Here is a 115343-nt window from a genome sequence, read left to right on the forward strand (position 1 = left end):
TCTGGCTCTGGCTCTGGCTCTGGCTCTGGCTCTGGCTCTGCAGAGATTGAAGCGGTGTCTTGCTGCTCCGTCAACTCTAAAGTACTGTCTATCCCGTCACTTTGTTCAGCAACCTGAGGTGGCGTTTGTAACGCCTCTTGTTGTTCAAAGTTAGCCATGATGTCATCAAGTTCATCAGCGTCTTCATCACCATCAAAAATAACCTCTGATTCGGTTTCAAATTCCGTATCGGCTAGGGCATCTTGCTCGGTATATTCAGCAAGCTCGCTCTCATCAAAACTTAATGGGCCGTCTTCTTGCTCTGAATATGGCTCAACGGCTGAGTCATCAGGTTCGTCAATAGCGTCATCGACATCACTGGATGGATCTTTACTGTCCGGCTGAGCAAGTTCAGGCGATTCGACGGATTCAGTTAACACTTCATCAACGTGGTCACGACTTTCTACCACCACATCCGCATCTAACGATGACACTTGCTCTTGTTGCGTGTCTGGTTGCTGTTCAAGCGTTTCTTGTTCAGCGACCTGATTGACAAGACTGCTTTCGAGCTCTGGTTCAGAGTCTAAATCATCACTCTCAGGCTCATCTTCATCGAGGGATAATAACTCTTCTTCGCTTGGCGTGGGCGGCTCTACTTGAACAGCATCGTTACCCTCATCGGCCCCTTGAAGATCAGTATCAACCGTCGAGGGCTCTGTTACCGAGTCCGCATCGACTACCTCAACATCATCGTCTAAATCCGCCAAAGCGTCTTGCTCGGTATACTCGGCAAGCTCACTCTCATCGATACTTAATGGACCATCTTCTGACGGTTCAGCATGCTGAACATTCTCATCTATCGATTCAGGGTCTTCATCCTCAATGGTCTCTAGAGCGGCATCAAAGGCGATATCCTCACTATCAGAATCAGACTGCTGGGGTTCAAGCTGCTCAATATCACTCAGCCGATCATCGTCATCAACACTTTCTAACATCGAATCCAAATCAAATGACGGCGCTTGATCTTCTTGCGTGTCTGGTTGCTCTACCACTTGATTGACAAGACTGCTTTCAGGTTCTGGATCTGAGTCTAAATCATCATTCTCTAACTCATCGCTATCAACGGATAATGACTCTTCTTCACTTGGCACATGCTGTTCCGCTTGAACAGCATCATTCTCATCGGCGTCTTCAGAATCAGTAGTAACGCTCGATGACTCTGTTACCGAATCAGTATCGAGTTGCTCAACATCATCGTCTAAATCCGCCAAGGCGTCTTGCTCGGTATATTCGGCAAGCTCACTCTCATCAATGCTTAGCGGCCCTTCTGTTTCTGGTAAAACTGGCGCATCAGGCTCTTCATCGATTAAATGCTCAACATCGCTAACCTCGGTTTGCTGGGTTAACGGGTCATTCTCTGACTCAATAGGGTCACTTTGCGCAGCTTGTGGCTCACCATCGGTCGTAATAGAGGTTTGATCTTCACTTTCAAAGCTCGATTCAATATCTGTTTTCTCGCCTTCTTCAACCTCTAGTATTTCTTCAGGTGAATCGACTGTTGCTGAGGATTCGCTGACGTCGACGTCAACGTCTTCAGAATCCTCATCATCGATTAACCAATCCTCATCTTGTGGAACACCAAATTCATTCGCTATTGGTTCTGGTGTGCTGCTGGCACTTGCCGCCTCGCTCCCTTCAATTTGAGGGTCAAAATCAAAGTCATCTTCATCTATTGGCTGATCAGGCGTTGATTCATCCTTATCTTCAAGAAGAACGTCATCAAGAAGCGGATCTTGCGCTGGAGCATTACTAATCAGGTCATCGATAAAGTTATTACTATCGAACTCACTATCTTCAGCTTCGGCCTGCTGTTCAATTTCGAGTAGCTCATCGAGAAACTCCGTACCATCATCCAACGATACATCGTTCGGCTCTTCTGGAGCAGATTCGATCGACTCATTGACCTCTACTTTTGGTTCTTGCTCATCAATCCATTCATCCAACAATGTGGGGCTATCATGATCGAATGATAGCGCTTCATCAACGTCAGGTTCATCAAGCAGCTCATCAAGTAATTTATCAACGGCGGTATCTAAATCTTGTTCCGATAACTCATCACTCACCAATAATTCATCGAGTAATTCGGTACTATCATCGTCCAAGGAAAGATCCAGATCGTCCCCAACCAAACCATCTAATAAATCATCGAGCACTTCATCGCTGTGCTCAGGTTCCGCCTCTTGTGATTGAATACTGTCTAAAAGCGAGTCCAATTCTTCATCTGAGGTAATATTCGGCTCATTACCAATATCAATACTGTCTGCTTTAAGTTCATCAAGTTGACTGTCTAAATCAAGTTCTGCCTCATCGACCTCAGCTTCCATGAGTAACTCATCAAGTAACGCTTGATCAACTTCATTGCCTGATAAAAGCTCATCCTCGTCACCGGCTAATAAAGCATCCATCGCGTCTTGAGAAAGTGGATCTTCTTCAGCAAGATCAAAATCTTCTTCATCAAGTTCATCACTTGATGGCTGATTTTCCGCTAAATCGGCAAAATTAGTATCCAAATCACCATCATCATCAATACCAGCGAAAGGATCGTCATCTTCATCAAGATTTAAATCTATATCGCCTTCATCAAGAGAAGCAAAAACATCCTCTTCGGCCATATCATCGCCATAAAGTATCTCGCTACTATCTGATTCACCGAAGAGATCGTCATCGAGCAAAAGGTCATCATCACCTAATTCCCCCTCTGGCATAACTGGAGCTACTGGTGGTGGGGCGACTTTCTCTTCTGTTGATGGTTGTACTGGCTCTGGTTGGTCGGCTTTCGAGCGGCGACTCAATAAAAGCATGACTATACCCGCGATCAATAAACCAGGTATCAGTGCTAATAGCCCGACAAACCAAGTACTGGATAATAATTGTTCCCACGTAGAAGGGCCTTGCTGAATCTGTTGATTATTACGTCGGTCTTCATTTAATAAGCGTTCAACTTCAGCGCGGATTCTATTGTCATCACCCAATTCATGTTTTAATTCGCTTACCTCAGATTGCATTTGTGCTAATAGAAGTCGTAACTGATGATTTTTTTCTTCTAAAGCAAGAAGTTCGGCTTGCGCAACGTCAGTGAGTGGCGCAGGTGCAGGGATTGGATCAGGAGCAACGCTTGGCGTCAGTTGTTCAACGACGGGTGGTTCTGGTGATACGACAGGAGCGCGTACTGGCGTAGGCGTAGAAACGACCATCGGCTCTGGTGACCCGGTTAAACGCGCTTGATGAGCCGTCATAATCGTGATTGCTTCTTGCGTTGATGCACGACTAATCTGCTCAATTGATGGTATTCGTAGAGTGCTTCCGGGCAATAAACTATGAATATTTTGATTTTCAAACGCTTGAGGGTTTAAACGATAAATAGCTAATAAGGTTTGTTGAACCGACACGTTGGCTGATGGCCTTAATTGCGTAGCAATAGACCACAATGTATCTTGAGACGATGTGGGACCAAAGAAGCGTGAAGGCTCAGAATTATTGGGGTTATTTTGTCCAACATCACGACTAAAACGCGGAGCAGATTGCACTTCACCGTTCGGACCAATGAGACGAATGACTTCCGCACTAACGATAGAAGTCTGAGTCACGGCGGCTATTGTTAATGGCAATAGCCATCGCTTAAAAAATTGACGCATAAAAGGCTCAGCTCTGTGCTTTAAAAATGAATATAACCTAAATAACTTAACAATGTAGGTAGACGGCAAGTGCGTGAATCTCCGTGAATATAAACCCAACTAAAACTGGCACAGCCTAACACCGCTGCAACGTTAAGTAAGATGGGCATACAACGATCTATTAAATATATCGGATTACCCCAGTAAAACTATAGGGACTAATACAAAAAATGTGCCTTACCTACAATAATCGCAGGAATCTCACATAAATATCACGCTGACCTGCGCTGTTCTCTACAGCAAACCTTATTCTAAGCTACTTGAAGATACGAGTAGGGGCAAGCAGACATCACGACTCACATTGTCATATGGCAAAGAAAACCAATAAAAAAGCCAACCTTACGTCGGTTGGCTTTAAGTGAATGCCAATGGGCAATCATAATCTGTTTATTCTTGGTCTATTTTTGCCCAAGTATCACGCAAACCAACCGTACGGTTAAAAACTAGCGAATCAGGTCGCGAGTCTTTGATATCTGCGCAGAAATATCCCATACGTTCAAACTGATAACCAAATTCAGGCAGAGCATCCTTCAAGCTTGGTTCGACAAAACCATGCATGGTGATCAATGAGTCAGGGTTAATTGTTGCCGCAAAGTTATCCGCAGCGGCAGGATTTGCCACCGTAAATAGACGATCGTATAAACGGAATTGAGCAGGCAATGCTTTATCTGCTGAAACCCAGTGAATCACCCCTTTGACTTTACGTCCATCGGCTGGATTTTTGCCTAGCGTGTCTGGATCATAAGTGCAGTAAATCGTCGTGATGTTACCTTGTTGATCTTTCTCAACACGCTCAGCTTTAATGATATAAGCACCACGTAGGCGCACTTCTTTGCCTAAGACCAAACGCTTATACTTTTTGTTGCCTTCTTCACGGAAATCTTCACGTTCAATCCAAATTTCACGCGTGAAAGACACTTCTCGCTCACCCATCTCTGGTTTATTCGGATGATTGGCGACCGTAAGCGGCTCAACACTATTTTCAGCAAAATTTTCAATGACAATTTTCACTGGATCAAGTACAGCCATAGCACGAGGTGCATTCTCATTGAGATCGTCACGGATACAAGACTCAAGAGAGCTAAACTCAATCATATTATCTTGTTTAGTGACCCCAATGCGCTTACAGAACTCGCGAATAGAAGCAGGAGTAAAACCACGGCGTCGTAAGCCAGAAATGGTCGGCATGCGTGGGTCATCCCACCCTTCGACCAGCTTTTCAACCACCAACTGATTGAGCTTACGTTTTGACATTACGGTGTATTCTAGATTTAGACGGCTGAATTCATACTGCCTTGGGTGACAATCAATGGTGATGTTGTCTAATACCCAATCGTATAAACGGCGGTTGTCTTGAAATTCCAGAGTACACAATGAGTGAGTAATGCCTTCGAGCGCATCAGAGATACAGTGCGTGAAATCATACATCGGATAAATGCACCATTTATCGCCGGTTTGGTGATGTTCTGCAAAACGCACGCGATATAACACTGGATCACGCATCACCATAAATGAAGACGCCATATCAATTTTTGCACGAAGACAAGCTTGGCCCTCAGCAAACTCACCAGCACGCATTTTTTCAAATAAAGCCAGGTTTTCTTCAATCGGACGATCACGATATGGGCTATTTTTACCTGCTTGGGTCAATGTGCCACGGTATTCACGAATTTGCTCAGGTGTTAGCTCTTCAACATAAGCCAACCCTTTATTGATCAGTTCTACTGCGTACAAATACAGTTGGTCGAAGTAATCGGATGAATAACGAACATGACCAGACCACTCAAAGCCTAGCCAATTAACGTCTTTTTTAATGGATTCAACGTATTCAAGATCTTCTTTTTCTGGGTTGGTGTCATCAAAACGCAGATTACACTGGCCTTGATAGTCTTGGGCAATACCAAAATTCAGACAAATCGACTTCGCATGACCAATATGTAGATAACCGTTCGGTTCTGGCGGAAAACGAGTCTGTACGCTAGTGTGTTTACCATCCGCTAAATCTTTATCAATAATTTGGCGAATGAAATTCGATGGACGAGCCTCAGCTTCACTCATCTATAGCACCTCAAAAATTTATTAGTATTGTCAGAAATGATTTTCTACGTTATGAGTTGGCGATCTCCAACTCAACATAGGCATTACCACCAATCATCCACAATTCCGCCCTATTTCACAATAAAAACTGCGGTTTTCAGACGAATATTTACCACAACTGGTGGTATAAGTGACCTAATCTATCGTTTTATACCCTAACGATGTCAATCAGGATCTTTTCGCAAGTAAAACAAAAGCCTTCACTAATGTGAAGGCTTGAGAATAATCACCAGCTATCGAGGCCGCTCACCGTAGTGTTCAGCTCGCTTCGCGATTGAGAGATTATTGTTGTGATTTGGAATCTATTGATTTCATTTCACCAGCAATGATTTCCGCTAAAGGACCAAGAATGACTTGTAAATTATTGGTACCTAATTTAACCACACCCATTGCACCTAATGCTTTTAACTGTTTCTCATCGATGATTGACATGTCTTTTACGGTTAAACGTAAACGAGTAATACAAGCATCAATATTCGATAAGTTTTCATGGCCACCAAGTACTTCTAAGTACTGTTTTGCTAATTCAGAAGACTCTTGTGAACCTTTAACCGAGCTCACGGCTTCGTCATCATCTTCACGACCTGGCGTTTTTAAACCAAACTTCAAAATTACAGTACGGAAAACCACATAGTAGATAACAAAGAATACTAAACCTTGAACAATCAGCATGTACCACTGTACCGCCAATGGGTTACGTGAAGACAGCACCATATCGACCAAACCAGCGGAGAAGCCAAAACCCGCTATCCACTGCATTGAAGCGGCGATAAAGACCGAAATACCCGTAAGCACAGCATGTAAAAGGTATAATAGCGGTGCAAGGAACATGAACGAGAATTCTAGCGGCTCTGTCACCCCGGTAAAGAAGGAAGCAAAACCTGCGGCAATCATGATGCCCGCCACTTTTTCTTTATTTTTCGCAGTAGAGGTATGATAAATAGCCAACGCTGCACCGGGTAAACCGAACATCATGATCGGGAAGAAACCCGCTTGGTACATACCTGTTACGCCAGGAATAGCGACACCTTCAGCGATCGATTTTGCACCACCAAGGAAATTCGGAATATCATTAATACCTGCAACATCAAACCAAAACACAGAGTTAAGTGCATGGTGTAAACCCACAGGGATCAATAGACGGTTGAAAAATGCGTAGATACCAGCACCCGTTGCCCCCAAACCTTGGATAGATTCGCCAAAAGAAACCAAACCACCGTAAACGGCAGGCCAAACGTACATTAGTACGAAGGCGATAAGGATACCAGCGAATGAGGTCAGTATCGGAACTAAACGCTTACCAGAGAAAAAGGCGAGCGCTTTATGTAACTCAACCGTTGAATAACGATTATAGATTTCCGCTGAAATAATACCGACCAGAATGCCGACAAATTGGTTATTAATTTTGCCAAAAGCCGCAGGAACATCAGCAAGATCAATACCCTGAATCTGTGCTACTGACCCTGGTGAGAGTAGAGTTGTTACCACTAAGAAGCCCACAAAACCAGCCAATGCCGCTGAGCCATCTTTATCTTTTGACATCCCAAATGCGACACCAATTGCAAACAGTACCGACATGTTATCAATAATGGCTGCGCCCGCTTTAATTAGGAATGCCGCGACGGCGGAGTTTGCACCCCAGCCCGTTGGGTCAATCCAGTAGCCAACACCCATCAAAATGGCTGCCGCAGGTAACGTTGCGACAGGCACCATCAGGGCCTTACCTACTTTTTGAAAATATCCAAGAATATTCACCTTAAGTTCCCCCTATAGGATTTTTGTATATGTTGAGCTACTTATTTTGATCGCCCAATTTAGTCACTGTCAGTGTATGCCATTAATTTTGCTCCGCAAATTAAAACCTTATCAATTGTGATCATAATCACCAGAAATAAGCGAAATAAAGTAATTTTGCTAGCAGGATCATAAAACTTATTTTACAATATAAAAAAACAAAGCTTTGTCGCTATCCTTAACCTGAAAGATAGCTTATAAAGGATAGGTAATGAGCGAACTCAGCAACCAATCCAGTAATGATTCCTTTGTATAACAAAGTTTTTAAAAACTTATTTTTGTTTACGATATTTATAAGTACACGATGGATAGATATTTCGCGAACTAATTGAAGTTGAGATACTCGACCGACTATAGGAAGAGACTAGCCAGAAAAACGCTTCATCTATTGGCTGGCCTAACATTAGTTGTCATCGCTCTGAGTAACAGTACACTGGCTTCAAATCGTAAGAGTATCAACACCATGAATACTCCCCCGATAGATTAAGGATTAACTGATTATGTATGCGCTCACAAACTGCAAAATCTACACTGGTAGTGATAAGTTAACTGATCATGCCGTTATCGTGGATAACGATCTTATTCAAGCTATTTGCCCAACAAGTCAACTTCCTTCATCGATACGTCATATAGATCTTAATGGTGCCAATCTCTGCCCTGGGTTTATTGATTTACAACTGAATGGTTGTGGTGGTGTGATGTTTAATGACCAAATCACGGCGGATACTATCCAAATAATGCATCAAGCGAACCTAAAGTCGGGTTGTACTAGTTTTCTCCCAACACTCATCACCTCGTCAGATAACGATATTCAACAAGCCATCCGCGCACAACGTGAGTACCAAAATAAATACCCACACCAATCCCTTGGTCTGCATTTAGAAGGGCCTTATTTGAATGTGATGAAAAAAGGCATTCATAGCGTTGACTTCATTCGTCAGTCAGATCAAGCGATGATCGACGTCATTTGTCAAAATAGCGATGTCGTAACTAAGGTCACTTTAGCACCAGAAAATAATGACTTGAAGCATGTTGAGCAACTTGTTGACGCAGGCATTATCGTATCTATCGGTCACAGTAATGCCACTTATGCAGAAGCGCGTAAAAGCTTCGCTGCTGGTATCTCCTTCGCAACTCATCTTTTTAATGCCATGACACCGATGGCTGGTCGAGAACCGGGTGTAGTGGGCGCTATTTATGATACTCCTGAGGTTTACACAGGAGTTATCGCTGATGGTTTTCATGTTGACTACGCTAACATCCGAATTGCTCACAAAATAAAAGGCGATAAGCTCGTATTAGTGACCGATGCCACAGCTCCTGCAGGTGCTGAAATGGATTACTTTATTTTTGTCGGTAAGAAAGTATATTACCGAGACGGCAAGTGTGTCGATGAACACGGTACACTTGGCGGCTCAGCCCTAACGATGATTGAAGCAGTCCAGAATACGGTTGAGCATGTCGGTATCGCTTTAGATGAAGCATTGCGGATGGCCAGCTTATACCCAGCTAAAGCCATCGGTGTTGATAATAAGTTAGGTCGTATTAAACCCGGCTATATTGCCAACCTGACCATTTTCGACCGCGACTTCAATGTAAAAGCGACAGTAGTGAATGGACAATACGAGCAAAAATAATCATGAATGGCGGACAAATAGGTAATGTAGATCTCGTTAAACAGCTCAATAGCGCAGCTGTTTATCGCTTAATCGACCAACAGGGGCCAATTTCGCGCATCCAAGTTGCCGATGTCAGTCAACTTGCACCAGCAAGCGTGACAAAAATAACCCGCCAACTCCTTGAAAGAGGATTAATTAAAGAAGTCGCACAACAGGCCTCTACTGGTGGACGTCGTGCGATCTCTTTGACCACAGAAGTCGAACCATTCCATTCTATCGCCGTCAGATTAGGTCGCGATTATATTCAGTTGGGTCTATACAATTTGGGTGGGCAGGAACTGGCTTGCTCTTCCTATGAGTTCCATTATGCTCATCAACCTCAGCTAATCGAAGGCTTAATTCATCATTTAAAAGCCTTTCTTGCTCAACAACAAAGTAATATTAAACAATTAATTGCGATTGGTATTGCTTTACCCGGTCTCGTCAATCCTGAGCTCGGGGTTGTTGAATATATGCCCAATATTGATATTGATGCGCTTGGGCTTGGGGATATTATTCGAGATCACTTTCATGTTGAGTGCTTTGTCGGTAATGATGTGCGTGGCATGGCGCTGGCTGAACACTACTTTGGCGCGAGCCAAGATTGTCAGGATTCGATTCTAGTCAGCGTGCATCGCGGAACAGGAGCTGGCATCATTGTTAATGGGCAGGTTTTTCTAGGGACCAACCGTAACGTTGGCGAAATCGGTCATATCCAAATTGATCCCCTTGGTGAACAGTGTCAATGCGGTAATTTCGGTTGTTTAGAAACCGTCGCCAGTAATCCAGCCATCGTCGCTCGTGTCAAGAAACGGCTTGCTCAAGGTTATAAATCAAGTTTATCTGATCTGCCTAAAGTAACCATTGACGATATCTGTCAACACGCTTTGCAAGATGATGAGCTAGCGAAGCAAGCCCTAGTGCAAGTCGGTAATCAACTTGGCAAAGCCATCGCCATGACGATTAACTTATTTAACCCTCAAAAAGTCATCATTGCAGGTGATATTACTGCGGCACAAGAGGTTATTTTTCCGGCTATTCTACGTAATGTTGAAAATCAGTCGTTACAGGCTTTTCATCGTCAATTACCTATTGTGGCGTCAACGATTGACAAGCGACCTACGATTGGGGCTTTTGCTATGATAAAACGAGCCATGCTCAATGGTGTTTTACTCCAGAAATTACTTGAAGACTAAACATCGTTTTAGCCTCCAACTCATCAAGTAACACCTATAAAATCAATGATTCACCTTATTTTCCCCATGAACGTTATCATTAGCGCTATTGGGGAGTTCCCCTTTCCAGTTAGCCTCTCCATCATCTAAACTGCTGTTTTATTCGACACAAATTAGACCTCATTCACCTAAAAGCCATTTAAATTAGATAAAATTCATCTTAAGAACCAATAATTAAACTTTTAAAGAAAGAAGTATTGCCTTTTTTAACCAAAATGGCAGATTGAAGTCATCTGATTAAACATCATCTAATTAAGGAAGCGGTATGTGTTCTATCTTTGGTATCTTAGACATTAAAAGTGACGCCAGTGCATTACGGACAATTGCCTTAGAAATGTCTAAAAAGCTACGTCACCGTGGCCCCGATTGGTCTGGTATTTACACTTCTGAACGCGCTATTCTTGCTCATGAGCGCTTGGCGATTGTTGGTCTCAATAGTGGTGCTCAGCCACTGTATAGCCCTGATAAAAAACTTATTCTTGCTGTTAATGGGGAAATTTATAACCACAAAGAGATTCGTGCCCGTTATCAAGACAAATACGACTTTCAAACCGATTCCGATTGTGAAGTCATTTTGGCTCTCTACCAAGACAAAGGTGCTGAATTGCTCGAAGAGCTCAATGGTATTTTTGCTTTTGCTCTTTATGACCAAGAAAAGGATCAATTCCTAATTGGCCGCGACCATATTGGGATCATCCCGCTCTATCAAGGTCACGATGAGCATGGCAACTACTATGTCGCCTCAGAAATGAAAGCATTGGTGCCAGTTTGTAAATCGATCAGTGAATTCCCTCCAGGCAGCTACTTTAGCTCAACCGATCCGGAGCCTCATCGTTATTACTTACGTGACTGGACTGAGTACCATGCTGTAAAAGATAACTTATCGAGTAAAGAAGAACTCACCGAAGCATTAGAAGCGGCGGTCAAACGCCAGTTAATGACCGATGTACCTTATGGCGTGTTATTATCTGGGGGATTAGATTCTTCTATTACTTCGGCAATCGCCAAACGTTACGCCGCAATGCGTATTGAAGATGATGAACAATCAGCCGCGTGGTGGCCTCAACTACACTCGTTTGCCATTGGTCTAGAAGGCGCACCTGATTTAAAAGCCGCTCGTGAAGTAGCTGAAAAAATCGGCACAATACATCATGAAATGACCTATACCATTCAAGAAGGACTGGATGCCATTCGTGATGTGATTTATCACATTGAAACTTACGACGTGACAACCATTCGCGCTTCAACACCGATGTTTTTACTCGGACGAAAAATTAAAGCGATGGGTATAAAAATGGTGCTATCGGGTGAAGGCGCTGACGAAATATTTGGTGGGTATCTTTACTTTCATAAAGCGCCGAATGCGCAAGAGTTTCATGAAGAAACCGTCCGTAAGCTACTCGCATTAAACCTGTTTGATTGTGCTCGAGCGAATAAATCACTCGCGGCGTGGGGGGTTGAAGGGCGTGTACCGTTCTTGGATAAAGAGTTTATTGATGTCGCCATGCGTCTCAACCCAGCCGACAAAATGTGTGGTAATGGTAAGATGGAAAAACACATCTTACGCGAATGCTTTCAAGACTATTTACCAGATTCGATTGCTTGGCGTCAAAAAGAGCAATTTTCCGATGGCGTCGGCTATAACTGGATAGACACCTTGAAATCAACCGCAGAAGCGAAAGTTAGCGATCAACAGATGGCAACGGCTAAATTCCGTTTCCCGTACAATACACCAACAACCAAAGAAGGTTATGTGTATCGAGAAATCTTTGAAGAGCTGTTCCCATTAGAGTCTGCAGCACGCTGTGTACCTGGTGGTCCATCCGTCGCCTGCTCCTCTGCCAAGGCCGTAGAATGGGATGAGTCTTTCAAAAACTGTATTGACCCTTCAGGTCGAGCAGTAAAAGCCGTACACAATGAAGCTTATTAATTAAATAGCCCATTAGCTATCAAGGCGCATTAATCGCGCCTTGATGGTTTATTTCATCCTATAAAATCATCGTAGAGAAATAAACTTAGATGCTTATTTCTCTCTGTAGCATTTACAAATCCAAATCTTTATTATCAATACTAATGACTACTGGTTGATTAATCATCTGCACTAACATCATTGAGCGTGCCTCACCGTCCGGCTCTTGATATAAAGCACGAATACCACAAAACTGACCACCTTTGACTTCAATTTCCTGCCCGACTTCTGGTAATCCAAGTTGCTCACGATGTGGCAAATAATCCAATTTTTTTAGCTCTGCTACTAACGCTTCTGATAACTCTTTGGGCTCTGGACCAAAACGTACAAAATCAACGACACCACGTGTTGAACGAACCGTCGTAAAAGTCGGCCCTTGCTTATAATCAAAACATACAAAAATATAAGAAGGGAAAACAGGCTCTTGTACTTTTTTTCTTTTACCGCGGAGAATCTTCTCAACTTCCATTTGCGGGTAAAAACACTCAACCCCTTGATTCTCAAGATGGCATTTCGCCCTTGCTTGTTCGCCTCGCTTACAATAAAGCAGATACCAACCTTTCATAACCTTAGCCAGCCTTCTAATTATTCTTTATTTGCGCCACTTATGTATTGGGCATGAGAGAAAGTATACCTAAACAGCTGGAAGTGGGAAGCAAAGAAATACGCCGCTCGACAAGTGGTGCCCGATATTAACATTAATCATACATTATCCAGTTGTTTGATAAGGAGAATCATTGATCAAGCGATCCTGAACAACAAGTGACAACAATAGTTAAAGCAATCACTCATCGACCTTGAAAATAAAACCAAATATGAAAACTTAGTTTTCACTTAACATCAGCATCAAGAAAAGTTAAAAATATTTTATTTTTCAAAATATTACATTTTTAGTGGTTTCTTAGTTTTCATTTACTGTATTGCAGCACTATACACTTATCGGTATACGTATCTCACAATGAAACAAATTATTACTAAGTTTATAACCCACACGACTTGATGTTTTTCGTCAATCAGTAGCTACCTCTGTTGATACCAACGTCAAGCGTGATTCGGGAATAATAACAACTAGATTAATAATCTCTGCACTACCGACATTTCGAATACGATTAACGAATCGTCATGGCGGTAAGATAAACAGAGATACACTTACAGGAAGAGCAGTATGTCTGACTTGAATATATTCAAGCAACCGAAGTCATTTTATTTGATTTTTTCCATTGAGTTTTGGGAGCGTTTTGGCTTCTACGGTATGCAAGCGATTTTGACAGTATATATGGTCAAAATCTTAGGCATGAGTGAGTCAGCTTCCTTTGTTTTATTTGGTGCATTCTCCGCTTTGGTTTACGGATTTGTGGCCGCTGGCGGTTGGATTGGCGATAAGGTCATTGGTACAAAACGCGCTATCACTCTTGGTGCAATTATTTTAATGGTCGGTTATCTATTATTAGGCTTATCGACAACAGATGGTCACTGGGGAGGGCCTACACTGATTTATATCGCGATGGGATTCATCACTGTCGGTAATGGCTTATTTAAAGCTAACCCATCCAGCTTACTCTCTAAGGTTTATGCCGATAACGATCCTCGACTCGATGGTGCCTTTACGATGTACTATATGGCCATCAACCTTGGATCATTCTTTTCGATGATCATCACTCCAATAGTCGCTGAACGTGCAGGATATGGCATGGCTTTTGGTGTGAGTGCGATTGGTCTAGCGATCACAGTCGTTAACTTTATGATGTGCTTAAAAATGCTCAAAAAAGTTGGCTCGCCTGCGGATCTCAACCCCGTCAATCGTCGTTCATTGCTGGTGGTTATTCTAGGCTCTGTAGTCGCAAGCCTTATCTCTAGTTATCTATTACAAAATCTGTTCTTAGCCCATATGATTTTAGTTATAGCTGGCTTAACCATCTTAGGTTGTTATTTTAAAGAAACCTTTTCCATGACCGGATTAGAGCGTAAAAAAATGCTTGTCGCCTTTGCTCTCATGCTACAAGGAGTGGTCTTTTTTGTGCTCTACTTCCAAATGCCGACATCATTAAACTTTTTCGCCATTCATAACGTTAACCCAACGCTACTTGGCTTTAACGTTGAACCAGAACAGTTCCAAGCGCTTAATCCATTTTGGATCATGTTAGCAAGTCCGTTATTAGCCATGTTATACGGTAAATTGGGTGAGCGTTTAGCCATGCCATTTAAATTCGCCATTGGTATGGGGCTATGCGCACTTTCTTTCTTGGTCCTTTCCTGGTCGACATATTTTGCGAATACTCAAGGGATCATCAGTTCAAACTGGTTAGTGATCAGCTATCTATTCCAATCGATCGGTGAGTTATTAGTATCAGGGCTTGGCTTGGCAATGGTGGCTCAATTGGTCCCACAACGTATGATGGGATTTGCAATGGGGATGTGGTTTTTAACCTCAGCTACCGCTGCGGTTGCTGCTGGATGGGTAGCAAGCTTAACATCCGTCCCTCAACACATTACCACTGCGCAAGAATCACTGGCTATTTATGGTGATGTATTTGGAAAAATTGGTTATGTGACGGCAGGTATTACCGTCTTAACTTTCTTGATCGCACCAATGCTGAGCAAAATTTGTCAAAGTAGTAGCGAAGAAGTTGAAGCACTGACTCCCGTTGAAGCATAAACAGGTTGATCTCTACAGCTTCTCTTTACTGTAGCGGTCACCTTGATCAAAAAAGCCAAACATCGCCGTTTGGCTTTTTTGATCATTTCCCCAGTGTGAGCATTTTTTGAATCAAACAGCCACACTGCTCTAGTTATATTGCTGACCAACAACGGAAACACTCTCCCGCTAGACAACAGCATTAATAACGGGTCTGGATTAAGTCAACCATCATCTCAATATGTCGATCAGAGTCATTAAGACAAGCAATATAATTAAATGCTTCCCCTCCAGCCTCAAGAAAAAGATGTTTATTCTCTTCGCTAATTTCTTCCAAGGTTTCCAAACAATCAACCGCAAAAGCTGGGCAAAGAATATCGATTTTTTTTACCCCTTGTGAAGGTAAAGCCTGCATAGTTTTGTCGGTATAGGGCTGCAACCACTCCTCTTTACCAAACTGCGATTGGTAAGTCATCATGACTTGTTGATCACTCAGACCTAATTCTTGGGCGAGTAAATGGGTCGTTTGCTGGCAGTGTTGAGGATAAATATCACCATTATCAGCATAACGTTTCGGTATGCCATGATAAGAGCAAATCAATACATCACCTTGCCCTCTTTCACTCCACGAAGTGCGAACTTTGTCAGCTAACGCACGAATGTATAAGGGGTGGTCATGGTAATCAGTAATAAAATCAATCTCGGGTATAACCCTTAGCGTTTTCATTGCTTTGGCTAAACCATCCCACACCGCTGCTGTTGTGGTTGCTGAATATTGTGGATAGAGCGGTAATACTATTATTTTTTCAACGCCTTGATCACGTAGTGCTTGTACGCCGCTCAGTAAACTTGGGGTTCCATACGTCATACCTAGCTCAACCGGAACACCAAGACGCTGTTGAAGTTTCTTTTGTTGTCGCTTTGAATAAACCAACAACGGCGATCCTTCCTCCATCCAAACCGATTGATACAGCTTGGCAACTCGAGGAGAGCGTAACGGTAAAATAATGCCATGGAGTAATGGACACCATATCCAACGCGTCAAATCAACTACACGCTGATCATGTAAAAACTGACTTAAAAATCGTTTGACGGCTTTCGGAGTAGGTTCATCTGGCGTACCTAAATTAGCCAGTAGTACACCAAGCTTTTTTTTCGTTTGCATAACTTCCATTGATTTATTCCACACAGAACAGTAAATACGTGCCAACAACAAAAAAGTTTAAAAAAAGCGACCGCAAAGGTCGCTTTTATGATCAATACGTTAGTTTACCTAAACACATTGCCAACAGGGAGACAATTATGCCAACGCTTTTTCAATATCAGCACTAACTTCAGCAACTTGCTTGGTACCATCAAATTTTAAATATTGCGTGTGGCCAGCCGCTGCTTCTTTGCCATAGTATTCGATCAAAGGTGCAGTTTGGTCATGATAGACACTAAGACGAGCACGTACTGTCTCTTCTTTATCATCATCGCGCACTACTAAATCTTCACCGGTAATATCGTCTTTGCCCGCCACTTTAGGTGGGTTATAGATGGCGTGATAGGTGCGACCAGAAGGCAGATGCGCTCGACGACCCGCCATACGCTCAACAATCACGTCATCAGCAACATCAAATTCAATCACATAATCCACGTTAATTCCCATCGCTTTAAGACCATCGGCTTGCGGAATTGTGCGAGGAAAACCATCCAGTAAAAAACCTTTTTCACAATCAGCTTGAGCGATACGCTCTTTAATCAGACCTAAAATAATGTCATCAGAAACAAGCTGACCAGCGTCAATCACTGATTTCGCTTTTTTACCAAGCTCAGTGCCCGCTTTGATAGCAGCACGTAGCATATCACCAGTAGAAATTTGTGGGATACCATATTTCTCCATGATGAATTGAGCCTGTGTGCCTTTACCTGCACCCGGAGCGCCGAGAAGAATGATGCGCATGTTTAATCCTCTTTTGAAAATTGTGTTATACCGAAGCTCACAGCCTAACGGTATTGAGAGACGGTAAGTTTCGGTATAATAAGATAAAAACTGGTCATTAAAATAGAGACCACACAAGGTGGTCAAATCATTTAAGCGAGTGATTCTAACATAAAATCCACCAAAAAGAGCAGAGTAAGACTAAAGAATCACGCCGCTTCACAAAGACCAAACTCGCACAATGGCGAGTTTGGTCTTATCGCTTAAAACAATAGAGTTATGCGTGAGTTAATAACTCATTGACCGCTTTAACATATGGCGTCGGATCTTCCATTGCTCCGCGCTCAGCCAGCATCGCTTGTCCCAATAAAACTTCAACCCATTGACCAAATGCTTGCTCATCGGCTTCATCAGCCATGCGTTTGACCATGCTATGCTCCGGGTTGATCTCAAAAATATACTTCACTTCCGGCACGGCTTGTCCTGCAGCGGCTAATAGTTTGGCCATTTGCGTGCCCATTTCACCATCATCGGTAACTACAACAGCAGGCGTTGAAGCAAGCTTAAACGTGGTACGAACGTCTTTCACTCTTGAACCTAAGTAAGTTTTGATACGCTCAACCACTGTTTGAAACTCTTGCTCCGTTTCTTTGTGCTTCTCTTTCTCAGCTTCATCGTCAAACTTACTCAAATCCAAACCCGCTTTGGTAATAGATTGGAAAGATTTACCATCAAATTCGGTTAAGTAGTTCATCAGCCACTCATCAATTCGATCGTACATCAGAATGACTTCAATGCCTTTGGCCTTGAATTGCTCCAAGTGAGGGCTGTTTTTTGCCGCTAGATAGCTATCTGCCGTCAAGTAGTAAATCACCTCTTGACCTTCTTTCATTCGCTCAACATACGCAGCTAAGCTCACGTTCTGTTGTGCAGAGTCTTCATGAGTTGAGGCAAAACGCAGTAATCCAGCGATTTTTTCACGATTAGCAAAATCCTCAGCAGGCCCCTCTTTCATCACGAGACCAAACTCTTTCCAAAACGTTTGGTACTTCTCACTGTCGTTCGAGGCAAGACGCTCAAGCATGGTCAATACACGTTTGGTACAAGCATTGCGTAGCGATTGAGTCACTTTATTATCTTGTAAGATTTCTCGCGAGACGTTGAGCGGTAAATCGTTAGAGTCAATTAATCCACGAACAAAACGTAGGTACGACGGCATGAACTGCTCAGCATCATCCATGATAAAGACACGTTGTACGTACAATTTCAAACCATGTTTATGGTCACGGTTGTACATATCCCAAGGTGCTTTAGCCGGAATATACAGTAAGCTGGTGTAGTCGTTTTTCCCTTCAACTTTGTTATGGCTCCAAGTCAACGGATCTGCAAAATCGTGGGATACATGCTTATAAAACTCTTGATACTCTTCATCACTGACGTCAGATTTAGAGCGAGTCCATAGGGCTTGAGCCTTGTTAATTTGCTCCCACTTAACTTCTCCCGTTTCTTTCCCTTCATCATCACGGACCGATGTTTGAATGTAAACTGGAATACCAATATGATCAGAGTATTTAGAGATAATTTCTCGTAAACGCCACTCAGATAAGAACTCTTTACCCTCGTCACGCATGTGCAAAACAATATCGGTACCGCGCGAAGCTTTTTCTATCGTTTCAACGGTGTACTCACCTTCTCCTTGTGAGTGCCATTGTACTGCTTGATCAGCCGCCAATCCTGCTGCACGAGTACGTACCGTCACGGCATCGGCAACAATAAACGCAGAATAGAAACCAACACCAAACTGGCCGATTAATTGTGAATCTTTAGACTGCTCTTGCGACAACTTAGAAAAGAATTCAGCCGTGCCTGATTTCGCAATCGTACCCAAGTGCTCAATCACATCCTCACGACTCATCCCGATACCATTGTCTGAAATGGTCAACGTATTAGCTTTAGCATCAAACGACAGTTTGACGCCTAATTCTGCATCACCTTGATACCAATCAGGATTGGATAACGCTTGGAAGCGCAGTTTATCTGCCGCATCAGAAGCATTAGAAATCAACTCACGTAAAAAGATCTCTTTGTTGGAGTATAAAGAATGAATCATCAAATGAAGTAATTGCTTTACTTCAGATTGAAAACCACGTGTTTCTTTGTTGTTGGTTGTCGTCTCGCTCATTTTAGCTCCGTGTATCATATCAAACCCTATCCATCACACTAAAATGGGTAGGAAGAACATAGATTTGCTATTAACATGTGGCTTGGCAATGTAAATTCAAGGTCAAAAAACATAAAAACACTGTTTTTTGGATTTTTTTTGATTATTCTCTACTGGTTTTAGGTTTCACCACTGCAAAGTTTTGATCAGGTTAATGAAAACGCGGTCATCGATAGCACTAAAAACGACTTAATACAGTGGCGTTGCTTCAAAAAGTAACGATAAAAAGCGGTTGTTTCATCGAAGGTGCTCATTTTTATAACCATCAATGTGAACGAATAACCTAGAGCTAGGACAGTAAAACACCAAGCGCGAAGAACTTGGCCATTTTGAGTAACAACCATTAAAAAAGAAGAACTCAATGAGCAATTTAGCTAGCAAATTCATTCTTGCCAATCGGTTTATTTTTGACTCGACATCAAACTTATTGGTCGATCAAACCGGAGAAGAAGAAACTCGGCTCGGCAGTAATGAGAGTCGTATTCTCTCTATGTTTGTTCAACATCCTAACCAAATCATTTCTCGTGATGACCTACATAATTATGTGTGGCGAGAACAAGGCTTTGAAGTCGACGACTCTAGTTTAACTCAAGCCATTTCTACACTGCGAAAAATGCTTAAGGACTCAACAAAACTCCCGTTGTTCATTAAAACGGTACCCAAACGTGGTTATCAGTTTATTGCTAGCGTGGAACCCATTCTGCCACTAGAGCCAGTCACCACAGCTCCCGATGCAATCTCAGACAATAACGCGATCCAACAAGATGAGAGCACAGTTTCAGGGGCGATGAATACTAATATCACCAGCAAATCTAACGATACCTTTATCAGCCCTAAAGAGGCCGCTTCGGCTAAACGCTTATCCGATCTTCGCTCACTGGCGATGTTAGTGTGTGCTGTCTTATTACCCATTATGGTACTGTTTTTTAGCTCGCCGTCTTCTTCACAATTTCGCCAGCTAGCGGTCGTCAATAATGTCGTGATCAGCGCGCCGATCAATCCAATCATCCCGATCTAAGTACGTGGCTGCCACTGATTAAATCGTGCATCCAAAAGCATCACTCGATGCGCTCTGATGATACGATCCTGAAAGAAGTGATCGCGACAGGTGGTGATAATGGTCAACTGATCTTGAACTATATTCATTTACCTCAATTTTCTGGGGAAAATATTACTTTGCGGATTTTTGCTAACCCAGATGACACCGATAAAGTGTGCCAGTAAGGAACAACGATGACGAAACAAATCTCTGCATTTTTATTGCTTATCTCAACGGTTGTCAGTAGTTGGATCTATTGGACGAATGAGACGAAATTAGACAATGTATTGATGTCACGTGAGTGGCAATCAAGAATGATTACTTTAATCGAAACCACTCAACCCAATAACGCAGTGGGGCCTCTGCATCGCGTTGACGTTTCTTCAAACGTAAAATATCTGCCAAATGGCACTTACTTACGGGTTTCGAGAGTCAAGTTATACTCTATTGAGCCTTCATCAGCCGACCGCCCTGATAACATTATTAATATCTCTGAGTCTGGAGAATGGAGCATCAGTGATAACTACCTTCTCGTTTCACCGACAGAATTTAAAGATATCTCATCCTCTTACAGTAAAGATTTTACGCCCAAGCAGCTGCAGTTAATCACTCAACTGTTTAAGATGGACGCTCAACAGAGCCGCAGGATTGATATTATTAATAAGAAAACCTTACTACTCACCAGTTTGAATCATGGTTCAACGGTATTGTTTGGTAATGGGTAGCGATCATTTTTACATCATGAGTTATTAATGAACAAAGCAAAAATTGATATTTATTATTGTCGACAATGCCAATGGATGCTGAGAGCTTCTTGGTTGAGCCAAGAGCTGTTACAGACGTTTAGTGAAGAAATTGAAATGGTCTCTTTACACCCAGATACTGGTGGACGTTTTGAGATATTTTGTAACCAACACTCAATTTGGGAGCGAAAAAGAGATGATGGCTTCCCTGAAGCAAAAATATTAAAGCAACGAGTCAGAGATATTATCGATCCACAACGCGATTTAGGTCATGTTGATCGCTAACGAATAGCGCTCAACATGACTTAGAAAAAATATTACTGTGAAAGATCAAGCGATGCTAAGATTTCTCCATCAAAGGCATGGATGGTGAAACGAAAGCCATCTAAAACAGCAAAACTGGCGACTCCATGGTCGCGAGGAAAAGTCACCGAACCGGGATTCAATAGGTAATATTCATCACACCGCTCGGCTCGTATGATATGAGTATGCCCGTGTATAAGGGCATCTCCCCGCGATAAAGGTGGCAGATGGCTATCGTTATAAAGATGGCCATGTGTTAAAAATAATCGCTGCCCTGAAGGTAAGAGTACCCACGCAAAGTCACTCATGATTGGAAAATCCAATAACATTTGATCCACTTCGCTATCGCAATTCCCCCGCACTGCAATAATTTGTTTGGCGTAGTCATTTAATTTTTCGGCGACAGCGGTTGGGTTATACCCTTCAGGAATCGGGTTTCTTGGGCCGTGATTCAATAAATCACCCAATAATACCAATGTATTAGCTCCAGACTGGATAAACTGCTGCAACATTTTTTCGGTCGCAGGTAAAGCGCCATGCAAGTCAGAAGCAAAGAACAGTTTCATCATCTCCTCCCCCATCTAAAATTAGATCGTGGACGACGATAAACAGACCACGATAAATCAATATTGTCTCGTAAAATGTCAACGACCTATTGGGTTTATAAAAAATGTGATTGTACGTTTTTTCATGGTCTACGTCATCGGGAGCAATCGTTATCATCATGAATAGTGACAATATTTCCTCGAAGGCTCTGCTGGATAAGAGAAAAACTTGAACACTAAGAGAGATACACATAAGCTGGTTAAGCGTTTGTTTGCTTAATACATTACCGATGCAAGGAGGCAAAATGAACATATTTATCACTGGTGGAACGGGCTTAATTGGTCGCGAGTTGATCAAACAATTAATCACTCATGATATCGTCATCCTCACACGAGATATCACTAAAGCACAACGGCAACTTGCCCATGCTAACACTAAAATCTCGTTCATTAGTGATATTAATCAATGGCATGATCTTAATCACTTCGATGCGGTGATTAATTTAGCAGGGGAACCGATTGCCGATAAACGATGGACCGCCAAACAAAAACAACGCATTTGCCAAAGCCGCTGGCAATTAACTGAGCAGTTGGTTGAATTGATCCACGCGAGTACCACTCCGCCAAAAATTTTTCTGAGTGGCTCTGCGGTAGGGTATTATGGCGATCAGCAAGATCATCCCTTCGATGAGAGTTTACAAGTACAAAACCAGCAATTTTCCCATCATGTTTGTGCCGTTTGGGAACAAACAGCGATGCGAGCCCAATCATCAAGAACACGTGTTTGTTTAATGCGGACAGGTATTGTCTTATCGCCAGAAGGAGGAGCATTAAAAAAAATGCTTCCTCCCTATCGGTTAGGATTAGGAGGGCCGATTGGCTGCGGTACCCAGTATATGCCATGGATCCACATTAGTGATATGGTAAGAGCGATCGTCTTTCTGTTGGAAACCGAACATGCTCAAGGCGCTTTCAATATGTGTGCTCCGCATCCAGTCACTAACGCTTTGTTTAGCCAAACTCTCGCTGCAAGCATCCGAAAGCCTCATTTTTTAACCACACCACGCTGGGCGATACAACTGTTGCTTGGTGAAGCAAGCGAGTTACTCTTTGATAGCTTACGCGCCAAACCGAAAAAACTGACAGAGTTAGGCTTCCAGTTTAACTTTTCACGAATTGAACCAGCATTAAAACACCTTCTACCCTATCACCATTAATTGGAACCGTTATGACTCGCTCAATACTTATTACAGGTTGTTCAACTGGCATTGGCTATATGGCGGCTCTAGCGCTGAAACAACGTGGCTATGATGTTATTGCCTCTTGTCGACATATCGATGATGTCGAACGCCTACAGCAAGAGGGCTTCACGTGTATTCAGTTGGATCTCAGTGATGAACAGAGTATTCATCAGGGAGTAAAAGCAGCACTCGAACTTTCAAACCATCAACTGTACGCCCTCTTTAATAATGGCGCTTATGGTCAACCTGGCGCGCTAGAAGACCTATCAACTGCGGCATTACGAGCTCAATTTGAAACTAATTTTTTTGGCTGGCATACGTTAACGACTTTATTACTTCCCCACTTTCGTCAACAAGGCTATGGGCGAATTATTCAAAATAGCTCTATTTTAGGCTTTACTGCAATGAAATATCGTGGCGCTTACAATGCCTCTAAATTTGCCATTGAAGGATGGACAGATACCTTGCGTTTAGAACTCCAAGCGAGCAATATTCATATTAGTCTACTTGAACCAGGCCCCATTAATACTGAGTTTCGCGCTAATGCATTAACCGCTTTTAAACGTTGGATCAATATTGAGCATTCTCTTCACCACCAAGCTTATCAAGCCCAATTGTCTCGCTTAGAGAATAGTCAATCAAATCATCCTTTTGCTCTGCCTGCAGAAGCCTGTTTAGCGCCAATATTGCATGCTTTAGAAGCCAAACAACCTAAAATTCGCTACCGAGTGACCTTACCAACCAAGGTATTTGCGCTATTAAAAAGACTCTTACCCAGCCGAATATTAGATAAACTGCTACTCAAAGCCGCTTAGCTGTCATTTATTCGTCATATTGATTTGTCATACTGAACATGTTCAGGAGATATCCAAAATAAGATATCAATAACGGTATCACACCGCCTACTGAGCACCTCCTTCTAAACATATTCTGAATGATGGATTGATATTCTCTGCAATCATCATTTAGGAAAGGCATTGAGTATGACCCAAATGACATTAAATCAATGGAATTGGCTCGGTGTCATGATTGTTTTGGCACTGCTAATTCTTTTTTAACACCTTTGCTTGCTGTTTTGACAAAAAACCACTTCGGTGGTTTTTTTTTGCACGACCTAAAGAAATGCTTCATCTTTCATGTTATTCACCAGCCTTGAGTTTTGCTTCTTTACCCCCCATTTGTTTAACAATGCCTCCATGCAATAAGGAATGATCATGCTCCCTAATCATCATAGTGATGTCTCTGCACACAATTTTCAGGAAATACTGGCCAATTCAGCTCATCAACCTGTATTATTTTATTTTTGGGCTCCCATCAGTGATGAAAGTGCTCAACTACTCCCAGAGCTACAACAACTTGCCCAGCAATACGCTGGCGCCTTCCAATTAGCTACCTTAAATTGCCAGCAAGAGCAGCATATCGCGGCTCAATTTGGTATTCAGGCACTACCAACCATTGCATTATTTATTAATGGCCAACCGGTGGATGGATTAGGTGGACCACAGCCGCTTAGTGCCATCATCGACATGCTCGATAAACACTTACCTAGCCAAGAAGAGCGTACGGTTCAACAAGCATTACAACTCGTTAAGCAGCAAGACTATACACAAGCGTTACCGTTACTCCTCGAGCTCAGTGAAACTTGGCAAAACCAAGGTGAAGTTAAGCTAGCATTAGCGGACTGCTTTATTGCCACTCGTCGTTTTGCCGAAGCCAAAACGTTGCTAGATAGCGTCCCTATGCAATATCAGCAAAGCGATTACAAACGTTTGTTGGCACAAATTGAATTGTATGAACAAGCCGCTGAAAGCCCAGCGATTAAAGAGCTAGAAGAAGTGTTAGCGCAAGATAGTACCAATGCGATTATTGCTAATGAATTGGCCTCTCAATACCATCAAGTCCAACGTGATGAAGATGCACTAGAACTACTCTGGCGCTTTTTAGAACGTGATTTAACACTATTAGATGGTGAAATGAAAAAGACATTTATGGATATTCTAAGTGCTTTAGGTCAAGGTAATCCAACTGCGACTAGTTATCGTCGACTGCTTTATTCTCAACTTTATTGATATCTTAACCCAGCCGATAACGCTATCTTTAGTAAAAGATAGCGTTAAATTTATCATTTATTTTTACTCTTTTATCTTGCGTCTCTCCTCTCGTCATTAATCAGTCAGCTCTCATTAGCCTTTAGTTTTTCATGCTAATGATTGCCTATTCCAGTGTTCTGATAGACAATGATTTGGGAATTTTTATATTGGCACTTAAGCAACGTAAAAACGTTGTCGCAAAGTCTATAACTCAAAGGGAACGTCATGGCTATTGATTCATTGATTACAATCGGCATATTTGTCTTCGTCGCCATTGTATTTATTATGTCGGCAGTAAAAACCGTCACTCAAGGTAACAACTGGACCGTAGAACGTTTCGGTCGTTACACCCATACACTCCGTCCCGGCTTAAACATTATTGTTCCATTTGTTGATAAAGTCGGTAGACGCATCAATATGATGGAGCGTGTTCTCGACATTCCAGCTCAAGAAGTGATCAGCAAAGACAACGCTAGTGTCGTCATCGATGCCGTCTGTTTTGTTCAGGTTATTGATGCAGCCAAAGCCGCTTATGAAGTAACAGATTTAGAGCACGCCATTCGTAACCTCACATTAACCAATATGCGGACAGTACTTGGTTCTATGGAACTGGATGAAATGCTCAGTCAGCGTGACATGATTAATACCAAGTTATTAACTATCATTGATCAAGCAACCAGTCCTTGGGGCGTAAAAATTACTCGTATTGAAATCAAAGATGTTCAACCACCAGCTGATCTTACTGCTGCAATGAACGCGCAAATGAAAGCCGAACGGAATAAACGTGCAGAAGTTCTCGAAGCAGAAGGGATTCGCCAAGCACAAATTTTACGCGCCGAAGGTCAAAAACAGTCTGAAATTCTTAAAGCCGAAGGTGATAAGCAGGCTGCAATATTACAAGCAGAGGCTCGTGAACGCGCCGCAGAAGCAGAAGCGAAAGCCACTAGCATGGTTTCTGAAGCCATTGCGAAAGGGGATATGCAAGCCGTCAATTACTTTATTGCTCAAGGCTATACCGATGCTCTAAAATCTATTGGCCAAGCAGAAAATAGCAAAATCATTATGCTGCCACTGGAAGCAACCGGCTTGATGGGCTCTATTGCTGGGGTTGCAGAAATGTTCAAACATTCAACAGAGAAAAAGGGATAACGCTTGATTGAATGGCTCGCTCAATTTAATTACTGGCATTGGTTAGCCTTAGGGCTAGCCTTATTGGCTGTCGAACTGTTAGGAACAGCAGGCTATTTCTTATGGCTTGGTCTGTCTGCTCTTTTGGTTGGCCTGGTTATGCTGCTAATCCCAATAGGTTGGCAGTTACAGTGGATGACGTTTGCCAGCTTTGTCCTATTAACTACTTGGCTTTGGTGGCGTCGCCAGTTTAAAGCTGATCGAAATAGTGATGCTCAACGTTCGCTGAATCAAAAAGAAAAGCAATTGATTGGGCGACGCCTATTGCTCACTGAACCCGTAAAAGCACAGGTGGTCACTCGATTACAATTAGGTGATAGCACGTGGTCAGCAATCAGTGACCAAGATATTGCAGCTCAGTGTATGGTAGAGGTTGTTGCTCTTGATGGTATTACGCTTAAAATTAAACCTTATCAGCCTTTAGAAAAATAAGTAGTTACTTTGAGTGAGAGCTAAGAATAACTCTCACTCTCTCTATATGAAGATAGACTCACTGTATTAATTAAGATAAATCAACGTAGCCTATGCTGCTGCAGCTTCAAGTCAGAAGTAGACCGTAGAAAACGATAAAAATCTACGTGCTCTTATCGTCAACATCTTTACAACAACCCTTCAATTCTTTAATGATCGGACAATCATGTCCTTCATCACCGGGACAAGATGCAATCCACTCTTCAAGCTGCCGCTTAATCAAGGTGAGTTCGGTCAGTTTACTCGATACTTCCTGCAACTTTTCTTGTGCTCGCGCACGCACCGCTGCGCGCGTGCGCTGTGGATCATTGGCCAGTGTGAGCATAGCTTTACACTCATCCAGACTAAAACCTACTCGCCGACAGCGAGCAATTAATAATAAATCATCGACATGCTGTGGTGTGTAAGTTCGGTAACCACTTGCAGATCGTAATGGCACAGTGATCAGACCTTTCTCTTCATATAAACGAATCGATTTAGCACTTAATCCTGTTAATTTAGCAACTTGGCTAATATTCATCATATTTTTAATTATTGGCTTACTGCCCAAGATAAGAAAGATTTCTGTTGCTTTTCATCTAGCTCAAGATAAATTTTTTGAATCTCTTTTAATTTATCTATATCAATTGGAGTATCTTTTACTAATGATTTAGGGCGTACCGTAGAACTAATCATCGATAAATCGTTTATCGCAGCTTTACTCCCCGAGCGATTAAATTGACGAAGTTGTTTCGTGTAATCTCCCATAAAAGAAAATGAACGACCAGGTATAAAATCTTGAGTAATAATAAGATCTCCTTGGGTGATTTCTACATTTAAACTCGGATAACGATCAAATTCCCTAGCATTGCTTTCATCCCGAATAGTCATTGCTGATGCTAAGTTAACGACTCCAGAATCGCCAACCACTTTTAATACCATGAGTGGAGATTTATATTTATTTTGCTTGCCTGACATCTGAATTATTCGCTCAGTTCGTACAAGTAACTGATGTTCACCTGGATCTAAAGTCAATTCAGCTCGATGCCCAAAACTAACACCTTCTGATTCACCATTTACGGCCAACAATTGAATATCACGATCAAAATTAACATTAATTACCGCATATCCGTTAAACGAGATACTCAATAATGAAATAAGTAAACTAATAGGTAAAATTTTCATAGAACATCCTTAAAATGAAATGGCGAGCCAAAGCTCGCCTTATACTCTACCGCTCAATAATCTAGCTTCGCTTAGAAGTAGTATTCTACACCTACAGAGTATTCATCATAATCCGCTGATTTCCAGCGACCATTATATGAGTTACCAAAATCAAGAGTACGAGCTCGTGCATACAGTACAGCTGATGGGTCTACGAAATATAGCGCTTGCACAGAGAGCACATCATCATCGGAGCCTTTTAGCTTACTACCGCCGACTTTTAGCTCATCATTTTTGGCATAACCTAGCTTAAACTGCCAATCACCTGTCGTATAAGCTAAACCGGCTGAATACGCATTTTGTTTCTCTTTATCACCAGCGACAGGTTTCGCTTCCATCATCTTATATTGCGCATAGAAGGAAAGTCCATTATCAAACCATCCTTGAACACCAAATAGATAGGCATCATTATCCCATTCAGTGCTTTCTTTTGCTACGTCGCGGTTACCTTCATAAGCTAAATCAAATTGGAAAACAGAAACTTTATAATGCGCCGCGGCACCTATCCAATAATCTTTACCATCGCCTTTCTGTGCGCCATCTTTACCGGCCATACCATAGGCTAGATTAAAAGATAGGCTATCTGCAAATGTTGGTGTATCCCAACGAATAGTATTTGAAGCACGGTCTTGGTGCTTAGTGCCACCGATAGCACCACCCCAGTCGTATACATCACCTAAACCAGGGTTAGATGCAGGCCAGTCCACCAATTCGTAAAGAGGTGACAAAACTCGACCTAAACGAACAGTACCATAACTATCATGTTTAAAACCAACAAAGGTATCACGAGCACCTAGTTCAGAACCCGGATCAGAGAACGACGGATCAACATATCCAGCCTCAATTTGCCAAATAAAAGTTGATTCAATATTTTTGAAGTCTTTCTCACCACGGAAACCAATTCGAGACTCATTATTAAGCTGAGAGCCTCCTAACTTATCATCCGTTTCTTTATTACCAGCATCGTAATCTCGGTAAGCGGCTTGTAATGCGATAACGCCATAGACCTCATAGTTATCTGCTGCAGAAACATTAAATGCGATACCAGATGCAAGCATTGTTGCAACTGCTGCACCGACTAAGGAAGGTTTAAAATATTTGTCCATGGAAAACTCCTAAAAATGGATATAGCTGTTTTTATGTTTTCCCCCAAAAGTTGGCCGCCGAAGGGAGAAAGCTTTTCCTTGTATGAGAGTAAGTGCAATCTCTCATCACTATCTGCATACACATTGTGTATCCATGCATTAAGACTATCTGGATAGAGTAAAACATCAATCAGATCTTAATTTTTAACTAAAAAAATATGAGCCATAACAAATTTTAAGCGAGTAAGTGATCCAGATCTAATAATTAATATATTAAACAATAAATAAAAAAATTATTTAATTAACAATAACTTAAAAATTAAAATAATTGAATAATTGAAGTAGGTCGCATTGATCAAAAATAGAAAGTGACAAAATAGTTACATTCAATCTCACTAATTTCTCCTTATAAATTAAGTTATTTTGGGCAATAAAAAACCCTTAGCCATTAATCAAGTGGCTAAGGGTTGTCGTTAGTATTTAAAATCGTTAGGAGAGGAGATCCAACAAATCTTGCTCAGAAAATATCTCGATTCCCAGCTCTTGAGCCTTAACTAATTTAGATCCTGCCGCCTCGCCCGCAAACAGCATATCGGTGTTTTTTGATACACTACCAGTCACTTTGGCCCCTAAGCTTTGTAAAGCCGCTTTAGCTTCATTGCGTGATAATTGAACCAGAGATCCCGTCAATACCACCGTTTTCCCAGCCAGAGGTTGTGGTTTTGCAGCATCTTGAGGCTCAATATCAGGCCAAGTTACGCCTAAATCTCTTAGTTCTTGCACAACACGTTGATTCTTTTCCTGACTAAAGAAAGCATGCACATGGCTCGCCACAATCACTCCTACATCTTGAACTTCAATTAATTGTTCTATAGACGCTTGGCTGATCGCTTCCAAAGTACAAAAATGTTGAGCCAGATTCATCGCTGTAGCTTCCCCAACTTCACGGATACCTAGGGCATATAAAAATCGGGCTAAGGTCGTATGCTTAGCGTTCATTAGTGCCTGAGTGATGTTTTGAGCAGATTTAGGGCCCATTCTATCTAATACCGTTAACTCACCTGCTCGGAGTTTAAATAAATCGGCTGGCGTTTCGACCATTTCTCGCTCAACGAGCTGCTCAATCACTTTATCGCCTAAACCATCTACATCCATTGCTTTGCGTGATACAAAGTGCTTTAACGCTTCTTTACGTTGCGCTTGACATACTAAGCCACCACTACAGCGAGCAACCGCTTCGCCCTCAACTCGCTCCACATCAGATTGACAAACTGGACAGTGACTAGGGAAAATTATCGGTTGAGCTTCTTGAGGACGACGTTCCAACACGACGGAAACAATTTGTGGGATCACGTCACCAGCACGGCGAATAATTACCGTGTCACCAACCATGACACCTAATCGCTCGATCTCATCCGCGTTATGTAACGTCGCATTGCTGACTGTCACACCGCCGACAAATATCGGTTCTAACTTAGCAACAGGCGTGATGGCTCCGGTTCTTCCTACTTGAAATTCAACTTCATTTAAGCGAGTCATTTCCTCTTGAGCTGGGAACTTATAAGCAATCGCCCAGCGAGGAGCCCGAGCAACAAATCCCAATTTCTCTTGCAGTGCAATATCATCAACTTTAATTACCACACCATCAATTTCGTAAGGCAAATCCGCTCGTTTTGCCATGATAGTTTGATAGTAATCTTTAACTTGCGCCGCGTTTTCTACCCGCTGCGTCTCAGGGCTAACCGGAAGCCCCCAGCTTTTTAACTGTAAAAAACGTTCATAATGACTGGTCGATAACTCAGCACCTTCAACCACACCAACACTGTAAGCATAAAAAGCTAAAGGACGCTTAGCGGTAATACGAGAATCCAGTTGGCGCAAACTCCCAGCCGCCGCATTACGTGGGTTAACAAACACCTTTTGACCTTTTTTCAGTGCTTGAGCGTTCATCCGCTCAAAACCCTCTTTAGGCATAAACACTTCACCTCGAACTTCAATCCGTGAAGGCCATCCAGTGCCAGAGAGTTTGAGAGGGATCGATTTGATGGTACGTACATTTTCAGTGATGTTCTCACCTGTCGTACCATCGCCACGAGTCGCAGCTTGAGTCAATCGACCGTCCACATACAATAAGCTAACGGCTAACCCATCCAATTTAGGCTCACAACAAAAACGAGCATGCTGAGTGGCAGCAACTCGCTCACCGATACGACGAAAGAAGCTATCCAACTCACTATCAGCAAAAGCATTATCTAACGATAACATCGGTCTTTCATGAGTAACGGCTTCGAAACTCGATAACGGCGCTCCGCCAACACGCTGACTAGGAGAGTCTTCGCTTATCCACTGTGGATATTGCGCTTCAATTTCTAATAACTCCTGCATCAACCGGTCATATTCAGCATCTGGAATGGTTGGGGCATCTTCCACGTAATAACGTATCGCATGTTCATTCAGGATCTGCCGTAACTCTTGTAATCTTTGCTCTACGCGTTGCATTGTTATTCTCTCGGATCATGAAAAAAGGCTCCGGTCGGAGCCTTAAGATAGGTTAATTATTTCTGTTTAAGCTTGAACTGTTGAATTTGTTTACGATATTCAGCTAGCCGATTGGGGGTCATCAAGTTGCGCGCATCATCTAAAACGTTAGCACCCATATCATCAGCAATTTGTTGAGCCGTTTTGAGCATTAACTTAAAGTTTTGCTCAGCATCACCGTAACAAGGTAAGGTCATAAAGAAAGAGATACCTTTGGTGGTAAATTCCGCTGGATCATCATGTTTTAATGTTCCCGGCTGTAACATATTAGCCACACTAAACAAAACTTTTCCCGTTCCCGATAAATCAGCATGACGGTGATAGATGTCCAGCTCACCATACAGCAATCCATTTTGTTGGAAGCTATCAAACAATTTACTACCAACAAAAGGCTCAGCACCTGCGCAATGTACATTAAGCACAATCACCTGCATTTCAGGCTCTTCTTCTGGGATTTCATTTTGAGTAGAGGTAATGGCTTCAGATGAGTCTTCAACTACCGACGTATCAAGACGACGTTCCTCGTCAAAATCAACGTTTAGTTCAACTATTGGTTGTTCCGAGATAGTGTTGAGATCATGACTCAAAACGCTTTGTGCTGCCTCACTATTCTCTTGTAAATCATAATCAGCAATTAAAGGATCAATTTCATGACTGGTTAAACCAAAATCGGGCTCTCGGCGATCAGGGCGAGTGACTTCGTCATTCGACGTCACTTTCGCCTCTTTTACCGCCTTCTTATCTTGACGTTCAACATTGATACGCCCGAGCGGCTTATCGCCGAACTTCGACTTCCCTTCCTTTTTACTGGTCCAAAGACCATGAAACAATAAAGCGGCTATCGCTAGCCCGCCAACAATAATGAGTACGAATCGCAATTCCTGCATCTTAAACTCTCAGTGTTTCGGTGTTGATGTTCTGAGCTTTAACGCCTATGTTGAACGTCTGCCAAAGTGGGGTGTATCGAACTATAAGGTTACTTTACCAAAAGTTACCCCTGATTTAGAACAACTTAATGTTAGAAGTTACGTCTACAAGCGCATTTTTATTATTGTAAGCTTCAGTTACAATCTAAATTCTGCTTTTTACGTTCATATCGGAAGACATCATGTCCCCACGTTCTGGATTAGATTATTTTTTTGATGGTGTTCATCTGGCTTTTTCACCGGGTATCCGTCGCTTTACTTTACTCCCACTGATCATCAACTTACTGTTGGTTGGAACGGCTTTATATTACCTTTTTACTCATCTTAACGATTGGATAAACCAGTGGCTTAACGCTCTACCCAGTTTTTTATCTTGGCTATATTACCTACTTTGGCCATTGCTCACTATCACTATCCTCGGTACTTTTTCCTATTTTTTCAGCACGCTAGCTAATTTTATTGCTTCGCCTTTTCATGGCCTATTGGCCGAAAAGGTCGAGCAAAAAATAACCGGAGAAATCGAAAGCGATCTTAGCTTATTCTCTGTACTCAAGGACACGCCACGCATTCTTCTTCGTGAGGGACAAAAACTCCTTTACGTTATTCCTCGCGCACTAGGACTTTTCCTGTTGTTACTCATTCCAGGTTTAGGACAAACGCTAGGGCCTGTTATCTGGTTTTTATTCACCGCTTGGATACTCGCCATCCAATACTGTGATTATTCCTTTGATAACCATAAAGTGGACTTTAACGTGATGCGTAAGCAATTAAAACAGAAATCAGGTAAAACCTATGGCTTTGGCATGGTAGTCGCGCTATTAACCACGATCCCTGTTGTAAATCTTTTTATTATGCCAATTGCAGTATGCGGAGCTACCGCTATGTGGGTTGGTGAATTTAAATATTCTCATACCAGCCACTCGGCCTCTGCCAGCAAGACAATATCCACAAAATAGATTAACGACCTAAATAATGAAATGAATAACGTAAGGCTATAAGCGAAGAGAATAAAGCCATCTGATAAATCGCTAATAAGTTATAACTTTTTAATCCTTTTACTTTTCTATCGAATCTCTATTCTTGACCAGTATCAACCAATTTGTAGCAACGCATCAACGATTGACCAATGCGTAATAAAGGGACAGCACAATGAATAAAATTTACGAAGATAACTCTCTGACTATCGGTAACACGCCACTGGTTCGCCTAAACAAAGTCAGTAACGGCCGTGTATTAGCCAAAATTGAAGCGCGTAACCCAAGCTTCAGTGTTAAATGCCGTATTGGCGCTAACATGATTTGGGAAGCGGAAAAACAAGGCAAACTGAAAGAAGGGATTGAGCTAGTCGAACCAACCAGTGGCAATACTGGCGTTGCTTTGGCCTTTGTTGCTGCGGCCCGTGGTTACAAATTGACTTTAACCATGCCAGAGTCGATGAGTCTTGAGCGTCGTAAACTACTCAAAGCGCTTGGTGCTAACCTTGAATTGACTGAAGCGGCAAAAGGCATGAAAGGCGCTATTGCCAAAGCAGAAGAAATCGTCGCCAGCAACCCAAGTAAATACTTACTGCTTCAGCAATTCGATAACCCGGCCAACCCTGCTATTCACGAAAAAACTACAGGCCCTGAGATCTGGCAAGCCACCGATGGTCAAATTGATGTCTTCGTGGCTGGTGTTGGTACTGGCGGTACTCTCACCGGAACAAGCCGTTATATTAAGGGTGAAAAAGGTAAAGCGATCATTTCTGTCGCCGTAGAACCAGCTGAATCCCCAGTGATTAGCCAAGCCTTGGCAGGAGAAGACATTAAACCTGCACCGCACAAAATCCAAGGCATTGGAGCTGGCTTTATTCCAGGCAACTTAGATTTAGAACTGATTGACCGTGTAGAAACGGTAACGTCTGATGAAGCTATCGATATGGCTCGCCGCTTAATGGAAGAAGAAGGCATTTTAGCCGGAATCTCTTCAGGAGCAGCTGTTGTCGCGGCTAACCGCCTAGCCGAACTCCCTGAATTTTCTGGAAAAACCATTGTTACAGTGCTACCAAGCTCAGGAGAACGTTACCTTAGCACAGCACTCTTTGCTGGTATTTTTACTGAGAAAGAAAACCAACAGTAATAGGTGGTTAAATCAAATTTTCGTTTAAAAAAGCCCCATGCAGGGGCTTTTTTGTTGATCCTAGCCCCACCTTTGGTAATATCGGGATGTTTTATTTCTAGCTTCAAAATAAAGAAGCAGGCAAGATTAAAGTCAGGGCTGATTTCTGGTAAAACTCTACCTCAGCCGCTGATTGTTTTAAACTGAAATAAGCGCTACCACGAAAATCCCGTTACTCTGCTAGCAGAAATGGGCAGTAAAGGTTAAGCTTATCTAAGTGAACAACTTACAAAAACTACATTAATTGGGGTATAACACATGTACGAGAAGCAAGTAGAAATCACTGCAGAAAATGGTCTTCATACTCGTCCAGCTGCACAGTTTGTTAAAGAAGCAAAAGCATTCGATGCTGATATTACTGTGACTTCAAACGGTAAAAGCGCCAGCGCTAAAAGCTTATTTAAACTACAAACCCTTGGCCTAGTTAAAGGCACAGTGGTCTCTATCTCGGCTGAAGGCCCTCAAGCAAAAGAAGCCGTTGATCACCTAGTTGCCCTAATGGACCAACTTCACTAATCGACGCTCTCTATTTTAAATAAAGGTCATTTTGTTTGAACGACAAAATGGCCTTATTTGAAATATGATCAACAATAAACTACATATTATTGTTGATGCATCGTCTATATTCTCCCGTTTACAGTTGACCAATTTAAGGTAAGGCTATGATTTCAGGCATCCTAGCATCTCCAGGTATTGCTATCGGTAAAGCACTACTACTTCAAGAAGATGAAATAGTCCTAAACACAAACACCATCTCTGACGCAGAGGTAGCAGCAGAAATTGAGCGTTTTTACGACGCGCGCGCAAAATCATCAGCGCAGCTCACCGTCATTAAACAAAAAGCGCTTGAAACCTTTGGTGAAGAGAAAGAAGCCATCTTCGAAGGCCATATCATGCTACTTGAAGATGAAGAGCTAGAAGACGAAATTTTAGCCCTCATCAAAAATGATAAATTATCAGCAGATAACGCAATTTATACCGTGATTGAAGAGCAGGCTGCTGCTCTTGAATCGCTTGATGATGAATATTTGAAAGAGCGAGCGACCGATATTCGTGACATCGGCACCCGTTTTGTAAAAAATGCGCTCGGCATTAACATCGTGTCACTCAGCGATATTAATCAAGAAGTTATCTTGGTTGCTTACGATCTAACGCCTTCAGAAACCGCACAAATCAATCTTGACTACGTGCTTGGTTTTGCTTGTGACATTGGTGGCCGCACCTCACATACCTCAATCATGGCTCGCTCGCTAGAACTGCCTGCCATTGTGGGAACCAATGACATTACCAAACAAGTAAAAAATGGTGACATGCTGGTCATCGACGCGATTAACAACAAAATTTTTGTTAATCCAACCGAAGCCGAACTTGAGCAAGCCAAACAAGTTCAACACGCCTTCTTTGCAGAAAAAGAAGAGCTTGCCAAATTAAAAGACCTTCCAGCACAAACCCTTGATGGACATAGTGTTGAAGTGTGCGGCAACATTGGTACCGTAAAAGATTGTGATGGCATCATCCGTAATGGCGGAGAAGGTGTTGGTCTGTATCGTACCGAGTTCTTATTTATGGACCGTGACGCTCTGCCTACCGAAGAAGAACAGTATCAAGCTTATAAGCAAGTAGCCGAAGCCATGAAAGGCCAATCGGTCATTATCCGCACCATGGATATTGGCGGTGACAAAGATTTACCTTACATGGATTTACCAAAAGAAATGAACCCATTTTTGGGTTGGCGTGCAATCCGTATTAGCCTAGACCGCCGTGATATTCTACGCGATCAATTACGTGGCATTTTACGCGCGTCAGCACACGGCACATTGCGCATCATGTTCCCAATGATCATTTCAGTTGAAGAAATCCGTGAACTAAAACAAGCCATCGAAGAATATAAAGCTGAGCTACGCAGCGAAGGGCTAGCATTCGACGAAAACATCGAAATTGGTGTAATGGTAGAGACACCAGCAGCGGCCGCTATCGCTCATCATTTAGCCAAAGAAGTGGCCTTCTTCTCGATTGGTACCAACGATTTGACCCAATATACTCTAGCGGTCGACCGTGGTAACGAAATGATTTCTCACCTCTACAACCCATTATCACCAGCGGTTTTAACGGTAATTAAACAGGTGATTGATGCCTCTCATGCCGAAGGCAAATGGACCGGAATGTGTGGTGAGCTTGCAGGGGATGAGCGCGCGACACTACTATTACTTGGTATGGGTTTAGATGAATTCTCGATGAGTGGTATTTCTATCCCTAAAGTAAAAAAAGTGATTCGCAACACCAATTTCGCAGAAGTTAAAGCCATGGCTGAATATGCGCTGTCATTACCGACTGCCGCTGAAATTGAAGCGTGTGTAGAAAAGTTCATCACCGAGAAGTGCCAATAAGTTATCAACCCCCTACAATAGGTGACGATTAGCAAACTCCTTGAAGGATATAAAAATAGTCGTCTATTGTTTGGGATTGGTATACTATACTGGTATAGAATAAATTTGAAACGTTAGGAGCATGACACAATGGGTCTGTTTGACAAACTTAAAAAGCTAGTCTCTGATGACAGCGCTGACGCAAGTGCAATTGAAATTATTGCACCGCTTTCTGGTGAAATTGTAAACATTGAAGATGTGCCAGATGTCGTGTTTGCCGAGAAAATCGTTGGTGATGGTATTGCGATTAAACCTGCGGGTAACAAGATGGTTGCTCCAGTAAACGGGACTATCGGTAAAATCTTCGAAACGAATCACGCATTCTCGATTGAATCTGATGATGGCGTTGAGCTGTTTGTTCACTTCGGTATTGATACCGTTGAATTGAAAGGCGAAGGCTTTAAGCGTATCGCTCAAGAAGGCCAATCAGTAAAAGTGGGCGACACAATTATTGAGTTCGATCTTGCTTTGCTAGAAGAAAAAGCCAAATCAACACTGACTCCGGTTGTTATCTCTAATATGGATGAGATTAAAGAACTGAGCAAGTTGTCAGGTTCTGTGACAGTTGGTGAAACTCCAGTACTTCGAGTAACTAAATAAGCGATTTATCGCTAAATTACACTCAAGACTGAAAAACGCTGCTACTATGGCAGCGTTTTTTTGTGGCTAGCCATTCTATCCACTTACAAACCAAGCGCGTAACGTAATACCTGCTGCTTAATCGGCCCCGTATGATCCGCCCCTTTCAATAAAGCATTGCGCATTACTTTTAGAGGTAACTTATTGTTACTGAAGGTTTTATAAAAAATATCCATCCCAGTTTGCATCAACAAGTTATCAGGACGACGCTGACGCTGATACTGTAAAAAATGAGTATCAGTAAACACTGAAACGTCTTTTGTTACTGCTAATAATACAGAAACATCTTTAAAACCGAGATTCACCCCCTGTCCGGCAAGAGGATTAATCGTGTGTGCAGCATCGCCAACTAAAATACACCCCTGCTTCACGTAACACTGAGCATGACGACGAGTGAGTGGAAAATGACCATGCTGCAACACTTCAATATCACCCAGCTCTTGTGGAAAATGGCTAAGGATCGCTTTTCTAAGTTGACTTAATGACAAATTCGCCAGTTGCTTAATCCGTTGCGGTGAGTCATACCACACCAGTGAAGCCTGATGACCCGTTAACGGTAAAAAAGATCGCGGCCCAGAAGGAAAAAACTGTTGCCAAGTAATATCTTGTTGTGGTTTTTCAGTCGCCACGTTGATCAACATACAGTGCTGACGATAATCCCAAGCCGTGATACCAATGTGTGCCATCTTTCTCACTAGTGATTGAGCGCCATCGGCCCCAATAATCCATTGGCTATGCAAAACCTGACCCGATTGTAAAGTGATCGCTTTGAGCTCAGAACTAAAATCAATATGACTGAGTTGATCGGGGCAAAATAGTGTCAAATGAGGATAAAGCGCAAACTGCTCCCATAATCCCAATTGAAGAATTCGGTTTTCAACCATAAAACCCAGTTGTGCTAACCCTAGCGAATCGCTCGAAAAACGTGTGCGACACTCTGGATGCTCCCAGGTTTCTAAACGACGATAGGGACAGAGACGCTTTTGTGCAATCGCTGGCCAAGCGCCTAACGACTGCAATAAGTCCACAGAGGTTTGCGAGATGGCTGAAATCCGGACATCCATCGGTTGCTCTGACGAAAATGGCTGCGGAGCGTAACCTTCGACTAACGCCACTCGTCGTCCTTGCTTTGCAAAACCCAAGGCAGCAGCAGCACCGACCATTCCACCACCGACCACAACAACATCAAATTTATTCATTCTCGACCCTTTGGGGTTACTCTTTTTTCTTAGCTCATTGTACGGAGTGAGTTTTTTTTTGCGAACATATTTATCGTAAAACCTTGCACAAAACAGGGTAAAAACCTAGTAACAGCAACGGTTATAATTTATTTCTAACCCTAGTCAGTCACAAACGAAAGCAGTACAATACGCCGCTACCGTCGTGATGGCGGATCCTTATTTGAACAAACTATTGAACGAGCGAAAGTGAGATGAGTAAGAAACTGCTAATTAAAACCTGGGGCTGTCAGATGAACGAATACGATTCATCGAAAATGGCCGATTTGCTCAACGCGGCAAATGGTTATGAGCTAACTGAAGAGCCAGAGGAAGCAGACGTACTTCTACTTAATACCTGTTCAATCCGGGAAAAAGCCCAAGAGAAGGTCTTCCATCAACTCGGGCGTTGGAAAAATCTTAAAGACAAAAAACCAGGTGTCGTGATTGGTGTCGGCGGCTGTGTGGCCACCCAAGAAGGCGATCATATTCGTGAACGCGCCCCGTTTGTTGATGTGATTTTTGGCCCACAAACTTTGCATCGCTTGCCTGAAATGATCAAGCAATCACAATCGACTGATGCACCAGTGATGGATATCTCTTTCCCTGAAATCGAGAAATTCGATCGCTTACCTGAACCTAAAGCAGAAGGCCCTACCGCTTTTGTCTCCATTATGGAAGGTTGCTCGAAATATTGTACTTACTGTGTCGTACCTTATACGCGTGGTGAGGAAGTCAGCCGTCCGATGGATGATGTGTTATATGAAATAGCCCAATTGGCCGAACAAGGCGTGCGTGAAGTCAACCTCCTAGGGCAAAACGTCAATGCTTATCGTGGTCCAATGCACGATGGGACCATCTGCTCATTTGCTGAACTATTACGTTTAGTGGCTTCAATCGATGGTATTGACCGTATTCGCTTCACGACCAGTCACCCGCTAGAATTTACTGATGACATCATCGCCGTATATGAAGATACGCCGGAGCTAGTGAGCTTCCTGCATCTTCCAGTACAAAGTGGCAGTGATCGTATCTTAACCATGATGAAGCGCCCACACACAGCGATTGAATATAAGTCGATCATCCGTAAGCTACGTAAAGCTCGTCCTGATATCCAAATCAGCTCTGACTTTATCGTCGGCTTCCCAGGCGAATCAGACAGTGATTTCCAAGCTACGATGAAACTGATCAGAGACGTTGATTTTGATATGAGCTTTAGCTTTATTTTCTCACCTCGCCCTGGTACGCCAGCCGCCGATTACCCTTGTGATGTATCGGAAGAGACGAAAAAAGAGCGCTTATATGAACTTCAGCAACAAATTAATAGTCAAGCGATGCGTTATTCTCGTTTGATGCTTGGTACTGAACAGCGTATTTTAGTCGAAGGCCCATCAAAGAAAAACTTGATGGAACTGCGCGGACGCACTGAGAATAACCGTGTCGTTAATTTTGAGGGCTCACCTGATCTGATTGGTCAATTCGTTGATGTGAAGATCGTCGATGTTTTCTCCAATTCCCTACGTGGTGAACTGATCCGTACTGAGTCAGAAATGAACTTACGCGTCGTTATTTCACCTTCACAGATGATGGCGAAAACGCGCCGAGAAGATGCCTTAGGCGTTGCTTCTTTCACACCATAGATATGGGGCATATCCCCTCATAATGACGTGTGAGGAAGATTGACGTTTTTGGTCACAACATTCCATGAGTAGCCGGTCAACATCGGCTACTTATTCATGATTTATTGAGAGGCCAATTTGAGCAATAAAATCGTTACTTTAGAGATCACTCTCGAACCTTCCGACAACCGCCGCTTAGCCAGCTTATGCGGTCCTTTTGATGATAATATTAAACATCTTGAGCGTCGCCTCGGTGTCGAAATTAACCACCGTAGCAATTTCTTTACTATTGTCGGCAAGCCTCATACTGCCGCAGCCGCCCTAGACATCATTAAAACGCTATATGTAGACACGGCACCTTTGCAAGGCAATATTACTGATATTGAGCCAGAGCGTATTCATCTTGCGATTAAAGAAGCTGGTGTGCTCGAGCAAAATCAAGAATCTGCCATCACTTATGGCAAAGAAGTCTTCATCAAGACCAAAAAAGGCGTGATTAAACCACGCACACCAAACCAAGCTCAGTATTTGGTCAATATGGTCACCCACGACATTACCTTTGGGATTGGTCCTGCCGGTACGGGTAAAACCTATTTGGCGGTAGCTGCCGCGGTTGATGCCCTAGAGCGACAAGAAGTACGGCGTATTCTTCTCACTCGTCCTGCGGTAGAGGCGGGGGAAAAACTGGGCTTTTTACCCGGTGATTTGAGTCAAAAGGTTGATCCCTACTTACGCCCACTCTATGACGCCCTATTTGAAATGCTCGGTTTTGAACGCGTTGAAAAACTCATTGAGCGTAACGTTATCGAAGTCGCTCCACTGGCGTACATGCGTGGACGAACGCTAAATGATGCATTTATCATCCTTGATGAAAGCCAAAACACCACTGTGGAACAGATGAAAATGTTCCTGACCCGCATCGGTTTTAACTCACGCGCAGTGATCACTGGTGACGTAACGCAAATCGATTTACCTCGTGGTGCTCGTTCAGGGCTACGCCATGCCATCGAAGTGCTCAAGGAAGTCGATGAGATTAGCTTTAACTTTTTCTTAGCTGATGATGTGGTTCGTCATCCGGTTGTCGCCCGTATCGTTAATGCTTATGAAAAGTGGGAAGCTGAAGATCAAAAACAACGTAAAATCAATGAGCAACGTCGTCGTGAAGAACGGGAATCAATGAACATGACGCCGACAACCGCATCGAATACTGAGGAATCTCATTAGTCATGTCTATCGAACTAGACTTACAAATCGCCGTTGCAGACGAGCAAGGCCTGCCTAGCTTTGATGATTTTTTAACGTGGTTTAGCGCCGCAGTAACGCCTTTTCAATCTCAAGCCGAAGTCACCATTCGTGTGGTTGATCAAGCGGAGAGTCATCAGCTAAATTTAAACTACCGTGGCAAAGATAAACCGACGAATGTGCTATCTTTTCCATTTGAAGCCCCAGCTGAAATTGAACTGGATCTACTGGGAGATTTAGTCATTTGCCGGCAAGTGGTTGAGCAAGAGGCTCTTGAACAGCAGAAGCCTTTGATGGCTCATTGGGCGCATATGGTTGTACATGGCACTCTTCATCTGCTAGGTTATGACCATATTGATGATCAAGACGCGGACGAAATGGAAGCCCTTGAGACCGAAATCATGCAAAACATGGGTTTTGATGACCCATATTTAGCAGAGAAAAACTAAGCCAATACGCCCCATTAACCAAGCGCTGTAGGTAACCATAAAACCACTGCCGCTTGGTCGCTGGGAACCGATGCGGATAAAGCTTACATGTGAGCTATCACACATCTGATAGCGTTACCAATAAGAGAAATAATGAACGACGATAACTCGCCCTATTCGACCGAAGGAAAAAAAGAAAAATCTGAAGGTCCGAGTAGAAAGTCCTTCTTTGAACGCCTAGGTCAACTGTTTCAAACGGATCCTAAAGACCGTCAAGATTTAGTTGATGTGATCAGAGACTCAGAAATCAATGACCTTATCGACCACGATACACGCGACATGCTTGAAGGCGTGATGGAAATTGCAGAGATGAGAGTACGGGATATTATGATCCCCCGCTCACAAATGGTGACCGTTGAACGCACCCACGATATGGATACGCTCATAGCGATCATTACCGATGCTCAACACTCCCGCTATCCTGTTATCAGTGAAGACAAAGACCATGTCGAAGGCATACTTCTTGCGAAGGACTTACTCAAATATTTAGGCTCAAGCAGCGCTCCCTTCAATATCGAAGAAGTCATTCGGCCTGCCGTGGTAGTTCCTGAAAGTAAACGCGTTGATCGCCTATTAAAAGAGTTCCGTGAGGAACGTTATCATATGGCGATTGTCGTAGATGAGTTTGGCGGTGTATCTGGCTTAGTCACTATCGAAGATATTCTCGAAGAGATTGTTGGTGATATCGAGGACGAATTCGATGATGAAGAGCAACTGGATATTCGTAAATTAAGTAAACATACCTACGCCGTGAAAGCGTTAACGACCATCGAGTCGTTTAACGAAACGTTTGGCACTTCGTTTAGCGATGAAGAAGTGGATACCGTTGGCGGTTTGGTAATGACCGCGTTTGGTCATTTACCTTCTCGTGGAGAGATCATTGATATCAGTGGCTATAACTTTAAAGTCACTGCCGCCGACAGCCGAAGAGTAGTCCAACTGCAAGTGACTATTCCTGACTTACAAGCCCTTCCAGAAACCATGGAAGAATAGCTCGCTAGCGAGAACGGCCAGTCACGGTACGTAACCATAAAATCACTGCCATTGAACCTTGACGCGAACCATCAACATAACGCTGACGATTCGCGTCAAACTTAAAGGTAACGATGCTGATTCAGGCTCTCTGCCTGAATCACTTAATGAGAGCATGACTGGATGAAAGATCTTATCCCACAGCGCCTACAGCCTATCTTGGCTGTTTTTTTTGGTTCGCTGACCACATTAGCCTTTGCCCCTTATCAAATCTGGCCTATCGCTATTCTCAGCCCTTTGGTTTTATTACTGCTTATAGAGAAGAAAACGCCCAAACAAGCCGCACTACTCGGATATGGCTGGGGACTCGGGCAATTTGGTTTTGGGATCAGTTGGGTCTATGTCAGTATTGATACCTTCGGAGGAATGCCAACAATAGCCGGCTTGTTGCTGATGCTATTACTGGTTGCCTATCTCGCTCTGTATAATGGCTTATTTGCTTGGACTCTCAATCGTTTTTTCTCGACCACTCATTGGTCACGTTTTCTCTTCGCTGCGCCCGCACTGTGGCTACTCAGTGATTGGTTACGCGGCTGGGTTATGACCGGATTCCCCTGGCTATGGCTTGGCTATAGCCAAATCGACGGGCCGTTGGCTTCTTTCGCTCCTTTGGCGGGTGTTGAACTATTAACATTATTACTGATCATCAGTGCTGGTTCATTCGCCTATGCTTGGCAAAATAAAGCTTGGCGCTACTTACTGCTGCCCATCGGTATTTTTATCATCGGTGTCGTACTTCGCCCTGTCCAATGGGTAACACCGCAACCAGAACGAGCCACTAGCGTAGCGATTATCCAAGGTAATGTTGAGCAATCTTTAAAATGGCATCCCAGCCAACGCTGGCCCACCATCATGAAATATACTGATCTGAGCCGTGAAAACTGGGATGCTGATATTATTATTTGGCCAGAAGCCGCCATCCCTGCTTTTGAAGTAGAAATTGGTTCATTTCTTAGCAATTTAGATTCAGCCGCACAAATGAACCAGAGCGCAGTCATCACTGGCATTTTAAACCATGACCAGCAGGGGCACTATTTTAATAGTATTTTAGCGTTAGGTGAGACGGAACATGCAGAGTATCGCTACGATGTGACTCAACGCTATCACAAACATCACTTGTTACCGTTTGGTGAGTTTGTCCCCTTCGAAGAGTGGTTAAGACCATTGGCACCCTTATTTAATCTACCGATGTCTTCATTTAGTCGGGGAGATTATATTCAACCGAATATCATCGCTAAAGGATTCGCCTTCGCCCCCGCACTGTGTTACGAAATCATCTTTAATGAACAACTTCGTGTCAACGTCACCGAACAAACCGATTTTTTGCTGACTTTATCGAATGACGCTTGGTTCGGTGATTCGATTGGCCCATTGCAGCATATGGAAATTGCCCGTATGCGGGCCTTAGAACTTGGTAAGCCTCTGATTCGTTCAACAAATAACGGAGTCACCGCGATCACCGATCATTATGGCCGAATCACGCATCAAATCCCGCAATTCGAAACGGCAGTGTTGAGAGCCGAGATCATTCCGACTCGCGGACAGACGCCCTATCATCGACTCGGGAGCTGGCCACTCTATTTATGGGTTATTGTCAGCCTTGCCATAGGGATGATCACGATTCGCCGCTCTTAAATCAGCAATAACACTCGATCTATCCTCAAGCGCTATCCATATCGCGCTTGGGGGTCGTCCCTTTGATTTTTGCTAAGGTTGCAAAGGCTGACGGCTAAATAATTTATGGCCGCAGCGCAGACAAGGAACTATTTCTGTTGGGTGATTATACTCAACTTTATGATTGCAACTTTCGCACACTAAGATCCCCAAACCAATCATTTCCCCAGCTTGATAGACACCTTGATGCTCAAGATCTTGAAATAGCTCCACCCACTCTACTTTAGTTTTATCCGTAATATCCAACAGTCCTTGCCAGATAGAATTAGCAATCATTAAATAAAATGGCCCCGTTTTACTCTGCTCATACTGTTCAGAAAAAGCTTTTAAATCCGCTTTAACATAAGCCGAAATCAGCGCTAATTCATCTTGAGTCAGGTCATTGGCCGCCGCCACGATCTTACCCGACGTGTCTAAAATATGCTCTAACTCTTCTGGACTTTGTTTCAACGTTTCGAGCACTTCTTCTACTAACGCCTCATAACCTGCTTTTTGTTTTCGCATAAGTCACCTCGTTCAGTCGTATTGGCTATTGTTGTGCTGTGCCGCTTTAGGTATTCTATGTTGATCTATTACTACCTGTTCGAACCGAACTCACAAATTCCAAGATAACCGGATGTCATCGATGCAAGATCAATATAACCCGCAAGATATTGAACAGAAAGTTCAACAGCACTGGGACAACAACAAAACCTTTGTTGTAAGTGAAGACCCAAATAAAGAAAAATTCTACTGTCTTTCGATGTTTCCTTATCCAAGCGGTCGACTGCACATGGGCCACGTACGTAACTACACGATTGGTGACGTCGTTTCTCGCTTCCAACGTTTACAAGGTAAAAACGTCATGCAACCGATTGGTTGGGATGCGTTTGGCTTGCCGGCCGAAAATGCTGCAGTTAAAAATAAAACAGCACCAGCGCCATGGACTTACGAAAATATCCAATACATGAAAAACCAGCTCAAATTACTGGGCTTTGGTTATGACTGGAGTCGTGAATTCGCTACCTGCCGTCCTGAATACTACCGTTGGGAACAAGAGTTTTTCACCAAACTGTACGAAAAAGGGTTGGTTTATAAGAAAACCTCCTCAGTAAACTGGTGTCCTAATGACCAAACCGTACTTGCTAACGAACAAGTGGAAGACGGCTGCTGCTGGCGCTGTGATACGCCTGTTGAGCAAAAAGAGATCCCACAGTGGTTTATTAAGATCACCGCTTACGCGCAAGAATTGCTTGATGATTTAGATAACCTTGACGGCTGGCCAGAAATGGTTAAAACCATGCAACGCAATTGGATCGGCCGCTCTGAAGGGGTAGAACTGAGCTTCCAAGTTAAAGATCAGGCGCAAGATCTGGAAGTCTATACAACTCGCCCAGACACGCTGATGGGGGTTACCTATGTGGGTATTGCCGCCGCGCACCCTCTCGCGGTTCAAGCTGCTGCCAATAATCCGCAACTTGCGGCCTTTATCGAAGAGTGTAAAAACACCAAAGTTGCCGAAGCCGAACTCGCGACGATGGAGAAAAAAGGCATGGCGACGGGCCTGACAGCTATCCATCCTTTAAATGGCCGAGAAGTGCCTATCTATGTCGCGAACTTCGTACTAATGCACTATGGTACTGGTGCGGTAATGGCCGTTCCGGCACACGACCAACGCGATTACGAATTTGCCACCAAATACGGCTTAGATATCATCCCGGTGATTAAGCCTGAAGATGGCAGCGAGTTAGATATCAGCCAGCAAGCTTATACAGAAAAAGGCGTACTGTTTGACTCTGGTGAATTCGACGGCCTAACTTTCCAAGCGGCTTTTGATGCCATTTCAGCAAAACTCGAAGCGCTAGGTAAAGGTAAAAAGACCGTTAACTTCCGTCTACGTGACTGGGGCGTTTCTCGTCAGCGCTACTGGGGTGCCCCCATCCCAATGGTCACCACTGAAGATGGTCAAGTTCATCCCGTCCCTGCCGACCAATTACCAGTAATCCTGCCTGAAGATGTCACAATGGATGGTGTAACCAGTCCGATTAAAGCCGATAAAACGTGGGCTGAAACTACATTTAATGGTCAACCAGCACTGCGTGAAACCGATACTTTTGATACCTTTATGGAATCTTCTTGGTATTACGCACGTTACTGCTCACCACAAGCAGACGATATTTTAGACCCAGCTAAAGCCAACTACTGGCTACCGGTTGATCAATACATCGGTGGTATTGAACACGCTTGTATGCATCTACTCTACTCACGCTTTTTCCATAAGCTATTGCGTGATGCTGGTTATGTCACCTCCGATGAACCATTCAAACAATTACTTTGCCAAGGCATGGTATTAGCTGATGCTTTCTATTATAGCAATGAAAAAGGCACCAAAGAGTGGATTTCACCTACTGATGTTAAAGTAGAACGCGATGGTAAAGGTCGCATTATTTCAGCGATTGATCATCAAGGCCGACAAGTTGAGCACTCAGGCATGATCAAAATGTCTAAGTCAAAAAATAACGGCATTGACCCGCAAGAGATGGTCGATAAATACGGTGCAGATACAGTACGCTTATTTATGATGTTCGCTTCGCCTGCCGATATGACATTGGAGTGGCAAGAGTCTGGTGTTGAAGGAGCAAACCGCTTCCTAAGACGGGTATGGAAGCTTGTCGCTGAACATACCGCTAAAGGCGCGGCGGTTGCGGTACAAAGCGATGCCTTAAATGCCGACCAAAAAGCGCTGCGTCGTGATGTGCATAAAACCATTGCTAAAGTGACTGATGATATTGCTCGTCGTCAAACCTTTAACACGGCGATTGCTGCGATCATGGAGCTGATGAATAAACTCACTAAAGCGCCACAAGAATCTGAACAAGACCGAGCTATTTTGGATGAAGCGGCCAAAGCCATCACCTTAATGCTTTACCCTATTGCACCACATATCTGTTTTGAAATGTGGCAAGCACTAGGTGAAGCGGATATTGACCAAGCAACGTGGCCGACATACGACGAAGCAGCATTAGTTGAAGATCAGAAACTGGTTGTCCTGCAAGTTAATGGTAAGTTACGTGGTAAATTAACCGTTGCTGCGGATGCCAGCAAAGAACAGGTTGAAGCGCTTGGTCTACAAGATGAAAACGTACAGAAATTTACTGATGGTTTAACCATTCGTAAAGTTATTTACGTACCGGGCAAACTGCTCAATATTGTGGCGAACTAATCGCTAAGCTGATTGTCTGTATAGCCAAGCAACGTTAGGTTATCCGCTTACTATTCATGGTGGTCATCAATATCGAGCTGACCACCGAAATAGACTAAGCTGCCTTCGTTATCAGCAAGTAAACAGGGCTTGTGCCCTGTTTACTTATCTCAGTTTATCGAACGAGGTAAGCTAAGATAAGTAAACTCACTGACGAGAACTAATACCCCATGCGTTTTATATTGCCTGTAACAACTCGACCTTGGTTGATTCTTTTGTTGATCACTTCAACATTTCTTGCTGGCTGCGGCTTCCATCTACGTGGAGACTACGACATTCCAGAAGAGTTGAGTATGATGTCTCTGACCAGTAACGATCAATACAGCACCTTAACACGGCTGGTCAAAGGTCAACTGCGCATGAACGAGATCCAACTCGTTGAACCTGCAAGCAATGTAGCTAATTTGCATCTCAATGGGGAAAGCCTGAGTGAACGAACCTTGTCGCTGTATCAAAACACTCGCGCTGCCGAAAAAGAACTGACGTTTAACACTTCTTATCGCGTCACCATACCAGACGTTGGGACTAAGACATTTTCTACCAGCGTAACCCGAAGTTACTTGGATAACCCACTGACTGCATTAGCAAAATCAGCTGAACGAGAAATGATTGTCGACGAAATGCGTAAACTGGCCGCCAGTCAAATTATTCGCCAAATGGCTCGCCTAAAGGCCAGCATTCCTAATGGCAGTTTTGAAGAGACTGACTCTAACGTCCAAACTCAATCTGAGCTTGATAACTCAAATACCATTAATATGTTATAGGGTTAACCATGCGATTGTACGCCGATAAACTCAGCGAAACCCTCAACCGCTCGCTCTCTTCTATCTATTTAATCTTGGGTAATGAACCTTTATTGATTCAAGAATCACGTTTAGCGATTGAACGCAAAGCGCGAGAGCAAGGATTTACTGAGAAATACCGTTTTAATGCCGATGCTTCTCTTAATTGGGACGAGGTGTATGATTGTTGCCAATCAATGAGTCTCTTTTCTCAACGCCAGATCGTTGAAATAGAAGTCGCTGATAGTGGCTTTAACGCAGCATTAGGTAAAGAACTCGCCAGCTTAACCAGTACTCTAAGTCCTGATGTGTTATTGGTGATCATCGGTGGCAAACTGGCTAAAGCACAAGAAAATACGGCTTGGTTTAAAGCATTAAGCGCACAAGCTTGTTGGGTTAACTGTTTGACTCCCGAACTTTCTCGTTTACCTCAGTTCGTTGCAGCGCGCTGCCGAGCTCTAGGTTTAAAACCGGATAATGAAGCGATTCAAATGCTCGCTCAATGGCACGAAGGCAATTTACTGGCTTTGGTACAAAGTCTCGAAAAATTAGTACTTCTTTATCCTGATGGGCAATTAACATTATTACGTTTAGAAGAGTCACTCAGTCGCCACAACCAGTTTACCGCTTTCCACTGGATCGATGCCTTACTCGAAGGTAAGGCCAATCGAGCGCAACGCATTTTACGCCAACTGGCTGCCGAAGAGACTGAAGTGATTATCTTAATCCGTACAGTACAAAAAGAACTGTTTCAATTGTTACAGATGCGGCAGGCATTAGAAACACAAGCGATAGGTACTGTCTTTAACCAACATCGGATTTGGCAAACCAAACGACCACTTTATTCTGCCGCTCTACAGCGATTATCCGTGCCGCAACTGCGACATCTGTTGCAACTGCTTGCTCAGTGTGAATTATTGGCTAAAACTCAATATGTTCAACCCATTTGGCCATTGATGCAGCAACTGAGCTTGCAATGTTGTTTACCGCAAGCAAACGTCGCTTTACCGACTTAAAAGCGTGTTATACTACGGCGCTTTTTTAGAAGCAGAATAACCCTTGATGACCATCATCAACGAACCATACTATGAGGATTCACCATTGCAACAGCAACAACAACTTACCCATTTCCTTGCTGATAAAGCCGATGACATGAAAGCCGTTAATATCGTTACCCTTGATGTCCAAGGCAAATCGAGTGTGACTGACTACATGGTGATTTGTACTGGCACATCAAAACGCCATGTGGCTTCGATTACTGATCACATTGCCAGTGAAGTCAAAAAAATCGGCCTAGAACCTCTCGGTATGGATGGCGAGAAAGAAGGCGAATGGGTCGTGTTAGATATGGGTTCGACCATGCTCCATGTCATGCAAGAAGAGCATCGCGCTTTATATCAATTAGAAAAGCTCTGGGGCTAAGTGTGAAAATTCAACTGATCGCCGTCGGCACTAAAATGCCGAAATGGGTTGAAGAAGGCTTTCAAGAGTACCGTCGACGCTTTCCTCATGATTTACCATTGGAATTAGTCGAAATAACGGCGGGTAAACGTGGAAAGAATGCTGACATTGCACGTATTTTACAAAAAGAAGGCGAAGCCATGCTCGCCGCCGTGCCCAAGGGAAATCGAATTATTACGCTCGATATCCCCGGAAAACCTTGGAATACTGAGCAGTTGGCAGAGCAATTAGAAAGTTGGAAACTCGATGCACGAGATGTGTCTATTTTAATTGGTGGACCAGAAGGGCTAGCACCAAGCTGCAAAGCGGCCGCCGAACAAAGCTGGTCATTATCACCGTTAACTCTGCCTCATCCACTGGTGCGTGTGGTTATGGCCGAAAGTCTCTATCGAGCATGGAGTATCACGGCCAATCATCCTTACCATCGAGAGTAATGAACGATGCTGCGTAAGCGAAGTCCAATCAGAGATTACCAAGCGGAAGCCCGACTGTTTCGTCGTCGAGCTATCGTGGCCTTCATGGGAATTATCGTGGCGATGGGTGTGCTGATCACCAACCTCTATCATATTCAGGTGAAACAGTACCAAGATTATAAAACTCGCTCCAACGACAATCGCATTAAAATTGTCCCGATTGCCCCCAACCGTGGATTAATTTACGATCGCAATGGTCATTTACTGGCGGAAAATCGCCCTGTGTTTAACTTGGAAATTATTCCTGAACAAGTAAACAATATGGACGAGACTATCGCTCGTCTGCAGCAAATTTTAACCATTCCAGAAGAACGAATTGCGGCGTTCGAAAGAGATCGCCGCCAAACTCGACGCTTCAATGCCATTCCTTTACTCACACAACTCAGTCATGAAGACGTGGCAAAGTTTTCCGTGCATCAGCATAACTTCCCTGGAGTCTCCGTTAGCGCAAATTTAAAGCGTTTTTATCCTTATGGAGAAGTCTTAACTCATGTAATTGGGTACGTATCACGAATTAACGATCGAGACGTAGAACGACTACAACGTGAAGGTAAAGCCGCTAATTATCAAGCAACACGGGATATTGGTAAGTTAGGTATTGAGCGTTACTACGAAGATCTGTTACACGGCACTGCCGGCTATCAAGAAGTTGAAGTCAATAGCCGTGGACGTATTATCCGGACGTTGAAATACGTGCCGCCTTCTCCCGGTAAAGATATTGTTCTCAATTTGGATATTGATTTACAGCTTTATATCCATCAATTACTTGACGGTCGCCGCGGCTCGGCGATTGTCTTAGATCCAGAAGATAACGGCATACTAGCGATGGTTTCAAGCCCAAGTTATGATCCGAATCCTTTTGTGCATGGCATTTCGTCAACCGAATACAATAAGTTACTGAATGACATCAACCGTCCTTTAGTTAACCGAGCGACCTTGGGGATTTATCCACCAGCCTCAACCGTAAAACCATTTATTGCTCCAGCTGCATTGCATGACGGCATCATTACACCAAGAACGACACGTAACGATCATGGTTCCTGGCAAATCCCTAATTCCGATACGCGTCCCTTTCGAGATTGGCTACGCTGGGGACATGGCCGGGTTGATATTTTAAAAGCGATTGAAGAATCGGTGGATACCTTTTTCTACCAAATTGCGTACGACATGGGAATTGATAACCTATCGACCTGGATGATGCGCTTTGGATTTGGTGATTTAACGGGTATTGATATCTTCGAAGAAAGTCGAGCCAATATGCCCACTCGCGAATGGAAAATGGCTCGTCATCGAACCCCTTGGTATAAAGGTGACACCATCCCAGTCGGGATCGGTCAAGGTTATTGGACCGCAACACCAATGCAATTGGCGAAAGCCACTTCGGTGGTTGCAAATAAAGGTAAAGTGATTGCTCCGCATTTACTGCGCTCTACGATTAAAAATGGTCAGCCCTTTTCGACTCAAAAAGAGACCGAGTATGTCACCTATCCTCCTATTGATGAGATCGATGACAAATATTGGGACATTGCAATACAAGGAATGTATCTGGTTAACCATGGCAGTCGAGGCACCGCACGACGCGCCTTTCAAGGCTTAAAGTACAAAAGTGCCGGTAAATCAGGAACCGCGCAAGTCTTTGGTCTGGCTGAAGGTCAAGAGTATAACGCTGACGAACTGGCCGAGCATTTACGAAATCATGCTCTCTATGTCGGTTTTGCACCGATAGATCATCCGAAACTGATCGTCAGCTTGGTGCTCGAGAACGCAGGCGGTGGTTCAGGTACTGCCGCCCCCGTTGTTAGACGAATTTTTGATCATGTAATCTTGGGACCACAAGAGGATAAACCATAATGAAGATGGATCCCGCAACCGGACAAAACCGGGCTTTCTTTGAACGTTTACATATTGATCTCCCTCTATTACTTGCCTTATTAGTGGTTATGGGATTTGGTTTGGTGGTGATGTACAGTGCTGGTGGACAAAGTTTAGCGATGATGGAGCGCCAAGCCATGCGCATGGCCATGGCGCTGTTAGTCATGGTTGGCTTGGCACAGCTGTCGCCACGCAGTTATGAACGATTGGCGCCGCTGCTGTTTTTTTGTGGCGTGATATTACTACTAGGCGTACTCTTTTTTGGAGAATCGTCCAAAGGGGCACAACGTTGGCTTAACCTTGGTTTTATCCGCTTCCAGCCCTCTGAACTACTGAAACTGGCTGTACCACTAATGGTGGCACGATATATTGGTCAACGACCTATTCCAGCAGATTTAATGACCCTAGCCGTCGCATTAATGATGGTCTTTTTCCCAGCAATATTGATCGCCAAACAGCCTGACTTAGGGACCGCCATTTTGATTGCAGCTTCCGGTATTTTTGTTATTTTCTTAGCCGGTATTAGCTGGAAAATCATCTCGGCAGCCGTGATCGCCGTTGGCGCATTTGTCCCTGTCATGTGGTTTTTCTTTATGCGCGAATATCAAAAAACTCGCGTACGTACCCTTTTTGATCCAGAATCCGATCCACTGGGAGCGGGGTATCACATTATTCAAAGTAAAATCGCAATTGGTTCGGGAGGCTTATCTGGTAAAGGGTGGTTACATGGCACCCAGTCTAACTTAGAGTTTTTACCCGAAAGGCACACTGACTTTATCTTTGCCGTCATTGCTGAAGAGTGGGGGTTAATTGGCGTGCTTGCTCTGCTCGCGGTGTATTTATTTATCATTGGCCGAGGGCTATACCTTGCCGGTAGTGCTCAAACCGCTTTTGGCCGAATGATGGCAGGGAGTATTGTTTTAAGTTTCTTTGTCTATGTCTTTGTTAATATCGGCATGGTAAGTGGCATTTTACCCGTTGTCGGTGTCCCCTTACCCCTCATCAGTTATGGCGGCACATCGATGGTGACACTGATGGCCGGATTTGGCATTTTGATGTCGATTCACACTCATCGTAAAGCGTTTTCTAAGGCGAATTGAACCGTATGAAATCCTCTCACTATTCATTACTCTTAAGCTTACTTTGTAGCGCTTTACTCATCGGTTGCAGCAGTAAACCGACAGGGCGCTATACTTTGTTTGATGATGTAGCGCCTAACACGCCAATTTCTGTCGAACATATTGAAGATGCCTACCCGCAATACGAACCCTATAGCCTAGGGGGAAATAGAGACTACACACTGCGTGGCCAGAGTTACCAGATCATTCGTAACCCCAAAGGGTTCACTGAGCGTGGTCAAGCATCTTGGTATGGGAAAAAATTTCATGGTCATCTAACGTCTAATGGCGAAATTTATGACATGTATTCGATGACAGCTGCACATAAAACGCTGCCCCTGCCAAGTTATGTCAAAGTCACCAATTTGGATAATGGCCGAGAAGCCATTGTTAGAGTCAATGATCGAGGGCCGTTTCATGAAGGACGGATTATTGATTTAAGCTACGCCGCCGCGTATAAGTTAGGTGTCATACAGACGGGAACAGCCAATGTTGATATCGCGGTCATCACCGTAGAAAGAAACAACAGTCGCCCGCTAAAGACACCCTTTGCTCAGTATGTTATTCAAGTTGCTGCCTCCCAGCATCAACAGCGAGTAGAACAGTTATCCGCCGAGATGAGTGACCAACTAACGGTCCCAAGTTTTGTCGAGAGTAACCATCAACAGCATCGGTTATTTCTAGGGCCATTTACTGACTATGCCCTGACGCAAGAAATACTTGAACGTGTAAAATCGCTCGGTTACGACACCGCTTTTGTGAGAAAAAACCACGCAAAACCGTAACGTCGATGCAAAGCAGATCGGCCTTCTCCTTTATCCGCTCAACGATGCCGGGAGGAATGGGCGGTCTGATTTGCAAGGTCGTTTCTGTTAAGCTATTCGATAACTAACCAATAGTTTTAATATTATTATGAAAAAAATCTCTCTATCTTCTGTTTTAGCGACATCTTTTGCGCTATCTGCTACGTTTTCAGCATCCTCTTTTGCTGCACCGACCGTCATTCCAGATGCTCCACAAATTGCCGCCAAAGGCTATGTGTTGATGGACTACCATTCGGGGAAAATCCTCGCTGAGAAAGAGATGAACACAAAGCTTTCTCCAGCCAGTCTCACCAAGATGATGACCAGCTATGTTATCGGCCAAGAGCTTAACCGTGGCAATATTTCTCTCGATGACGATGTGGTGATCAGCGAAAATGCGTGGGCGAAAAACTACCCCGATTCATCCAAAATGTTTATCGAGGTAGGAACCTCGGTTAAAGTCCGAGATCTGAATAAAGGGATTATTATTCAATCAGGTAACGATGCTTGTGTTGCGATGGCAGAACATGTCGCTGGTTCAGAAGATGCTTTTGTCGATCTCATGAATGCTTGGGCCAGTTCACTGAACATGACCAACACACATTTTGCCAACGTGCATGGACTCGATCATCCTGAACTCTACTCTACGCCTTATGACATGGCCTTATTAGGTCAAGCATTAATCCGAGATGTGCCAGATGAATACGCTCTCTACGCCGAGCAAAAGTACACCTACAACGGCATAACCCAATACAATCGTAACGGATTACTTTGGGATAAAAGTATGAACGTCGATGGTATTAAAACTGGCCATACGACTAATGCAGGATACAGTTTGGTCAGCTCAGCGACCGAAGGCAATATGCGCTTAATTGCCGTCGTGATGGGCACTAAAGATATTAATTCTCGTAAAACGGAAAGTAAAAAGCTGCTTAGTTATGGGTTCCGCTTTTTTGAAACAGTTGCTCCACACAAAGCAGGCGAAACCTTTGTTAACGAAACGATTTGGATGGGCGACAAACCAACCGTTGCGCTCGGCGTAAAACAAGATACTTACGTTACGCTGCCCCGTGGCCAAACCAAAGATCTGACGGCTAGCTTTGTCTTAGAAAAAGAGCTCAAAGCACCGATTAATAAAGGGGATGTCGTGGGTACTCTCTATTACCAAGTACAAGGTAATGAAGTTGCTCAATATCCTCTGATGGCATTAGAAGACGTCAAAGAAGGCGGGCTATTAAGTCGTCTATGGGATTACTTAGTGCTCCTGTTTAAAAGCCTATTCTAATTGATAATCGATAAAGAGGGGGAGCTTTCCCCCTTTAATGGCTAGTAACAATATTGGCTACGTTTGCTCGCTGAGAGAAACTCATGCTCACCTCAGTCTATCGTCAACTTGAGATATCTTTAAATTGACGGTACTATCCGCCACCGCTTAAGCAAATCTTGGAGCTTTCATTATGATGACCATTAACTCTGATGCAAAATTAAAAGATCTTTTAGAGTTTCCTTGTTCTTTTACTTACAAAGTTATGGGCCATGCGAAACCTGAGTTACCAGAACTTGTGTTAGAAGTGATTCAGCGCCATGCTCCTGGTGACTATAGTCCACGAGTTAAACCAAGTGGCAAAGGCAACTACCATTCAGTTTCTGTGACCATCACGGCGACGTCGATTGAGCAAGTAGAAACACTGTATAAAGAACTAGGCGATATCGAGATCGTTCGTATGGTTCTGTAACATTAAGTTGCAGCGAAATATCAAAAAAATTTTAATTGTTATACATTATTTTTAAAGCAGCATTACGCTGCTTTTTTTTATTTTTCATTACCTTAAATTACTCATAGAAAAAATGAGGTTAAAAAAATCCCCGAGATGAGTAGTTCAAAACGCCTAAGATGTTTATAATCAAAAAACTTTATATATCACTGGTGGACAACGACAATGGATAATCCGCTTGTTATCAGGCGACTGGGTAGACAAGATTATTTGCCTGTTTGGCAAGCCATGCATCAGTTTACCGATCAACGTGATGAACAAACGGCCGATGAAATATGGCTTGTTGAACACCATCCCGTTTTTACCCAAGGTCAAACAGGCAAAGCTGAGCATCTTCTCAATCCAGGAAATATCCCGATCGTACAGAGTGATCGTGGAGGTCAAGTGACTTACCATGGCCCAGGTCAATTAGTTGCTTATGTATTGATTAATTTAAGACGCAAAAAACTCGGCGTTCGAGAATTAGTCACACGTATTGAACAACTCGTGATAGACACCTTAAAAACCTACCATATTGATTCTGCCGCTCGCCCAGACGCTCCGGGTGTCTATGTCGATGGAAAGAAAATATGCTCGCTAGGTTTACGTATTCGTAAAGGCTGTTCATTTCACGGTCTTGCCCTTAACGTCAATATGGATCTTTCTCCTTTTCTGCGCATTAACCCTTGTGGCTATCAAGGCATGGAAATGGTACAAGTCTGTGATTTAGGTGGGCCAGACAACTTACCAGAAATTGAACAGCAAATGATCCAAGAGCTTGTCCGTTTATTCGGTTATCAACAAGTCGAATTCAGCACAGAAGCACCTTTTATAGGTAAAATAGCATGAGCAAACCAATTCAAATGGAAAAAGGCGTTAAATATCGTGACGCTGATAAAATGGCACTGATTCCGGTGAAAAACATGCCGGTTGAGCAAAAAGAAGTGCTACGTAAGCCATCGTGGATGAAGATTAAACTCCCTGCCGATAGCCAGCGTATACAAGAAATTAAAGCCGCGATGCGTAAAAATAATCTTCACTCTGTCTGTGAAGAAGCGTCTTGCCCCAACTTGGCGGAGTGCTTTAATCATGGCACCGCTACGTTTATGATCCTTGGTGCTATTTGTACTCGACGCTGCCCATTTTGTGATGTAGCCCATGGACGTCCAAATGCCGTTGATGGCGCAGAGCCGAAAAAACTCGCTGAAACCATTCGTGATATGAAGCTCAAGTATGTCGTGATCACTTCGGTCGACCGCGATGACTTACGCGATGGTGGCGCTGAACATTTTGCCAACTGTAATCGTGAAATTCGTGCTTTAAATCCAGGAATTCGAATTGAAACTTTAGTCCCTGACTTTCGAGGCCGGATGGACATTGCGCTAGAAAAACTCAAAGATAATCCGCCAGATGTGCTTAACCATAACCTAGAAACAGCTCCACGCCTGTACCGTAAAGCGCGCCCTGGGGCAAACTATAAATGGTCTTTAGAATTGCTGCGTAAGTTTAAAGAGCAACATCCTGATATCCCAACCAAATCAGGTATCATGATGGGCTTAGGTGAAACCAAAGAAGAGATCATCCAAGTTTTAAAAGATTTACGAGAGCATGGCGTAACAATGCTGACATTAGGTCAGTATTTAGCACCAAGTCGTCACCATCTACCGGTTGAGCGCTACGTGCCACCTGAAGAGTTTGATGAGCTAAAAGAGATCGCTCTTGAGCTTGGCTTTACCCATGCTGCCTGTGGACCTTTTGTCCGCTCATCTTATCATGCGGATTTGCAGGCTAAGGGCTTAGAAGTCAAATAACCCTATCGCGAATCTATACGGTTATCAGCAGTAGAGCCTATCCCTCCGCTGATTAATGATTGCGTTATAAAAAAATGGCCCGCACAGCGGGCCATTTTATCTACTATGACAAAGTATTAAGCGTAAACCGGTAAGCGTTGACAAATCGCTAACACTTTCTGTTTAGTCGCTTCAATAACCGCTTGATCGTTGGCGTTATCTAATACGTCACACATCCAGTTTGCCAAATCTTGTGCATCTTGCTCAGTAAATCCACGACGTGTGATCGCTGGTGTTCCAATACGAATACCCGAGGTTACAAATGGGCTACGAGGATCGTTAGGTACCGAGTTTTTATTCACGGTGATATTCGCTGCACCCAGTGCGGCATCGGCTTCTTTACCAGTAATCCCTTTATCAATCAGATCAACTAAAAACAGGTGATTTTCAGTGCTGTTAGAAACAATCTTGTAACCGCGTTCTTGGAATTGAGCCACCATCGCTTTGGCATTTTTTACCACGCGAGCTTGGTACTCTTTAAACTCAGGCTCCATTGCTTCTTTAAATGCTACCGCTTTCGCCGCAATAACATGCATTAATGGCCCACCTTGGCCACCCGGGAAAACCGCCGAGTTAAGCTTTTTGTACATCTCTTCGCCCGCATTGGACAAAATCAAACCGCCACGAGGGCCAGCTAACGTTTTATGCGTCGTCGTGGTCACCACATGCGCATAAGGGAGCGGAGTTGGATAAACTCCCGCCGCAATCAAACCAGCAACGTGCGCCATATCGACAAAAAAGTAAGCGTCAACTTTATCGGCAATCTCACGCATCCGTTTCCAATCAACGATTTGTGAATAAGCCGAGAAACCACCAATAATCATCTTCGGCTTGTGCTCAAGAGCTAATGCTTCCATCTCTTCGTAATTGATCTTACCGCTTTCATCAATACCGTATGGGATAACATTATAGTGTTTACCCGAAAAGTTAACTGGAGAGCCATGAGTTAAATGACCACCATGAGCGAGACTCATGCCTAATACGGTATCGCCTGGGTTAAGTAACGCCATATAAACGGCACTGTTAGCCTGAGAACCAGAGTGAGGCTGAACGTTAGCGTACTCACAACCAAATAGCTGACAAGCACGGTCAATAGCTAATGCTTCGGCTTTATCAACGTATTCACAACCGCCGTAATAACGTTTACCTGGGTAACCTTCAGCGTATTTGTTGGTGAGCTGAGAGCCTTGTGCTTCCATAACCCGTGGGCTAGTGTAGTTTTCTGAAGCAATAAGCTCGATGTGTTCTTCTTGACGAAGCGTTTCTTCTTGGATTGCTGCGAATAACTCCGCATCGTAATCAGCGATATTCATATCACGCTTAAGCATCTGTATCTCCTGACTCAGATTTATCTGAAATTAGCTATCCCCAAACGACTTAGTATCTTTTGGGCATAAAAACCACACAATGACCCAACGCAAACGTTTTCGTCACCCTAACGGCGCGCATTCTACCTAATTTAACGTGTCTCATAAAGCGTAAATTACATAAAATATCATGCAGTTTTTTCATCATGACTAACGATAATAGTCCGCTGAACGTGAACCTATCGCTTAAGTGTCAATGTTACGCTTTACAGCCTGTAAAACGCTCATGACATAGATCTACCTTAATTTCTGCCTGTATGCTACCGAAAATCGCCACTTTTCATTACTATAGCGCGCAACTATTCCCTCTAATCCGATTGATCTTTTGAGCTGTAGCAATGGATAAACACACCCACAAAGAAGATATAATCGCCATGCTGACTGGAACGTTCTTAGTCGCGCAAGGCGTGTTTTTTCTCCAAGCTGGAGAACTACTGACTGGCGGAACTGCTGGATTAGCACTGCTGATGACCCACTTTTTGCCTTGGTCATTTGGCTGGCTGTATTTTATGGCTAATAGTCCATTTTATTTATTAGCTTGGCGTCGTTTCGGCGGTCGATTTGCTATCAATAGCGCGTTATGCGGGGCATTAGTCTCGATTTTTACTGATCATTTGGCCATGTTCATTACCCTCAGCGAAATAGATCCATTTTATTGCGCACTGGCGGGCGGACTATTAATGGGCCTTGGCATGCTGATTCTTTTTCGTCATCGCGCGAGTTTAGGCGGTTTTAATGTCCTCTGTTTAGCGATACAAGATAGGTATGCAATACCTGCAGGCCATGTACAGATGGTGATCGACGGATTAATACTGAGTGCTTCTTTGTTCTTTATCAGTCCAAGTACGGTGTTGTTGTCTATTTTTGGGGCGATTATCTTGAATCTAGTGCTGAGTATGAATCATAAGCCTACTCGCTATAACGTTACTTATCAGCCTTAAATCTAAGTGCTAGCCATGAAAAACGCCTTAAGCCAATATCGGTTTAAGGCGTTTTTTTATACGCAAATCGAAACAGCGTTCGTCATTGACTAATGGGTCGCGCGTGATTTCACATCATGACTGATCGCTTTATCCAGTTCAGCCGCCACGTGCCCCGGTGAACGCGTCGTTTGTGAAATCAATCGATACATCGCTGGAATAACAAATAATGTCACCAATGACGCAAACGCCATCCCAAAGAAAATCACGGTCCCTACCGAGACTCGACTTTCATAGCCCGCCCCTGTCGATAAAATCAGGGGTATCGCTCCAGCCAATGTGGTGAACGCCGTCATCAGAATCGGCCGTAGACGTCGCGCAGAAGCATCAATAATGGCTTTCTCGAATTCATAACCTCGATCGCGCAACTGGTTGGCAAATTCAACAATCAGAATACCATTTTTCGTCACCATACCGATCAGCATGATCATCCCTATTTGGCTATAAATGTTCATCCCCTGCCCCATGACAAATAGCCCGACAAATCCACCGAACACCCCCATAGGCACAGTAAACATCACCACTAACGGATTAATAAAGCTTTCAAATTGCGCCGCCAAGACCAAATAGGCGACTAGCAAAGCTAATGCAAAGACAATCGCAACGCTGGATTGATTTTCCCGAAAATCTTTTGACTCCCCAGAGTAACTGACGGTGATGTCACTCGGTAATATCTCTTGAGCTGTCTTATCCAAAAAGTCGAGTGCTTGGCCTAAGGTATACCCCTCGGCAAGGTTAGCCGTCATAGTGATCGCTTTTTGCTTATTGTAGCGCGCTAAACGAATCGAGGATGCAACCTCCTCAATATGGGTCAAGGTGTCTAAGGTCACTAGCTCCCCTGATGCTGTTCGCAAATAGATCTGACTCAAATCCGAAGCGTTATTGAAGCGATTTTCGTCACCACGTAAATACACATCGTATTCTTCCCCTCGCTCGACAAAGGTTGTCACCTTTTGTCCACCGAGCATCACTTCTAAGGTATTGGAAATCTCTTGCACACTGATACCGAGTTCAGCGGCACGCTGACGATCAACCGAAACAACCAGTTCTGGCGTTTTCTCTGAATAGTTACTGTCAACACCAGTCATCATCTGTGATTCTGTTGCACGCTGTTTAAGTACTTCAGTCCATTGTTGTAGCTCTTCATAATCGGAGCCGCCAAGAACAAACTGCACCGGTTCACTAGACCCGCCTCGAAACCCCGGCATAAATGGGAACACACGCACATCAGGAATCCCCGCCAACGCTTGTCGTATATGATTCAAGGCTTGTTGAGCGGTGATATCGCGCTCATTCCAATCATCCAGAATCATAATCACAAAACCCGTTTGATCCCCAGCGTTACCACCAAACGCTGGCGACTGGATACTGAAAGACTTTAAAAAACCTTGACCGAGTAATGGCATTAATCGTGACTCGACCAAATCCATATTGGCTGCCATGCGGTTATAACTGGTCGCATCAGCACCACGCACAAAGGCAAAAATCACGCCGCGATCTTCGGAAGGGGTTAACTGAGCGGGAACCTGTTGATTAAGCGCATAGCTGCCCCCGACACAAGCCATAATCACTAACGGTGCGGCCCACTTTATCCGTAAAGCCAATTGTAAAGCACGGCGATAATTAGCTTCTAATCGAGCAAACAATTTATCGACCAAGCGATTAAAACGGTTTGGTTTAACATTGGCGCGTAAAATTTTGCTGCTCAACACTGGCGTCAGGGTTAAAGCAATTAAGGAAGAGAAAATCACGGACATTGCTAGCAGCACCGAAAATTCAGTGAAGAGTAGCCCTACCATGCCATCCATAAACGAGATCGGTAAAAAAACCATCACTAAAACCAGTGTGGTAGCAATCACCGCAAACCCAACTTCCTGCGCCCCTTTATAAGCGGCCAGTAAGGGTTTATCTCCCTGCTCAATATGATGATAGATATTCTCCATCACCACAATGGCATCATCAACGACCAATCCAATAGCTAAAATTAACGCCATTAACGTGATCAAATTAATCGAAAAACCAAAATAATAGGCGGCAATCAGCGAAGATATCAATGAAACTGGTACAGTCACTGCAGGGATTAAAGTAGCACGAGCTTGACCAATAAAAATATACAGTACCAGTACCACCAACCCGCCAGTAATAAACAGCGTGCTATAAACTTCTTCAATCGAACGCTCGATAAACACCGTTGAGTCGTAATCAATCGCTAATCGAGTTCCTTCGGGCAAAAACTGTTGGACACGATCAACCTCTTGATGAATTCGAGCGGCAACTTCCAACGGGTTAGCATCAGATTGAGGAATTATCCCCATGCTGACATTGACCACCCCATCACTTTTAAAGGTCGAGTTTTCATTTTCTGCACCAATAAAGACGTCCGCTACGTCGCGTAAATAGATCGGCGTATTGTCACTGGCTTGTTTAATCACTAGTGACTGAAAATCCTCTTCGCTTTGATAGCTTCTCGCCGTACGTACTGACATGACTGTAGAATCATTACGAACTTGTCCCCCAGGGCTTTCAATGTTTTCTCGCCGCAATGCATTAGTAATATCGGTGGTGGTGATACCGCGTCCGGCCATTTGTTCTGGATTAAGACGAACGTACATGACTTTATATAAGCCGCCAGAAATATCCACCGAGCTAACGCCACTGATCAAGCTAAACCTATCAACTAAAACCCGATCGATATAATCGGTAAGCTGAGTACGATCCATATTGGATGAGCTTAAGTTAATGTATACCGAGGCTTCACCCGAACCATTATTCTTAAACACTTGTGGATCGTCCGCTTGCTCTGGTAGTGATCGTTTTGCTCGCGCAACTGCATCACGAATATCGCTCACGCCTTCATTCAAATCGTAACCAAGCTTAAAGGTGACAGTAATCCGTGACATGCCATTACGAGTAGTTGAACTAATTTCATCTATACCACTGATCCCGGCCAATTGGTCTTCAAGTACTGAAGTGATTTGACTTTCAATAATGGTCGCAGAAGCACCGCTGTATCGCGTCGAAATTGATACGACAGGGCTTTCAATATCCGGCATTTCACGTACAGACAGTTTAGAAAAAGAAACCAAACCAAAAACACACAATAATAAACTTAGTACCACCGCCGCAACGGGGCGTTTTACTGAAATATCTGATAACAACATTATTGTGCGCCTTTCTTAACCGGTTGACCGTCAGCAGTAACTTCCCTCACGCTTAGCCCATCACGCATATTGACAATCCCTTGAACCACAATGCGTTGACCGATCTCTAAGCCTCGTTCAATCACCACTTGATTGTCGATTCGAGTGCCCAATAGCACTTCCGTCCGAGTCACCCGACTATCATCACCAACCACATAAACATAACGTTTGGTGCCTGAATACTCTAAAGCTTGTACTGGAATGATCGGAGCTGAGATAGGCGGAAAGTCGAGTCGAGCAGAGATAAGCATCCCTGGTTTAAGACGTTGCTGAGGATTTTTAAACGCTATCCGTACGCGTAAATTCAATGTTTCAGGATTAATACGCGAATCGATCGCAACGACTGTACCGGTGAAGACTTGATCAGGCCAAGCCGTGGTTTGCGCCGATACGGTCATCCCGCGTGAGAGACTCGATAAATAACGCTCCGGCACATGTAAATCTAAACGCATCACCGATAGGTCATCTAATGTCATGAGCTCATTACCGATACTCACTAATTGACCACGATTAAAATCAATGAAGCCAATGGTGCCATCAAACGGTGCTGTAATACGAAAATCAGCCAACTGAGCTTGCGCAGCAGCCAGCCTTGCTTGAGCAATATCAACACTGGAGCGTTGAGCATCTAACTCCGTTTGAGTAATCGCATTGCGTTGCACCAAACGCTCATATTCCGCGAGTTTACGTTGTTCATCACGCAGATAGGCTTGTGCTTCGCTGACGGCAGCTTGGGCTTTAGCATCGTGTAACGTCATCAGCAATTGATCTTTTTTAACCAACTGATTGCTGTTAACCATGATGCCATCGATTCGTCCGGCCGCCTCGGCCGAAATACTTATCGATTGATCAGCGACTAATTTACCAATCAACGATAAACGTTGAGAAATTTGATGAACTTGTACCGACTCAATCACCACAGGCGTCGCCATGGTGGCAGAAGCCATAGTCGAAAAAGTCGGTAATGAGAGGAATAACAAAGCAACAAGTAACGATATTTTTTTCATGATTAGGTTCAGATAATAAGTCACTGATTCCATTGTAACCGTTTCTAAGAACAATAAACGTCAAGTAACGTAAAGATAGCTTTAAAAAGGTAAGTTAAACCATCTAAATAGCCACTAAGAATAAGGCCGCCAACACTCGCCATTGATGAATGAACGACGATAAACCTTAATATCTATAATGTTCTGCCCAAAAAGCCAGCATTCAATTCAAAATCAGCAAAAAAGGGTTTACAGTAAGGCCGAGTTTGATAATATGCGCTCCGCAGCTGAGCGATGCGTTGGGAAAACGTCACTCTAGCATCGGATTAACCTTTGGTTATCCGTAAAACCCTGGAGGGGTTCCCGAGTGGCCAAAGGGAGCAGACTGTAAATCTGCCGGCTCCGCCTTCGATGGTTCGAATCCGTCCCCCTCCACCATATTCTCTCGTAAGAGAAACCCTTGATTGATGCGTTGGGAAAACGTCAGTTGAGTCACGCGATAACTGATTGGTTATCCGTAAACCCCTTGGAGGGGTTCCCGAGTGGCCAAAGGGAGCAGACTGTAAATCTGCCGGCTCCGCCTTCGATGGTTCGAATCCGTCCCCCTCCACCATATTCTCTCGTAAGAGAAATCCTTGATTGATGCGTTGGGAAAACGTCAGTTGAGTGACGCGATAACTGATTGGTTATCCGTAAAACCCCTTGGAGGGGTTCCCGAGTGGCCAAAGGGAGCAGACTGTAAATCTGCCGGCTCCGCCTTCGATGGTTCGAATCCGTCCCCCTCCACCATATTCTCTCGTAAGAGAAACCCTTGATTGATGCGTTGGGAAAACGTCAGTTGAGTGACGCGATAACTGATTAGTTATCCGTAAACCCCTTGGAGGGGTTCCCGAGTGGCCAAAGGGAGCAGACTGTAAATCTGCCGGCTCCGCCTTCGATGGTTCGAATCCGTCCCCCTCCACCATATTAAAAAGCCTGCTCAGTGAGCAGGCTTTTTTTCATAGTCAATCAATCCGACATCCCCTAACAGATAAACCTTCAAATAATAAAAAAGGCTTCACGTTATTAAACGTAAAGCCAAATATTGAATCTTAACTAGAGACTCAATCAGGATTGTTGCTCTATGAGAATTACTCGCGTTTCGTAGGGACGGAGAACTTGGTGTGCTAACACCGATTGCTGCTCAATACCGGCATAGTTACCTAATAGATAACGAGCCTTATCTAAAGCTAACTTTTCGGGTAACACCCACTCTTCTTCTTGATCATAGTAGTTATTGATACACAACAGGATTTGCTGATCATCTTGACGTTGATAAGCAAAAATTGCCGGATGTGATGGTAAGAGATCTTGATAATCACCACGGGTAATCACCGGTACCGTTTTACGCAATTCAATCAAACGTTGATAAAAGTAGAACACCGAATTTTGGTCGGCTAACGCCTGTTCAGCATTGATCTGTGGATAATTACTCGCCACTTCTAGCCAAGGCTGGCCTTGGCTAAAACCAGCATAAGCTTGGCTATTCCACTGCATTGGCGTGCGAGAATTATCACGAGATTTTTGCGCCAGAATCGCCAACATTTTTTGCTCACTCACCCCTTGCTGATTGACCATAATGTCATACATATTGGTACTTTCCACATCGCGATACTGGTCGATGGAAGTATAACCAGGGTTAGTCATGCCAATCTCTTCCCCTTGATAAATATATGGGGTGCCTTGCATCATATGAATAGACGTGGCCAACATTTTCGCTGATTCAACCCGATATTGCTGATCATTGCCTAAGCGGCTAACCACCCGCGGTTGATCATGGTTACACCAAAATAGTGCTCCCCAACCTTGACCATTTAATCCTGTCTGCCAGTGATTAAAAATTTGCTTCAATTGCACAAAATCAAATGGCGCTTTGGTCCATTTTTCACCGTTAGGGTAATCCGCTTTCAAATGATGGAAGTTAAATACCATTGACAATTCTTTGCCGTCTAACGAAGAGTATTGCTGGCAATGCTCTAACGTCGTTGATGACATTTCACCCACCGTTACGCTGCCATAACGCTGGAATACATCTCGGCTTATCTCTTGCAGATATTCATGAACTCGTGGACCATCGGTATAAAAACGGCGACCATCTCCTTGTTGATCATTAGGAAAATCCTGCTGTTTAGAGATTAAATTAATCACGTCTAACCGAAAGCCATCCACGCCTTTTTCAGCCCAAAATGAAATAATGTCTTTCACTTCTTGACGAACTTTGGGGTTTTCCCAGTTTAAATCGGCCTGCTGCTCAGCAAATAGATGAAGATAATATTGATTGGTCGCTTTATCGAGCGCCCAAGCACTGCCACCAAACTTTGATTGCCAGTTATTAGGGGCCCCTCCCGCAACGGGATCACGCCAAATATAGTAATCACGATAAGGACTGTTTTTATCACCCAAAGCAGACTGGAACCATACATGCTCAGTGGAGGTATGATTTACCACGATATCCATAATAATGCGGATACCACGCTGATGAGCTTGCTGTAGTAACTCATCAAAGTCCGCCATGGTGCCAAAATCGGGGTTAATGGCGTAATAATCGGCAATATCATAACCATTATCGATCATCGGAGATTGATAAACCGGCGTTAACCAGATGGCATCGATACCTAATTTCTGCAAATAATCGAGCTTAGAAATAATACCCGGAATATCGCCAGTGCCTTTATTACCACTATCGCAAAAGCTTTTCGGATAAATTTGATAGATGGTGGCGGTTTTCCACCACTGCGGGTCTTGATTAACGGCAATCATAACTTACTCACTTACCAAAATAGACAAAAGAGTGGCCAATCAGCCACTCTAAAAATACTGATTACGCTTTACTGACTTCTAATTCGCCTTTGGCTAATGCACGCTTGTACATCACTAAGGTTAACGCTGCCGGGACAATGATCGCCACGAGCATCGCGGCTAAGAAAGTCAGCCAATATTGTGGTTGAATGGAGAGAATACCCGGCAAGCCACCAACGCCGATGCCATTAGCCATCACGCCAGCACTACCACAAATTGCCGCGGCTAGTGCACTACCAATCATCGCGCTCAACATTGGGAATTTATACTTAAGGTTAATACCGTACATCGCCGGTTCAGTCACCCCAAGATAGGCGGAAATTGCCGCTGGTACTGAAATATCGCGTTCGCCATGTTTTTTACTGATAATGATGATGCCAACGACAGCAGATGCTTGCGCAATATTAGAAAGAGCAATCAATGGCCAAATCGGTGTGCCACCAAGTTGTTGCATCAGTTGCAAATCAACCGCGTTGGTGGTGTGGTGAATACCGGTGATCACCAGTGGCGCGTATAAGAAACCAAACACCATCGAACCCAACACCGCAAAATCGCCCGTCATCGCTGCTTTCGCTGCAAATGCTACCCCATCACCAATCACTCGGCCAAATGGGCCAATCAATGCATGGGCTAAAATGACTGCCAAAATGATCGATACAAAAGGGACAACGACTAAATAGAGATAAGCAGGGATAATGCGTTTAAGATTAGTTTCAATAAAGGCCAGCACCACCCCAGCAAGAATGGCAGGAATAACCTGTGCTTGATAGCCAACTTTTTCAATCGCAAACCAGCCAAAATCCCAAACTTCTGGTACTTGAGTACCAATCAGATAGGCGTTCATCAATTGTGGAGAAACCAAGGTTACCCCTAGGGTAATCCCCAAAATCGGTGTACCACCGAGTTTTTTCACCGTCGACCAACATACCCCAACCGGTAAGAAGAAGAAGATCGCTTCACCAATTAACCATAAAAAGGCATGGACACTGGCCCAAAACTGACTGATTTCAGTTAATGTTTGGCCATCAAACATTTTGATGTCGCCAATCACATTACGGAAACCTAAAATCAAACCACCGGTGATGATAGCCGGTAGCAGTGGCACAAAAATTTCAGCCAAATGAGAAATACCACGCTCTAACGCATTCATATTTTTACGCGCGGCAAGTTTAGCGTCATCTTTTGACGCTTCTGATTTACCCGTAAGCTGCAATAAGATTTTATAAACCTCATCAACTTCAGTACCAATCACTACTTGAAACTGACCGGCATTAGTAAAACAACCTTTGACCATAGCAATGGTTTCAATCTGTTTACTGTCGGCTTTTTCAGTATCATTTAATACAAAACGTAAGCGAGTTAAGCAATGGCTAACACTGGCAATGTTTTCATTACCACCGATCAGCTCAATAAGACGTACCACGTCTTGTTTGACTATCTTACCCATACCCTTATCCACCCTATTTGGTTTTTACTTATAATAGTTGAACTTGTAATGGGAACAATCCCAAAACCTGATTGAATATTGGCACAATAAATTAAAACATTAAATGGGAACAATCCCATTAATTGAAAGGGATCACAAACAATCGAATCATCAATAGTAAAAGAGACACGCAACGCCTAAAGAATTTGCCGTGGTCGCTAGATTAACGAAGGTGGTCGCGTTAAAAGAAAGTGTGGATAAAACACGTTAACTCTGCCATACAGAGTTAACGACAAATGAAGAATAACCCACTGATAATAATGAAGAGTTTTCAGGACACCTAAAAAACCGACGCTCATAGCGTTATCTGAAATAAGCCGGGGTTTGAGTTAAATGCACCGGTTCTGTTAACTCACCAGATAATTGTTTAATGAGTAGCTCTGCGGCTTGCTTACCAGCCTGACGATAACCCGGATCAACGCTATAGATATTAGGAAATAAAAAAGACAGCAGCTCGTTACCACCGACACCCGTTACAACGATGTCATCACGCTGCTGCTCTTGTAAGCGCTTAATGACGCCTAATGCCAAAGTGTCACTGGCACAGACAATCGCCTCAGTATGGGGAGTTAACACCTTATCAACCAACTGGTAGGCACTTTCATGATGCAGTTCACCGGTTTGGAAAATAGGCTCAATATCGTGCCGCTGACACCAATCAAGATAAGCCTGTAGGCGCATTAAACCCGTGGTTTTATCTCGAGGATTGACCCCTATAAAAGCTATCTGAGTGAGCCCTTTTTGTTGCATATGAGTTAACGCTGCTTCAATTAAAGCTTGATGGTCGTAATTAATCGAAGAAATGGAATCATGATCCATCGCAACCAACACTGCTTTATCTTGCCACTCTGCGAGTGACGCTAAATCGATATCGGTAAAACCAAAGACAATCACACCATCAACATTGCGCTTAGCCAACACTTTCAGATGTTCACGGGTTTTATCGCGGTTGAATTGGCTCTCCATGATCACCACGTCATAACCATGCGCATACAACACCTGTAACATGCTACTGATCGAACGATTTTCTGATGGCGAATCTAAGCGGGAAATAATCACCCCAATCACTTTTTGACTGCCACCACGCATCAACTGGGCGGACTTGGAAGGCACGTAACCGGACTCGGCAATCACTTGCTCAACTCGTTGCCGAGTCTCAGGTTTCACTTTCGGATCATTGGTTAATACCCGAGAGACGGTCGATTTACCGACTCCAGAAAGGCGAGCGATGTCAGTTATGGTCAGTTTTTTAGCCATTAACCTTTTGCCACCGATAATTGAGACGCTAAATAGGCTGGCACATCAGCAATGCTGTTTAGTACAGCATCAGCTAAGGCTTCACCTTGAGGGGTAATAGGTTTACCAGTACGCACTAAAATTTTTTGCCCTACTTCTGCAGCTTGTGCCGCCATCATATCTTCGGCCTTATCACCAATCATCACCGAGTTAGCCATGTCTATTTTTAGAAAATCGCGTGCAGAGATAAACATGCCTGGCTTAGGCTTACGACAATCACACTCTTGACGATACGGCTCAACGCCATGTTCTGGATGATGTGGGCAATAATAGATACCATCTAACTCAACACCATGATCGACAAAATTCCAATCCATCCATTGCGTTAAAGAGAGAAAGCGATCTTCGCTAAATAATCCACGCGCAATACCTGATTGATTAGTCACTAATACCAATAAGTAGCCCATCGCTTTTAATTGCTTTGTCGCTGTAAACACGCCATCAATGAAATGAAAATCGTGCTCATCATGCACATAACCATGATCGGCATTGATCACGCCGTCACGATCCAAAAATACAGCTGGTTTTGCCAAAATCTTGCTCTCTTAGGATGTCTTTGCTAAGAATTATACTTAACTATACTCAAGATGCTACACGCAAACGCATTGCATCGCTGCCACTAGCGTCAGCACTTCACCTATTCCTTCCTTAATGAGTCGTTAGACTGATTACTTTTACTTTATAGCAATTTAGACGTCTAGACGTAAAAATATCTATTGACTTAAAAAGCGAGAACTCATAGCATCAAATCAAAGGACAGTTCAGGTGTATGCGCCTATCTCGATACAGGTTTCGTTTATGATTCAACTTCATCAAGTTAATAAAGTCTTTCATCAGGGTGATAAAGCTATTCACGCTTTGAAGAACATTGATCTAGAGATTAGCCAAGGAACGATTTTTGGTGTCATCGGCGCATCGGGAGCAGGGAAAAGTACCCTCATTCGTTGCGTTAACCTATTAGAAAAACCAACCAGTGGACGTGTGATTGTTGATGGAATTGATTTAACTCAGTTAACGAACCAGCAATTAGGCCAAGCCAGACGCAATATTGGGATGATTTTCCAGCACTTTAATCTGCTTTCATCCCGGACCGTGTTTGATAATATTGCACTACCGTTAGAGCTGGCTAATCATAGCCATGAGCATATTGAGCACAAAGTTAGCGAGCTATTAACCTTGGTCGGTTTAGCGGATAAACGGCATACCTATCCTGCCAATTTAAGTGGCGGCCAGAAACAGCGAGTAGCAATTGCTCGCGCGCTGGCCTGTGAGCCAAAGGTACTGCTATGTGATGAAGCCACCAGTGCTCTTGACCCTGCCACAACTCAGTCAATTTTAGAACTGTTAAAAGAAATTAACCGCAAACTGAATATTACTATTTTACTCATCACCCATGAAATGGATGTAGTAAAAAGCATTTGCCATCAAGTGGCGATCATCGGTGATGGTGAATTGGTGGAAAAAGGCACGGTAGGCGATATTTTTGCTCATCCTAAAACCGAATTAGCGCATCAATTTATTCGCTCAACGTTAGATCTTTCTATTCCTGAAGATTATCAAGCTCGCTTACAACCGACTCGCGTGGCTGGGAGCTATCCGTTAGTGCGCTTGGAATTCACTGGAGCGACTGTTGACGCGCCCTTAATGTCGCAAATCGCCCGTAAATTTAATATTGATGTCAGTATCTTAAGCTCTGATCTCGATTACGCTGGCGGCGTGAAATTTGGCATGATGGTGGCGGAAATTTTCGGTGATGATGACAATGATGCGGCGGCGATAGATTATCTTCGCGACAATAATGTAAAAGTTGAGGTGCTTGGTTATGTCCTTTAATACGATTATCGACTGGATCGCTTTTAATGGTGATTTACTACTCAGCGCCACTTGGCAAACGATTTATATGGTGGCAGTCGCGGGCATTATTGGTTTTGCCATTGGTATCCCACTAGGGGTTATTTTACATACCACCAAACAAGGTGGGTTGCTGGAAAACACCAAGCTCAATCGCGTCCTTGGCGCTATTGTCAATATTGGTCGATCAATTCCATTTTTGGTGTTGATGGTGGCTATCATTCCTATCACCAAAATGCTGGTCGGTACTTTTATTGGTACGACGGCGGCGATTGTCCCTTTAACTATAGGCGCGATTCCTTTTGTTGCCCGTTTAATTGAAGGGGCATTAATTGAAGTACCAAGCGGACTGGTTGAAGCGGCGCAAGCCATGGGCGCAACGCCGTTACAAATCATCACTAAAGTCCTGTTACCAGAGGCGATGCCAACCATTTTAAACTCGGTCACCATCACCTTGGTGACTTTAGTCAGCTACTCAGCCATGGCGGGGACCGTGGGTGGCGGCGGTTTGGGTGATGTGGCGATTCGTTATGGTTTTCATCGCTACGACGTCACCATCATGACCGTCACCGTCATCATGCTCATTATTTTGGTACAAATTATTCAATCGATTGGTGACCACTTAGTGCGCCGCGTTGATCACAGATAATAATGTTTATATAACAAGGAGATAATAATGAAGTTTTCACTTAAAGGTTTATTGGCTATTACCGCCGCGGCTATTGCATTAACAGGATGCGGCGAAAAAGCGGTCGACATGAACAAAATCAAAGTTGGCGTGATTGCCGGTGCTGAAGAACAAGTCGCGGAAGTGGCGGCTCGCGTCGCGAAAGAGCGCTATAACCTTGAAGTCCAGCTGGTAACGTTTTCTGATTATGTGACCCCAAACGCTGCGCTTAACGATGGTTCGATTGATGCTAACGCATTTCAACATAAACCTTATTTAGATCGTCAAATGGCCGATCGCGGCTATAAGCTAGCGATTGTCGGTAACACTTTTGTTTATCCTATCGCTGGCTATTCAAAACAAATCACCACTCTTGATGAATTAGCTAGCGGATCACGAGTTGCGGTGCCCAATGACCCAACTAACTTAGGTCGCTCTTTATTGCTGCTACAACAACAAGGCTTAATCACCTTACGTGATAACGTTGGCCTGCTTGCGACCGTGCGTGATATCACTGACAATCCGAAAAACCTGCGCATTATGGAACTAGACGCCGCTCAGCTTCCTCGTGCTTTGGACGATGTCACACTCGCCATCATTAATACCACTTACGCCAGCTCGATTAATCTTACCCCTGAAAAAGACGGTATTTTTGTCGAAGATAAAGAATCTCCTTACGTGAACCTACTGGTTGCTCGTCAAGATAATGTTAATGCTGAGAACGTACAAAACTTCCTCAAAGCCTATCAAACTGACGAAGTGTATAAAGCAGCCTCAGAAATTTTCCAAGGTGGCGCAGTCAAAGGCTGGTAATTGACCAACATCACTGTAGTTGCGAATACACGACAAAAAAAGAGACCTGCCAGTGGCGGTCTCTTTTTTATTAGTGGTCATCAGTAAATGCTCGCCATTGGGATCAGGCGACGGGCTCATTTTTCAAATGATCCCAAGAGAGATTGGAGACGATTTTGCAGCCATCGCATTTAAAATGGAAAATCTCATGGATAGGCTCATCCAATAACCACGCGCCGCCGCACTTAGGACAAGGACGCGCTTGCTCATCGGCCAAACTCGTTCCACCCACTCGGTACTGATAATAATAGGTTGGGATCTTGGTTAAATACTCGATGCGTCCCCGTAAATCCCAACCACGACGAAACAGATCGCTATCAATATCACATAGCTCATGCAGCGCGGCGTGCTCAGCTTTGCAGCCTCCCGCCATCTGAATTTCATCACAAGCTTGCCATTCCGTTTGCCATTTGATCACCGCTTTATGATCACCATTAAAGGTAGGCGGATTACGATACAAAGGAATCGGTAATAAGGTATCACCGCTACGAAGTGGCGAGCAAGTGTGCACATAAGTGGTGTATAGCACCTGCCAACTCGGTGGCTCAATGTCTGCTGCTTGTTCTGAGTTAATATCACGGCCAAGCAAACGCACTTTAGGAGCCAGTAAACAAGCCTCCGATAATCGATGCAAACAGGCTTTAACAAAATCTGAATGGTATTTCGGGTGCAAACTATCTTGCTCTGGACACACGGCGCGCAAGAAAAACTCGCCATCACCAAGTACCAACGGAAACTCTCTACCCAACACTTGACCGTTATAGCGCAAGGCATCCATTAAGCCGTTGACCGCTTTATCTACCGCACTGATCGTCGTGTTATCAAAACATTCAAACTCAAGCTCTACTACATACATCGTTCTACACCGCTGGCTCAAGTTGGTTTAAAAAATCCACCACATCGGTGCACAACACTTCTCGCTGATCGGTGCCTAACGTTTCTCTAATCACATTCCCAGTGAGATTACAAATCGACACCACCGCCATTTCATCATCTGTAGTAGCAATAAAAATGGTTGGTTTTTGTTTTAAACGGCGCTGCATGACCAAGTGGCCAAGAATATTTTCCTGCAAACGAAGATAATCGTCATCACTCCAGACTTGCAATAACGTCAGCGAGTGACCGCGCCACGTTGCGGGTAAATCGCCACTGTATTGGCTGCCATAAAAAGGCGCAATATCACTATGCAAACTCAGCTCGATTCCCTGTTCTACGGCTTGTAAATCAGCACTGTGCTCACGTTCCACTGGCTGCCAATAAACGCTATTGTTACTTTGCTGCTCAATGCAAGGGGAAGGCATATGGCTTAACTCATCACTGCTAGGCAGATGATTATGTCTCTGTTGATAAGCTTGAAGATAACGTTGCGAAAAATCACGCAACGCGGCGGCGACCAAATGAGCCATAGGGTTCTCCATAACGAAACTGACCACAAACGCTAATGACAGCGTGAGCAGTATTGCGTAAAATTCTGATTATTCTAATCGATTTGATGATAAATGATGAGCAAATATTCTGATGCCAAGGAGCTATCTGGCTTAACTCTTGGCAAAGCCACTGCCTATGCCAGCCAATATGACCCAAGTTTGTTGCAACCGGTACCACGCAGCCTCAACCGCAACGATCTCGACCTTGGTGAGACTCTCCCCTTTCAAGGCTGTGACATTTGGACTTTATATGAGCTCTCTTGGTTAAACAGTAAAGGGCTACCACAAGTGGCGATTGGTGAAGTGCGCATTCCAGCCACCAGCGCTAACTTAATTGAATCTAAATCGTTCAAACTGTACTTAAACAGCTTCAATCAATCTCGTTTTCAAGACTGGCAAACGGTACAAACTCACTTAATTAACGATCTGTCGGCGTGCGCCGGTGAAAACGTTGCAGTGCAGTTATTCTCACTCGATCACTATACCAATCAACCGATTGTTTCGATGCAAGGAGAATGTATTGATCAGCAAGAGATTGAAATCGAACACTATCAGTTTGATGCGAGCTTATTAGAGCAAGCGACGGATACTGACATCGTTACAGAAACGCTGCACAGCCACTTACTTAAATCAAACTGCTTGATCACCAATCAACCCGATTGGGGCAGTGTTGAAATCACTTATCACGGGCCAAAAATACAACGCGAAGCGTTATTACGTTATATTGTCTCATTCCGTGAGCATAATGAATTTCATGAGCAATGCGTTGAGCGAATTTTCCACGATTTGTGTCGTTACTGCCAACCAAAGCAACTGACAGTATTCGCGCGTTATACTCGTCGAGGTGGCCTAGATATCAACCCATTCCGCTCAACGGAGCAATCATCACCTGAGCATAATTTACGCATGGCTCGCCAATAAAAGGACGCCCATTATAATGCCCTCTTTCCGCTGGATACCTTACCTTTGCCTACTCCTTCTGAGCATTTCTCCTTGGGTAAAAGCCGCCGTCTACGCTTCGCCGCAGCTCAACGAAGCGCACGGACTATTGGAGATTTCTCCCATTCAGGCCAAAAATCTTGTCGAAGAGTATTTAGAGCAGCGTAAGCTAGCGGATAAGACGGAGAAAACACCGTCCAATATTAGTCGAGATGAAACCGATAATCGTATTCGAACCCCAAGTAGCAGCATTGATGCACTAAAGATTTTAGCCACAGCTGAGTTTGTCTTAGGTAATACACAAACGGCGTTTGACACGCTCAATGAAGCCAAGCAGCTCGCGCAAGAGCATCAGCTTCCTTATTTGGCGTTAGACCTAGATATTATGACGATTCGTTTACATTGGCGACACAATCACGATGCCGATGCCGCTCGCCAACAACTGAACGAGCTCACTCATCAACACCCTCTCTTGCTTGAGGAACATCGCCTCTCAAAACAAATTGATTATCATATCACCATGCTCAGGGCAGAAATTGCCTCACAAAATAACGAGCTTACTCTGGCTAATCAACTGTTTGCAGAAGCCAAACCTTATCTTGAATCATTGCAAGCCAAAAAACCCTTGATTGAATACCATCTGATCGTGGGAGAACATTACCTACACCATAAACTCTACAATTTAGCTTTATCTGAACTTCTTACGGCTTATTGGGGAGCAATAGAAACCAATGCCAGTGCCGAATTAGCAAAAACCAATAATCTATTAGCACAGTTGTTTTATGAGCGTCGGGTACTGGATAAAGCTTTAGTTCATCTCTCTCAAGCCGCTGAATTTTATGGTAACTATGAAAAATCGCCGATCCTTGTTTCCGTCCTTAAACGGATGGGTGACGTTTATTTTCAACAAGGTAAGTACAATTTAGCCTTGGTACATTATTTTAATGTTATCGATCATGAAAGCAGTGAACTCAATCTGGCCAGTGTGATTGATGTTCGGTTAAGTTTATCCGCGACTTATCGGCAGCTCTATAACTATACGTTGGCCGAACAATATCTCAGCGTGGCGAAAGAACTCCTTCAGTACACACCAAACTTACGCTTGCAAGCGCGAGCCGCCTTACTTAGTGCTCAGTTAGCTCTATCTCAGCAAAACAATAAACAAGTCATTGATTATGCCCAAGCGGCAATAAAGTTTAATGAAACACTACACGACATGGAAATTGAAGAGCAAGCCTATCAACTTCTTTCCTTAGGTTATGAGCAAAAAGAGCAATATTTACCCGCGTTAGAATGGAGTAAAAAAAGCCACCAAATCACTCAACGTCGCCAAGCTCAGCTTAACCAAATTAGTGAAGATGCCTTTCGCCAGCAAAAAGAATTTGTTGAACAAACCCTGCATTTAGTTGGCCAAGAAAAAGCCCTACAAGCGACTCAACGTGAATACAGTAAATTTCAAAAAATCGCTTTTACGCTATTTTTAACCAGCATTGTGCTGTTTCTCTACCTGATGCGTCGTGGTTATATTATCCAAAACCAACAAGACGAAATCGATGAGCTAAATAGCCATTTATTCACTCACTCTCGTTCTCGTTTACCCAACCTAAGAATGCTCAATGCGAAGTTACTCTCTTCTCTTCAACGCAGTAGCTATAATTACGAGCAGTGGTTAATTGGTGAATTGATTCATGAACCGTTAAATGATCGTCTACGCTTTGCGATGATTGATCTCCCTTTCCTGCGCAGCATGTACTTACAACATGGCTATACGGCTGGTGTGGAACTCGAACATGCCTTTGGGCGTTTTTTAACTGACCATCTGGAAGAGCCAGCCCGGCTCTATCATTTCTCGGATGCAAACTTACTGTACATTGAACCGAATACCGATCGGGATCGGCCACCAGAGGAACTGTTTAATAAAGTTCAAGACTTGATCAATCAGTTCCAACCAGAGCGGCGTTTAAACCGAACGATTCGCTTAGGTATTGCCGATTATCCTTTTTTACCTAGAGCCTACACCGCCATCAATGATAAAGAATTATTGGATATTCTATTGATGGCGACTGGTGTTGCTAGAGAGCTGAGCCTAAAAGACAACGCCAGTCATTGGGTCTATTTTAAAGCCATAGATAACGCCCCAGCGGCCAGTTTCGCCTCTAGTAACATCCGTAAATCGTGTCAACAAGCGATCAATCAAGGACTGATTAAGGTCCATTCATCTTATCGTGATGAAGAACAGATCAAAAAATTTTTAAAAGATGGATAAATGCTATGCGGTTAACAAATTGAGCTAATGATCCGTGCCGATTATTTGTTATTATCGACAAATTGATAAATAGCGTCTCATCCTTGAGATAGTGTAAATTGGTCATTAGAGACTAGCTCAATTTTCCTGGTTTAGCCGTACTGGAGCGCATGTTGAAACCACAAACATCGAACGATGCACAGCAAATTCCCCCTGCGGATATCCGAGTCAAACAGTGTGCTGAGACCCTGTTATATCTACCAGGATTACCCATCAAACTTAAACGTGATGTTCAGCAACTTTTAAGTCTCCCCCAAACACAGACAGGGCAAGATCAAGCATTACGTTTACTGAATTTATACCAACGCGCGGTGAAAATTTTTGCTCATAATGGCCATGCGGGGACCCCAGGTACTCTCCATAATACCGATCAGATCCTCCTGAATCAGCTTAGTAATGAACTACAACACCTGATCACCGAGCTAGATTTTGAAGGAGAAGCCGGAGATTTACTGACCGATATCCGCAGCAAGCTATTACTTGGAGTCAATAGCCAAGGATTACTTGAGTTGGCTTTGCAAGTACTCAAATTAGTTATCGATGGAACCCAATATGAGCGTAAAAATTCAGAGAAATTCCTCGAACAAATCAATAGTTCATTATCGAAAAATCTGCAAAGCACCCGCGTTAATCTTGAGCAAAGCACCCATTATCAACAGCATCGCCAACATATGCATCAAGATCTTCTTCATCTCGTCAACCGCGGTCAACATGCTTTATCATCACAAGCCAGCGAATCCAATAAGCCTGTAAGTGCGGTATTGAGTGAAATTGAAGCCTTATCCGAGCGTTTGATTCATGCTGAACAACGAGAACAAGTGCTGATTGAACGTATGCAATATACCCAGCAGCAAATGGAAACCTTGCTAGAGCTGACCCAAGATTATCGCCGTCGATTAGAAGATCAAGCGCAGCGACTGCTGCAAGATCCACTGACTAAATTGTATAACCGTACTGCGTTTAATGATCGATTAGAATTGGAGTATCGACGCTGGATTCGTACGCAGCATAATCTGCGTCTGGTGATTTTAGATATTGATGCTTTTAAAGCCATTAATGAAAGTTTTGGTTATCTTGCTGGTGATAAAGCGTTAAAAGTGATTGCTCGAACCATTCATAAAGAGTTGGAGAAAACCGATACCGCTGCGCGTTTTTCAGGAGAAGAATTCATCTTACTGTTACCAGAACGCGCCGATAATGAGTGCCATCAGGTTATACAAAAAATACAGCGTAATGTGGCTAGACTGCCTTTTAAATTTCGCGATAAACAGATCACCATCACTCTTAGTGCCGCTTCAACCCACTTTAAAGAAGCCGATACACCAGAAATTGTTCTTGAACGGTTGCATCGTTCCCTACAGGAGATGAAGCCTTATGGTCCTAATCAACTGGCTTGGAAATAAGTCACTAACCGAACAACATTTAACCACTCACCGTAAACTTAGTGACTCATTTCACATCTTGCGCCTAGCGATGTTTTCCAAAACCATGGTTACGCACAAGATTAATAAGCCATTTCAGACAGTTGAATCTAAACGAACTAAAATGGCATCCCGATACGACAGAGTGTTACCCCTAAGTCACTCGTGTAAACTCTATCTCCATCAATAACGACTATGATTGAAAGAGTGCCTTGATGACATAGGACAAATAGCACTTCTCCCCCGATTGTTAAGGAGGTCAAGATGATCACTCAAGTTAGCCCAGCCGGCAGTATGGACTTACTGTCGCAACTTGAAGTAGAAAGACTCAAAAAAACCGCATCCAGTGATCTCTATCAGCTGTATCGCAATTGCAGCTTGGCAGTACTCAACTCCGGAAGCCATACCGATAACTCCAAAGAAATGCTCGAACAGTACAAAAACTTCGATATTACCGTACTGCGTCGTGAACGAGGCATTAAACTCGAACTCACTAATCCACCAGAACAAGCGTTTGTCGACGGGCAAATTATTAAAGGGATTCAAGAACACCTGTTTGCTGTGCTACGTGATATTGTTTACGTCAACATGCACTTATCTGAAAACCAAAGGCTGAACCTGACCAATGCCAGCCATATCACGAACTTGGTGTTCGGCATCTTACGTAATGCAGGTACTTTAGTGACAGGGGTAGAACCCAACCTTGTCGTCTGCTGGGGTGGACATTCGATCAATGCGACCGAATATCAATATACCCGTGAAGTTGGCCATGAATTAGGGTTAAGAGAGCTCAATATCTGTACCGGATGTGGACCCGGTGCCATGGAAGGTCCAATGAAAGGCGCAGCTATCGGTCATGCCAAACAACGCTATCAGCAACAACGCTACTTAGGCTTAACTGAACCGTCAATCATTGCTGCCGAGCCACCGAATCCGATCGTCAATCAATTAGTCATCATGCCTGATATCGAAAAGCGCCTTGAAGCTTTTGCCCGAATGGCACACGGAATCATCATTTTCCCCGGAGGTCCGGGAACCGCAGAAGAATTGCTGTATATTCTCGGGATCATGATGCACCCTGATAATGCAGACCAACCAATGCCGATTGTGTTGACAGGTCCCAAAGAAAGCGAAGCGTATTTCCGATCAATCGATCAATTTATTGGCAGTACGCTAGGTGAAGAAGCCCGCAAACACTACACAATTGTGATTGATGATCCGGTTCAAGCGGCAAGAATTATGAAAGATGCCATGCCACTGGTTCGTCAGCATCGAAAAGATCACGACGATGCGTACAGTTATAACTGGTCCTTAAAAATTGAACCGGAATTCCAACTGCCCTTTGATCCGACTCATGACAGCATGGCGAGCTTGGATTTACATCTCAATCAGCGTCCCGAGGTACTTGCTTCCAACTTACGCAAAGCCTTTTCTGGTATTGTTGCTGGTAATGTCAAAGCAGAAGGGATCCGCGAGATTGAACGCAAAGGGCCATTTACTCTACATGGCGAACCAGCATTAATGAAAAAAATGGACCGATTACTCAACGACTTTGTTAATCAACATCGGATGAAACTTCCTGGTTCAACCGCTTATGTGCCTTGCTATCGAATTAGCTCCTAGTGACGCTCAGCAAGGATAGAAATCTGCTTTAATTTCATTACAATAAGGGCCTAACAGCCCTTATTTTTTTGGTGATTATGTCTATTCATCTTGTGATTATTGATGCGTTAAATCTGATCCGCAGAGTGCATTCCGCTCAACCCGATGAAAGTGATATCGCCCGCACCACCAATACGACTTGTCGTACCTTACAGCGTATTATTACCGAATCCGCTCCGACTCACATGATTGCCGTTTTTGATCATGCGTTGCAAGATCGTGGTTGGCGTGCCGAACTGCTGCCAAGCTATAAACAGGGGCGTAAGCCAATGCCTATCAGCTTACAAAACGGTTTAGAACAAATTCAACAAGCATGGTGGGAACTGGGTATCGATTCACTGCTTTCAGAAGGTGATGAAGCGGATGATTTAGTTGCTACCCTAGCCTGTAAAGTGGCCAATCATGGTGAAAAGGTGACCATCATTTCCACCGATAAAGGCTATTGCCAGTTGTTATCTCCGACCTTACAAATTCGTGATTATTTTCAACATCGCTGGCTGGATGAGCCATTTATTGAACAAGAATTTGGCGTCAAACCAAGCCAATTGACCGACTATTGGGGGTTGACGGGCATGAGTTCGAGTCAAGTACCAGGTGTCGCTGGTCTCGGCCCTAAAGCAGCTCAAGCGATCCTCAACCAATTTACCGACATCGAACACGCTTATGCCAGTGAAACCTTAGCCAGTAAATATCGGAAAAAACTCGATCAAGAGATTGAAATGGCACGGATTTGCAAGCAAGTTGCTACCCTGAAAACTGACATTGAACTCGGTTTTAATCTGCAGGATATCCGTTTTGAACCGAAAAGCTAGGCTCAAAACGGGACCAGATCACTCCGCTTTAATAAGGAGAAATCGACGATAAAGATTGGACATGAACGGTGATCTCTTCTCGATCATGATAGAGATGCTTGGCTTGTAAACGAAACTTAACTTTATTCTGTTTCAGAAAATCTTTTAGATTCTCAATATCTTGCAACACCTCATCATAACGCCCTTTCATCGGTAATTTGAGATTAAAGATCGCTTCTTTAGCCCAACCACTGATGATCCACTCCCCCATCAACTGAGCAACGCGCGCTGGCTTCTCAATCATATCGCAAACAATCCAAGTGACGTTCTTACGCGGTGGTTCAAACTTAAAACCATCTTCCATATGATGTTTAACCTGTCCCGTATCCATTAAGCTTTGTGCCATCATGCCATTATCCACGGCATGAACAAACATCGAACGCTTAACTAATTGATAAGTCCAGCCACCAGGGCAAGCACCGAGATCCACCGCCCACATACCGGATGCCAAACGCGTATCCCATTCCGCACGAGGGATAAAGACATGAAATGCTTCTTCTAATTTTAAGGTCGAGCGGCTTGGCGCATCCGCTGGGAATTTTAAACGAGGAATCCCCATAAAAAATGGCGAGTTATTATGGCTATACGAATAGCCTAAATAACAGTGTCCAGGAGCGGTAAAACAAACATGCAACACCGGTTTTTTAGTACTCTCTTTAGCCAATAGTACTCCATGGCTACGCAGCGCTTGACGCAGCGGTACAGTAAATTTACGGCAAAACTTAAGCAGTTCTTTTGCTTCATTGGTGTCTGGCGTTTCAATGCGTAAATCACCACACTGTGGAAATGCTTGTTCCTGTTTAAAATAACTCAAAATCGGTGAGATTCGATCATCTTTCGGTAACTCAGTAAACTCAGCGGTCACTGCAAACATTTGCCGAGCAAAAATAAGCGTTTGAAAATCAATATTTTTAATGAGTTTATCGGCATCTTCCGCTTGATAACACTCAAACAGTACATAGCCGGTATTATTTTTAAGGCGAGGAAAACCATACACTTCAAGCTTTGTAGCTTTATCCTGAATTTCACCGGCACACTCTTTTTCAAAGCCCGCACGACAGTACAGCATGACTTGTTTCACACTCTTACCTCTTTGATATTAATCGCGGCTAGAACGAACATGCACCAGCCTAATAAAAACAGTAGCCCACCAATAGGCGTCACGAAACCGATCCACGACACCCCGGTTAACGCCAATAGGTAAAGACTACCGCTAAAACAAAAGATGCCGATGATAAAGCAAATCGCCGCACGACCAAAATAATTTCGCGACTTTTCCATTAACGGTAAACCAAGAGCTAAACCGCAAGCAATCATCGCCAGACCATGCATAAATTGATAATGAGCAGCGGTTTGAAAAATTGTTAAAGCATATTCTGTCAGTTGAGCTTTTAAACCATGAGCGGCAAACGCCCCTAAAGCGACCGAGATACCACAGACTAGCCCACCCACAATCAGTGTCAGTGATTGACTACTTTTCATCATAAACCTCACCAATAAACTGCGCCAAAGATTCAATTGCCCAAGCAAGGTTATCTTCTAAGCGATAACCCGAGGATTTTCTTGGTGCAAAACTATGATCGCCATCCGGAAGATACTGCACTGAAACCGAACGACTTAGTGGAAACTGTTCGACTTCCGCCTGTGAGCCGAAAGTATCACGCTGCCCTTGTAAGATCAGGCATGGCTTGCTCAGTGAGGCTAAGTGCTCCCCTTTATATCGTTCCGGCTTGCCTGGTGGATGGAATGGAAAGCCAAGACAAGCGACCGCTTGTACTTGTGGGTGTTCTGCCAAATGTGAGGCGATTCGGCCCCCCATAGATTTACCACCAATCACCAGTGGTTGATTGGCGAACTGTTCAATCACTTGCGTGTAAGCTTCGAGTAACTTAGGCGCGCGATCGGGTGGACGACGTTTGCCATCTTGCTGACGTTTAACCATATAAGGAAAATCAAAACGCACCACGCGAATCCCTTTAGCGGCCAAACCTTTGGCAATCGTCTGCATGAATGGATGGGTTTTATCCGCACCTGCGCCATGGGCAAAAATAAATGTCGCCGCTAAAGCCGATGATTCATCGCAGCTCGGCTCATCAATAATCACTGATTCATAAGGGGTTATGGCTTGCGTCATCTAATATTACCTCTTGTTCTTTACGCGCTTTTTTCAACATCCAATCTCGAAAAGTCGCAATTCGTCCCATGTCCGCTTGCTTCTCATGACAAACAACATAAAACGCATTTTTGGTCATCAACACTTCATCAAATGGGGCGACTAAACGTCCAGCATCCAATTCCGGTTGCGCTAATACGTTATTGCCTAACGCCACACCTTGTCCATGAGCGGCAGCCTGCAACACCATGGTTGAATGACTAAAAATAGGCCCTTGATTAACATTCAGCGAATCTAAACCATTTTCTTTAGCGAACTGCTTCCAATCCTTGCGTGACGTGTCATGCAATAATGTGTGTCGAGTCAAATCACTTAAGGTAACTAAAGGCTTCGGGCCAACTAACAACGCTGGCGAACAGAGCGGGATCAAAAACTCTTGGTACAATTTATCCGCCCGCAGGCCTGGCCAATTGCCTCGACCATAGTAAATCGCCACATCAACATCATCGCTGAGTGACCCTTCTTCCATGTCCACCGCTTTAATACGTACATCAATGTCAGGTTGCTGCTGATTAAAATCCGCCAAGCGAGGTACCAACCACTGAATTGCAAAACTGGGCGGAAGACTAATAGTCAATGCGCCTTTTTCACTTCGCTCAAGTAATTTATCAGTGGCTTCAGCCAACGAACTAAAAATATCCTTAATATCGAGAAAATAGCCTTGTCCTTCTTCCGTTAGTAGTAAAGAACGATTACGACGACGAAATAACTTGAGGCCAAGGAACTCTTCTAACGCCTTGATTTGATGGCTAACCGCTGCTTGAGTCACGAATAACTCTTCCGCCGCTCGGGTAAAACTTAAATGACGTGCAGCCGCTTCAAAGACTTTTAATGAATTGAGCGGTGGTAATCTTCTGGACATAGGGACACTCTAAAACCGATTAGTTTTTTTTATGTGAAACATTATAAATTGTCCGTTGCTAACCAGCCAGAGAAAATCTATATTGCACCCCGTAACGCAAGCCTGAACGGCTTGATTCTTTTTGAATCAATTGGTTTGCTGTTGCGATGTTGTGTTTGCAAACTCGTTTTTCGAGTTCGGTAGTTTCTACCACCCTGTTTTGTACAGTTATCCCCTGTAACAAAACAAATACTTCCTGTATTTATTTTTTGACCTGTCTGTCAAATATTTAGCACCGCCTTTTGGCGGTGTTTTTTTATCTATTCGCCATCCCCTCCCTACTTGAAGTCGCCGTGGTGTTGACTGCAAATATTTGGGTATAAAAAAGCCCAGTATCATCAACTGGGCAAAAGTCGTTTCATACTAGGTTTAAACTTAACTAAGGGCGGTAAACCTTAACATTATCAAAACCTTGCTCTTTTAAGTATAAGGCTTGTAAACGACTCATCACGCCTCGTTGACAATAGAGTAAATAGGTTTTTGACTGATCAAGGTCACCGAACTTGGTGGCTAACTTATAGAATGGGATAGTCATCACTTCAATACCGTCAAGCTCTAATGGTGCGTCATCTTCCTCTTCTGGGCTACGAATATCGAGCACAATAGCGTCCTCTTGCACCGCATCGACCTGTTCCACTTCAGGAGCTTGTTGTTGACTCTCGGTTTCGATATCGCGAATATCCATCAAACGAGCGTCATAAATTACTTTGTCTAAAATAGTAAAATCGAATTTAGCTTCTTCTTCGTCTAATAGAGCTTTGACTGCTTTTACGGTTGGATTTTTAGAAATCACGCCACAATACTCTGGCATCGTTTTCGCGAAATCTTCCGTGCCAATATCACGGGCAAGATCCATGATATCGCCTTTATCCCAGTTGATCAGTGGACGAAGAATCAGACGATCGGTCACACCATCAATATGACGCAAATTGGTTAATGTTTGGCTGGAGACTTGACCAATCGCCTCACCAGTGACCAAAGCCTGAATACCAAACTTCTCTGCAATACGGCCAGCAACCCGCATAAACATGCGTTTGAGCACTACGCCCATCTGACCATCATCAATTTTTTCTAAAATCTCAGCAACAACCGGCTCAAAATCAACAGAGATAAAACGTACCTTAGCTGATGAGCCATATTTGTTCCATAAGTAATGAGCGACTTGCTTGACACCAATTTCATGCGCAGGCCCACCCAGATTGAAAAAACAATAATGGACTTTAGAACCGCGTTTAATGTGTAAATAGCTCGACACACCAGAATCGTAACCACCTGAAATAAGACTGAGTACATCCTCTTGTGTGCCGAGTGGAAAACCGCCTAACCCTTTGTAACGAGCAATCACCTGATTGAGTAATTCATCCGCCACTTCAATATGAACAATAATATCAGGACGAGTTAACTTCACTTTTGCTGAATCAACCGCTTGATTCAGTCCGCCACCAACATAACGTTCTAATTCAATTGAGGAAAAATCGTGCTTACCGCGGCGTTTGGCACGTACAGCGAAGCTTTTATTTTCAATCAGTTCACGACTGGTTTCTAACACTTGCAGATAAATATCATGCATGTCGGTAAACGTCGATTGCTTAACTTGTAATACCTGTTGGATACCCGGCGTAGTGGTTAAAATCTCTAATGTTTGCTGAAAAAACTGATCACTATTAGCACTGACTTCAATATGATCGCGACGGTTAAAAACCGCGACCCCAGTAGTCCGTTTTTTAATAATATTGCGAATATTCGATTCAAGAATCTTGGTAAAACGCTTACGTACCGATTCACTTTTAACAAAAATTTCTGGATGGGGTTTAACAATAAATTTCATGGGACTATTCGCAAATTAGGTTTAAAACAAACATTAAGCTTCATGCTAAGCAGTGATGCTCAGGATAGAGACCAGCAAAGGGGCGGGATTATACACGATCTACTCAATTAGGAAAATCATCATAAAAGGCAAGGTTTATGACCACTCTTCGCTTAACAACGAGTGACATAATGGTGGCGATAGATGGGATTCTAGGTCCTAGGCTCTGGTTTCCAGAACCTAGGACGACGATTGATGCTATTGGAGCGAAGGGATCTCCTCACTTAATAGCGGTTTTCCTTGCATGATGCCGATTTCTACTCGTCGATTACGAGAGCGCTGCGCTTCAGTATCGTTTGGACCAACCGGCGCGGTATCAGCCAAGCCTCTGACTTCCAAGCGTCGATGATCAAAACCGACAACCCTTTCCATCTCTTGCGCAACAGATACTGCTCGCTGCGCTGAAAGATCCCAATTAGAGCGATAAAGTTCAGAATCTAATCGTTGGTTATCGGTATGTCCGGTTACCTGAACGATGCCTGGTACATCTTTAACTAATTCGGCAATCTGCCGAACCAAGGGTCGAAATTGAGGTTGTAAAAAGGCGGAACCTTCAGGAAAAGCCCCTCGTTCGCGAATACGGATCAAAATTTGCTGGCCTAAATTTTCCACCTCAACGGCACCTTGCTCGATTTCTCTATCTAAAGCTTTTTTGATGTTCTCTAAAACAATTTCCATCTCTTCAGAGAGGGCTTCCGATTGCTCTTGCTCCTGCTCAGCGTCTTCATTATCTTGATTATCTTGGGTAGAAGTTTCAGGAGACTCTCCGCCCGTTAGCTGACCATCATCGCGCTGATTACCACCGGCTCTATCAGAATCACCTTCATGAAATTCTAACGTTTGTTGGGTTATATCAATGGTTTGCTGCATGATAACATCAATCGGCGTCGGCTCAGGACGACCAGGACGAAACTCTTGAGCAATCACACTGGTCCCTTTAGGAATATCTTTCACTTCTAAACGGTTTTGTACCCCAAACGCAAACTTCATCGAACCCGCTATCTGTTTGAATTTAAGAACATCCATCTCAGAAAACGACAGCAGTAGTACAAAAAAGCACATCAACAATGCCATGAGATCAGCAAAGGTTCCCATATAAGCAGGCAGACCTGGCGGTGGGCATTTGCGTTTTAGATCCTCCATGACTGCCCTCCGCTATTCATTATCGACATCAAGAACTCGCTTACCTTCATTAAGATAATTTTTCAAATACCCGTCGATGACTCGCGGGTTTTGTCCATCTTGAATCGCTAAGACTCCATCCATAATTAAACGTCGATTTAAAGTTTCTTGGCCTCGGCGTAGCGCCAATTTATCGGCGATAGGGAAGAAGATCATGTTCGCCATGATCGCACCATACAACGTCGTCAACAACGCCACTGCCATTGCAGGGCCGATCGCTTTCGGGTCATCCATATTTGATAACATAGCCACTAAGCCTATCAAGGTACCGATCATCCCCATCGCAGGGGCAACATCACCAAAAGCGCGAAAAACACCTGTCCCTAATTCATGGCGCTCATCGGTTAAAACAATGTCTTTTTGTAACGCGGTACGAACCACATCAGCATCGTGTCCATCAACCAATAAGTCGATGCCTTTTTGCATAAATGAGTTAGAGATTTCCATCTCTTCTAACGCTAAGAAACCACCTTTACGCGCTGCATCGGCCATCTCAACGATTTTGGCAATTAAATCTTCTGGCTCTTCCGCTTTAAACATAAAGGCTTTAGCGGCAATTTTGGCCGCACCAAAAAACTGCCCCATGGTAAATTTGACTAACACAACGAAGGTTGAACCACCGACGACGATCAGAACCGATGTGACATCAACAAACATCACAAGGCTACCACCAACGACCATTGCCATCAAAACGAAAGCCAGACCACCAATTAGGCCTACTAGCGTTGCTAAATCCACGAAGCGCTCCTCATGCTTGTCATCTGCATTATTGAGATTACTCTTCTTATCGGCGCAAGAGCAAAATCTTTAACTTATATTATGGTTAAGTTTATACGCAAAACCCACTATCCCCAAGTGCCGCTCTTTGACTCGTTATCGCAAAAAAACATTTTGCTTTCAATAAACTTCTGATTATTGACATAGCATAAGAGGCTAGCTCACTGAGTCAAATGACGCGGAGCTAGCGATAGACAGGCCAAAGATCTTCCCTCTCTGTGATTATTGCCCTGCTAACGACATGGTTATACCTAGCTATTTTTAGATAAGCTTAGCGGTCTGATGAAAAAGCGCCTTATTTATAGCAAATTTGCTTGGTTAAATTTGACCATCTGTACGCCCTAAGGTAACTTTCGTGCATCTTTTTTGAGGCACAATGATTATGGCGAGTAAAAAACCTGAGAATATGTCCTTCGAAGCGACAATCGAAGAGCTAGATAACTTAGTTGAACAATTAGAAAGCGGTGATATTGCACTCGACGAAGCATTGAAAAAATTTGAACGCGGTATCGCCTTAGCTCGTAGCGGGCAAGCCAAACTCGATGAAGCAGAACAACGAGTACGCATTCTTCTGAATAATTCAGACGATGCGCCGTTAGCTGAATTCACCGCTGTTCCCGAATAACCAGAGAGTAATACAGATCCTATGATTGAGGCGCTTTCCTCTTTTCAACAGAGAAATAATCAGCAACTAGACGAGTGGTTACATCGTTTACCTTATCAGCATCTTCCTTTGATTGAAGCTATGCGTTACGGTTTATTGCTTGGTGGTAAACGAGCTCGTCCTTACTTGGTCTACATCACCGGACAAATGCTCGGCTGCCAACTGGCTGATCTCGATACTCCAGCTTGTGCTGTCGAATGTATCCACGCTTATTCATTGATTCATGACGATTTACCCGCGATGGACGACGACGACTTACGTCGTGGAAAACCAACCTGTCATATTAAATTTGATGAAGCAACGGCGATTTTAACGGGAGATGCTCTGCAAACTCTCGCCTTTACTATTTTGGCGGAAGGTCAACTCTCTACTCACGGTGAGACGAATCGGATCAAAATGGTTCAAGCTTTAGCCGAAGCGTCTGGTGCTCAGGGAATGTGCTTAGGTCAAGCGTTGGATCTGGCTGCAGAAAATCGCCGTATAACGTTAGATGAATTAGAAACCATTCATCATAATAAAACAGGTGCACTGATGCGTTGTGCCATCCGAATGGGTGCCATGGCTGCAGGTCAAGAGGGATTAGCTATTTTACCGCAACTGGATCGCTATGCGGCAGCGGTAGGCCTCGCCTTTCAAGTGCAAGATGATATTTTAGACATCATCAGCGATACTGAAACATTAGGTAAACCACAAGGTTCAGACCAACAACTGCATAAAAGCACTTATCCAGCCCTACTAGGATTAGAAGGTGCCATGAATAAAGCTCAAGTTCTGCTTGCAGAAGCGCTCGAAGCATTACAAGCGATTCCGTATAATACTGAGCATCTCGAAGAGTTCGCCCGATACGTCATCGAGCGCAAAAACTAACACGATAAGCGCGCATAACTATGACTCTTGATATTTCGAAATATCCAACACTGGCCCTAGCAAATACCCCTGACGAACTGCGTAGCATGCCCAAAGAAATGCTACCTAAGCTTTGTGATGAGTTACGTACCTATTTACTGAATTCAGTCAGTCGCTCTAGTGGTCACTTGGCCTCTGGATTAGGCACGGTAGAACTAACCGTCGCTTTGCATTACGTCTACCAGACCCCTTTTGATAAACTAATTTGGGATGTCGGCCATCAAGCTTATCCCCATAAAATACTCACTGGCCGCCGCGAGCAGATGTCGACCATTCGTCAAAAAGATGGACTGCATCCTTTTCCTTGGCGAGAAGAGAGCGAGTATGACACCCTCTCTGTTGGTCACTCATCAACCTCTATCAGTGCTGCGCTCGGCGTCGCTATTTGCGCCGCGAAAGAAGCCAAAGGACGTAAAGTCGTCAGTGTGATTGGTGATGGTGCGATCACCGCAGGAATGGCATTTGAAGCCATGAACCACGCAGGCGATGTCGACAGCGATATGCTGGTTATCTTAAATGATAATGAAATGTCGATTTCAGAAAACGTCGGCGCACTCAATAACCATTTGGCGCAATTACTGTCTGGCAGTTTATACACTTCGATACGTGAAGGCGGCAAAAAAGTTTTATCGGGCATTCCACCGATTAAAGAGCTGGTACGACGTACCGAAGAGCATTTAAAAGGTATGGTCGTACCTGGGACGCTATTTGAAGAATTCGGCTTTAATTATATCGGTCCGATTGACGGTCATGATGTGTTAGAACTGATTAAAACCATCAAAAACATGCGTGAACTGAAAGGTCCGCAGTTTTTGCATGTCATGACCAAAAAAGGCAAAGGCTACGCACCCGCAGAGAAAGACCCGATTGGCTACCATGGGGTTCCCAAGTTTGACCTAACACATACTAGCCTGCCAAAAAGTACAGACAGTAAACCGACCTACTCAAAAATCTTTGGTGATTTTTTATGTGATATGGCCGCGCAAGATCCTAAATTAATGGCTATCACTCCTGCAATGCGCGAAGGCTCGGGGATGGTGCGTTTCTCTAAAGAGTATCCTAATCAGTATTTTGATGTCGCGATTGCTGAGCAACATGCTGTCACCCTCGCAACAGGAATGGCCATCAGTGGCTATCATCCGATTGTGGCGATTTACTCGACTTTTTTACAGCGCGGTTATGATCAATTGATCCATGATGTCGCGATCATGAATCTACCCGTGATGTTTGCCATTGACCGTGCGGGATTAGTCGGTGCCGATGGTCAAACTCATCAAGGGGCATTTGATTTAAGCTTCTTACGCTGTATTCCCAACTTATTAATCATGGCTCCGGCTGATGAAAATGAATGTCGGCAAATGCTCTATACCGGTCATCAGCACCAAGGTCCAAGTGCCGTCCGTTATCCTCGTGGTACCGGCATGGGCGTGCAGATTGAAACAGATTTCACCCCACTGACGATTGGCAAAGGTCGCCTGATCCGTCAAGGAGAAAAAGTGGCAATCCTCAGTTTTGGCACCTTGTTACCTAATGCCTTACAAGCGGCGGAAGCCCTTAATGCCACCGTCGCCGATATGCGCTTTGTAAAACCACTTGATGAAGCATTGATCACTGAGTTAGCCAATAGCCATGACGTGCTGGTCACATTGGAAGAAAACGTTATTGCTGGCGGTGCTGGCGCGGCTGTGGTTGAGTATTTGATGGCGAAAAAACTTCTCAAACCAACCTTAAATCTGGGTTTGCCGGATCAATTTATAGCTCAAGGAACGCAAGAAGAGATGCATGCTGAGCTTGGTCTGGATGGTCTAGGAATAGAAACTGCGATTCGTGATTACTTGGCCAAGTAATCAAAGAGAAAAAAGAAAACCTTCTCACTCGAGAAGGTTTTTTTGTTGCGGATCTGACCATGAAAAAGCGTTAAACAGGCGCTGCCAGCTCTCATCAAATCCAGCGCTTAAGGTGAGCATTTGCTCTGTATAAGGATGGATAAAACGCAATTGACTCGCGTGCAACATCAGACGCTGCACTTGATACTGCTCACGGTACAAACGATTATGTTTACCATCACCATGGGTGGTATCGCCAACAATCGGATGACGTAAATGAGCCATATGGCGCCGTAATTGATGTTTACGGCCGGTCTTCGGTTTCAATTCCATCAAACTGTAGCGGGTGGTGGCAAACTTGCCGGTAGAAAAAGGCACTTCAACGTTGGCTAACGGCTGATAAGCGGTGATCGCCGATTGCGGCTCTTTATCTTGCTGAGCAAATTTATCGGCGATTTTATCCAGCTCTTGTTTAAGTGGATAATCCAAAACACCGGCTTGCTCAATCCAGCCTCGCACCACGGCATGGTAAGTTTTTTCCATTTGTTGACTAGCAAACATTGGCATCAGTATTGAAGCAACTTCACTGGATAACGCAAACACGAGTACACCAGATGTCGGTCTATCTAAGCGGTGCAAAGGGAAAACATGTTGACCAATTTGATCGCGTAAGGTTTGCATCACAAATTGAGTTTCATGCTTATCCAACCAAGAGCGATGAACAAGCATACCCGCAGGCTTATTGACCGCGACCAGATACGGGTCTTGATAAATGATCTCTAACATTATTGTGCCACTCTATCTATCTCAATTAACACTTCAATCAATGGCTGGTAGCCAGATTGATCTTTCCACGCTTCAACAAAATAAGGCGTTAACAAAAAACCTTTAGGCAAAGGTTGTTTCGTGTCGAGTAATTGCCACATTCGAGGTAAAAAAATCCATTGTAGCCATTCGTGTGGATGTAATGTATCAATAGCAAACGGCTCTCGACTGAGGAGCTTATCCTCCGTTGGGCAATGTTCTTGCCATAAAGCCGCCGCTTTGAGCTCTGTGGTTAGTTGTTGCAGTAAAATCGGTAAACGTGTTGGATAGATCATCAATGTTTATTTGTTGGGCCTTGAATTTGCGCCAAATGATACCATTTATTAAACAAAGAAAGTTAGGAACAAATAATCCCTTATGCAGCCGATTCATACCCTCACCGATTTACTCAAACAGAGTGAAGTACACTATCAGATTTTTGATCTGGGACGGCGCATCCAACCCGTCGATGCACAACAATTTCACCATGTTGAACAAGCAAGACAACCGTATCCTTACCCGTTGCAGCGTCAAGCTCATCTCGCCATTGTTTATTGGCATCAAAACCAACAGCCGTGGATATGGTTTGTAAAATTTACTCTTGATGAACGCGGGTTATTGGCTCAAGCAGAAATAGGCCAATTTCTTAGTTACGTTCTTGAAGCAATGGGATCGCGGCTCACTGGCGAATTAACCGAAGCTCAACAACAAAAGCTGGCTAATAATCCTTATACCTTTAAACCAAGCGAAGAAAAAATGGCGGTCATTCATAGCCAAATTCGCCAGCAGCTTTCATTACCTAGTAGTCAATACTATGAACATGCTCAACATTACTTAACAGGTGATTTAGGATGGGATAACTGGCAAACTGTTGGTCTACAAGGTATTAGCGATATCTGCGCGCGTCTTAACGATAGCAACAATAGTCAGTTAATCATCAACGCACTCGCTCATTTACCTTCGCCTGTCCTTTATGCTCTGCTCGGCTCACTTGAACACAGCTCATTACCCAATGACCTAGCACAGGCTCTCGATGAGAAATTACGAGCTTGCATTACGCAACCTGAATGTGACCTATTTTTATTGGCTGCGTTGATCCGAGCACTCTCTGGAGGGACGCCAGATCAGCTAGCTCAATGGATTGATCAAGTGTTGGATGACTGTTCTTTTTGTCACCCAGAAGTGCTGATTGCTATCGCCGGTCGTTGTTGGTCTGCGCTAAAACAAAGCGGACGTGCTCAACGATTTTTACTGCGCCTAGCACAAAGTGGCGATCAAAACTTATTTAATCAAATTTTTGCTGATTTAGTCATGCTGCCAGAGCTGCGAGTCGTGCTATTACCGCTACTCCATAGCAGCCCATCACCAGAATTAACCCAAGCGTTGGTCAATTTACAACGTGCCACCAAACCTTCATCGCCATAAAGGAAAGCGAATGATCGATAACCTTATTGGCATTATTCTACTGAGCTTAGTCTGTTATGCATTTTGGCAGCAGCGTCGTCAATCAGAAATAGCTAAACAATGTATAGCACGCAAATGTGCCGCCTTGGATTTACAGCTACTCAGTGTCTCTTTTGGACAGCATAAATGGAAAACGCCAGCTCATCGCTGGCGTTGGCATACGGTCTATTATTTTGAATTCTCGGCACTTGGCGATGATTGCTATCAAGGGCAACTGGTGATGGTCGGCTTTACCCCCTCCGGCTTTCATCTGCCACCGCACCGAATGCTTTAGATTTTCGACAAACTCAAAGAGAGTAAGTGGAGAATGCAGAAAATTCGCTTTGGCGTTGCCATTGATACTCATAAAATACGCCAAAAATGTCGTCTTCCGTTCTTATAGACACAAAGCCTAATTTATCCAAAATAGATTGGGCCGCCGCATGCTGAGCGTTCACTTTGGCTATCACCTTATCAAGGTGTAATCGTTGACAAATTTTAGGGAAAAAAGCCTGTAATGCCTCATTAGCAATGCCTTGTCCCCAATAACTTTTATCGAACACAAAACCCAACTCAGCACTCTGCTCATCAAGCTCAACGAACAAATGCCCCATGTATTCACGATTGTAATTGTCCAGCACCGCCATGGCATGTAAGTGAGGGTCATGTAAAATACGTTGAAATTGCTGTCTCGCCGCAGCCACGGTTTTCGGACCATTCATTTGAGCCCGATTTTTAGCACAGCAATTAAGCATCAAAAAATCAGATTCAAACGTCTCGGTATATGGCACTATCAAAGTTCTACGCGTTACAATCGTCACGGACCATCCTTGTATTCAACAATATCAATTCTCTCAATACCAGAAATAGGTAATAAGACAGGGCGCCGCACTCCGCCTCAATTATAATGATGGCATCATCACGACAACCTTGTAACTTTACCGTATAGCGGTATAAACAGCGCTAAGCCACTGCGGAGTTTTCTTGAAGAAGTAGGCGAAAGTAAACCAATCCCAACGATGACGTATTGATCTTGATGTCAATATTCTCAACATCACATTATTATAATTCTCATTATACTCAAATAGTTCGATGTTACCTGCAGCGATATCATAGTTTTCGTGGCTTCATCTGAACTAAGAAAAGCCCCGACACTCATGGTATCGGGGCTTAAGTCTTACTTATAGCAATCCAGCTACTTGTTCGTGCTCCCTGCATCGTCCCTAATAGTAGCGGTACAATCCAGTGACCTTATCCTATGCATCGCCACCCTGGCGGTGTCCTATTCATCCGTGACACCAATCTATCCTGATCAGTTTACTTCACTTGTTCCTTGAGCGGTGTCCTACCTTCATCCTGATGGTGTCCCGACCTATTCCATAGGGTCCTGCTGTCCTTGCCCATCAACCTCATGTCAATGGTCATGTCCTTAATGAGTCCTAATCCTTACGGTAACATTCCCGTTCACCGTCTCATCCTTGAAGCAACATTCCTTGTGTCATTCCTATTCCCTGTCACATCCGCTGCGACAACTATTAATCTATCTACTTTTACCGATGATTCAATCCCTAGTTCATTATTGATATCAACCAAAGAGATTAAAATTAAAAATTTTTCAATAAAAAACAATTAATTAAAAAAGGTGCATATTAAAATCTCAATAAAATCGCGCTGTTATCGCACATTACAAGTAAGCGATCTCTTACAATCTACTCCCTCTTTTGCTAACGAAAAAGCTAGACGGACAGAAGATAAAACTCAACACACCGCTCTCATTTATGGGTAAGATAGGCCCTATCGATTGCACAAGGACAGATTATGCTCAGTAAAGATTTATCACATGAATTGCAGGCTATTTTCACTCATTTACAACAACAAGGAAAAGAGCCAACGGTTGCTCTGGTGAAATCTCGCCTTAGCACATCTCTCCCCATGCCTGCGATTATTGCGGCAATAAAAAGTTGGAAACAAACCCAGCGAGCTCCAAAGGTTGAAACCAATAAAACGCCGCCATTGACCGACCAACAACGTATTACCCAACTTGAACAGCAACTCGCGCGGCTGATCACCAAAGTTGATCAGTTAGAAGCAGCACTGAACCATCAGAAGGAATCAAAATGAAAATTTGGGTCGATGCCGACGCTTGTCCAAAAGTGATAAGAGAAACACTGATCAGAGCCGCTGAACGCACGGGAGTAGAATGCACGTTTGTTGCCAATCATCAAATACCACTCCCTAAACGCAGTAATATCATCGCATTACAAGTGCCTAGTGGGTTTGATATTGCTGATAATGAAATTGTTAAGCGGGTAGAAAAAGGCAATTTAGTGATCACCTCAGACATACCATTGGCCGATGAAGTGATCACTAAAGGTGCATTAGCACTGAGTTCACGAGGAGAGCTGTTTACCACCGAAACCATTAAAGCCAGACTGAACATACGAGATTTTCTCGATACCATGCGCTCAAGCGGTATTCAAACGGGTGGTCCCAATGCGTTATCTCAAACCGAGCGACGTGAATTCGCTAACCATCTCGATCGCTGGTTGACTCGCCGACGCTAAACGTTATCAGATAATCTTTCGCTTCACTTAGGATCAAAAAACGCCGCTGCCATTTTCATCATCGCAGCGGCGTTAACCTACTCTAAGCTTGAACTAAACCAAACTAGCTTAAGGAATGTAGTAGGTTGCGGCGCCCGGCCCTACCGGCATACCCAGCACAAACACCCATACAAAGAACAGCAAACTCCAACCTAATGTAAAGACAATAGTGTAAGGAATCATGACTGCAATCAAGGTGCCAATGCCTAGATTTTTAATGTATCGACTCGCAATCGCTAGTATCAAACCAAAATAACTCATCATCGGGGTAATAATATTGGTCACAGAGTCACCAATACGGTACGCCGCCTGAATCGTCTCCGGCGCATAGCCAACAAGCATCAACATAGGTACAAAAATAGGAGCCGTTACTGCCCATTGTGCTGAAGCTGAACCGATCATCAGGTTAATAAATCCACACATCAGAATAAAAGCAAAAAACAGCATTGGTCCAGTCAAACCAATAGTTTGCAAAAAGGAAGCACCACCGACAGCAAACACTTGACCAAAGTTAGTCCAGCTAAAAAATGCTACAAACTGGGCAGCAAAGAAAACTAATACGATGTACATCCCCATTGAAGACATGGATTTTGCCATCGCATCAATCACATCGCGATCGTTTTTCATCGTACCAACGACTTTACCGTAGACAAAGCCAGGGACAGCAAAGAACACAAATATGAAAGCGACGATGCTGCGTAAGAACGGGGAACCAGCAACTAGTCCAGTTTCAGGATGACGCAATACGCCATTTTCCGGCACAATCGTCCAAGCCAATAAACCACAAACAACCAAGGTTGCTAAACCAGCAAACTTAAGACCTTTTTTCTCAATATCTGTCAAAAAGCCCATTTTATCTTGTGATAGATCATCGCCCGCTTCAGCCACATCATACTTACCGAGTTTAGGCTCAACAATTTTTTCCGTTACCCAAGCACCGGCAATCGCAATAAAGAAGGTGGAAACGGCCATAAAGTACCAGTTAACCTCTGGACCGACGATGTATTCAGGATCCAAAATTCTCGCCGCCGTCTCCGTAATCCCAGAAAGCAGCGGATCGACCGTACCAATGAGTAGGTTGGCAGAATAACCACCAGAAACACCCGCAAACGCAGCCGCTAAGCCTGCTAAAGGATGACGCCCCAATGAATGGAACAGCATGGCGGCAAGTGGAATAAGCACCACATAACCTAATTCACCTGCCGTGTTGGACATGATACCAGCGAACACCACAGTAAAAGTGACCATGCGTTGTGAAGCGCCCATCACCATGCCACGGATCGCAGCAGACAGCAGGCCAGAATGCTCAGCAATCGATACCCCTAACATGGCAACCAACACCGTGCCCAAAGGAGCAAAACCGGTAAAGTTAGTGACAAGATTGGTCACAATGCGCTGTAAACCATCGCCATTAAGTAGGCTGACCACATGGATCATACCATCAGCAGCCCGGCCCCTTGCTCCTTCTGGTCGAGGATCGACAACGGATATTTCAAAATAACCCGCAATACCTGAGGCGACTAAAATTGCCACGCAAAAAATGGCAAACAGTGTGATGGGATGAGGTAATAAATTCCCTAAATATTCCACAGCATCTAAAAATCGCGTAAAGCGTGGTTTTTTCGGTGCTGGTTGATTAATCGAAGCAGATGAACTCATCTGTTCCCTCCTTGTTATTATTCCTATGCATATATGACAGAAATGTCAAAAGCGAGCGCAGGTTACTTGAGGAGACGAATAAGTAAAAATTGAAGATGTTACTAAATGTAAAAATAAGTCTTATTTTTAACCAATTTTAAACAAAAAATCAGATGATTAATCGGTAAATCAATCATCTGATGAGTCATTACTGTGTTACGTGTTTTGTGATCGAATCTAAGCAACACTCCCTAGCTACTCATGGCCCAATCCAATTTTTCAACGCTGCACGGCTTTAAAACGCGGATTGCTCTTACAAATCACATACAAACGGCCCCGTCTTTTGACAATTTGGCAATCAGGATGACGTGATTTTGCGCTTTTTAATGAACTTAAAACTTTCATGCTTATTCCTTAGTAAATTGAGCAAAACGACGATTAAAGTTAGCCACACGTCCCTCTTTTTGAATCACACGCTGTTTACCCGTGTAGTAAGGATGCGACTCTGCTGACACTTCGACCGTAAAATAAGGGTAAGTTTTGCCATCTTGCCACTCGATCGTGCGATCGGTTTTTAATGTCGAACCAATCATAAAATATTTATCAACACTGGTATCATGAAACACTACTGGTCGATATTCAGGATGAATTCCTGCTTTCATAGCACACTCCAAAAATTGATACATTATAACATATCAATTAATAATCATTATCAACTAAAAATGCAAGTAAAAAATGTGCTATGTTGGGATATCTCATACCCATTATTCTGCGTTAGGTTATGTATACAATTGATCCTATTGGTATTATTGAAAGTCCTTACCAAGAAAAATTTGCCGTCCCCCGTCAGCCTCGCTTAGTCCCTGCCGCCACCGCTCGTTTAAAGCTGCTCGGGAATGCGAATACTCCTGAAGCCGTGCGTGGCATTGAACAATTTTCTCATCTCTGGCTACTGTTTTTGTTCGATAAAAATTTAGCTGCGGGCTGGAAACCAACGGTAAGACCACCTCGCCTTGGTGGCAATGAACGGGTTGGGGTCTTTGCCTCCCGCTCAACCTTTCGCCCGAATGGCATCGGTATGTCTGCCGTTGAATTAAAAGGGATAACCAAACAAGGTGAGCAATTATTTCTTGAATTAGGCAGTGTCGATTTAGTCAATCAAACGCCGGTGATTGATATTAAGCCTTATATTCCTTACTCCGATGCGATTCCACAAGCAACAGGAGGCTATGCCGATCATGAACCAGAGCGCTTGCTTGTCGTCTTCGCTCCTCAAGTACCACTCAACCAACTCACGAACCACCATGAGCAACAAGTGATTGAGCAGGTTTTAGCGCAAGATCCACGTCCTGCCTACAAGAAAAACCAGCTGGATAATAAGGAATATGCGGTCAATTTATTCAATTTGAATGTGAAATTTACCGTTCACGATAAGTTAGTGACAGTAACAAGCATTGAACGCTTTTGACAAAGCCGATTGGCTGATATTATACAAGGCTTAATTTTACGCCCTCATAATGATGAGGGGCTTTTCAATCATGATGAAACGGATACCATAGAATGCGTACCAGTCAATATCTTCTTTCTACTCTGAAGGAGACTCCAAACGACGCTGAAGTCGTGAGCCACCAGCTCATGTTACGTGCAGGTATGATCCGTAAGCTGGCTTCAGGTCTTTATACTTGGCTACCTACTGGTCTGCGTGTACTGCGTAAAGTCGAAAACATCGTTCGTCAAGAGATCGATAACGCCGGTGCGATTGAAACCTTGATGCCCGTTGTCCAGCCGTTTGAACTGTGGGAAGAGACCGGCCGCTCAGAAAAAATGGGCCCGGAACTACTTCGCTTTACTGACCGCCATACTCGTCCGTTTGTTCTGAGCCCAACGGCTGAAGAAGTAATCACTAGCCTCGTTCGTAACGAAGTTAGCTCTTACAAACAATTACCGCTTAATCTGTACCAGATTCAAACCAAATTCCGTGATGAACGTCGTCCTCGTTTTGGGGTAATGCGTGCCCGTGAATTTTCTATGATGGATGCATACAGCTTTGATATCGATAAAGCCGGTCTTGAGAAATCCTATCAAGCAATGCACGACGCTTACTGTAAAGCCTTCGATCGTATGGGCCTTGATTACCGTCCCGTATTAGCCGATACCGGCGCAATTGGTGGTAATGGTTCGCATGAATTCCATGTGCTGGCTGAAAGTGGTGAGGACATTATTGCTTTCTCTACTGAGTCAGATTACGCAGCCAACATTGAAAAAGCGGAAGCGGTAGCGCCAGCGATCGAGCGTCCAGCTCCAACGCAAGAAATGACGCTGGTTGATACGCCGAATGCCAAAACCATTGCCGAATTAGTGGAACAACACGGTTTAGCGATTGAAAAAACCGTCAAGACCCTATTTGTTAAAGCTTCTGATCAGATTGAAGCGCCAATTATTGCCCTTATCATTCGTGGCGATCACGAACTTAACGAAATTAAAGCTGAAAACCTAATCGAAGTGGCATCACCACTCGAAATGGCCAGTGAAGATGAAATCCGCGCCCTAATTGGTGCAGGTCCTGGCTCTCTTGGGCCTGTCGGTCTAAAACTACCGTTCATCGTTGATCGCACTGTAGCGCTCATGAGTGACTTTGGCGCGGGTGCCAACATTGATGATAAACACTACTTCGGTATCAACTGGGGCCGTGATGTTGAACTAGGACCAATCGCAGACCTACGTAATGTAGTAGAAGGCGACCCAAGCCCATGTGGTAAAGGCACTTTAATGCTGAAACGTGGTATCGAAGTAGGACATATCTTCCAGTTAGGGACTAACTACTCTGAGAAAATGAATTGTGGCGTACTCGATTCCAATGGTAAACACACGATTCTAGAAATGGGTTGCTATGGTATTGGTGTTTCTCGGGTTGTCGCTTCAGCCATCGAGCAAAACCATGACAAGTACGGCATTATCTGGCCAGATGCATTAGCGCCATTCCAAGTCGCGATTGTACCGATGAATATGCATAAATCAGAGCGAGTTCAACAAGCGGCAGAGCAACTGTACGCTGAGTTAACCGCTGCTGGGATTGAAGTCTTGTTTGATGATCGCAAAGAGCGTCCGGGTGTGATGTTCTCCGATATGGAGCTAATTGGCATTCCGCATACGATTATTATCGGTGATCGCAGTATGGATGAAGGCAACTTTGAGTATAAACATCGCCGTAGCGGTGAAAAGTCTGCCGTACCAATGGCCAACATCGTCAGCTTTATTCAAGACCAATTGACGGTTTAAGTGCAAATCAACGATTAAATCAACCAAAGTGAACCCGATAGCAACACAATTTGGGATACTTAATATTGAGGCTGCTTAATTGCAGCCTTTTGTTTATTGCGCCTTCGAAGGCAATACCTATTATCGGCGGCTTCACATTCGAGAGACAGAGAATGGTTTTGTTTTCTGCGCACTCACTGTGTATGATTGCGAGCAGTTATCATCTATCGATAGGAAAACCAGATGCGAGTTTACGATTGTTGTGATTTAGTTCGCGAGCTGTACGCACAGATTGGCAGTGGCGATCAAGGTTATATCCCTAAAGCCATCTCCTGCGCAGTAAAAACTTTAAATGATATTGCCGCCGATCCGATGTTGCCTAAAGAGACTCAAGAAAAAGCCGCTTTTGCTGCTGCCAATTTGCTCATTTCTGATTTTGAGGACTAAGCATGATGCTCGACAATTTTGCAAACATGGATCCCATCATGCTGATGAGTATCGTCAACATGAAGCTCCGTGATGAATTTTCTGGTGATCTTGATAAATTGAGTGATCATTTTGCTATTGATCGTCAGGCATTAGAAACTCGCTTAGCCAATGCGGGGTTTGAATTTTTACCTGAGGTTGGGCAGTTTCGCTGATGATGATTGCTTGATTTGAAGCATGATTTGGTTGCACGATCTAACATAAAAGCCCACCTATCACAGTGGGCTTTTATCATCCAACAAGTTAACGTATTAGTCTTGTTTATCTTGTTTTTCTTTTCTGGCTACGGCTTTGCGTTCATTACGCTTAGCTTGGTTTTCAATAAAACCGATCAACTCTTTTTCAGCCCAAGCTTGTGCTTGTGCTTCGCTTTCAAACCCCATTTCGCGCTTTGAAACGACGGTACGACGGGAGGTAACTTGACGAACAATTTCTGCCGCCCAGCCATTATTCTTTTCGGTCACTTTAATCGTGAATTTTTTACTGTCTGACATTTTCATTTTCCTAAGGGAAGAAGAAGGGATTACTCATCAACGTTAATCGCGCTTAGAGCCGACGGGCTCAGCCGCTGAATATATTGAACACCATCCCTTGGTAAGCGCGGCATTAGAGCACAAATTTCACTATTTTTCCGCTTTTTTTGCAAAATTTTACGCTCATTCGATAGCATCAAGCCGCAGAGGAACCGCGGCTTGATGAGATATTAAGGAGCGAACCTCGCTCCGTTTAAAGAGGGGACTTAACCGAGGTTTTTACGCGCATTTTGGAACATACGCATCCAAGGACCATTTTCTCCCCAATGATCAGGATGCCATGAGTTGGCAACGGTACGGAATACTCGCTCAGGATGCGGCATCATGATCGTCACTCGGCCATCTTGAGTCGTTAAGCCAGTAATCGCATTAGGCGAACCATTAGGGTTATTTGGGTATTGTTGAGTCGCTTGACCATGATTATCCACAAAGCGCAGCGCAACGGTACCAGATTGCTCTATCGCATCTAAATGATGGCTATCACGCACTTCTACTCGGCCTTCACCGTGAGAAACGGCAATCGGCATCCGTGACCCTACCATCTGATCAAAAAACAGTGACGGTGACGGTTGAATTTCTACCAAACTAAAACGTGCCTCAAAGCGCTCAGATTCATTGCGAACAAACCGTGGCCACAATTCAGCGCCCGGAATCAAGGTTTTCAAATTAGATAGCATTTGACAACCATTACAGACACCAAGTGAAAAGGTATCTTGACGCTGGAAGAATCGCTCAAACTGCTCACGTGCTTGGGGGTTAAACAAGACCGACTTGGCCCATCCCTCACCAGCGCCTAGCACATCTCCGTAAGAGAAGCCGCCACAAGCGACCAAACCATGGTACTCATCAAGAGCAACTTGCCCCGTTAAAATATCACTCATGTGGATATCAACGGCATTAAAGCCAGCGCGATCAAAAGCAGCGGCCATTTCCACATGCGAGTTGACGCCTTGCTCACGCAAGATAGCCATATTGGGTTTGCTTCCCTTCGCAATATACGGTGCCGCTATGTCTTGTTGGACATCAAACGTTAACTCGGCATGTAAACCTGGATCAAGGTTATCTTGCTTAGCGGCAAACTCTTGATCAGCGCAGCGTGGGTTATCACGCAATGCCTGCATTTTATGGGTCATTTCTGCCCAAATAGTACGTAGCTGAGTGCGGTTACGTTCAACCACGACTTGCTGATCGGAAGTAATACGTAGAGTATCCGAGTCCGTTACCGTACCAATCACATGGCAACAGGCTTGTAATCCATGATTCGCTAAGGTGGTCAATACTGAATCCAGATCGTCATTGCGTATCTGTAATACCGCCCCAAGTTCCTCATTAAACAGAATCGCTAAGTTATCATCCCCTAATGGCGCAATATTGGCTTCAATACCACAATGCCCAGCAAAGGCCATTTCTGCTAGCGTAACCAGTAAACCACCATCGCCCTTATCGTGATAAGCAAGTACTTGTTGCTGGGCGACCAGCGTTTGAACCCCGTTATAAAAACCTTTTAACTGCGCAGCGTTATCAACATCTGCAGGCTTATCGCCTAGCTGCTTGTAAACTTGAGCCAGCGCTGTTGCACCAAGGCGATTTTTACCATTGCCCAAATCCATCAGAACTAAGCTTGTTTCACCTTTATCGGTTCTCAACTGAGGAGTGATGGTTTTGCGCACATCTTCCACCCGAGCAAAAGCGGTAATCACTAGCGATAATGGTGACGTCACCGATTGAGATTGTCCCAGCTCATCTTGCCATTGGGTTTTCATTGACATGGAGTCTTTACCGACGGGAATGGTTAATCCCAATGCAGGACAGAGTTCTTCACCGACCGCTTTCACTGCAGCGTAAAGCCCGGCATCCTCACCGGGATGCCCTGCTGGCGACATCCAGTTAGCAGACAGCTTAATATGTTTAATATCACCAATATGTGTGGCGGCAATGTTGGTGATCGCTTCACCAACCGCCAAGCGTGCAGAGGCAGCAAAATCGAGCAACGCAACTGGCGTACGCTCGCCCATGGACATCGCTTCACCATGATAAGTGTCGTAACTGGCCGCGGTTACTGCACAGTTTGCTACTGGTACCTGCCAAGGACCCACCATCTGATCACGCGCTACCAGCCCAGTGACTGAACGATCACCAATGGTGATTAAGAAGGTCTTCTCTGCGACCGCAGGCAGACGTAGGACACGATCAATAGCGTCATTCATCTCAATATTAGAGCGGTCTAAAGCCGGACTTTGTACTTGTTGTGTAGTGGCTTGACGATGCATTTTCGGTGGTTTACCCAGCAAAATATCCATCGGCATATCAATCGGTGTATTATCGAAATGGCTATCTTCAAGGGTTAAATGGCGCTCTTGAGTCGCTTCGCCAACCACCGCATAAGGGGCGCGTTCACGTTTACAAATCGCCTCAAACACTGGCATGTTTTCTGGGGCAACCGCTAGTACATAACGTTCTTGAGATTCATTACACCAGATTTCTAGTGGACTCATGCCCGGTTCATCGTTGGGCACATCACGAAGTTGGAATTTACCGCCGCGATCACCATCATTGACTAACTCAGGCAGAGCATTAGAAATCCCCCCCGCCCCAACATCATGAATAAAGGCAATCGGGTTAGCGTCCCCCATTTGCCAACAGCGGTCGATAACCTCTTGGCAGCGACGTTCCATTTCCGGATTTTCACGTTGTACAGAAGCAAAATCCAGATCTTCTGCTGACTGGCCGGATGCCATCGAGGATGCCGCACCACCACCAAGTCCAATATTCATCGCCGGACCACCCAGCACAATTAACTGCGCTCCAACAGGGATCACTTTTTTCTGCACATGATCTGCGCGAATATTGCCCATTCCACCAGCTATCATAATCGGTTTATGATAGCCGCGAACCTCTTCTCCCGCATGAGAGATCACTTGCTCTTCATAGGTTCGGAAATAACCCAATAAGTTAGGACGACCAAACTCATTATTAAACGCCGCGCCGCCTAGTGGACCTTCGAGCATAATGTCTAACGCGGTGACAATCCGACTTGGTTTACCAAAATCACTTTCCCACGGTTGAACAAACCCAGGAATACGTAGGTTAGATACACTAAAACCGACCAATCCAGCCTTCGGTTTCCCACCAATACCTGTTGCGCCTTCATCACGGATCTCACCGCCCGACCCCGTTGCCGCACCCGGCCATGGTGAAATAGCCGTTGGGTGGTTATGCGTTTCGACTTTCATCAAGATATGGGCATCTTCATGATGATAAGTGTATTGACGAGAATCGGGATCAGGGAAGAAACGACCAACTTTAGACCCCGTCATAACGGCAGCGTTATCTTTATAAGCAGAAAGGACGTGATCAGGGGTAACTTCAAATGTATTTTTGATCATCTTGAACAGCGACTTTGGCTGTTCTACACCATCAATGGTCCAATCGGCATTAAAGATTTTATGGCGACAATGTTCAGAGTTAGCTTGCGCAAACATCATTAATTCAATGTCATTCGGGTTACGACCTAAACGCGTAAAACTTTCGACTAAATAGTCAATTTCATCTTCCGCTAACGCTAAACCAAGGGAAACGTTTGCTTGTTCAAGCGCAGAGCGGCCGCCAGTGAGGATATCAACTTGTGACAACGGTGCTGGTTCAGCGACAGTAAACAAGGCACTCGCCGACTCTAAATCACTGAATACCACTTCCATCATCCGATCATGAAGTAAGTGACTTAGTTCGTTTTTTTGAGCCTCAGTCAGTGGGCTCTGACTATCAATATAATAAGCCGTGCCACGCTCTAAGCGCTTAATTTTGCCTAAACCACAATTGTGAGCAATGTCAGTGGCTTTAGAAGACCAAGGAGAGATGGTGCCTGGACGTGGCGTAACTAACAACAGTAGACCTTGTGGCTGGTGCTCTTGAATTGTTGGGCCGTAAGTGAGTAATTGTTGCAATTTACTCTGTTCTGCGCTGTCGAGTTGAGCATTAAGATCAGCAAAATGCATAAACTCAGCGTAGATACCAGTGATTGGTAGGTTTTGTTGACGACACGTTTCGAGCAGTTTTTGAATCCGAAATTCAGAAAGCGCTGGGGAGCCACGCAAAATTCTCATGAGCTTAGGTCTCTATATACAAGTGATTAAGATGAAATTGGGATAAGTTCATTAGATAACAAATGGTTATCTATGAATGGATAAACAAATACCAATGTCGACTCATTACTGCGAGGGCATTATAGAGGATTTCTTTTTGTGACGTAACACCAAAAGCAACCGTTTGCGCCATTTTTTCGTATATTTTGCACTAGCCCTCATTCGGCCGTCGACAAGGCTGATCAATAAGTCTAGAGAAATAAGAATGTTAAGTTCCTATTCTAGAGCGATGGTGTATAAGCTTTGCCTTCAACACCTCAGGTTTGGTATAAAGACATAACCAGATGTAAGAGATCACCAATCAATGACCCCATTTTCTTTCACGTTTTTCTATCGCGCGCTATGGCTAGCATTAACCATGCTCGTTCTCAACGGCTGCCAAATTGACTCTGAGCCACAAAGCGAGCTAGAAAAAATCCGTGAGAGAGGCGTGCTGCGTGTCGGCACGTTAAATAATCAACTGTCCTATTTTATCGGACCTGATGGTCCTGCTGGCCTTGATTACGAATTAGCAAGAGAGTTTGCTCGTGAGCTGGGAGTACGGTTAGAAATGAAACCCGCCTACCGCACATCGAGTCTCTTTCCTGCTTTAAAAAATGGCGAGATAGATATTATTGCCGCAGGGTTAAGCCAATCTGAACAACGCTTAAAAGAGTACCGCGCAGGACCTGCTTACTATTATGTATCACAACAGGTGGTATACAAGCCGGGCCAATGGCGACCTCGTAATATTAGTCAGTTAATCGCCAGACAAGATGAACTGTTGGCGGAGCATGATCAGCAACCTATTTTTAAAATCGTCAACGATTCTCATTTTACTACGACATTAGCCAGCGTTGCCGAGCGTTATCCTGACTTTCAATACGAGATTGATAATAATAGTGATGTGAGTGAGCTATTAAAACAGGTCTCTAAAGGTGAACTGCTGTTTACGATGGCGGACTCAGTAGAAATCTCACTATCACAGCGTATTTATCCAGATATCGCAATGGCTTTTGAAATGACCGAGGACCAGCCGATTTCTTGGTTTATGCGGCGTTCTGATGATGAAAGTTTATATGCGTTAATGATAGAATTTTTCGGTAATCTCAAACAATCCGGAGGTTTGGCCTCTTTAGAAGAAAAATACATCGGCCACATTGGTAACTTTGATTATGTGGATACTCGCGCCTTTATTCGCGCGTTGGAAACACGCTTACCTAAATGGGCGCCGCTGTTTCAAAAATATTCAGAAGAATTTGATTGGCGTTTAATTGCTGCAGTGGCTTATCAGGAGTCACACTGGAATCCGATTGCTCGCTCGCCAACTGGCGTTCGCGGCATGATGATGCTCACCTTACCAACGGCGCGCAGTGTTGGAGTAACTAATCGACTCGATGCAGAACAATCGATTCAAGGTGGCGTCGAATATCTACGCAGAATGGTCGCACGGATTCCAGACAGTATTCCACAACATGAAAAAATCTGGTTTGCATTGGCTTCCTATAATATTGGCTATGGGCATATGATGGATGCTCGTCGTCTTACTCGCCAACAAGGTGGATCGCCAGATTCATGGGTTGATGTCAAAGATCGCTTACCTCTTTTGCGTCAACAACGCTATTTCTCTCAGACGCGTTATGGCTATGCTCGTGGAGATGAAGCTCGCGCTTATGTGGAAAACATCCGTCGCTATTACCAAAGCATCATCGGCCATATGGATCCACATCATAGTAGTGATACCGATCTTGGGATTGATGATTTGTTAGTGATTACTATCGGTCCAGAAGAGGTTGTGGATGAGAGTGATGAGAACAACGCAGATAGCGAATAAATAACCATTGGCGAGCACCGATTTTTCCATCATCTACCCAACAAAGTTTGCTGCTCGCTAATAAAATCTCTTGATTTTTATATCTAAAAACCATAAATATCTAGTGTGAAATTTAACGGTAATAAAGTATTGATACACTTTATCCCTACCTTGCTATACCCAAACGACTTGAAGTTGTAGGTAGGCGGCAAGTGAGTGAATCCTCATGAGCATAGGCAAACGATGTGATTGGGGTAAACGAACGTAGCCAACACCGCTGCTTTAAATAGGAAGGGGATAAATGCTTAATCTAGCACAGGTGAGGATCGTTAGGCCCTTATCTGATTACTTTGTGTCACATCAACCTGATGAAAAAAGACTGAGGTAATCTACCCTAACCACTTCGAGTCATAGCATCCATGAAAAAAGTCGATCCACATGGCTGCCACTTACAGTGGGAAGGGTTCGGTAAGTTTGATTATTTTTATAATAATAGGAGGGTGTTTATGTTGAAGCGAAAACGTCAATCAAAACTCCTGAACAAAGCAGTATCAGCCAATCGCCGCCGCCGTATGCTGGCAAACACAAAGAAGAAAGTGCTCGCTCGTCATCGTGCGTTCGTGCAACTGATAGACTGATCAGAGACCAGCAAACATCTACTCTATAAAGACTGAATCAAGTGGTAGATGTTTGCCCATATCCTTCTTAGCCACCGAGTTCATTACCATTCTTGATCTTACCTTTATTTTTGTTGTTCTTTTTGAGCTTTTATTTCTTGTCGCCGACGCTTAAAAAAAGCTTGCAGTTGCACCCGACATTCATCAGCTAATAGGCCTTTTTCAACCACCGCGTAATGATAAGCCGCTTGGCTAGCAAATAAATTCAGTACCGTTCCTGCGGCTCCGGCTTTGAGATCCGGCGCACCATAAACGATACGTGCCACTCGGCTATGGAGCAAAGCACCTGCACACATTGGACACGGTTCTAAGGTGACATACAAGGTGGTATCTAATAAACGATAGTTTTGCAAAGCTTGCCCGGCTTGACGCAGCACTTGGATCTCAGCATGAGCCGTTGCATCATGTTCACCAATCGAGCGATTCCAACCCTCAGCGATCACTTGACCATCTTTGACTAATACCGCCCCGACGGGTACCTCGCCTTCCGCTTCGGCCTTCGCTGCAAGCGCTATCGCTCGGCGCATAAAGTCTTCATCTTGTTGGGAAAACAAGGAGGAACTGTCGTTCATAAATGCCTCTTTATACCAATAATAATACCCAAACTATTTAGCCTTGCGGTAAGTAAGCCGCTATCGCTCTCATCAAATAGAAAAGGGATAGAAAGTATATCGTTAACCGCTTTATCCGGTAAGCTTAAAGCGATAAATGCTGAGTTAGATGGTCAACCAACAAACGAACCTTGGTTGATAAGTGGCGATTTTGTGGATACAGCGCCCATACCCCCTCGCGATCATCTTGAAAAGTTGCCAACACTTCGATCAACTTTCCTTGTGCGAGGTGTTCAGTGACATAGTAATCGGGTAATTGCGCCAGCCCCATCCCCTTCAACGCAGCATCAAGCAGCACCATGCCACTACTGCAGCGAATTCGACCACTCACTTTGATGCTTCTTGATTGCTTATTTTCCTTAAATCGCCAATGATCGTGGGTACCAATCAAACAAGAGTGACGCGTTAATTCAGATAAAGCATAGGGAGTACCATATTGTGCTAAATAGGCCTGACTGGCACAAACGTGTAAACGACGCTCACTGAGTTTACGAGCGATAAAGCTGGAATCCTCCAATTGCCCTAACCGTATCGCTAAATCAATACCTTGATCGATCAAATCCAACTTCTGGTTAGTTAATACCAACTCCAAATCAAGCTGCGGATAAAGTAATAAAAAGTTATGCAATAGTGGCGCTATTTTTTGCTCACCATACGTCACCGGAGCCGTCACTTTAATTTTGCCACTTGGGGTATGTTGGATCTGCGTTATCGCTTGCTCAGCCTGAAGCAAACCATCAACCAACACTTTACATTGTTGGTAATACAGCATGCCCGCTTCCGTCAAAGACACTTTGCGTGTGGTTCTGAGCAAAAGTTTTATGCCTAATCTCTCCTCAAGCTGTAATACTCGTCGACTGATATTCGCCACGGAGGTGTGTAAGCGCTCAGCCGCTTGAGTAAAACTCCCCATCTCAGCGACGGCCACAAACTCATTAACCCCTTCCCAACTTGCCATAGCACCTCATTATTACTTAATTGTAAAAGTCATTCTTATTTTCAGCCGATTATAGCAATAAAATAACGCACTATACTGACCTTGTTATAGCCGCAGGGCTTCCCTAACTAAGTTCGTGGTGAGCACTGAAATGAATCGCTCACGAATCTTCATCGCAAGGAATACGATTATGTCACAAGATAAATTTATCAAATCACGCGCCGCCATTGCTTGGGGCCCGAATCAACCACTGAGCATCGAAGAAGTCGATGTGATGCTACCTCGTAAAGGCGAAGTATTGGTACGAATTGTTGCCACTGGTGTTTGTCATACTGATGCTTTTACTCTTTCAGGTGAAGATCCAGAAGGGGTTTTCCCGACCATTCTTGGTCATGAAGGGGGGGGGATTGTCGAAATGGTCGGGGAAGGCGTGACCAGTGTGGCAGTCGGTGATCACGTGATCCCACTCTATACTGCGGAATGTGGTGAATGTAAATTTTGTACTTCAGGCAAAACTAACCTCTGCCAAGCGGTGCGCGCGACACAAGGTAAAGGATTGATGCCAGATGGCACCACTCGCTTTTATAAAGATGGGCAGCCGATTTACCACTATATGGGCTGCTCTACTTTTTCTGAATACACTGTACTGCCTGAAATCTCGCTTGCCAAAGTCAATAAACAAGCGCCATTAGAAGAAGTGTGTTTACTCGGCTGCGGTGTAACAACCGGTATGGGCGCGGTCTTAAATACCGCTAAAGTTCAACAAGGGGATACGGTTGCCATTTTTGGCCTTGGCGGCATCGGGTTATCTGCGATTATTGGCGCACGAATGGCAGGAGCCAGTCGAATCATTGGTATTGATATTAATGAGAAAAAGTTTGCTTTAGCGCAGCAACTAGGCGCGACCGATTGCATTAATCCGCAACTGTTTTCCAAACCGATCCAAGAAGTGATCGTCGAAATGACTGATGGCGGCGTTGATTTCTCATTTGAGTGTATTGGTAATGTCAATGTCATGCGTCAAGCTTTAGAGTGCTGCCATAAAGGTTGGGGAGAATCAGTGATCATTGGCGTGGCGGGCGCAGGGCAAGAGATCGCAACGCGTCCATTTCAGTTAGTGACAGGTCGAGTGTGGCGAGGCAGTGCATTTGGCGGCGTAAAAGGACGCTCACAATTACCGGCTATCGTCGAACAATACTTGGCCGGAGAGTTCGGTTTACAAGAGTTTATTACTCATACCATGCCATTAGATAAGATCAACGAGGCTTTTGAATTAATGCATTCAGGAGAAAGCATTCGTTCCGTGGTGCATTTTCACTCTCAACCGTCCGCTTAATCTTAGCCGTCGCCATTCCGTTGGCGACATTAAGTCATCGCCAATTAGGAGCCGTATTCATGAGCCTTACCCCTATCAGTCAATCCAAAGTATTTTCTGGTTGGCATAAACAGTATCAACATACCTCATCGGTACTAAATTGTGAGATGCGTTTTGCGATTTACCTGCCGCCACAAGCTTCACCTCAAACTCCGGTTCCGGTGTTGTACTGGCTTTCTGGGCTAACGTGCAGTGATGAAAACTTTATGCAAAAAGCCGCTGCTTTTCGTAAAGCAGCTGAACTTGGTATTGCGATTGTCGCGGCAGACACCAGCCCAAGAGGCGAATCCGTCGCCGATGATCCACAAGGAGCTTACGATTTAGGACTGGGGGCTGGGTTTTACGTTAATGCAACTCAAGCACCGTGGAAAGAGCATTATCAAATGTACAGCTATATTGTTGATGAACTCCCGGCATTGATTGAGCAACATTTTCCGGTGAATCAACGTCGATCTATTGCAGGACATAGCATGGGAGGGCATGGCGCTTTAACCATCGGCATTAAAAATCCACAGCGCTATTGCTCTATTTCGGCATTGAGTCCGATTTGTCATCCCAGTGATTGTCCTTGGGGACAAAAAGCGTTTCGGCATTATCTTGGTGAGGATCAAGCGGCGTGGCAAGAGTATGATGCGGTAGAGTTGCTTAAACATCAAAGCACTGCATTGCCTATCTTAGTGGATCAAGGGGAAGCGGATCCCTTCTTACAAGAGCAATTAAAACCTGAGACTTTACAAGCCGTAGCCGATGATAATGCGTTAGCTTTTACCTTGCGGCTGCATGCTGGTTACGATCATAGCTACTACTTTATTCAGAGTTTTATCAACGATCACCTTGATTTTCACGAACAGTATCTTAAAGGCTAGTCAACAACTGAACGGGTATCCATGGCTGATACCCATCATCCAACCCCACTTAAACGCTAGTAAAAAAGCCTGCTATATCAGCAGGCTTTCATGATTAAACTCATTTTATGATAGTTGATGGTAACGAACCACCGGCTGTCGATTAGCTTATAATGAGTAGGTATAAGGCGCTTGAATACCCAGAGGAATACCCAGTGCCCAATAGGCTAGTAGGAAAATTGTCCAACCAATCAGCATGGCAATGGAGTACGGCATCATTAATGACGCTAAAGTGCCAATCCCTGCTCCTTTCACATAGCGCTGGCAGTACACCACCACCAATGGGAAGAAGACCATCAAAGGTGAAATGATATTCGACACCGAATCCCCCACCCGATAGGCCGCTTGCGACAACTCAGGGGAAATGCCCACCGCCATCAACATCGGCACTAAAATTGGACCAATTAATGCCCATTTTGCCGAAGCAGAACCTATCAACAAGTTCACCATCGCGGTCAATAAAATCATCCCGACAATGGTTGCCTGTCCGGGTAAGTTCATCGCTTTTAGCCCTTCTGCGCCATACAGTGCCAGCATGGTACCGATGTTTGATTGGCTAAAGGCGGCCAAAAATTGCGCGCAGAAAAACGCCATGACGATATAAGCGCCCATGGTCGACATAGTGGCGGACATGGCTTTAATGACATCATTATTGGTTTTAAACGTGCCTGAAACTCGTCCGTAAACAATGCCGGGGATAATAAATAAGATGAAAATCAACGGGACAATAGAGCGCATCACAGGTGCAGAAAAAGCGGTCAACTCTCCTTCAGGAGAACGCAGCGCTGACGTTTCTGGCCATAAAGCCGCGATCAGTAAGCCAATACCGACTAACATTGCACCGCCAGCATAACGAAACGCCTTAGACTCAATAGCGGAAAATGATCCTAAATCTGGGGCTGTTTCCGCATCTTCATCAATCGGCATACTGTTTAAACGAGGTTCAATGATTTTCTCCGTGACATACCAACCAATAGCAACAATTAGGATAGAGGATAATCCGGTAAAGAATATATTAGAGAGTGGGTTTACTTGGTAAGCTGGATCCAGCACTTGCGCCGCGGTTTGGGTAAAACCAGCGAGTAGCGGATCAATCCCTGAAGGGACGAAGTTCGCGGCAAAACCACCGGATACCCCAGCAAAAGCCGCAGCAATACCAGCCAGTGGATGACGACCTGCAGCGTGAAAAATAATGCCACCTAATGGAATAACCAGTACATAGCCAGCATCAGCTGCTGTATGTGAGACA

At 44.0% G+C, this 115343-nt stretch carries 98 protein-coding genes, 4 tRNA genes and 2 pseudogenes (1 of these 104 cut by a window edge); 62 read left to right on the forward strand and 42 right to left on the reverse strand.

Annotated features, from left to right (window positions below; translation table 11 throughout):
• The 3 genes from BSR11_RS00785 to nagE all read right to left on the reverse strand — a co-directional run.
• The coding region (locus tag BSR11_RS00785) for a FimV/HubP family polar landmark protein (protein WP_072668611.1) at positions 1–3674 on the reverse strand (3674 nt) is incomplete at its 3' end.
• A 426-nt stretch (positions 3675–4100) separates the two neighbouring features.
• The gene (gene glnS, locus BSR11_RS00790) at positions 4101–5771 is read right to left on the reverse strand and encodes a glutamine--tRNA ligase (protein ID WP_072668612.1); all 1671 of its coding nucleotides are present in this window, start codon (positions 5769–5771) and stop codon (positions 4101–4103) included.
• 321 nt (positions 5772–6092) lie between these two features.
• On the reverse strand, positions 6093–7565 hold the full coding sequence (gene nagE, locus BSR11_RS00795) for an N-acetylglucosamine-specific PTS transporter subunit IIBC (protein WP_072668613.1): 1473 nt from the start codon (positions 7563–7565) through the stop codon (positions 6093–6095).
• Between the two features lie 539 nt (positions 7566–8104).
• Between nagE and nagA the strand changes: the two genes are divergently transcribed.
• From nagA to asnB, 3 genes are all read left to right on the forward strand, one after another.
• Positions 8105–9241, forward strand: a complete 1137-nt coding sequence (gene nagA, locus BSR11_RS00800; RefSeq protein WP_072668614.1) for an N-acetylglucosamine-6-phosphate deacetylase — start codon at positions 8105–8107, stop codon at positions 9239–9241.
• Between the two features lie 2 nt (positions 9242–9243).
• Positions 9244–10458 (forward strand): DNA-binding transcriptional regulator NagC, encoded by a 1215-nt coding sequence (nagC, locus tag BSR11_RS00805; protein ID WP_072668615.1) that lies wholly within the window; start codon positions 9244–9246, stop codon positions 10456–10458.
• 304 nt (positions 10459–10762) lie between these two features.
• Complete coding sequence (gene asnB, locus BSR11_RS00810) at positions 10763–12427, forward strand: asparagine synthase B (RefSeq protein WP_072668616.1); 1665 nt, start codon at positions 10763–10765, stop codon at positions 12425–12427.
• Positions 12428–12539: 112 nt separating this feature from the next.
• Here asnB and rfaH read toward each other — a convergent pair whose 3' ends face one another.
• Positions 12540–13031, reverse strand: coding sequence for a transcription/translation regulatory transformer protein RfaH (gene rfaH, locus BSR11_RS00815; protein WP_072668617.1), 492 nt, complete (start codon positions 13029–13031; stop codon positions 12540–12542).
• Positions 13032–13631: 600 nt separating this feature from the next.
• Between rfaH and dtpA the strand changes: the two genes are divergently transcribed.
• Positions 13632–15122 carry a dipeptide/tripeptide permease DtpA gene (gene dtpA, locus BSR11_RS00820; RefSeq protein WP_072668618.1) on the forward strand — a complete coding sequence of 497 codons (1491 nt, stop codon included), beginning with the start codon at positions 13632–13634 and terminating at the stop codon, positions 15120–15122.
• A gap of 181 nt (positions 15123–15303) precedes the next feature.
• Here the strand turns inward: dtpA and hemH are convergent, their stop codons facing one another.
• From hemH to htpG, 3 genes are all read right to left on the reverse strand, one after another.
• Complete coding sequence (gene hemH / locus BSR11_RS00825) at positions 15304–16266, reverse strand: ferrochelatase (protein WP_072668953.1); 963 nt, start codon at positions 16264–16266, stop codon at positions 15304–15306.
• Between the two features lie 135 nt (positions 16267–16401).
• Entirely contained in the window at positions 16402–17046 is a 645-nt protein-coding gene (gene adk, locus BSR11_RS00830) for an adenylate kinase (RefSeq protein ID WP_072668619.1), read from the reverse strand.
• Between the two features lie 256 nt (positions 17047–17302).
• On the reverse strand, positions 17303–19207 hold the full coding sequence (gene htpG, locus BSR11_RS00835) for a molecular chaperone HtpG (RefSeq protein WP_072668620.1): 1905 nt from the start codon (positions 19205–19207) through the stop codon (positions 17303–17305).
• 400 nt (positions 19208–19607) lie between these two features.
• Here htpG and BSR11_RS00845 point away from each other — a divergent pair.
• The 3 genes and pseudogenes from BSR11_RS00845 to BSR11_RS00855 all read left to right on the forward strand — a co-directional run bounded on the left by BSR11_RS00845 (position 19608) and on the right by BSR11_RS00855 (position 21313).
• A pseudogene (locus BSR11_RS00845) lies at positions 19608–20470 on the forward strand (winged helix-turn-helix domain-containing protein).
• Positions 20471–20479: 9 nt separating this feature from the next.
• Positions 20480–21010 (forward strand): regulatory protein ToxS, encoded by a 531-nt coding sequence (locus BSR11_RS00850; protein WP_072668622.1) that lies wholly within the window; start codon positions 20480–20482, stop codon positions 21008–21010.
• Positions 21011–21037: 27 nt separating this feature from the next.
• Complete coding sequence (locus BSR11_RS00855) at positions 21038–21313, forward strand: Rdx family protein (protein ID WP_072668623.1); 276 nt, start codon at positions 21038–21040, stop codon at positions 21311–21313.
• 32 nt (positions 21314–21345) lie between these two features.
• Here the strand turns inward: BSR11_RS00855 and yfcE are convergent, their stop codons facing one another.
• Entirely contained in the window at positions 21346–21897 is a 552-nt protein-coding gene (gene yfcE, locus BSR11_RS00860; RefSeq protein ID WP_072668624.1) for a phosphodiesterase, read from the reverse strand.
• 284 nt (positions 21898–22181) lie between these two features.
• Between yfcE and BSR11_RS00870 the strand changes: the two genes are divergently transcribed.
• The 5 genes from BSR11_RS00870 to BSR11_RS00890 all read left to right on the forward strand — a co-directional run bounded on the left by BSR11_RS00870 (position 22182) and on the right by BSR11_RS00890 (position 26827).
• Complete coding sequence (locus BSR11_RS00870; RefSeq protein WP_072668626.1) at positions 22182–23093, forward strand: TIGR01777 family oxidoreductase; 912 nt, start codon at positions 22182–22184, stop codon at positions 23091–23093.
• An 11-nt stretch (positions 23094–23104) separates the two neighbouring features.
• Positions 23105–23932: an SDR family oxidoreductase gene (locus BSR11_RS00875; protein WP_072668627.1), complete on the forward strand. Its 828-nt coding sequence runs from the start codon at positions 23105–23107 to the stop codon at positions 23930–23932.
• Positions 23933–24331: 399 nt separating this feature from the next.
• Positions 24332–25186, forward strand: coding sequence for a co-chaperone YbbN (locus tag BSR11_RS00880; protein WP_072668628.1), 855 nt, complete (start codon positions 24332–24334; stop codon positions 25184–25186).
• A gap of 246 nt (positions 25187–25432) precedes the next feature.
• Positions 25433–26356 (forward strand): SPFH domain-containing protein, encoded by a 924-nt coding sequence (locus tag BSR11_RS00885; protein ID WP_072668629.1) that lies wholly within the window; start codon positions 25433–25435, stop codon positions 26354–26356.
• A 3-nt stretch (positions 26357–26359) separates the two neighbouring features.
• A complete protein-coding gene (locus BSR11_RS00890; protein ID WP_072668630.1) occupies positions 26360–26827 on the forward strand; it encodes an NfeD family protein in 468 nt (155 codons plus the stop codon).
• Positions 26828–26969: 142 nt separating this feature from the next.
• Here the strand turns inward: BSR11_RS00890 and cueR are convergent, their stop codons facing one another.
• From cueR to zipA, 5 genes are all read right to left on the reverse strand, one after another.
• On the reverse strand, positions 26970–27386 hold the full coding sequence (gene cueR / locus BSR11_RS00895; protein ID WP_072668954.1) for a Cu(I)-responsive transcriptional regulator: 417 nt from the start codon (positions 27384–27386) through the stop codon (positions 26970–26972).
• An 11-nt stretch (positions 27387–27397) separates the two neighbouring features.
• On the reverse strand, positions 27398–28030 hold the full coding sequence (locus BSR11_RS00900; RefSeq protein WP_072668631.1) for a DUF2057 family protein: 633 nt from the start codon (positions 28028–28030) through the stop codon (positions 27398–27400).
• A gap of 71 nt (positions 28031–28101) precedes the next feature.
• Positions 28102–29175 carry a porin gene (locus BSR11_RS00905; RefSeq protein WP_072668632.1) on the reverse strand — a complete coding sequence of 358 codons (1074 nt, stop codon included), beginning with the start codon at positions 29173–29175 and terminating at the stop codon, positions 28102–28104.
• Positions 29176–29643: 468 nt separating this feature from the next.
• Complete coding sequence (ligA, locus tag BSR11_RS00910; RefSeq protein WP_072668633.1) at positions 29644–31653, reverse strand: NAD-dependent DNA ligase LigA; 2010 nt, start codon at positions 31651–31653, stop codon at positions 29644–29646.
• A 56-nt stretch (positions 31654–31709) separates the two neighbouring features.
• Entirely contained in the window at positions 31710–32579 is an 870-nt protein-coding gene (gene zipA / locus BSR11_RS00915; protein ID WP_072668634.1) for a cell division protein ZipA, read from the reverse strand.
• 221 nt (positions 32580–32800) lie between these two features.
• Between zipA and cysZ the strand changes: the two genes are divergently transcribed.
• The 5 genes from cysZ to crr all read left to right on the forward strand — a co-directional run bounded on the left by cysZ (position 32801) and on the right by crr (position 37801).
• Positions 32801–33574, forward strand: coding sequence for a sulfate transporter CysZ (cysZ, locus tag BSR11_RS00920; protein ID WP_072668635.1), 774 nt, complete (start codon positions 32801–32803; stop codon positions 33572–33574).
• A 193-nt stretch (positions 33575–33767) separates the two neighbouring features.
• Positions 33768–34736, forward strand: a complete 969-nt coding sequence (gene cysK / locus BSR11_RS00925; RefSeq protein ID WP_072668636.1) for a cysteine synthase A — start codon at positions 33768–33770, stop codon at positions 34734–34736.
• A 297-nt stretch (positions 34737–35033) separates the two neighbouring features.
• Positions 35034–35291 (forward strand): HPr family phosphocarrier protein, encoded by a 258-nt coding sequence (locus BSR11_RS00935; protein ID WP_004395710.1) that lies wholly within the window; start codon positions 35034–35036, stop codon positions 35289–35291.
• A 146-nt stretch (positions 35292–35437) separates the two neighbouring features.
• On the forward strand, positions 35438–37162 hold the full coding sequence (gene ptsI, locus BSR11_RS00940; protein WP_072668638.1) for a phosphoenolpyruvate-protein phosphotransferase PtsI: 1725 nt from the start codon (positions 35438–35440) through the stop codon (positions 37160–37162).
• A gap of 129 nt (positions 37163–37291) precedes the next feature.
• A complete protein-coding gene (gene crr, locus BSR11_RS00945) occupies positions 37292–37801 on the forward strand; it encodes a PTS glucose transporter subunit IIA (protein ID WP_072668639.1) in 510 nt (169 codons plus the stop codon).
• A gap of 83 nt (positions 37802–37884) precedes the next feature.
• Here crr and BSR11_RS00950 read toward each other — a convergent pair whose 3' ends face one another.
• Positions 37885–39039, reverse strand: coding sequence for a 2-octaprenyl-3-methyl-6-methoxy-1,4-benzoquinol hydroxylase (locus BSR11_RS00950; RefSeq protein ID WP_072668640.1), 1155 nt, complete (start codon positions 39037–39039; stop codon positions 37885–37887).
• Between the two features lie 233 nt (positions 39040–39272).
• Here BSR11_RS00950 and miaB point away from each other — a divergent pair, with 233 nt between their 5' ends.
• The 5 genes from miaB (at position 39273) to lnt (ending at position 45073) form a co-directional block, all read left to right on the forward strand.
• Positions 39273–40697 (forward strand): tRNA (N6-isopentenyl adenosine(37)-C2)-methylthiotransferase MiaB, encoded by a 1425-nt coding sequence (gene miaB / locus BSR11_RS00955; protein ID WP_072668641.1) that lies wholly within the window; start codon positions 39273–39275, stop codon positions 40695–40697.
• A 117-nt stretch (positions 40698–40814) separates the two neighbouring features.
• Positions 40815–41900, forward strand: coding sequence for a PhoH family protein (locus BSR11_RS00960; protein WP_072668642.1), 1086 nt, complete (start codon positions 40815–40817; stop codon positions 41898–41900).
• A 2-nt stretch (positions 41901–41902) separates the two neighbouring features.
• Positions 41903–42367, forward strand: coding sequence for an rRNA maturation RNase YbeY (ybeY, locus tag BSR11_RS00965; RefSeq protein ID WP_072668643.1), 465 nt, complete (start codon positions 41903–41905; stop codon positions 42365–42367).
• A 132-nt stretch (positions 42368–42499) separates the two neighbouring features.
• Positions 42500–43399 (forward strand): CNNM family magnesium/cobalt transport protein CorC, encoded by a 900-nt coding sequence (gene corC / locus BSR11_RS00970; protein WP_072668644.1) that lies wholly within the window; start codon positions 42500–42502, stop codon positions 43397–43399.
• 162 nt (positions 43400–43561) lie between these two features.
• Entirely contained in the window at positions 43562–45073 is a 1512-nt protein-coding gene (gene lnt, locus BSR11_RS00975) for an apolipoprotein N-acyltransferase (RefSeq protein WP_072668645.1), read from the forward strand.
• Between the two features lie 72 nt (positions 45074–45145).
• Here the strand turns inward: lnt and BSR11_RS00980 are convergent, their stop codons facing one another.
• Complete coding sequence (locus BSR11_RS00980; RefSeq protein ID WP_072668646.1) at positions 45146–45616, reverse strand: zinc ribbon-containing protein; 471 nt, start codon at positions 45614–45616, stop codon at positions 45146–45148.
• 121 nt (positions 45617–45737) lie between these two features.
• Between BSR11_RS00980 and leuS the strand changes: the two genes are divergently transcribed.
• From leuS to lipA, 12 genes are all read left to right on the forward strand, one after another.
• Complete coding sequence (gene leuS, locus BSR11_RS00985) at positions 45738–48314, forward strand: leucine--tRNA ligase (RefSeq protein WP_072668955.1); 2577 nt, start codon at positions 45738–45740, stop codon at positions 48312–48314.
• A 209-nt stretch (positions 48315–48523) separates the two neighbouring features.
• The gene (locus BSR11_RS00990) at positions 48524–49117 is read left to right on the forward strand and encodes an LPS-assembly lipoprotein LptE (RefSeq protein ID WP_072668647.1); all 594 of its coding nucleotides are present in this window, start codon (positions 48524–48526) and stop codon (positions 49115–49117) included.
• Between the two features lie 8 nt (positions 49118–49125).
• Positions 49126–50151 carry a DNA polymerase III subunit delta gene (holA, locus tag BSR11_RS00995; RefSeq protein ID WP_072668648.1) on the forward strand — a complete coding sequence of 342 codons (1026 nt, stop codon included), beginning with the start codon at positions 49126–49128 and terminating at the stop codon, positions 50149–50151.
• 46 nt (positions 50152–50197) lie between these two features.
• Complete coding sequence (gene rsfS, locus BSR11_RS01000; protein ID WP_072668649.1) at positions 50198–50557, forward strand: ribosome silencing factor; 360 nt, start codon at positions 50198–50200, stop codon at positions 50555–50557.
• Between the two features lie 2 nt (positions 50558–50559).
• Positions 50560–51030, forward strand: coding sequence for a 23S rRNA (pseudouridine(1915)-N(3))-methyltransferase RlmH (gene rlmH / locus BSR11_RS01005; protein ID WP_072668650.1), 471 nt, complete (start codon positions 50560–50562; stop codon positions 51028–51030).
• 6 nt (positions 51031–51036) lie between these two features.
• Positions 51037–52920: a penicillin-binding protein 2 gene (mrdA, locus tag BSR11_RS01010; RefSeq protein ID WP_072668651.1), complete on the forward strand. Its 1884-nt coding sequence runs from the start codon at positions 51037–51039 to the stop codon at positions 52918–52920.
• The gene (gene rodA, locus BSR11_RS01015; protein WP_072668652.1) at positions 52920–54041 is read left to right on the forward strand and encodes a rod shape-determining protein RodA; all 1122 of its coding nucleotides are present in this window, start codon (positions 52920–52922) and stop codon (positions 54039–54041) included. Before mrdA ends, rodA begins: the two co-directional genes overlap by 1 nt.
• Positions 54042–54046: 5 nt before the next feature.
• The gene (locus BSR11_RS01020) at positions 54047–54844 is read left to right on the forward strand and encodes a septal ring lytic transglycosylase RlpA family protein (protein WP_072668653.1); all 798 of its coding nucleotides are present in this window, start codon (positions 54047–54049) and stop codon (positions 54842–54844) included.
• A 127-nt stretch (positions 54845–54971) separates the two neighbouring features.
• Positions 54972–56147, forward strand: a complete 1176-nt coding sequence (locus BSR11_RS01025; protein WP_072668654.1) for a serine hydrolase — start codon at positions 54972–54974, stop codon at positions 56145–56147.
• Positions 56148–56319: 172 nt separating this feature from the next.
• Positions 56320–56598, forward strand: a complete 279-nt coding sequence (gene ybeD, locus BSR11_RS01030; RefSeq protein WP_072668655.1) for a DUF493 family protein YbeD — start codon at positions 56320–56322, stop codon at positions 56596–56598.
• A 204-nt stretch (positions 56599–56802) separates the two neighbouring features.
• Positions 56803–57465, forward strand: a complete 663-nt coding sequence (gene lipB / locus BSR11_RS01035) for a lipoyl(octanoyl) transferase LipB (RefSeq protein ID WP_072668656.1) — start codon at positions 56803–56805, stop codon at positions 57463–57465.
• Positions 57462–58427: a lipoyl synthase gene (gene lipA / locus BSR11_RS01040; protein ID WP_072668657.1), complete on the forward strand. Its 966-nt coding sequence runs from the start codon at positions 57462–57464 to the stop codon at positions 58425–58427. The genes lipB and lipA overlap by 4 nt, the downstream gene beginning before the upstream one ends.
• 116 nt (positions 58428–58543) lie before the next feature.
• Here lipA and glyA read toward each other — a convergent pair whose 3' ends face one another.
• Positions 58544–59794, reverse strand: coding sequence for a serine hydroxymethyltransferase (gene glyA, locus BSR11_RS01045; protein ID WP_072668658.1), 1251 nt, complete (start codon positions 59792–59794; stop codon positions 58544–58546).
• Positions 59795–60171: 377 nt separating this feature from the next.
• Here glyA and BSR11_RS01050 point away from each other — a divergent pair, with 377 nt between their 5' ends.
• Complete coding sequence (locus BSR11_RS01050; RefSeq protein ID WP_072668659.1) at positions 60172–60774, forward strand: YitT family protein; 603 nt, start codon at positions 60172–60174, stop codon at positions 60772–60774.
• An 89-nt stretch (positions 60775–60863) separates the two neighbouring features.
• Here the strand turns inward: BSR11_RS01050 and vexH are convergent, their stop codons facing one another.
• Positions 60864–63974, reverse strand: a complete 3111-nt coding sequence (gene vexH, locus BSR11_RS01055; protein WP_072668660.1) for a vibriobactin export RND transporter permease subunit VexH — start codon at positions 63972–63974, stop codon at positions 60864–60866.
• Positions 63974–65020, reverse strand: coding sequence for an efflux RND transporter periplasmic adaptor subunit (locus BSR11_RS01060; RefSeq protein WP_072668661.1), 1047 nt, complete (start codon positions 65018–65020; stop codon positions 63974–63976). Before BSR11_RS01060 ends, vexH begins: the two co-directional genes overlap by 1 nt.
• Positions 65021–65352: 332 nt before the next feature.
• Between BSR11_RS01060 and BSR11_RS01065 the strand changes: the two genes are divergently transcribed.
• The 4 genes from BSR11_RS01065 to BSR11_RS01080 all read left to right on the forward strand — a co-directional run bounded on the left by BSR11_RS01065 (position 65353) and on the right by BSR11_RS01080 (position 65963).
• A tRNA-Tyr gene (locus BSR11_RS01065) sits at positions 65353–65437 on the forward strand.
• Positions 65438–65527: 90 nt separating this feature from the next.
• Positions 65528–65612: transfer RNA gene (locus BSR11_RS01070), tRNA-Tyr, on the forward strand.
• A 91-nt stretch (positions 65613–65703) separates the two neighbouring features.
• Positions 65704–65788 (forward strand) — tRNA-Tyr (locus tag BSR11_RS01075).
• 90 nt (positions 65789–65878) lie between these two features.
• A tRNA-Tyr gene (locus BSR11_RS01080) sits at positions 65879–65963 on the forward strand.
• Between the two features lie 143 nt (positions 65964–66106).
• Here the strand turns inward: BSR11_RS01080 and treC are convergent.
• The 4 genes from treC to gmhB form a co-directional block, all read right to left on the reverse strand.
• Positions 66107–67798, reverse strand: coding sequence for an alpha,alpha-phosphotrehalase (gene treC / locus BSR11_RS01085; protein ID WP_072668662.1), 1692 nt, complete (start codon positions 67796–67798; stop codon positions 66107–66109).
• Between the two features lie 61 nt (positions 67799–67859).
• Positions 67860–69284: a PTS trehalose transporter subunit IIBC gene (treB, locus tag BSR11_RS01090; RefSeq protein ID WP_072668663.1), complete on the reverse strand. Its 1425-nt coding sequence runs from the start codon at positions 69282–69284 to the stop codon at positions 67860–67862.
• 342 nt (positions 69285–69626) lie between these two features.
• Positions 69627–70580, reverse strand: a complete 954-nt coding sequence (gene treR / locus BSR11_RS01095; RefSeq protein ID WP_072668664.1) for a trehalose operon repressor TreR — start codon at positions 70578–70580, stop codon at positions 69627–69629.
• Complete coding sequence (gene gmhB, locus BSR11_RS01100) at positions 70580–71152, reverse strand: D-glycero-beta-D-manno-heptose 1,7-bisphosphate 7-phosphatase (RefSeq protein ID WP_072668665.1); 573 nt, start codon at positions 71150–71152, stop codon at positions 70580–70582. Before gmhB ends, treR begins: the two co-directional genes overlap by 1 nt.
• Positions 71153–71417: 265 nt before the next feature.
• Between gmhB and metN the strand changes: the two genes are divergently transcribed.
• The 3 genes from metN to BSR11_RS01115 are packed head-to-tail and all read left to right on the forward strand — an operon-like array spanning position 71418 to position 73950.
• Positions 71418–72452: a methionine ABC transporter ATP-binding protein MetN gene (metN, locus tag BSR11_RS01105; protein WP_072668666.1), complete on the forward strand. Its 1035-nt coding sequence runs from the start codon at positions 71418–71420 to the stop codon at positions 72450–72452.
• Positions 72442–73119, forward strand: coding sequence for a methionine ABC transporter permease (locus BSR11_RS01110; RefSeq protein ID WP_072668667.1), 678 nt, complete (start codon positions 72442–72444; stop codon positions 73117–73119). The genes metN and BSR11_RS01110 overlap by 11 nt, the downstream gene beginning before the upstream one ends.
• A 27-nt stretch (positions 73120–73146) precedes the next feature.
• Positions 73147–73950, forward strand: coding sequence for a MetQ/NlpA family lipoprotein (locus tag BSR11_RS01115; RefSeq protein WP_072668668.1), 804 nt, complete (start codon positions 73147–73149; stop codon positions 73948–73950).
• A gap of 103 nt (positions 73951–74053) precedes the next feature.
• Here BSR11_RS01115 and BSR11_RS01120 read toward each other — a convergent pair whose 3' ends face one another.
• Both BSR11_RS01120 and syd read right to left on the reverse strand, forming a co-directional pair.
• Positions 74054–74845 carry a Zn-ribbon-containing protein gene (locus tag BSR11_RS01120; RefSeq protein WP_072668669.1) on the reverse strand — a complete coding sequence of 264 codons (792 nt, stop codon included), beginning with the start codon at positions 74843–74845 and terminating at the stop codon, positions 74054–74056.
• A gap of 4 nt (positions 74846–74849) precedes the next feature.
• Positions 74850–75395 (reverse strand): SecY-interacting protein, encoded by a 546-nt coding sequence (gene syd, locus BSR11_RS01125; RefSeq protein ID WP_072668670.1) that lies wholly within the window; start codon positions 75393–75395, stop codon positions 74850–74852.
• Positions 75396–75491: 96 nt separating this feature from the next.
• Here syd and queF point away from each other — a divergent pair, with 96 nt between their 5' ends.
• The 5 genes and pseudogenes from queF to xni all read left to right on the forward strand — a co-directional run bounded on the left by queF (position 75492) and on the right by xni (position 82555).
• Positions 75492–76337, forward strand: coding sequence for an NADPH-dependent 7-cyano-7-deazaguanine reductase QueF (gene queF / locus BSR11_RS01130; RefSeq protein ID WP_072668956.1), 846 nt, complete (start codon positions 75492–75494; stop codon positions 76335–76337).
• Positions 76338–76353: 16 nt separating this feature from the next.
• A complete protein-coding gene (locus tag BSR11_RS01135) occupies positions 76354–78621 on the forward strand; it encodes a tetratricopeptide repeat protein (RefSeq protein WP_072668671.1) in 2268 nt (755 codons plus the stop codon).
• Between the two features lie 125 nt (positions 78622–78746).
• Positions 78747–80063 (forward strand): annotated as a pseudogene (locus tag BSR11_RS01140) (GGDEF domain-containing protein); the annotation flags it as partial.
• Positions 80064–80345: 282 nt separating this feature from the next.
• On the forward strand, positions 80346–81704 hold the full coding sequence (ppnN, locus tag BSR11_RS01145) for a nucleotide 5'-monophosphate nucleosidase PpnN (RefSeq protein WP_072668673.1): 1359 nt from the start codon (positions 80346–80348) through the stop codon (positions 81702–81704).
• A gap of 77 nt (positions 81705–81781) precedes the next feature.
• A complete protein-coding gene (gene xni / locus BSR11_RS01150) occupies positions 81782–82555 on the forward strand; it encodes a flap endonuclease Xni (RefSeq protein ID WP_072668674.1) in 774 nt (257 codons plus the stop codon).
• Between the two features lie 28 nt (positions 82556–82583).
• Here xni and rlmM read toward each other — a convergent pair whose 3' ends face one another.
• The 7 genes from rlmM to pomA form a co-directional block, all read right to left on the reverse strand.
• Positions 82584–83675: a 23S rRNA (cytidine(2498)-2'-O)-methyltransferase RlmM gene (gene rlmM / locus BSR11_RS01155; protein ID WP_004395747.1), complete on the reverse strand. Its 1092-nt coding sequence runs from the start codon at positions 83673–83675 to the stop codon at positions 82584–82586.
• Entirely contained in the window at positions 83672–84076 is a 405-nt protein-coding gene (locus tag BSR11_RS01160; protein ID WP_072668957.1) for a DUF423 domain-containing protein, read from the reverse strand. The genes rlmM and BSR11_RS01160 overlap by 4 nt, the downstream gene beginning before the upstream one ends.
• Complete coding sequence (locus BSR11_RS01165; protein ID WP_072668675.1) at positions 84066–84728, reverse strand: alpha/beta fold hydrolase; 663 nt, start codon at positions 84726–84728, stop codon at positions 84066–84068. The genes BSR11_RS01160 and BSR11_RS01165 overlap by 11 nt, the downstream gene beginning before the upstream one ends.
• Positions 84703–85629, reverse strand: a complete 927-nt coding sequence (locus tag BSR11_RS01170; protein ID WP_072668676.1) for a transcriptional regulator GcvA — start codon at positions 85627–85629, stop codon at positions 84703–84705. Before BSR11_RS01170 ends, BSR11_RS01165 begins: the two co-directional genes overlap by 26 nt.
• 418 nt (positions 85630–86047) lie before the next feature.
• A complete protein-coding gene (gene thiI, locus BSR11_RS01175; protein ID WP_072668677.1) occupies positions 86048–87496 on the reverse strand; it encodes a tRNA uracil 4-sulfurtransferase ThiI in 1449 nt (482 codons plus the stop codon).
• A 237-nt stretch (positions 87497–87733) separates the two neighbouring features.
• Positions 87734–88678 (reverse strand): flagellar motor protein MotB, encoded by a 945-nt coding sequence (locus tag BSR11_RS01180; RefSeq protein WP_072668678.1) that lies wholly within the window; start codon positions 88676–88678, stop codon positions 87734–87736.
• A gap of 12 nt (positions 88679–88690) precedes the next feature.
• A complete protein-coding gene (gene pomA, locus BSR11_RS01185; protein ID WP_004395752.1) occupies positions 88691–89455 on the reverse strand; it encodes a flagellar motor protein PomA in 765 nt (254 codons plus the stop codon).
• Between the two features lie 421 nt (positions 89456–89876).
• Between pomA and xseB the strand changes: the two genes are divergently transcribed.
• From xseB to dxs, 3 genes are read left to right on the forward strand one after another with little or no spacing between them, the layout of a single operon-like run.
• Positions 89877–90119 carry an exodeoxyribonuclease VII small subunit gene (gene xseB, locus BSR11_RS01190; RefSeq protein WP_072668958.1) on the forward strand — a complete coding sequence of 81 codons (243 nt, stop codon included), beginning with the start codon at positions 89877–89879 and terminating at the stop codon, positions 90117–90119.
• Positions 90120–90140: 21 nt separating this feature from the next.
• A complete protein-coding gene (gene ispA / locus BSR11_RS01195) occupies positions 90141–91025 on the forward strand; it encodes a (2E,6E)-farnesyl diphosphate synthase (protein WP_072668679.1) in 885 nt (294 codons plus the stop codon).
• 20 nt (positions 91026–91045) lie between these two features.
• Entirely contained in the window at positions 91046–92911 is a 1866-nt protein-coding gene (dxs, locus tag BSR11_RS01200; RefSeq protein ID WP_072668680.1) for a 1-deoxy-D-xylulose-5-phosphate synthase, read from the forward strand.
• Positions 92912–92935: 24 nt separating this feature from the next.
• Here dxs and truC read toward each other — a convergent pair whose 3' ends face one another.
• Positions 92936–93676, reverse strand: a complete 741-nt coding sequence (gene truC / locus BSR11_RS01205) for a tRNA pseudouridine(65) synthase TruC (protein WP_072668681.1) — start codon at positions 93674–93676, stop codon at positions 92936–92938.
• Positions 93676–93990, reverse strand: coding sequence for a YqcC family protein (locus BSR11_RS01210; protein WP_072668682.1), 315 nt, complete (start codon positions 93988–93990; stop codon positions 93676–93678). Before BSR11_RS01210 ends, truC begins: the two co-directional genes overlap by 1 nt.
• 82 nt (positions 93991–94072) lie before the next feature.
• Here BSR11_RS01210 and BSR11_RS01215 point away from each other — a divergent pair, with 82 nt between their 5' ends.
• Positions 94073–95119, forward strand: coding sequence for a DUF3549 family protein (locus BSR11_RS01215; protein ID WP_072668683.1), 1047 nt, complete (start codon positions 94073–94075; stop codon positions 95117–95119).
• Between the two features lie 10 nt (positions 95120–95129).
• Complete coding sequence (locus tag BSR11_RS01220) at positions 95130–95432, forward strand: DUF3301 domain-containing protein (RefSeq protein ID WP_072668684.1); 303 nt, start codon at positions 95130–95132, stop codon at positions 95430–95432.
• Between the two features lie 13 nt (positions 95433–95445).
• Here BSR11_RS01220 and BSR11_RS01225 read toward each other — a convergent pair whose 3' ends face one another.
• Positions 95446–95958: a GNAT family N-acetyltransferase gene (locus BSR11_RS01225; protein WP_072668685.1), complete on the reverse strand. Its 513-nt coding sequence runs from the start codon at positions 95956–95958 to the stop codon at positions 95446–95448.
• Positions 95959–96955: 997 nt separating this feature from the next.
• On the opposite strand from BSR11_RS01225, the gene BSR11_RS01230 reads away from it, so the two are divergent.
• Complete coding sequence (locus BSR11_RS01230; protein ID WP_072668686.1) at positions 96956–97258, forward strand: hypothetical protein; 303 nt, start codon at positions 96956–96958, stop codon at positions 97256–97258.
• Positions 97255–97701, forward strand: a complete 447-nt coding sequence (locus BSR11_RS01235; protein ID WP_072668687.1) for a YaiI/YqxD family protein — start codon at positions 97255–97257, stop codon at positions 97699–97701. The genes BSR11_RS01230 and BSR11_RS01235 overlap by 4 nt, the downstream gene beginning before the upstream one ends.
• Before the next feature lie 108 nt (positions 97702–97809).
• Here BSR11_RS01235 and BSR11_RS01240 read toward each other — a convergent pair whose 3' ends face one another.
• The 3 genes from BSR11_RS01240 to BSR11_RS01250 form a co-directional block, all read right to left on the reverse strand.
• Positions 97810–99399: an AbgT family transporter gene (locus BSR11_RS01240; RefSeq protein ID WP_072668688.1), complete on the reverse strand. Its 1590-nt coding sequence runs from the start codon at positions 99397–99399 to the stop codon at positions 97810–97812.
• Between the two features lie 258 nt (positions 99400–99657).
• A complete protein-coding gene (gene ykgO / locus BSR11_RS01245) occupies positions 99658–99783 on the reverse strand; it encodes a type B 50S ribosomal protein L36 (RefSeq protein WP_072668689.1) in 126 nt (41 codons plus the stop codon).
• Positions 99784–99785: 2 nt separating this feature from the next.
• A complete protein-coding gene (locus BSR11_RS01250; RefSeq protein ID WP_040904590.1) occupies positions 99786–100040 on the reverse strand; it encodes a type B 50S ribosomal protein L31 in 255 nt (84 codons plus the stop codon).
• 119 nt (positions 100041–100159) lie between these two features.
• Here BSR11_RS01250 and tsaA point away from each other — a divergent pair, with 119 nt between their 5' ends.
• From tsaA to BSR11_RS01270, 4 genes are all read left to right on the forward strand, one after another.
• On the forward strand, positions 100160–100846 hold the full coding sequence (gene tsaA / locus BSR11_RS01255; RefSeq protein WP_072668690.1) for a tRNA (N6-threonylcarbamoyladenosine(37)-N6)-methyltransferase TrmO: 687 nt from the start codon (positions 100160–100162) through the stop codon (positions 100844–100846).
• A 92-nt stretch (positions 100847–100938) separates the two neighbouring features.
• Positions 100939–102657, forward strand: coding sequence for a proline--tRNA ligase (locus BSR11_RS01260; RefSeq protein ID WP_072668691.1), 1719 nt, complete (start codon positions 100939–100941; stop codon positions 102655–102657).
• A gap of 222 nt (positions 102658–102879) precedes the next feature.
• Positions 102880–103083 carry a YaeP family protein gene (locus BSR11_RS01265; RefSeq protein WP_072668692.1) on the forward strand — a complete coding sequence of 68 codons (204 nt, stop codon included), beginning with the start codon at positions 102880–102882 and terminating at the stop codon, positions 103081–103083.
• Between the two features lie 2 nt (positions 103084–103085).
• Positions 103086–103277: a DUF4250 domain-containing protein gene (locus BSR11_RS01270; RefSeq protein WP_072668693.1), complete on the forward strand. Its 192-nt coding sequence runs from the start codon at positions 103086–103088 to the stop codon at positions 103275–103277.
• A 96-nt stretch (positions 103278–103373) separates the two neighbouring features.
• Here the strand turns inward: BSR11_RS01270 and BSR11_RS01275 are convergent, their stop codons facing one another.
• Together BSR11_RS01275 and purL are read right to left on the reverse strand one after the other, a co-directional pair.
• Positions 103374–103616: a DUF3622 domain-containing protein gene (locus tag BSR11_RS01275; protein ID WP_072668694.1), complete on the reverse strand. Its 243-nt coding sequence runs from the start codon at positions 103614–103616 to the stop codon at positions 103374–103376.
• 245 nt (positions 103617–103861) lie between these two features.
• On the reverse strand, positions 103862–107758 hold the full coding sequence (purL, locus tag BSR11_RS01280; protein WP_072668695.1) for a phosphoribosylformylglycinamidine synthase: 3897 nt from the start codon (positions 107756–107758) through the stop codon (positions 103862–103864).
• 343 nt (positions 107759–108101) lie between these two features.
• On the opposite strand from purL, the gene mltF reads away from it, so the two are divergent.
• Entirely contained in the window at positions 108102–109610 is a 1509-nt protein-coding gene (gene mltF / locus BSR11_RS01285) for a membrane-bound lytic murein transglycosylase MltF (RefSeq protein WP_072668696.1), read from the forward strand.
• A gap of 485 nt (positions 109611–110095) precedes the next feature.
• Entirely contained in the window at positions 110096–110227 is a 132-nt protein-coding gene (locus tag BSR11_RS17505; protein ID WP_004395771.1) for a hypothetical protein, read from the forward strand.
• A 104-nt stretch (positions 110228–110331) separates the two neighbouring features.
• On the opposite strand, the gene tadA is transcribed toward BSR11_RS17505, so the two are convergent.
• Together tadA and BSR11_RS01295 are read right to left on the reverse strand one after the other, a co-directional pair.
• Positions 110332–110838, reverse strand: coding sequence for a tRNA adenosine(34) deaminase TadA (gene tadA / locus BSR11_RS01290; RefSeq protein WP_072668697.1), 507 nt, complete (start codon positions 110836–110838; stop codon positions 110332–110334).
• 124 nt (positions 110839–110962) lie between these two features.
• Positions 110963–111835, reverse strand: a complete 873-nt coding sequence (locus BSR11_RS01295) for a LysR family transcriptional regulator (RefSeq protein ID WP_072668698.1) — start codon at positions 111833–111835, stop codon at positions 110963–110965.
• 169 nt (positions 111836–112004) lie between these two features.
• Here BSR11_RS01295 and BSR11_RS01300 point away from each other — a divergent pair, with 169 nt between their 5' ends.
• Together BSR11_RS01300 and fghA are read left to right on the forward strand one after the other, a co-directional pair.
• Positions 112005–113150, forward strand: a complete 1146-nt coding sequence (locus tag BSR11_RS01300; RefSeq protein WP_072668699.1) for an S-(hydroxymethyl)glutathione dehydrogenase/class III alcohol dehydrogenase — start codon at positions 112005–112007, stop codon at positions 113148–113150.
• 59 nt (positions 113151–113209) lie between these two features.
• Positions 113210–114055, forward strand: a complete 846-nt coding sequence (gene fghA / locus BSR11_RS01305) for an S-formylglutathione hydrolase (RefSeq protein ID WP_072668700.1) — start codon at positions 113210–113212, stop codon at positions 114053–114055.
• Between the two features lie 147 nt (positions 114056–114202).
• Here the strand turns inward: fghA and BSR11_RS01310 are convergent, their stop codons facing one another.
• A protein-coding gene (locus BSR11_RS01310) for an AbgT family transporter (protein WP_072668701.1) crosses the window boundary here: on the reverse strand, positions 114203–115343 show its 3' portion. 419 nt of this gene lie beyond the right edge of the window; 1141 of the gene's 1560 nt are visible here — the last part of the coding sequence; its start codon lies off the right edge, out of view; its stop codon occupies positions 114203–114205.

It is taken from the genome of Vibrio injensis, from assembly GCF_001895205.1.
GTDB classification, from domain to species: domain Bacteria; phylum Pseudomonadota; class Gammaproteobacteria; order Enterobacterales; family Vibrionaceae; genus Vibrio; species Vibrio injensis.

Excerpts from the sequence above, each read along its gene's own strand:
- glnS (WP_072668612.1), bottom strand. The coding sequence starts at position 5,771 with ATGAGTGAAGCTGAGGCTCGTCCATCGAATTTCATTCGCCAAATTATT.
- nagA (WP_072668614.1), top strand. The coding sequence starts at position 8,105 with ATGTATGCGCTCACAAACTGCAAAATCTACACTGGTAGTGATAAGTTA.
- nagC (WP_072668615.1), top strand. The coding sequence starts at position 9,244 with ATGAATGGCGGACAAATAGGTAATGTAGATCTCGTTAAACAGCTCAAT.
- asnB (WP_072668616.1), top strand. The coding sequence starts at position 10,763 with ATGTGTTCTATCTTTGGTATCTTAGACATTAAAAGTGACGCCAGTGCA.
- rfaH (WP_072668617.1), bottom strand. The coding sequence starts at position 13,031 with ATGAAAGGTTGGTATCTGCTTTATTGTAAGCGAGGCGAACAAGCAAGG.
- dtpA (WP_072668618.1), top strand. The coding sequence starts at position 13,632 with ATGTCTGACTTGAATATATTCAAGCAACCGAAGTCATTTTATTTGATT.
- hemH (WP_072668953.1), bottom strand. The coding sequence starts at position 16,266 with ATGCAAACGAAAAAAAAGCTTGGTGTACTACTGGCTAATTTAGGTACG.
- adk (WP_072668619.1), bottom strand. The coding sequence starts at position 17,046 with ATGCGCATCATTCTTCTCGGCGCTCCGGGTGCAGGTAAAGGCACACAG.
- htpG (WP_072668620.1), bottom strand. The coding sequence starts at position 19,207 with ATGAGCGAGACGACAACCAACAACAAAGAAACACGTGGTTTTCAATCT.
- BSR11_RS00850 (WP_072668622.1), top strand. The coding sequence starts at position 20,480 with ATGACGAAACAAATCTCTGCATTTTTATTGCTTATCTCAACGGTTGTC.
- BSR11_RS00855 (WP_072668623.1), top strand. The coding sequence starts at position 21,038 with ATGAACAAAGCAAAAATTGATATTTATTATTGTCGACAATGCCAATGG.
- yfcE (WP_072668624.1), bottom strand. The coding sequence starts at position 21,897 with ATGAAACTGTTCTTTGCTTCTGACTTGCATGGCGCTTTACCTGCGACC.
- BSR11_RS00870 (WP_072668626.1), top strand. The coding sequence starts at position 22,182 with ATGAACATATTTATCACTGGTGGAACGGGCTTAATTGGTCGCGAGTTG.
- BSR11_RS00875 (WP_072668627.1), top strand. The coding sequence starts at position 23,105 with ATGACTCGCTCAATACTTATTACAGGTTGTTCAACTGGCATTGGCTAT.
- BSR11_RS00880 (WP_072668628.1), top strand. The coding sequence starts at position 24,332 with ATGCTCCCTAATCATCATAGTGATGTCTCTGCACACAATTTTCAGGAA.
- BSR11_RS00885 (WP_072668629.1), top strand. The coding sequence starts at position 25,433 with ATGGCTATTGATTCATTGATTACAATCGGCATATTTGTCTTCGTCGCC.
- cueR (WP_072668954.1), bottom strand. The coding sequence starts at position 27,386 with ATGAATATTAGCCAAGTTGCTAAATTAACAGGATTAAGTGCTAAATCG.
- BSR11_RS00900 (WP_072668631.1), bottom strand. The coding sequence starts at position 28,030 with ATGAAAATTTTACCTATTAGTTTACTTATTTCATTATTGAGTATCTCG.
- BSR11_RS00905 (WP_072668632.1), bottom strand. The coding sequence starts at position 29,175 with ATGGACAAATATTTTAAACCTTCCTTAGTCGGTGCAGCAGTTGCAACA.
- ligA (WP_072668633.1), bottom strand. The coding sequence starts at position 31,653 with ATGCAACGCGTAGAGCAAAGATTACAAGAGTTACGGCAGATCCTGAAT.
- zipA (WP_072668634.1), bottom strand. The coding sequence starts at position 32,579 with ATGCAGGAATTGCGATTCGTACTCATTATTGTTGGCGGGCTAGCGATA.
- cysZ (WP_072668635.1), top strand. The coding sequence starts at position 32,801 with ATGTCCCCACGTTCTGGATTAGATTATTTTTTTGATGGTGTTCATCTG.
- cysK (WP_072668636.1), top strand. The coding sequence starts at position 33,768 with ATGAATAAAATTTACGAAGATAACTCTCTGACTATCGGTAACACGCCA.
- BSR11_RS00935 (WP_004395710.1), top strand. The coding sequence starts at position 35,034 with ATGTACGAGAAGCAAGTAGAAATCACTGCAGAAAATGGTCTTCATACT.
- ptsI (WP_072668638.1), top strand. The coding sequence starts at position 35,438 with ATGATTTCAGGCATCCTAGCATCTCCAGGTATTGCTATCGGTAAAGCA.
- crr (WP_072668639.1), top strand. The coding sequence starts at position 37,292 with ATGGGTCTGTTTGACAAACTTAAAAAGCTAGTCTCTGATGACAGCGCT.
- BSR11_RS00950 (WP_072668640.1), bottom strand. The coding sequence starts at position 39,039 with ATGAATAAATTTGATGTTGTTGTGGTCGGTGGTGGAATGGTCGGTGCT.
- miaB (WP_072668641.1), top strand. The coding sequence starts at position 39,273 with ATGAGTAAGAAACTGCTAATTAAAACCTGGGGCTGTCAGATGAACGAA.
- ybeY (WP_072668643.1), top strand. The coding sequence starts at position 41,903 with ATGTCTATCGAACTAGACTTACAAATCGCCGTTGCAGACGAGCAAGGC.
- corC (WP_072668644.1), top strand. The coding sequence starts at position 42,500 with ATGAACGACGATAACTCGCCCTATTCGACCGAAGGAAAAAAAGAAAAA.
- lnt (WP_072668645.1), top strand. The coding sequence starts at position 43,562 with ATGAAAGATCTTATCCCACAGCGCCTACAGCCTATCTTGGCTGTTTTT.
- BSR11_RS00980 (WP_072668646.1), bottom strand. The coding sequence starts at position 45,616 with ATGCGAAAACAAAAAGCAGGTTATGAGGCGTTAGTAGAAGAAGTGCTC.
- leuS (WP_072668955.1), top strand. The coding sequence starts at position 45,738 with ATGCAAGATCAATATAACCCGCAAGATATTGAACAGAAAGTTCAACAG.
- BSR11_RS00990 (WP_072668647.1), top strand. The coding sequence starts at position 48,524 with ATGCGTTTTATATTGCCTGTAACAACTCGACCTTGGTTGATTCTTTTG.
- holA (WP_072668648.1), top strand. The coding sequence starts at position 49,126 with ATGCGATTGTACGCCGATAAACTCAGCGAAACCCTCAACCGCTCGCTC.
- rsfS (WP_072668649.1), top strand. The coding sequence starts at position 50,198 with ATGACCATCATCAACGAACCATACTATGAGGATTCACCATTGCAACAG.
- mrdA (WP_072668651.1), top strand. The coding sequence starts at position 51,037 with ATGCTGCGTAAGCGAAGTCCAATCAGAGATTACCAAGCGGAAGCCCGA.
- rodA (WP_072668652.1), top strand. The coding sequence starts at position 52,920 with ATGAAGATGGATCCCGCAACCGGACAAAACCGGGCTTTCTTTGAACGT.
- BSR11_RS01020 (WP_072668653.1), top strand. The coding sequence starts at position 54,047 with ATGAAATCCTCTCACTATTCATTACTCTTAAGCTTACTTTGTAGCGCT.
- BSR11_RS01025 (WP_072668654.1), top strand. The coding sequence starts at position 54,972 with ATGAAAAAAATCTCTCTATCTTCTGTTTTAGCGACATCTTTTGCGCTA.
- ybeD (WP_072668655.1), top strand. The coding sequence starts at position 56,320 with ATGATGACCATTAACTCTGATGCAAAATTAAAAGATCTTTTAGAGTTT.
- lipB (WP_072668656.1), top strand. The coding sequence starts at position 56,803 with ATGGATAATCCGCTTGTTATCAGGCGACTGGGTAGACAAGATTATTTG.
- lipA (WP_072668657.1), top strand. The coding sequence starts at position 57,462 with ATGAGCAAACCAATTCAAATGGAAAAAGGCGTTAAATATCGTGACGCT.
- glyA (WP_072668658.1), bottom strand. The coding sequence starts at position 59,794 with ATGCTTAAGCGTGATATGAATATCGCTGATTACGATGCGGAGTTATTC.
- BSR11_RS01050 (WP_072668659.1), top strand. The coding sequence starts at position 60,172 with ATGGATAAACACACCCACAAAGAAGATATAATCGCCATGCTGACTGGA.
- vexH (WP_072668660.1), bottom strand. The coding sequence starts at position 63,974 with ATGTTGTTATCAGATATTTCAGTAAAACGCCCCGTTGCGGCGGTGGTA.
- BSR11_RS01060 (WP_072668661.1), bottom strand. The coding sequence starts at position 65,020 with ATGAAAAAAATATCGTTACTTGTTGCTTTGTTATTCCTCTCATTACCG.
- treC (WP_072668662.1), bottom strand. The coding sequence starts at position 67,798 with ATGATTGCCGTTAATCAAGACCCGCAGTGGTGGAAAACCGCCACCATC.
- treB (WP_072668663.1), bottom strand. The coding sequence starts at position 69,284 with ATGGGTAAGATAGTCAAACAAGACGTGGTACGTCTTATTGAGCTGATC.
- treR (WP_072668664.1), bottom strand. The coding sequence starts at position 70,580 with ATGGCTAAAAAACTGACCATAACTGACATCGCTCGCCTTTCTGGAGTC.
- metN (WP_072668666.1), top strand. The coding sequence starts at position 71,418 with ATGATTCAACTTCATCAAGTTAATAAAGTCTTTCATCAGGGTGATAAA.
- BSR11_RS01110 (WP_072668667.1), top strand. The coding sequence starts at position 72,442 with ATGTCCTTTAATACGATTATCGACTGGATCGCTTTTAATGGTGATTTA.
- BSR11_RS01115 (WP_072668668.1), top strand. The coding sequence starts at position 73,147 with ATGAAGTTTTCACTTAAAGGTTTATTGGCTATTACCGCCGCGGCTATT.
- BSR11_RS01120 (WP_072668669.1), bottom strand. The coding sequence starts at position 74,845 with ATGTATGTAGTAGAGCTTGAGTTTGAATGTTTTGATAACACGACGATC.
- syd (WP_072668670.1), bottom strand. The coding sequence starts at position 75,395 with ATGGCTCATTTGGTCGCCGCCGCGTTGCGTGATTTTTCGCAACGTTAT.
- queF (WP_072668956.1), top strand. The coding sequence starts at position 75,492 with ATGAGCAAATATTCTGATGCCAAGGAGCTATCTGGCTTAACTCTTGGC.
- BSR11_RS01135 (WP_072668671.1), top strand. The coding sequence starts at position 76,354 with ATGCCCTCTTTCCGCTGGATACCTTACCTTTGCCTACTCCTTCTGAGC.
- ppnN (WP_072668673.1), top strand. The coding sequence starts at position 80,346 with ATGATCACTCAAGTTAGCCCAGCCGGCAGTATGGACTTACTGTCGCAA.
- xni (WP_072668674.1), top strand. The coding sequence starts at position 81,782 with ATGTCTATTCATCTTGTGATTATTGATGCGTTAAATCTGATCCGCAGA.
- BSR11_RS01160 (WP_072668957.1), bottom strand. The coding sequence starts at position 84,076 with ATGAAAAGTAGTCAATCACTGACACTGATTGTGGGTGGGCTAGTCTGT.
- BSR11_RS01165 (WP_072668675.1), bottom strand. The coding sequence starts at position 84,728 with ATGACGCAAGCCATAACCCCTTATGAATCAGTGATTATTGATGAGCCG.
- BSR11_RS01170 (WP_072668676.1), bottom strand. The coding sequence starts at position 85,629 with ATGTCCAGAAGATTACCACCGCTCAATTCATTAAAAGTCTTTGAAGCG.
- thiI (WP_072668677.1), bottom strand. The coding sequence starts at position 87,496 with ATGAAATTTATTGTTAAACCCCATCCAGAAATTTTTGTTAAAAGTGAA.
- BSR11_RS01180 (WP_072668678.1), bottom strand. The coding sequence starts at position 88,678 with ATGGAGGATCTAAAACGCAAATGCCCACCGCCAGGTCTGCCTGCTTAT.
- xseB (WP_072668958.1), top strand. The coding sequence starts at position 89,877 with ATGGCGAGTAAAAAACCTGAGAATATGTCCTTCGAAGCGACAATCGAA.
- ispA (WP_072668679.1), top strand. The coding sequence starts at position 90,141 with ATGATTGAGGCGCTTTCCTCTTTTCAACAGAGAAATAATCAGCAACTA.
- dxs (WP_072668680.1), top strand. The coding sequence starts at position 91,046 with ATGACTCTTGATATTTCGAAATATCCAACACTGGCCCTAGCAAATACC.
- truC (WP_072668681.1), bottom strand. The coding sequence starts at position 93,676 with ATGTTAGAGATCATTTATCAAGACCCGTATCTGGTCGCGGTCAATAAG.
- BSR11_RS01210 (WP_072668682.1), bottom strand. The coding sequence starts at position 93,990 with ATGATCTATCCAACACGTTTACCGATTTTACTGCAACAACTAACCACA.
- BSR11_RS01215 (WP_072668683.1), top strand. The coding sequence starts at position 94,073 with ATGCAGCCGATTCATACCCTCACCGATTTACTCAAACAGAGTGAAGTA.
- BSR11_RS01220 (WP_072668684.1), top strand. The coding sequence starts at position 95,130 with ATGATCGATAACCTTATTGGCATTATTCTACTGAGCTTAGTCTGTTAT.
- BSR11_RS01230 (WP_072668686.1), top strand. The coding sequence starts at position 96,956 with ATGCTCAGTAAAGATTTATCACATGAATTGCAGGCTATTTTCACTCAT.
- BSR11_RS01235 (WP_072668687.1), top strand. The coding sequence starts at position 97,255 with ATGAAAATTTGGGTCGATGCCGACGCTTGTCCAAAAGTGATAAGAGAA.
- BSR11_RS01240 (WP_072668688.1), bottom strand. The coding sequence starts at position 99,399 with ATGAGTTCATCTGCTTCGATTAATCAACCAGCACCGAAAAAACCACGC.
- ykgO (WP_072668689.1), bottom strand. The coding sequence starts at position 99,783 with ATGAAAGTTTTAAGTTCATTAAAAAGCGCAAAATCACGTCATCCTGAT.
- BSR11_RS01250 (WP_040904590.1), bottom strand. The coding sequence starts at position 100,040 with ATGAAAGCAGGAATTCATCCTGAATATCGACCAGTAGTGTTTCATGAT.
- tsaA (WP_072668690.1), top strand. The coding sequence starts at position 100,160 with ATGTATACAATTGATCCTATTGGTATTATTGAAAGTCCTTACCAAGAA.
- BSR11_RS01260 (WP_072668691.1), top strand. The coding sequence starts at position 100,939 with ATGCGTACCAGTCAATATCTTCTTTCTACTCTGAAGGAGACTCCAAAC.
- BSR11_RS01265 (WP_072668692.1), top strand. The coding sequence starts at position 102,880 with ATGCGAGTTTACGATTGTTGTGATTTAGTTCGCGAGCTGTACGCACAG.
- BSR11_RS01270 (WP_072668693.1), top strand. The coding sequence starts at position 103,086 with ATGATGCTCGACAATTTTGCAAACATGGATCCCATCATGCTGATGAGT.
- BSR11_RS01275 (WP_072668694.1), bottom strand. The coding sequence starts at position 103,616 with ATGTCAGACAGTAAAAAATTCACGATTAAAGTGACCGAAAAGAATAAT.
- purL (WP_072668695.1), bottom strand. The coding sequence starts at position 107,758 with ATGAGAATTTTGCGTGGCTCCCCAGCGCTTTCTGAATTTCGGATTCAA.
- mltF (WP_072668696.1), top strand. The coding sequence starts at position 108,102 with ATGACCCCATTTTCTTTCACGTTTTTCTATCGCGCGCTATGGCTAGCA.
- BSR11_RS17505 (WP_004395771.1), top strand. The coding sequence starts at position 110,096 with ATGTTGAAGCGAAAACGTCAATCAAAACTCCTGAACAAAGCAGTATCA.
- tadA (WP_072668697.1), bottom strand. The coding sequence starts at position 110,838 with ATGAACGACAGTTCCTCCTTGTTTTCCCAACAAGATGAAGACTTTATG.
- BSR11_RS01295 (WP_072668698.1), bottom strand. The coding sequence starts at position 111,835 with ATGGCAAGTTGGGAAGGGGTTAATGAGTTTGTGGCCGTCGCTGAGATG.
- BSR11_RS01300 (WP_072668699.1), top strand. The coding sequence starts at position 112,005 with ATGTCACAAGATAAATTTATCAAATCACGCGCCGCCATTGCTTGGGGC.
- fghA (WP_072668700.1), top strand. The coding sequence starts at position 113,210 with ATGAGCCTTACCCCTATCAGTCAATCCAAAGTATTTTCTGGTTGGCAT.